Raw genomic sequence first — 105,072 nt, 5'->3', positions numbered from 1 at the left:
CACCCTTCTACCCTCTACGCTCCTGAAGCTTGCGATACACGTCCCGGATATCTACCTTGTGATGAGCCATCGCCACCAGCGTGTGATAGAGCAGGTCGGCAACTTCTCCAGCGATCGCCTCCCCATCATCATCCTTGCAAGCCATTACCACCTCAGCCGACTCCTCGCCAATCTTCTTGAGGATCTTGTTGTCACCCCCCGCAAGCAGCTTGCAGGTATAGGATTCCGAGTTGGGATGGTCACGGCGATCGCAAATCACTTCAAAGACTTGAGACAGGGTATCCGCAGGGGGAGCCTGGATGGCGCCTTCCACCTGATGAAAGCAGCTTCGCTCTCCGGTGTGGCAAGCAATATCGCCCTGTTGCTCGACGCTAATCAGCAGCGCATCGCTGTCACAGTCGTAACGCAAAGACTTGACGTACTGCAAATGCCCAGAGGTCGCGCCCTTGTTCCAAAGCGATGAGCGCGATCGGCTCCAAAACCAGGTTTGTCCTGTTTCCATTGTCTTTTGCAGAGACTCACGGTTCATCCACGCCATCATCAATACTGTGCCGTCGAGATAGTCTTGGACGATCGCAGGCACAAGCCCCTGCTCGTTGTAGGCAATTTGGTCAACAGGAATAGCGGTAAGTGGAGCAACAGACATGGAGTAGCCTTGGGTACGAGTGATCTTATTTTAGATTTTAGATTTTGGATTTTAGATTAAATTTTTCCGATACTGCCGGGGGGTCTGCCCCGTCCAGCGTTTGAAGGCGCGGTAAAAAGCGCTGGGTTCGGAAAACCCTAGCAGAAAGGCGACATCGTGAATGGGAGTCTCTGAATCTTGGAGGTGGCGCAGGGCAAGATCGCGGCGAGTTTCGTCTAGAAGCTGCTGATAGGAAGTGTTTTCAGTCTGCAATTCTCGCTGAAGCTGGCGGACGCTGAGGGTGAGGCTGCGGGCGATCGCCTCTAGCGTCGGCACTTCTCCCTGCAACTGCTGCGTGATGGCTCCCACGACTTTCTGGAGATAAGTCTGATTTGGGTGGGCATTCAGCATCGTGACGGCATGATGTTCAAACACGGAGAGCAGGTTGGCATTTGCCGATCGCACTGACCAATCTAAGCAATCCGCAGCAAAAATAATGCGATTGGTGGGCTGAGAAAACTGTACCTTCGTGTGAAAAATTCGCTGATGCTCGGCATCCTCTTCCGGGCGAGGATGCTGAAACCAGACTGCTTGAGGCTGTAAGGCATTTCCGGTGAGCTGCTGTGTGGCGGTGATGAGGGCAGCAAAGGTACTTTCGATCGGCTGTCGCGGCTCGTCTATTAGGTAGTTTTTTAGACCTGCTACGACTTCGCAATCACACTGCACCCAGCCGTCTGAAACCCTGTGGTGAATCGCTACGCCTTGGCTAAACAGCCGCGTGTACTGGGAGAGTTTTTCGAGAACCTGCCCATAGGTTTTGCAGTTCAGCAGCACATAGCCCACAATGCCGATCGCCGAAAGGTCAAAAGCTTCGCCAATGTGCAAGCCCAAATTACGATCGCCCGTTTGCTGCACTGCCTCTCGCCATAGATACTTCAGCACCTCTCCAGAAACCTGCTGATCGGGATTGTCTAGACAGGCAGGATCAATATGAGCAGCGGTGTACAGGCGATCGATCTCGCCGCCTTGCATCGCCACATATTGCACGATGTCTCGCACGATCGCGATCGAGAACGTTGCATCTTGCATCAGCCTTTCTGCACAACCTTTGAGATTGGCGCTCTCAGTCATTTTTTTGGCGCGGCGCGTCAATGTTTACCCTAGCAGAACGCCTTACCTTTGGACTGTTGGCAACTACATCAAACGCCGCTACATCAAACGCCGCTACAGGAAGCATTAGACCATGACACACCCAAACTTTTCAACCCACGAAACTTCTCATTCGCCCGCCGCCGAAATCATTGTCAATCCGGTGACAGGCGATCGGATGACCATTCTCCAGGCTTCCCATGAAAGTCAAGGCACCTATGCCAAGATTCGCTTTGACTTACCCCCCGGAGCTAAAGGCAGCCCCCTTCACTTTCACACTGCCATGGATGAAACGTTCACCGTGCTGCAAGGCTGTCTAGAAATGGAGGTGGGGCAGAAAGGCAATCGTCGCTGGCTGAAGCCCGGTGAAAGCGTTCATGTGCCTGTTGGAACGCATCATAGCTTTTGCAATAGCTCCAATGAATGGGTGACATTTACAACTGAAAATCGACCCGCAGCTGGGTTTGAACGCTTTATTCGAGGGATGTTTGGATTGGCGATCGATGGCAAGGTCAACTCTGAAGGAATGCCGACCCATTTGCTACAGTTCGCAATTCTCCTCAAGCAGGCAGACACCATTCCTGTGGGCATACCGCCTGTCTTGTTTAACGGGTTGATCAACACGCTGGCCTGGGTGGCTCAAAGATTCCAGATAGAGCGATCGCTGCGGAAGTATTGGCACAGCGAGAAGAACGCTCAATGAAACTCTTTTATCAATCGATCGATACCGCGCTATTGCTCGCTGCACTTATACTATGGGGAGGAATTTTTAATGAACCGCTTACCGCTTATTCGCACAACCGGGCTACTGCTGATTTCACTCGTTTTGCTGTTGAATATTCCCTACACGCTACTGATTCAAACCTTTGAGTATGACGACATTTTGCGCCAACCTGTCGGCGATGTTTTGACAAAGTTTCATGCCGGGGGAACATCGCTGATTCTCACTTGGTTTGCTTTTGGGCTGGCGGCATTCCTATTTATTCCGGCAAGCCTTCTGCTGCACAAAGTTCTCGATCGCCCCGATACACCCTACTTGACGATCGCCACTTTTATGGGCGGGCTGTCTGGTATCCTTCAGGCGATCGGGCTGATGCGCTGGGTATTTGTAGTGCCGCTGTTGGCAAATCTCTACGTCACTAGCTCTAGCTCAGCCACCCGCGAGGCAGTTAGCGTGGTCTATCAGGCAGTGCATCAGTATGGCGGTGTCGTTATTGGCGAGCATCTGGGACAGACGTTGCTGATGGGCTGGACATGGGGCGTTTGTAGGGCAATGCGATCGTCGCCCCTATTCAAATCCTGGGTAGTCTGGTGGGGATTGCTGACCACACCGCTGCTGCTGCTGGGGCAAAGTGAGCTGCTGGCAACGACAATTCCCACAATGCCCGTGATTGAAACAACTCCGATCGGCTTCATCTTATGGGAAATCTGGCTGCTGATCGTGGGTGTCTCACTGCTGCGAGTGCCTCAGAAACGCTTGAGTCTTGAAATGGCAGAGCGTCAATAGCAGAGGGTGAGAAACATGGCAGCCAGGAATTTTATACAGGATAGATCTATGGCAAACCCCTTCCGCGCATTTCTTGCCCATCAGCTTGGGTTTCCATCAGGTTGGTTTGGGCGGCTACTTCTGCGAGTGCTCAATCGCAATAATGCCGCTATAAACGACCTCGTGTTGCAGTCAATGCAGTTGCAGACGGGCGATCGCGTTCTTGAAATTGGGTTTGGCGGTGGTTATCTAATTCAGCGGATTGTCGATACCGGGATGCCCGCTTTAGTGGCGGGCGTGGAGCGATCGCCAGAGGCATTGGCGATCGCTCGTCAGCGGTTTCGCTCTCAGCTCAGCCAAGGTAGCATCGAACTCAGTCTTTCTGACGCGAAGGCATTGCCTTTTGCAGAGAAGAATTTCAATCAACTTTGTACAGTCAACACCCTCTATTTTTGGTCAGATCCACAGCATGTACTGGCGGAGTGTCAACGAGTTTTAGTTTCAGGCGGGAAATTGGTGATTGGCTACAGCTCCAAGGAATTCCTAGACCAACAGAAATTTTCCCAGCACGGATTTGTTGCCTATGAAGTTACGGAAGTAGAAGCGATGCTAAAGATTGCTGGATTCATAGAAATCGAGACATTTTCCGGTAGAAGCAGCCGTCATCAAACATTCTTTTGTACCAGCGGCACGGCTCATTAGATCGTTTGCGATGGTGTCTGCTTACTCCTAACTCAAACGCTTGATTGTGACTATTGAAATACCAGTGAAGGTATCGATGGGCGTTCTAAAGAGAATATCACTAATCCCTCAGCAACTTTGCCTTGAGCAAGATATCGCAGAAAATCATGCTGGGTTTGAGAGAGATGCGTATCTCTGGCTGTAAGGGGTACTAATACAAGGGTTACTAATACAATAGAAAAGCTATGCAACATGGCAGGCGATGATGAAGCGGGTCGAGATCCCGTTGAAGGAGGACGATCGCGCCAGACTGAATGCAATGTGTGCCATTTTTCTACCCAAAAAGATGACACGCTCCCGCTGGGTTTCCCTTAACCGTCAACTTTGCTGCTGGAGAAACGAGTAAGACAGTAGCTATTCCAATTATCCAAGATGGGACTGTTGAAGGTACAGAAACGATTAACTTTTCAGTAACAGGTCTTGGCAATGCGGCGATCGGCACAAACAGTACTGCTACTCTGCAAATTTTAGATAATGGTGGCGATCGTCTTCACCAGCTTATCCAGGCTAGAGTCTAGATATATTCTCAGTTCCGATCTTTTTTTAATTCATACCAATTTAAGACCCAAACAAGGCAGATGATTTTCGAGAGCCTCATCAATTTAAATTGATATCACTTGCCTGATGGAACCGTAAAAGGATACTGGCTGAGGCGATCGTTCGGGAGGCGAGAAACTGAATTGAATGCACCCATAATGAATGGGTACAAACAGCCCTTTTCTTGTGTTGAGAGAGGGCTTATTTTAGTCAACTTTGCCATACATTACTCACAATCAGAGGATAAATTGAGGATTAGATGACCTATGGCTACACCTGGGCACAAGAGTTTTTGCAAACTGAAAAAATAAGAGGACTTTGCGATTTACTGATATTGAGTAGGTAAATAACGGCAACAAGACAATGGCAACACCATGACGGAAAAAAAGTCTAAATCTGGCTGGAAATTTTTGGGAGAGGCGCGAACTCAGATTTTGCTTTGGTACGTTGTTCTCATGTTTTCTTCTGCGATCGCCTCAACTTTAATCATTCGTCAAGCGCTTTTTTCTCGGCTAGAAGAACGAATTGAGGCCTCTTTAACCCAAGAAATTGAAGAATTTCAAAGGCTAACCAAGGGACGAGATCCCCAAACGGGTGAACGGTTTGCAGGAAATATTGCTGCTATTTTTGATGTATTTTTGAGGCGCAACATTCCTGCAGAGGATGAGTTTTTGATCGCGCTGCTCAACGGTAAGTTATATCAGTCTAGCCCCCTTGCCCTGCCCCCTGCCTTGCGGGAGAATCAGGCGCTGCTTCAGTCTTGGGCAAGCTTGACGCAACGTGAACATAGCCAGATCAGCCTTGCCACAGGCGAAACGATCCTTTACCGCGCTGAGCCATTGATTCGAGGGGACAATCATGGCGTATTCGTAGTAGCATATTCGGCTACAGGGGAACGCCATAAGGTCGATGAAGCAGTTTTTGTCATTATTCAGGTCACGATCGCTATTTTTTTGCTAGTTTCATCCTTGGCGTGGGTCGCAGCAGGGCGAGTGCTGGCTCCGCTCCGGTTGTTAATTAAGACCGTTCGCTCGGTGAGCGAGTCTGACTTGAGCCAGCGGATTTCTGTGCAGGAGGGAGGAGAAATTGCTGAGCTTGCCATCACGTTTAATGAAATGATGGAACGCCTTCAGTCTTCTTTTGACAGTCAGCGCAACTTTATCAATGATGCAGGTCATGAGTTGCGAACCCCGATTACGATTGTGCGAGGACATCTAGAGCTAATGGGGTCTGACCCTAAGGATCAGCAGGAAACCTTAGAACTGGTAATTGATGAACTCGATCGCATGAGTCGTCTGATTAATGACCTGCTGCTGCTAGCCAAAGCCGAGCGCCCTGATTTTCTTCAGTTAGAGGTGGTCGATATCGCTGCTTTTACAGATGAGCTGTTTGCCAAAGCTAAAGCCTTAGCCGATCGCGATTGGCGATTGGATGGCAAAGGTATGGGAAAAATTGTCATTGACCGCCAGCGAATTACTGAAGCTGTGATTAACTTGGCGCAAAACGCGACCCAGCACACCCAGCCGGGAGATGTGATTGCACTGGGTTCAGTCTTGAAGCACCATCAAATGCTGTTTTGGGTGCGAGATACAGGGGATGGCATTGCTTTAGCCGATCAGCAGCGCATTTTTGAGCGCTTTGCGCGTGCTGCTAACAGTCGCCAGCGCTCGGAAGGGGCGGGGCTAGGGTTGTTTATTGTGCGGACGATCGCAGAAGCGCACCACGGCTCTGTTCAGGTTACCAGCGAGCTTGGCCGTGGCTCGACTTTTATCCTTAAGCTTCCCTATCTGCTTTCTTACAATTTTCTTCAAAAATAGTTTTATGAATCGAATCTTAATTATCGAAGATGAGCCTCGGATTGTTTCATTTCTGGAGAAGGGTCTTCAAGCGAATGGATTCACCACGGCAGTAGCAGTCAATGCGGCAGATGCCATCTCAATGGCATTGAATCATGAGTTTGATTTACTCATTCTGGATCTTGGGCTTCCTGACCAGGATGGATTGAGCTTGTTGGAGCAGCTACGGGGGCAGGGCAAGACATCGCCCATTATCATCCTGACAGCGCGGGATGGCATTGGTGATAAGGTTGCTGGTCTGGAAGGGGGAGCCGATGACTATATGACGAAACCGTTTCGATTTGAAGAATTGCTGGCGCGAGTGCGAGTCCGGCTGCGGAATCATCAGGCTGCTGATAGTCAACCTAGTGGAAAAAATGAGCAGGTGCTTCAGGCTGGCGATGTTCTCTTGGATTTGCGTACCCGTCAAGCTCAAGTAGGCGATCGCCAAGTGGATTTGTCTGCGCGCGAATTTATCATGGCAGAAACTTTTTTGCGCCACCCCAAGCAAGTTATGAGTCGGGAGCAGTTACTCAATCATGTTTGGGGATATGACTATGATCCAGGTTCTAATATTGTAGATGTGTATGTTGGCTATCTGCGAAAAAAACTAGGCAGTGATGTGATTGAAACAATTAGAGGCATGGGCTATCGGTTAAGAGCATAACTTTTTATGCCTCATTTCAAATCTTCATGAGATATTAATAAGCGCGTAAATTCTTTCTGTTCTTGAACATTCTTCTATTTGAAAAAATACTGCTTTAGAGGGGTGACTTACAATTATATTGCACTCTTCTTTCTTTAAGATGAGGAGTAATTAAGAGGAACATGAGAAAGTTCTCACGAAGGTTGAATCAAAACTGTACAGAGATTACTTTCTAAGAAGGTGTAGAAGTAGATATTTGATTATCAACGCATTGATTTTCAACTTGCCTAATTTTATTTCTACCCTAATTCTTGTTTAACGCAATGGAGTCTTACTAATGGTTAGTCCGTTGATTGATGAATTGTATCCTGCTGGGATGTCTCTATTTTTGGGATCAGAAAGCTTCTTGAAGGATTTGTCTGAGGAAGATGAGTCAACTATTACAGGGGGAAAGCGATCGCAAAGCGGTCGTTCTAATAAGAGAAAAAAGAAGCGTCGTGTCAGGAAGGCGCGTCGGCGTGTGGTTCGCAGCCGTAGCAACAGCAACAGCTAGGCCAGTGAGTCGCCATTAGGCTTTGGATTTTCCGCACGCGAGGCGTGCGGAAAATCTATTTTTCTAGCAAGTCTTGGGATGTGCTCTAGTCAGGATAAAAGTTTGGCGTTAGCAGGCTGAGCTTTAGCGTTAAAGGTGAGAATAAAACTTTGTAAAATATGGTGTTTCTACTGAGCAGTCAAAATGTTTTTCAATATTTGATTGAAAAAAAGATTATTTCAGCCGCACAAAACAGCGGACAAATTGAGTCAAAAACCTGCAAAAACTTCAATCTCCTCATTCATTTTCCGAGTCAAGCATCAGAGCAACCCAGCATTCTGATTAAGCAAGAGCCGCATGATGAAGAGGGCGACACAAATGGAGATTTTTTGCATGAATGGCAGGTCTATGAACTCGTTAGGCATGACTCAGAATTCAGCCAAATTAAATCTCTGCTGCCAGAAGCCATCCGTTTCGATCAAAAGCATTCTATTGTTGCCTTTAACTATCTGAAAAACTATTGCGATCTTGATGATTTTTACACGCAAAATCGTCGTTTTTCCAGTCCAATTGCCACTGCTTTAGGAGCCGCTTTAGCTGAAGTCCACCGCATCAGTTGCGATCGCCAAGACTATAAAGAATTCCTGGCGGCCAAAGATACCGTCGAAGACAAAGACGATGAAGCAACTGAAAAAGTTCCTGACTTGATGCATGAACTTGAAAACCTGACACCTGAGAGCTTTGGGGCGATATCGGCGGATGGTCTGAAGTTTTATGAGCTATACCAGCGCTACGACAGCCTGGGGCAAGCTATTCGCCAACTCAATGCCGTCTATGAACCCATTTGTCTCATCCACAATGATTTGAAGCTCAGCAATATTCTGCTGCACCATGAATGGGAATCTCTGCTGTTGCAGGGCGATCGCGCTTTCCCTCCATCGGCTTTGACAGGATCAGAGGCTGCGATTCGGCTAATTGATTGGGAGAAATGGCTGTGGGGAGATCCAGCTTCTGACCTCGGCACTCTGGTCGCCAACTATCTCAAAATCTGGCTGAAAAGTCTTGTGGTCAGGGCAGGCATTGATCTGAATCTGGCGCTGCGTCTGGCTTCTGTTCCCCTAGAGGTGATTCAGCCTTCCATGGTTGCTTTGGTGCGATCGTATCTGGCGCATTTCCCAGAAATCTTAGAACGCTTTCCTGACTTTGTGGAGCGGGTGATGCAATTTACGGGGATGGCCTTGATTGAAAGTATCCAAACAAAGCTTCACTACCAGGAACCCTTTGGTAACATCGAAATTTGTATGCTGCAAGTGGCTAAAACGCTTCTGTGTAGTCCTTTGCAGGCGATCGAAACTGTGTTTGGTTTAACAGTCTCTGATCTGCTAGATTCTCAAGTTCAGCTACCGCTCAAGGCGCAGCGTAGACAGAGCGGGGCATCTGTAGAAAAAGGGAAAACATCCACAGAAGTGACTCAACCGGGAACCTGCGATCGCCCACTTTCAGGGGAGCAAGATATCCTGAATCGGGATGCCCTGAATCGGGATGCATTTCATCAACAGACACCGCTACAGGATCTGGTGAACCACATTCAGATCAAGGCACATTGCTGCATTCACCATCCCCGCTATAGCCCATCGCAGCCTCCAGAGGCGATCGCCTCCCGCCTCCCGATGCTGCCCGCAGATCTTCAGCGGGGATATTTGAAGGCTCAGCTACAGAACTATCTCTACGATATTTACTTTAGTGGCGAAATTTGCTTGGGTGACGAAACTGGTTTTAGCGGCACACAAGAATTTGCTCAAACCTTGCAAGCAGAGGGCTACCGCCCTCCGAGCTTGGAAAACAATAGGGTGCATGGGCTAGATGTGCGGTTCTATGAGCAACTCCGTCGTAGCAACTGGGGCGAAGGCTATTTTGACCCTGAGTGGCAGGTGGTGCGACGAGAGTCTGACGGCACTTTTGCCGTGCAAAAGGAGGAATTGACGCTTCATATTGACCCGCTCCGGCATCTGCCCGCAGAGACGCGATCGCCCTCTATCGGAGATATCGTCGCCATTCGTCTACCCAAAAACCGGATTGAAACTGGATTCTACGTCGCAGTGGGGAATGCCGGACTAGTGCCTGATGACTCTCCAGCCATCGAACTCTATTTCAATGTGACGCCAGCAGGGGCGATCGCCCTGATGCAAAATTTGACGCAACGCCTCAATGCGATCGCGCTACCGTTTGTCTTCAAGGTACTCTCCGATCCGGTGGCGTATGGACGCTATGACGCGGGCATTTTGCAGGTGGAGCGCAGCCGCTCCGAGCAACTGTGGCCTGTACTTCAGCAGGTCTATGCTGCGATCGCCCCTGAGCAGGTTCACGCTACGACTCCGTTGTTTACCAAGACGCTAGCGCCGGGTTTGGGTCTTGCGGAAGAACCTGAGGAAAATACTGCCGAAGACTTTGGTACGAAGTGCTGCAAGCTGGTTGCAGAGGGGCTTTTGTCGGTCTGGCAGACCAAATCAGACTCGCCTCAAGCCCGGATGAGCGCCATTCGCCAGCAACTGATGGAGCAGGGGCTTAATTGGCAGAAGCCGTACCTCAATCCTCATTCTGAAGATATCTATCCTCCATTAGGCTTTACGATCGACTGAACGAGACGAAGCAATCTGGCGTTGCTGATCTCTGGAGTGCATTTTTGTTAGAGAGAGGCGCGGAGCGCCTCTCCCTAACAAAAATGCCGCCATTAAGCAATACCCGCAATCCCTGGAAGTGATGAGAATCTTGACTGAGAAGGATACGAGGGATCAATGAAATACCCGCTGGTCTTGCAGCATAGTGAGGAAGATTGTGGGGCGGCTTGCTTGGCCTCGATCGCTAAAGGCTGCGGTCGGACTTTTACCCTCAACCGAGTGCGGGAAGCGGTAGGCACTGGGCAACTTGGCACAACATTATTGGGATTACGGCGCGGTGCAGAGGCGCTAGGCTTCTTTGCGCGATCGGCTGCGGCTTCTCCTGAAATTCTCGATCGCGCCCATGATATTCCCCTTCCGGCTGTGATTCACTGGCAGGGCAATCATTGGGTTGTGCTTTATGGCAAACGGGGCGATCGCTATGTGGTGGGCGATCCAGCGATCGGCATTCGCTATCTCTCAGAGGCAGAGCTAACTGAAGCCTGGGCAGATTGGGTGATCTTGCTGGTGCAGCCTGACCCTAGCCGTTTCTATGCCCAAGATGATGACAAGATAGGCGGGATTGAGCAATTTTTTCTGCGGCTGTTGCCCTATCGCAGTATTTTGCTCGAAGCAGTTCTGTGCGTGACGATCATTGGTTTACTGTCGTTAGCCTCACCCTTCTTTATTCAGGTTTTAACCGATGAGGTGTTAATTCAAGGCGATACCCGCCTGCTGTTGGGAATTGTGGTTGCGATCGTGGTTATGTATCTGGTTAGAAGTGGGCTATCGCTTGTGGCCGATAACCTGATCGCCAACTTTGCCCAACGTTTAGAGTTAGAACTGATCTTGGAGTTTGGCAAACATATTTTGCAGTTACCCTTGACCTACTATGAGGTGCGGCGCAGCGGTGAGGTCGTCAGTCGATTACGAGATATCGAAGAGATCAACCGATTGGTTTCAGATGTGATCGTTAATTTACCTAGCTCTATCCTCATTGCCATCGCTTCTCTGGGTTTGATGGTGTTTTATAGCTGGAAGCTGGCGATCGTTGCGGTGATTGCTGCGATCGTCATGACCCTATCCACCGTGATTTTTCAGCCTATTCTCCAGCAAAAGACGCGGCGGGCAATGGTGCTAGAAACCGAGAATCAGGGGGTGCTAGTCGAAACCTTTAAGGGAGCGCTGACCCTGAAAACCACAGGAGCCGCGCCTCAGTTTTGGGATGAACTGCAAAGTCGCTTTGGCCGTTTAGCTAATTTAATGTTTAGCACAACGCAGATTGGCATTTTTAACGGGACGTTTAGTGGATTGGTTTCTGATATTGGGGGAACTGTTTTGCTCGGTATGGGGAGTCTGTTGGTGATCAATCGGGAGTTGAGCATTGGTCAACTGCTGGCCTTCACAACGCTGAATCGCAATGTGGTGGGTCTTATGGATGAGCTGGTCGATCTGGTGGATGATCTGATTCGCGTGCGAACGGCAAACGCCCGCCTGCAAGAAGTGATCATGGCGACGCCTGAAACGCAGGACGATGATAAGAAGCCCTGGGTGACGCTGCCGCAGGCTGCTGAGATTGCCTGCGTAGACTTAAATTTTCACTATCCGGGACGCGTGGAGCTACTCAAAAACTTTTCCCTTCAGATTGCAGGGGGGCAAACGATTGCGCTGATTGGCAAATCGGGCTGCGGTAAAAGTACCTTAGCCAAGATGATTGCGGGTCTGTATCCGCCCCAGTCAGGCAATATTCGACTGGGAATGTATAACGCCCAGGATTTATCGCTGGAATGCCTGCGGCAACAGGTGGTTTTAGTGCCGCAAGATTCCCATTTTTGGAGTCGATCGATCTTAGAAAACTTTCGCATGGGCAATCCGCACCTTTCTTTTGAGCAAATTGTCCAGGCTTGCCAGCTAACGGGTGCCGATGATTTTATCAGCTGTCTGCCTGAAAAATATCAAACGATTCTGGGTGAATTTGGCTCTACGGTTTCGGGGGGACAGCGGCAAAGGTTGGCGATCGCGCGGGCGCTGGCGAATGATCCACCCATTCTGATTCTGGATGAATCCACTGCTGGACTCGATCCGTCTAGCGAAGCCCAACTGCTGAAGCAGCTTCTGAGCCATCGCCAGGGCAAAACCACGATTCTGATTAGCCATCGTCCCAACGTGATTGCTCTAGCCGACTGGATTGTGTTTTTGGCGAATGGTCAGCTAGAGCGGCAAGGTACCGTCACTGATTTGCGATCGGTTCTGGGCGATCACCTCGATTTTCTAACGGCGCAAGCACAATCCGCCTCACCCTAATTCACCGCCTGAAACGGCCTTGCTAAAATCCTGCTGAAACCCTGCTGAAGATGAAATCAACGCCCTTCCTCCGTCCTGTTAAAGCCGATGAATTTTTGCCTCCTGTGAGTCGCTGGACGACAATCGGCGGAGGTATCCTTTTGAGTAGCGTTGGGCTAGCCTTGGTTCTGGCGGCGCTGCTGAAGTACAGCATTACGGTCAAGGCTCCTGCGACTCTTCGCCCCAACGGAGAAGTGCGAATTGTGCAGGCACAGCTAGAGGGAACGATCGCTAGCATCGCCGTCAAAGAGAACGAGGCTGTGCGGCAGGGGGATGTGATAGCGCAGCTCGATCGTGCCAGACTCGAAACGCAAAAAAATCAGCTTGTCACGACAGTGCAGCAAAGCCAGCTTCAGCTGACGCAAATGCAGGCGCAGATTCAGCTCTTAGATACCCAGATCGCTGCCCAAGCGCGATCGATTGACCAAGAGGTTTTGGTGGCTCAGTCAGAACTCGATCGCAACCAGCGAGAGCTTGGCGAACGACAGGTGACTACCCAGGCCGATGTGGCTGCTGCCGAAGCCGCTTTGCAGTTGGCTCAGAGCGAAATGCAGCGATATGCCCAGCTTGTAGATTCTGGAGCCGTTTCGCAGCTTCAGTTAGAGGAAAAGCAAGCAGCCGTCAGAACTGCTGCCGCCCAGATTGTCCGCGCCGAAGCTACCGTGAATCCCAGCGATGCCCCTGTGTCCATTGCCCAAGACCGCATTGCCCAAGCGGTCGCAACCGGACGCGCCACCCTGGCGACGCTGAAGCGAGAGCAGGAAGTGCTAATCCAGCAGCGATCGGAGATCCAAGCTCAGCGGCTGCGCGATCAGCAAGCCCTGCAACAGGCCGAAACGGAGCTACAAAACAGCGTCATTCGCGCCACCAGCGATGGCATTGTGCTGCGATCGAATCTACGCAACGTCAATCAAGTGGTGCGATTGGGCGATACCCTGGTTGAAATTGCTCCGGTCAACACTGCGTCGGTCAACGCTTTGACGGTGAAAGCCAGAGTTGCCCTACAGGATGTGGGGAATGTTAAACCAGGACAAATGGCTCAATTGCGAATTAGCGCCTGTCCCTATCCTGATTACGGTACCTTGCAGGGAACGGTAACGGCAGTGTCTCCCGATGCGATCGCTGCGAATCCCTCTAATCTTGCAGCGCCGCCTTTGAGTGAGGGCAGCCTTAGCTACTACGAGGTCACGATTCAGCCGAGTCAGTCTGTTTTGGGTCAGGGCAACCGCCAATGCCAGATTCAGGCAGGCATGGAAGCAGAGGCAAACATCATTTTTAGACAAGAGACGTTTCTTCAGTTTGTCTTGCGAAAAGCCAGATTGCTAACAGACCTGTGAATATGGGCTAGTACAGTAGAAATAAGGTTATGTAGCGCTGCGCGCTTAGATCCAATGAGTTATTTTTTGAGAGCCGCGCGGAGCGCGGCTCTCAAAAAATAACTCGTCCTAACTCAATTACGTAATGCTATGCCTGTCATAATGCTGACAAGAAATTGGGCGACCACTATGTTGCATAACTAACTTTTTACTGTGCTAGCAGCAAAATATCAGCTTCTCTCCTGTTTGTGGAAGGGGCGTGAAGCGCCCCTTCCACAAAAAAGCCCTTAAACAAGCCCTTATCGAGTCACCGCTGGCATCCCAAAAATATCCTCAATCCGAGGCATATCCTCTAGGGCAATCACCCGACCTTCATCCTCAAAGTTAGGAATCTGATCAAAGTTGAGATAGCGGTATAGCTCAGAGGCAAAGGGATCGATTTTTTGAGTGACGATCGCCATATACTCCTCAACTGTGGGGATTTTGCCCAGCAGCGCGCAAACCGCCGCTAGCTCAGCCGAACCCAGATACACCTGTGCGCCTTTGCCCATGCGGTTGTTGAAGTTGCGGGTGGAGGTAGAGAACACCGTTACGCCATCCTCTACCCGCGCCTGGTTGCCCATGCAGAGCGAGCATCCCGGCATTTCGGTTCTGGCTCCGGCAGCAGCAAAGGTGCCATACATCCCTTCTTCGCGCAACTGCTTCTCATCCATGCGGGTAGGGGGACAGATCCACAGCCGCACCTTCACAGGCCCCGCACCCTCCAAGACTTTTGCCGCTGCCCGGTAGTGACCAATATTGGTCATGCAGGAGCCGATGAACACCTCGTGAATGGGATCGCCCGCACATTCTGACATCAGCTTGATATTGTCGGGATCGTTAGGAGCTGCGACGATCGGTTCTTTAACCTGATCGAGATCAACCTCAATCACTTCGGCATATTCGGCATCGGCATCGCCCGACATCAGCGAGGGATTTGCCAACCACTGCTCCATCTTTGCCACCCGCCGCAGGATGGTACGGGTATCGCCGTAACCACGGGCCGCCATGTTTTTGAGGAGAGCGACGTTCGATCGCAAATACTCGGCAACCGTATCTGTACTCAGCTTAATCGTAGACCCGGCACAGGAGCGCTCTGCCGTAGCATCGGTTAGCTCAAAAGCTTGCTCTAGCTTCAGATCCGGCAGTCCTTCCATCTCCATGATCCGACCGGAGAAAACATTTTGCTTGTTCTCCTTGGAGGTGGTCAAAAGTCCGCGCTGCATTGCCGCGTAGGGAATGGCGTTGACAATATCCCGCAGCGTTACGCCGGGTTGAAGGCTGCCCTTGAAGCGCACCAATACCGACTCTGGCATATCCAAGGGCATCACCCCCAGAGCCGCCGCGAACGCCACCAGACCCGAACCCGCCGGAAAGGAAATCCCCAGGGGAAAGCGGGTATGGGAGTCGCCACCTGTGCCCACTGTATCCGGCAGCAGCATTCGGTTGAGCCAGGAGTGAATGATGCCATCCCCCGGACGCAGCGCTACGCCGCCCCGCTCATGCATGAAGTCGGGCAGATCTTTATGGGTCTTGATGTCTACAGGCTTAGGGTAGGCGGCGGTGTGGCAGAAGCTTTGCATCACTAGGTCGGCGCTGAAGCCCAGGCAAGCCAGCTCTTTCAGCTCGTCGCGGGTCATAGGCCCCGTCGTGTCTTGTGAACCCACGGTGGTCATAATCGGTTCGCAGGAGGTGCCCGGACGCACGCCTGCTAGACCGCAGGCTTTGCCCACCATCTTTTGCGCCAGGGTAAAGCCTTTGCCCGTGTCTGCTGGCAGTTGGGGACGGACAAAGCGATCGCTCGGCGCAAGCCCCAAGGCAATTCGCGTTTTGTCGGTCAGCGTCCGACCAATCAATAGCGGAATCCGTCCACCCGCCTGCACTTCGTCGAGAATGGTGTCGGGTTTAAGGTCAAAGCGGGAGATCACTGCACCGGATGCATCCGTGATTTCGCCTTTGTAGGGATAGATTGTGATCACGTCGCCTGTATTCAGCGGAGTCACATCACACTCGATCGGCAAAGCTCCAGAATCTTCGGCCGTGTTGAAGAAAATCGGCGCAATCTTACCGCCCAAAATATAGCCACCCGTCCGCTTGTTAGGCACATGGGGAATATCTTCGCCAATGTGCCACAGCACGGAGTTAATTGCCGACTTGCGGGAGGAGCCAGTGCCCACGACATCGCCCACATAGGCGACCGGATGCCCCTTTTGCTTGAGTTGGGCGATCGTCTCAATGCCTCCCGGCATCCGGGTTTCTAGCATCACCGTGGCATGCAGCGGAATATCGGGTCGCGTTGTTGCCAAGGGCGCTGGGGAGAGATCATCCGTGTTGGTTTCCCCCGGCACCTTGAAGACCGTGACGGTGATCGACTCTGGCAGCACCGGACGGTGGGTGAACCAATCGGCATCTGCCCAGGATTGCATCACCTGCTGCGCGTAAGCATTGCCGCCCTTCGCCAGCTCTTCGACATCATGGAAAGCATCGTAGACCAAGAGGATCTTGCTGAGCGATCGCGTGGCAACCCCAGCAATCTCAGCGTCTTCAACTTGCAACAAATCAATGAGGGAGTGGACGTTATAGCCCCCCATCATTGTGCCCAGCAGCTCTACAGCATATTGGGGAGAGACAAGCGGACTGTGAATCTCGCCCTTGGCGATCGCCGTCAAAAATCCTGCCTTCACATACGCCGCCTGATCCACGCCCGGAGGAATGCGATCCACCAGCATTTCTAATAGCGCCTGCTCCTCACCCGCCGGAGGATTTTTTAATAGCTCACACAGATCCGAAGCTTGCTCAGGGCTAAGGGGCAGGGGCGGAATTCCCAGGAGCGATCGCTCTGCAACATGTTTCCGATAAGATTCCAACATTTTCTAAACCTCTCCAGACAGCAAGATTGGGGGCAGACGGTCAGCACACCTAAAACCCATAATTTATACCCATCGGTATATCTCTACGGTAGCTTTCTGCACAGATCTCGATCGCATTATTGTTCAAGCCGCTCAATATTTCAGGCTCAGGGAGTATGGAACCTTCACCTCAATCTAGGTTCAAATCTAGGCTCAAGGGATAATGCATTGTCTTGCTCAATTGCAAATGATGGGTTGTATGTTTCCAAATGGGATGAGTCTTAAATCCTAATTTCTGATAAAACTTGTCGGCTGCTGCCGTGTCGGTTCGCAACGTCAAGAGCTGGTAATGCTGACTAGCTTCATCAATAAGCTGAGTGACCAGCAAACGTCCTACCCCATGCCGCTGCCAGACTGACTCCACATATAAATGTCGTAATCTTCCAATCTTGGGATCATTGAGATATGGATCTCTATTCAATCCCCCAATTCCGACAATTTTACCCTGAACTGATGCTGTCAGGAGTATTTCACCCGACTTGTCGAAGCAATTCAAACCGCTACGATACTCGCTAATCAGTCTTTCAACAAACCGAAATCCTTGAGATAAGCTTTCCTCAAGCAGATGATTGATAGCTCCCTCTTTAACCTCTGAAATGTGAGCGATATCTATGTGCTCCATAATTTTTGAAAAACAAGTATAGGCTCAGGCTTTAAGGATCGCGTACAAAATAAAACTCAATAGTTCGTTGGAAGTGTCACGCAGAGCGTGACACTTCCAACGAACTACTAGGGCTGTCACTAGTACAAGCGATCTACTATAGGCGCTTAGCAATGCTAAGCGCCTACCCCAAGAATTACTCTTCAACCCTCCAAAATCTAAAGATATCCTTCCACCAGCAAATCTCCTCCGATCGCTTCCCACTTCACCTGGCTGAGCGCCAAAGCCTGCGTCATTTGCGTTAGCCCTAAGTCTCCCACAGGCGAAGGAGCCGTTGTTCCGCCAATAATTTTGGGCGCAATAAACGCCAGAACTTTTTGGATAGAACCATCCGCGATCGCCTTAGCCGCCAGCGTGCCGCCGCATTCCCAGAAGACAGAGAGAAAACCGCGATCGTACAGGTTCGCCATCACCTGAGCGGGCGTTAGAACAGAAAGCTCTATCACCTCAACGCCCTGCTCAATTATCTGCGTAATTAATTGCTTTTGGAACTCAGGCTTTACGCCTTGCTCTGTAAAAATTACCGTCGGAGCAACCTCTGTTCGCCAAAGCTGAGCATCCAGGGGCAAATCAAGCGATCGGCTCATCACTACCCGCAGAGGATTGTGTCCTTGTCCATGCGCCGTGAGCAGTGGATTATCTCGACGCACGGTGTTACCGCCCACCACGACTGCATCGCAGCCCGATCGCAACTGATGTACCCTGATTCGCGCTTCTGGAGTCGTCACCCAGGCGCTGTGCCCAGTCGTAGCGGCAATTTTGCCATCTAGCGTCATGGCGTATTTCAAAATGCCAAACGATCGCTGGTGCAAAATGCGATAGACAAAGGCTTCGTTCAACGTCTGACAGGCAGCTTCCTCAACGCCTACCTCAACCTCTATACCCGCCTGACGCAACCGCTCAATGCCTTTTCCAGCTACCTGAGGATTAGGATCAATCATCCCCACGACCACCCGCGCAACGCCTGCCTCAATCAATGCATTGGCGCAAGGCGGAGTGCGTCCGTAATGGCTACAAGGCTCCAAATTGACATAAAGGGTTGCGCCCTGAGCCTGCTCTCCAGCGGCTCTAAGGGCAAAGACTTCAGCATGGGGCTGTCCGGCATAGGGATGAAATCCCTCTCCAACGATCCGATCGCCCTGCACAATGACAGAGCCAACCAAAGGGTTAGGAGCCGTTTGCCCCAGCGCCCGCTTTGCCAGTTCCAAGCAGCGCTGCATTATTTGGCGATCGAATTCACTGACCGAACTAGCTGTCATATTTCAAAATTGGCATTGATTAACAGGGGGATGATTTTTTGTGGGAGAGGGGCGCTCTGCGCCCCTCTCCCACAAAAAATCATCCCAGAGATTCAGCAACGCCGCAAAAATGAGCAAATTTTTACGGTTGCCAGGAAAAATCTTCATGGCAAGGTCGAATGTTTTGATTGAAGATGCGAACTTACGGGCATTTTAGGGCAAGCATTCTACTTTTTTGTTGGCAAGATAGAAAAATAGCGTTATTAATAACATGCAGCTTCATTGTCTTAGATTGTTTTGAGCCTAAATCTTAAAGCTTGACTTTTAGAGAAAGTAGCCGCAGTAAACCTGAAGTCATACATCGGTAATATAGCGATCGCCCTGACATTCGTTAGAATTTACCGCAACGCAACTATTCAGGTTGCGTTAAACCCATAGTTAAACCGTAGCCAAACCCTATCTTCTTGTTCCGATCGTCATTTCGTCCGTTTCTGATTTACCCTCAATGACTGCTGTGCCCGCTCCTCGACAGCCCTCCCAACCTCCTGACCTGACTGGTGGCAACCCGCCGCCAGACGTCACTCCTGTGTTTGCACTCAAGGAGCTAGTATCTCGTTTGCACCGTGAGCAAACCAAGATTCAAGACTTGCTGAGTTCGCTAGGGTTTGCGCTGCGCAGCTTCAAGAACCTGAATCAGTTTCTAGAGCTGACTCCCCTGATTGCCAGCCGCGTCACCGATGCTGACGGTGGGGCGCTCGTGCTCTACAAGCCCAACGGTCAGGTGCGGCTAGAGCGGCTTTACTGCCAGGATAATCCTTGTCCAGATGTGAAAGCAGCACTTGAGTCTGCTGCGCGTCAGCTCACCGCTATTGCCCCCATTCCGGCATACGGCAAAATAGCGCCCGATACGAGCAACCGCACTGCCGCGCTAGATTATCATGTCAATCATTTTTTGGGTTCTAGCGTCCATCTCTTTGGCACGGCAATTCTGACCAAAAACATTGAGCGCGGTCGGCTCTATGTCTTCAGCCGTGATCCAGAATATACCTGGACAGAAACCCGTCAGAAGCTCGTGCGGCTTGTTGCTGACCAGACGGCGGTAGCGATCGAAAATGATGAGCTAACCATAGAGCTACGCAAAAAAGAGCGGCTCGATCGCGAACTAGAGATCGGAGCCGAAATTCAGCTCCAGCTTTTGCCGCGCCAGTGCCCCAAAATTGATGGGGTCGAGCTGGCTGCTCTCTGCCGTACCGCAAGTCGGGTGGGCGGCGACTATTATGATTTCATCCCCGTCAACTACGATCCCGAACGCGCCAAACGGCTAGGGCGGTTAGAAACCGGACGCTGGAGTGTGTCGATCGGCGATGTCATGGGCAAAGGCGTTCCGGCAGGGCTGATTATGACGATGCTGCGGGGAATGCTGCGGGCAGAAGTGCTAAACGCCCACTCTCCGGCGCGAATTTTGCAGCATCTTAACCACGTCATGTATGCCGACTTGGAAAACTCCAATCGCTTCGTGACGCTGTTTTACTCAGAATACGATGCCAAAACCCGCACGCTCTCCTACAGCAACGCGGCACACAATCCGCCTCTGCTCTGGCAGGCGGCAACAGGCACCCTCAAGCGATTGGATACTTTGGGAATGCTGATTGGGCTAGATATTAACTCGCAGTATCACGAAGCTCAGGTACAGCTTCAGCCGGGAGACACCCTGATTTACTACACTGACGGCTTCACCGATGCCGCCAGCCAAAACGGCGATCGCTTCGACGAAGAAAGCCTAGCCAGACACTTCAAATGGGCATGTCGTCACTGCGAAACGCCGCAAGCCATTCTGGATTACCTGTTTAACCAGGTGCAGCAATTCATTGGCTCAGAGCGCCACAACGAAGACGATATGACGCTAATCGTGATGCAGATTAAGAGTGAATCTTGAATCGATGCGTTGGTTCTCCCAATCTATGGCAAACTTACTTTTTGTTAACAGCTATTAGCTATTGCAGCAAACTGTAACCTTTAATAGCTCTAGCAACTTTTTACAGGGATTGAGAAAACATGATTTTGATCGACTTAGCGCAGCATCTCACCCTTGCAGACCTCACCTCCTGGCAGACGGGTCATGGACTCTCAGGCTTAGAGCAGTGGGATGGGAGACATTTAGCAGCAATTTTTAACACGGACGTATTTGCCGGAACGCGAACTCTTTTCGACAATTTTATAAAATCTGGTCAGGCTTGGGCACTGGCGATCGGCATCATCTTCGGCTATATTTTTCGAGCTTTGACCACCTACGGCTAAACAGCACCCGCCAAAAAGTTTGCCGCGATACAACTTCTGGGCCCTCAACCCTGAAAACTTAAAGCTTTAACCTTCAAGGTAGAAACCGTGGTCAATACTTCCTCTCCCTCCCAAGCTTCACAGACCTGGAGTCAGCGCTTTGAGTCAGCGTTGCATCCGGCGATCGCTCAATTTAACGCCAGCATTGGTTTTGACATTGAGCTGATTGAGTATGACCTAACGGGTTCCCAAGCCCACGCCAAAATGTTGGCGCACACCGGAATTATTTCACCTCAAGAAGGCGAACAGCTTGTTGCAGGGCTAGAGCAAATCCGTCAGGAATATCGCCAAGGCAACTTCAATCCCGGTATTGAAGCAGAAGATGTCCACTTCGCTGTAGAACGACGGCTGACCGAACTCACAGGCGATGTCGGCAAAAAGCTGCACACGGCGCGATCGCGCAATGATCAGGTGGGCACAGACACGCGCCTCTACCTCCGGGATCAGGTGACACAAATTCGGCAGCAGCTCAAAGCCTTTCAGTTTGTGTTGCTGGATTTGGCAGAGAAAAATGTCGAAACTCTGATTCCGGGATACACGCACCTGCAACGGGCACAGCCGCTGAGTCTAGCGCATCACCTGTTAGCCTATGTAGAGATGACTCAGCGCGATTGGGAGCGCCTAGGCGACGTTTACAAGCGGGTCGATATTTTGCCGCTCGGTTCAGGGGCGCTGGCGGGCACCACCTTTCCGATCGATCGCCACTACACCGCTCAGCTTCTCGACTTTGGTAAGGTCTACGGCAACAGCTTGGATGGAGTGAGCGATCGTGATTTTGCAATCGAATTTCTCTGTGCCGCCAGCCTGATCATGGTGCATCTGTCGCGCCTCTCCGAAGAAGTCATCCTTTGGGCATCGGAAGAGTTTGGCTTTGTGACGCTCAAAGATAGCTGCTCTACAGGCTCCAGCATCATGCCTCAAAAGAAAAATCCGGACGTGCCGGAGCTGGTGCGCGGCAAAACCGGACGGGTATTTGGACATTTGCAGGGCTTGCTGGTGCTGATGAAGGGGCTGCCTCTGGCCTACAACAAAGACCTACAGGAAGACAAAGAGGCGCTGTTTGATAGCGTTAAGACCGTGCGCGCCTGCCTAGAGGCAATGACCATCCTGATGCAAGAAGGCATGGAGTTTCGCACGTCTCGCCTCAACGCAGCCGTCACTGAGGACTTCTCTAACGCTACCGATGTAGCCGACTATCTGGCGGCAAAAGGCGTGCCCTTCCGCGAAGCCTACAACCTAGTGGGCAAAGTCGTGAAAACCTCCCTAGCGGCAGGCAAACTGCTCAAGGATTTGACTCTAGACGAATGGCAGACCATTCATCCCGCCTTTGAGCCAGATATTTATGAGGCGATCGCCCCTCGTCAAGTTGTTGCTGCCCGCAACAGCTATGGCGGCACTGGATTCGACCAAGTGCGACAGGCGCTTGCCTCTGCCAAAACCCGGCTCAGCGAATCCTAACGCCCTGAGCTAAAGTTCCGCCGATGTAAAGAAATGCGATCGCATCATTAAAGATTGACTAAGAAATGGAATCTCGCGGGGGATGAAAGTCTAGATTGTATAGGCACAACACATCCTTACTCGCCTGCAAATGGCTTTCAGTCGAGTAAGTCACTCGCTGAGATTTGAAGTCCCATGCTGACCCAAAACCTGGATCAACAGTCCATACAGTACCTGTCTGAGATTCTGATGTATGAAAACATCTCTCGCGATGAGCTGATCAAATCTTTGCTCCGCGATCGCTGGATGTCTTTGCAAGCTGAAATGTCGCCTCCGCCCAAGCGCAAAAACAGCAAAGAGACGATTGCAGAATTTGTCCGCAAAAAATCGGCTCAACCTGTTAATCGCGACTCTTACGTATCGCGCTAGATTTCTAGCGTCCAAATATAGCATTACGTAATGCTATGAACTCTAAGGTCGGCGACGATGGCGCTTAGACTTCATCCGCTCGGCTTTGTTGCGTTCGTATGCCAAAAGTTTGCCGTAATACTCATGTTTGCTAAGGTTCAACGATAGGAACACATGCTTACGGGCATTACCAAACCCTTTGCGGGTGAAAAACCGGATGGCAGGTTCATTGGTCGGGTCAGTATCCACCAGCATGAACCGCGCCCCTTCCTCGATCATCCGCTCAACGATCGTATCGACTAGGCGATCGCCCACGCCGCGCCGCTGAAAATCGGGATTTACGCCCAACCAGACAATGTAGCCATATGTCCAGGAAGGCTTGCTAATCACCGTGCCCAACACAAAGCCCGCAAGCTGACCCTCAGCATCAGCAACCAGGCAATATTCTGGATCGGTATTGTAGAAGCCAATCACTTCCCACTCTTCCCAGGTGCGATAGAGCGAGGGATAGAGGTCGCTGGTAAACAGCCGTTCTCCCAAACGGTAGACGGGAGCTAGATCATCAATGCCCATGTCCCGAATTTCAATGTCGATCGCCTCAGCCGGAGAGCCGGGGTCAAGCGGATCATTCATTTTGCTCTAGCCTCTTATTCTGCCTAACCCGCTATCTCATTTCAGCAATAGTGCGTTGCTCGATAGTTTGAACGGTCAACACCTGCGGCGGCGTGGCATCTGGGGGATAGACAAACTCTACCTCAACCGAGCGGCGATCGCCCTTGGGCAGCGTCAACTGCAAGAGCGGCTCCCCCTCCTGACCTCGCCGCTGCACCAAATGCAGGTAACGAGTTTGGGAAAAGCCAAAGTCATTGGTGTAGCGTAATCGCACCGTACCCCGGAAAAACACGAGATTATCGGGTGGCTCTCGAAATTTTAGGGCGTTTTGAGCTTGCTCACTTTGCACAGGCGTTTGCAGCATTACCGCCACTTTTTGCGCTGAGTCGGTGTTGTTGTAAAGCGGCAGTGTGACGTTATAGCGCACACCATAGTTGCCATGCGCCCGGTATGCCGTGTCTGGATAGCGCACCAGCATCGGGGCACTCTGAATTTGACCTGTGCCAAACGTGTTGCGATCGACTGTGCTAATCACATAGGAAACAGACCTTCCAGGCTGCGGAATGCTGAGATAGTCTATGTCAGGATTATCGGTAGGAGTCGTTTCCCATTGAGAGCCTTGAGAAACTCCCGATACCCGACCATAGAAGAAGCGGACGAAGTTGCGGCTGTCTGGTGGAGAGGGGGGGCGATCGCGGGGTTCCGCCAATCCACCTTTCGTCAGCACATCCACCCATTCTGCCAAACTGGGGACTCGCTCAGCGCCATTGGGCAGAGTGGGCGCATGCATTGCCAAACTTGCCATGTAAACTGGGGCGCTGCTCGACAGATGCATCAAGATAGTGCGTCCATTGATAGCCACGTCCCGATTCTTGGAGGGTCGGGGCGGATTAGCTGCGGGACTGCTGGCGGGATTGCTGGCGGGATTGCCTGCCGCGTTGACTACGAGCGTTGCTGCGGGAGATGGAGCAGCGACGATCGGGCCAGGAATCAAATATCCAGGGGGCAAAGTGCCATCCGTTGGCACCGTTAATCGGCGGAGCGGAATCGGCATATTCAGCAAAAGCTGAACCCGTTTGGGCGGAATTGTAATCTGCGTTGGCCATTGAGGCTGGCGCTGACCTCGCAAAATATCTGTCGTCGTGCGACTTCCTGGCCCAGCAAACACCGTACCCATAGGATTGGCGACGTAGGCTGGCAGGTCTAGGAAGGGCGCATCCTGGCTCAAGTAGCTGACAGCCTGCAATATTTCTAACGTAACGGGCTGATCGCCAGGGTTGTACACCACAACGCCCACATACATTGTTCGGTTGTCATCCGCATTCAAGCCCTTTGCCACATGGTGAGCAAACAAGTCAAAAGAGCCATTAAAAGCATAGTTGAGATGGGCCGAGGGCACCTGCATCGTCTCTGGTGGAAAAGTCGAGAGCAAGATGCCCTCAGACTGAATGGCTTCAGGACTGTTGCTATTAAAAACCGGAACCTCATTCAGCTGTCCGGGCAAAGCGCGTACATCTTGCGATCGCACCACCTCTATCTGGCGAGGCATCTCCAGAGGCATCTGGCGAGGCAGCGTCGGCAAAATGGGCGCTTGCTCTAATGTCGGCACTGGGCTGGGATCAGAGCTAGCCGCCGGATTAGGAGCGATCGTTTGGATTTGGGGTACAGGAGAGGCAGGAACTCGCGTAGGAGCAGCCTGCGCCAGAAAAAGGAGAGACAAAACCGTTAGCATGAGCGAACTTAACCGATAACCATTATTAACAAGGGACAGGTAGAGCGCTAAAAGATTCTTTTAAGAGTTGACTCAGGGTAAATCTATTGGCACGAACTGACGAACGGCTCAAGCCAATATGCAGACATAAAAGGCAGCCTAAAGGAAAACGATACCTTTACACAGCGTAGTTCTACAGATTTTTACTCAGCCTTTGCACTTCTACGTCAAAGAAACACTGAGTCTTCATCGAAGCACATCAAATTTCGTAGTATTATCAATGGCTATCCTGAAGTCCAGACGAGCCATGGCGCAGGGCTGAGACGAAGGATTAAGGGAGCCTAGGGCTAGCTGTGCTGGGTTTGGCGATTGGTATTTATAATCAATCACTAGCTATCGCTTTCATTGCAGATGGGGCGCTCTACGACAGAATCTTACCCTACGGTGTCTGATGTGGCGATCGGGCAGAAATGTCACGATAGACTCGTTTTGTTCAACCAAGCGATACAATCCAGAGGACGGTCGCGCTTCAGAAAAAATGGCAACTCCCCCTCCTCAAGATCTGACTCCAGAGAGTTCAGGCAAACCGACTAAAGCCCAAAATCAGCCAACTCAGAATCAAGTCGCCCAGAATCAAGCCGCCCAAAATCAAACCGTTCCGCCTACGCCACTACGCTGTTTTGTCGGAGCGCTGATTGCGAGCGGATTTGCCACAGCGCTATATTCCCTGACGCAATCTATTATTCGGGCATTTGCCAACAAGCCCTTGCCCAGCGGCAATGTCACTGCCACCAATATTGCAGTTGCCGTGCGAACGCTCGTTATGGGAATGAGCGCGCTGGCGACCGCCATCTTTGCCATTGCAGCCGTGGGATTAGTGGCACTGGGAATTCAGCTTTTAGTAAAGCAGTTGCGGCAAACTTCGTCTTGAAGCTGTAATTTACTGAGGTTGACTCAATTGATTAAGCGCGATCGCCTGATCATTTTCACTCGCTATCCCCAACCGGGTAAAGCCAAAACGCGCCTGATTCCTGCCCTTGGAGCCGCTGCCGCCGCCGATCTTCAGCGGCAGATGACTGAGCATACCTTGGAGCAAGTCGAGTCTCTGATCCTAACCACGCCTGTATCAGTCGATATTTGGTTTGCGGGCAGTGAAGACGAAAGCCATTTGATGCGAGACTGGCTGGGTTCGCGTTGGCAATACAGTCCTCAAGGGGCCGGAGATTTGGGCGATCGCATGGCGCAAGCCTTTGCTTCTGCCTTTGCTACAGGTGCTGCGGCAGCAGTGACGATCGGTACAGATTGCCCTGGGCTGGATGCCGCTCGGATGGCAGAAGCGTTTCAGGCTTTGCAGGATCACGATTTGGTGTTGGGTGCTGCGACAGACGGCGGCTATTACTTGATTGGCTTGCGGCGAATGGTTCCAGAGCTGTTTGTTGGCATTGACTGGAGTACCGAGCGGGTCTTGACTCAAACGATCGCCATTGCTCGGTCTTTGGGGCTGAAAGTTGCCACCCTAGAACGCCTCTCTGATATCGATCGCCCAGAAGATCTGCCCGTCTGGGAAGCGGTTTTACAGGCAAAGGCTGCTCAAAATCCGGCTCAAAATCCGGCTCAAAACCTCCAAGAGCGTGAATCGGCACCGCTCTCGGTGATTATTCCTGTGCTGAATGAAGCCGGGACAATTGAAGGCGTTCTCAAAGCGCTGCAACCCGAAGCCGTTGAAATTATTGTCGTCGATGGCGGCAGTCAGGATAACACGATCGCCCTAGCTCAGGCTTTTGCTCAACACTCCGCCAACATCAAAATAATTTCTGCCGCGCCGGGACGCGCCAACCAAATGAATGCAGGAGCCGCGATCGCTTCAGGGAAGATCCTGCTGTTTCTCCATGCCGATACCTGTCTGCCGTCAGGATTTCCGGCGTTGGTGACACAGGCTCTGGACGGAGCAATCGCTGGAGCTTTTGCCCTCCACATTGCCGGAGATATGCTGGGAATACGGTGGGTTGAGCGAGGTGTGCATTGGCGATCGCGCTTCCTCCAGTTGCCCTACGGCGATCAGGCAATTTTTCTGAAGGCAAGCCAGTTTCGAGCGATCGGTGGCTTTGCCGACCTGCCGATCATGGAAGACTTTGAGCTGGTGCGACGGCTGCAAAAGCTGGGAAAGATTGCGATCGTCTCTGCTCCTGTGCTGACCTCGGATAGACGCTGGCAGAAGCTCGGCATTCTCAAGACGACGCTGATCAATCAGGTAGCCGTTATTGCCTACTTTTTGGGCGTATCTCCCGATCGGATTGCCCGCTGGTATCACGGCAAGTCAAGACACTAACAAATCAAGACACTAACAAATCAAGACACTAAAAAGGGGCTGAAGATTCAGCCCCTCGAATTTCATTATTTCAACTGATTAGATAAGTTTCAGGTTAGGATACTCAGCCACAACATCATCTGAGGAGAGGGTGTCGCCTTCTGCTTGAGGTGTCCAGAGAATTTCCACCGCCATCAGGTTATCGCTAGAGACTGCGCCAATCTGTCCGAGCGCCTGACGCAAATCTTGAGTGCTGTTGATGGTTGGCAGCACCAGCTTGCCCTGAGTTGCAACTAGCATGGTGACCACGATGTATTCACCAGGGGCAGCCGTCTCGACTAGCGCTCCACCCGCTGCGGGCAGGGCAGGCTCAGCTTGCTTCAAGACATTGTTGACGTTTGATAGAGTCTCAGCCGTGAACTTGCTGCGCTCTGCCAAAGCCAGACGATTAAACTGATTTTCAGCCGCTTCTAGCTTGGTTTGCTGAGTCTCACCACCGGCATAGATCCAATATTCGGGATGGCGCATCAGAGCCAGAGTGGATTCTTGCAGCACCTGAGCGAGTCCTGCGGGGGTGTTGGTATCAGCCCGATTGGCGATGCTGTTGAGATCAGCCTGTAGGCTCCGAGCTTCAGACAGCAAACCGACCTGCACTTTCGCCACCGAAACCGCTGGAGCAGCGCTGTAGCCTAGACCATCCAGACCGTCCTCCGATTGAGCTGAGCGAAAGCTGCGAACCAAGAAGGCTGCGATCGCCATGAAAATCAGGATAGAGAACAAGCCGCCGCCGCCCATGATGAATGGGTAGGGCATGATGAACGGCAGACCGAAACCGCCGCCACCTGGATAGTATCCTCCCGACGGAGCAGGTCTGTAGGAGCGGCTAGGAGCAGGCATGGAGCGGGTGGGTGCTCTGAAGCTGCCACCGCCAATCCGTCCACCGCTTCGAGCTGCCAACGCGCCGTCTGCCTGACTTAGGACTAGAGAAAGTACCAAGCCCACGATCAGTAAAGGCTTAATAAAAGATTTGATCAACGCAGTTAATTTTTTTTGCATTTGCCGTACCGTCTAAATTTTACGAGAGGTGAGATCGGTTGCGGCTGGAGGATGTTCCAATGGAGAGCGTTCCAACCCAATGACGTAAACAAACGTTACAAAACTCTCGACTCCTCTAGTTTACCGTCCTCACGACTGCCGCACTAGAAACCTTAATGGAGATTTCAGGCAAGTTTGCGACGGATAACCGTACTCTCTGATTAACTGCTCACCCGCCCCCCACAATCGTCACGATCTCCAGCCGATCGCCCTCCTGAATCTCCGTACTTTCCCAAAACTGGCGATGCAAGATCTCGCCGTTATATTCCACAGCCACCAAGCGCGGGTTCATGCCGAGCTGTTCCAAAAGCTGAGGAAGTTGCGTGGAGTCAGGACAGTGACGGCGATCGCCATTCACCTGAATTGTTAACACGTCTTCATCCTTCACGTTTCATCCTGCCCTTCAAAATTTGCGCCTGCATTTGCGACATGAAAAACTGTGTATTCAGCGTCGGCTGCTCTGCTTCCATAATGGCGCGGACGACAGAAACTCGCTCCGCCCCAGCCGCAATCACCTCAAACAAATTTTGGGTATCAATGCCGCCGATCGCAAACCAAGGCACAGAGGAATGCTCGGCAGCGTAGCGCACATAGTCCAGCCCTGCCGCAGGTCTACCCGCTTTGGTGGGAGTAGCATAGACAGGTCCCACGCCGATGTAATCTGCCCCTTCAGCGATCGCCCGCTGCAAATCGTCGGCACAGTGAGTCGATCGCCCGATAATCGCCTGATTGCCTAAAATCATCCGAGCCACGGCGATCGGCAGATCCTCTTGTCCCAAATGCACGCCATCAGCCCCAACTGCCAAGGCCAGATCAGGGCGATCGTTAATGATGAACAACGCATCATACTGCTGGCAGAGTTGCTTTAGCTTTTCAGCTCGCATCAGACGAACCTGGTCATCAGCAGTTTTGTCGCGATACTGCACCAGGGTCAAGCCGCCTTTTAGAGCCGCCTCTACGGTCTCAAATAAAAGATCAACAGGAGATGTGACGAGATAAAGGGGCGATCGCTCCAGCTTTCGAAGCCGCTCTAGTTTTTGAAAGGGGTAGGCAGTCAGGCGGCTTTCCAATTCATAAACCCGGTAGCGCATCTGTTTACAGGCGGCTCCCAGTTTAGCAGAGCGGAGTTTGCCATATTCCTCCAGTACCCGCAGAGCTTCTTGAGTTCGGCAGAAATTGACGCGTAGCACTTGAGAAATGCTCGATCGCTGCTCTTCTTGGGGGTGAGACAGCGCCACTCCAGGATCGTTAGCGGTATCGCGTGCCTTGCGCAGGTCGTCGGTGTGCCAATGTGCTAGCTCTTGGCGTAGCTGCTTACATTCTTCAGTTAGCTCGGTGCTGTTGAGTCCAAACCGACACCATTCCTCAATGATTCGTACCCCTTCACGGGCGCGATCGAGATTTGCGTCCAGAATACGGCGTACCGCTAACTCCGCAAGTTCCAGCTCTACAGGTTTTGAAGGTGCAGTAGATTTTGAGAGTTCAGATTCAGCCCGATTACCTGTCTCACCCATAAGGTTTCTATTGTGAGTTGTCCATTGTGAGTTGTTCCTTCCAGTTACCAGCTTACGGTATCGCGATCGCGTTCAATTTCTGTATTCAAGTGTTTCAGATTCTTAAGAAGGGCAGGCTTTAAATCCACCTTTGAGAAGATCTGTAATTTGAGATGATATAGTAACTTTGGATACAGAAATTATAAACAACCAGTTGGTCTGCACTAGGCAGACAGGAAAAGATGAAAGTAGAACTTGGTCAACTGCAATTTGCGAAGCCTCACCACCCAGCGCGATCACTACAGTTTATGGGGATAGCTTCCAAACTTGCAGCAGTTCTGAGTACGGGTTTGGCAGCAAGCTTGCTGGTGACGACGCCTGCTTTAGGTCGTGACGTTCAACCCCTGGAGCAAGCAGCCGAAACCATGGCTTTTGCGCAAAAGTCTGCCGCAGTGAAAACGAGCGAAACCATTGAAGCCATTGAGTCTGCTCCAGTCAAGCGCACGGCTCTGTTTAATCCAGAACTAGATGAGATGCTGTCAAGCAGTTTGCTCTGGACATTTTATTTGAGCTTGCCGCTGAGCGTAATTGTGGCAATCTGGCGCTATGACCGACGTGCCTGCGAGCAAATGGCTAAGCTACTAGAGCAAGTGGCAACCTTGGAGCGTATTTGGCAGCATCCGCAAGTTTGACAAGCAGACAGATCGCGGCAGAGCGAGTTAGCTCAGATTGAATGCTTGAGAAAACTCAGTGAAAAAATGCCCCGACTCTGAATTTCCACAGGCGGGAGCAGAGTCAGGGGGCTTTGAATGGACTTAACAAGATGTAAATCTTGGGATAGCAGCTTAGTATTGCTAAGCCCCTACAGCAGATCGGTTGTACAGGTTACTTAATCCACGATCCTTAGTAACCTTCAAAGGGTCATGATTTTTGTCATAGAGGTTTCTTCTCTACAAAAAATCATTGCTTGAATACCACTGCTCAATTCATGCATAGATGATAACTGCTAGAGACGTTAGCGCTCCTCTGGTACTGCCGAAACCATTGTTTCCACTTTGGCATGCTCTTCGTCATGAGAACCAGCGTCATGAGAACCAGTCGGCTCTTTCAGAAAGAAAGCATTTAAGAAAGTCACGATCAGAGCCACAACTCCCAACATTTGGAAGAAGGCGCGATCGCTCTCTGCCCCTTGCGGCATCAGGCTGTAAATTGTCAAATAAATGACCGCGCCCACATTGCCGTAAGCACCGACGTTACCCGCAATTTGCCCCGTTACTCGATTTTTGATCAAGGGCACAATCCCAAAGGTTGCTCCTTCAGCTGCCATAACAAAGAAGGATGCTGCCATTGTCACGGCCACCACAATGGCTAACGGCACTCCCTGCCCCAAACTGGCAAAGATGAGATAGCCTATCCCCGTTCCTGCCAAGGTAAACACCAGCGTCCACTTGCGACTCCCGACTTTATCTGACAGCCACCCTCCACCGGGACGAGCAGGAATATTCATGAAGGCGTAGGTGCTAGCCACAGCCCCAGCGACTGCGGCACTAAGACCATAGCCCCGCTCAAAGAATGAAGGCAGCATTGACACGACTGCTAGCTCTGTACCAAAGCAGGCGACATAGGAAAGTTCCAGATTTGCCACTTGCGAAAAGCGATAGCGATCGCTCGCTTCATACTGCTTTTCACCCGTCATCAAGGGCTTGTTTGCCTTGTAGGCGTTGTAGGCTTGAAACAAATAGAGTGCCACTAGCAAAACACAGATGATGGTGAAGGTAGTTCCATTGATGAACTGCACTCTATTCAACCGCCATGCAATCACCGCTAGAGCAGCCACTAGGGGAATATTCATGAGCAGCATGAACCAGAAATCCCGCTTGGTCGTGACTTCCATTCCCGCACTGCTCGGCGGGCGCTGATAAACTCTTCCAGGTGGTGTATCGGAGACATTGAAAAAATAGACCACGCCGTAGGCAGCCGCAACAAGGCCTGTGAGCGCGATCGCAAACCGCCAATTGAGTTGACCTGCCGCCATAAACGTACTGACAGCAGCGATCGCAGGCAGTGTGAATGCCGCAGCGGATGAGCCGAAGTTGCCCCAGCCGCCGTAAATTCCCTCCGCCAGACCAATTTCATTTGACGGAAACCACTCTGCCACCATGCGAATGCCAATCACAAACCCGCAGCCAACAATGCTCAACGCCAAACGGCTATAGACTAGCTGCTCAAAATTTTGCGCCATTGCAAATGCAAAACAAGGCAATGCCGCATAGATCAGCAAACAGGAATAGGTAATGCGCGGACCAAACCGATCCAACACCATACCCACAATAATTCGTGCTGGAATTGTTAGGGCAACGTTACAAATCGCCAGCGTTCGCATTTGTGCTTCCGATAGCCCCATTTCAGCCTTCACTGCTGTCGCAAACGGAGCAAAGTTAAACCAAATTACAAATGTGAGAAAAAAAGCAAACCAGGTAAAATGCAAGATGCGATGTCGCCCAGTGAATGACCAAATTCCAGCCATAGATCTCATTCCTCTTAATAAAAATTGCACAGCAAAATCATCGCCTCGCCACTCCGAACAGATTGCCAAAATAGGCAGCCATCATTGAGAGCTAGCGAGATGTAGGAACAGAGCGATATGTTCACGGATATCTTTGAATAGAGAATCTCTATCAAAGTTTGCGTATTACGAAAAACTCAATTAGAGGCTACCTTTCTGTTTGCTCAATTCAAGTTTTGATGGTGATGAAATCATACAAGGTGTACACTCATTGAATTGATTTCAGACCATTGCTACTGCTTTCACCCAAAGTTACTGGCAATTTTCTTCCTAATTTGTTCGTTAAGTCACAAACATAGAGGGGCTTATTGATAAACCGCATGAGGTCTATACGGCTTATGAATAAATCACTCCTTTTTCGCTATCGATCGAAAGCTCACATAGCAACCGTCAAGGCGGTTAGGGCGAGGACTGGCATTAGAAATCAAAATAGATGTAGGGAGGAGCCTCATTGGGAGCTAGAAGCCAAGCCGCAAACAGGCAAATTGGGACTAGCAGTAGTTTCACAATCCAGTTGAGGTGAAGCTTTAAGCCGCGATGGATCGTGTAGGCGATCGCCATTCCCGCAAAGATAGCTCCTAGAAGTAGAGCAATGTGGAAGCGATCGATTTGCAGTGTTTCTACGTAAATCTTTTGAGCAAACTGGATGTCGCCCACCTGACCCCATAGCCGTTGTATTGCCAGTCCTGAATCTTTTAGGTTGGGTAGACGGAAGAAAATCCAGGATGTGAACACCATCATCTGGGTCATTGCCCAAGCCAACAGCACTCCGGGCAGGCTCTGCCAAAACATCTGCAAGAATTTCCAGCGCTGAGACAGGGCATCCGTGAGTCGATGTGCCGCCAATGCCAGCCCATGCAGCCCTCCCCAGACAATAAAACCCCAAGCTGCACCATGCCAAACGCCTGCTACCAGCATGATGATCATCAAGTTGAGGCAAGTGCGCCACAGTCCTTGTCGGGAGCCGCCTAGGGGAAAGTACAGATAGTTTCGCAGCCAGTCACCTAGCGTCATGTGCCACCGTCGCCAAAAGTCGGCAATATTAGCGCTGAGATAGGGAAAGTTGAAGTTATGGGGCAAGTCAAACCCCATGAGCAGCGCGCTTCCTCTGGCAACATCCACATAGCCGCTAAAATCCAAATAGAGCTGCAGCCCATAGGCAGCCATCGCCAGCCACAGATCGGCACTGCCCGCCCGCTCAACGTTGCCAAAAATCAGGTTCACTACAGTGCCCAGATGATCGGCTAGCAGCAGCTTCTTAATTGCCCCACAGGCAATCAGCCATAGCCCTTCGACAATTTGAGTTGAAACAGGAAACTTTAAGGTTTGTAGCTGCGAGGCAAAAGGATGAAATCGAGTAATAGGGCCTGAAATCAGCTTAGGGAAGAACAGCTTATAGGCAGAAAACTTAAGAAAATCATGGGTAGCAGGCGCACCTCGATAGACGTCTACCAGATACGCAATGCACTCAAAGCTGAAAAAACTGATGGCAAGCGGAGCCAGCAGGTTGCTACGGAGCCAGTCTGCGCTCTGAACCAAGCTTTCCTGTTCCGACATCCAGCCGATCGTTTCTAGCAAAAAGGGCACATACTTAAAGCCCAACAGCAGCAGCAAAATCAGCGAAACTCCCACCCATAGCAGCTTTAGCCTTCGCTGATCCCAATCTTGCTGTACATATTGCCAGTCTTCGTTAGAAATTCGCCAGTTCATGGGTGCGCCGATCGCCTTGCCCAAAAAGAAAGTGATGAGGATCATGCCCAACAGGAGCGGCAAATACTGAATTTGCAGCGAACTGTAGAACACCATACCTGTGATCACAATCACCCACAGCCGCAGCGATCGCCCCTCAACTGACCAGAAAATTCCGAGGGTACTCAGCAGAAAGATGCTGTAGATAATGGAGAGAAAAGTCATGAGATGCGGGAAGTAGGGTGGGGAAAACTGCTGCCTTAAGTTCTAAGTTTTCAAGTCTACGTTCTAAGTTTCAAACTGAACCATCAGGCACAGTTTAAAGTGAACCAGCTAAAGTGAACCAGAGAGCCGTCAAGGTTGATTGTCTCTCAAGCCCGATCGCGCGTTCCACGCCCAAACTCCTTCGCCGCACAGAGCGAACAGACCGACCAGCGCTCTAGTTCTCCTGCGGGAGTTGGGCACTGACAGTCAGGGCAAAGAGGCAGATCTTGAGCACGCGATCGCATCGTTCTTGCCCAGTCCCGGAAAGCACTCTGAGGGTCAGCAGAGTTCTGAAGCGGGGCAGCAGCCTGATCGGGGACAAGGCGACTGGGATGATTTTTCCAGACGGTGACAGATTCTGGCGGCTCTGGCGCAAGGCTTTGAGTATGCCACTGAGCCGTCGAAAACCGGATATCCGTAATGCCTAGGGCAAGGCGATCGTTTAGCTTTTCTAGGATGCGATGACGCTCAAACACCAGGTTTTGCGCCCAGGCAGAACTAGAGGTGGCGACGCTCAGGGCTTTGCGCTGAATGGCGATCGGGCGAGTTTGAGCGGCTACGGCAACGCCCACGACTTCTCCCCAGCAAAGCAAAAGCTGCTGAAATTGCCGCCGCCCTTTCCAGCTCTCTTGATGATCTAGCCCACCCAAAACCTGTTGCAGAGATTTCATCGCCATTGCTTTCATAACCATTACATCGCCATTACATCGTCATTACAGACTGCCTTGTATACCCCATGGTTATCCAGATGCTGACCCAGAAAACCCCAACGTTGAGCGTGATCTAACCAGGCGTGATCTAACTAGACGTAATCTATGAGGCTGCAAAACATAGATTAACCCTGTTATGTTGATGCCACCTGATATATTTACGCCATTATTGACGACTTCACGGTTTTCTTCTAGAAATTGGTTATCATATGCCATTGGGAGTGGCAGGAGCAGGCTTCTGCTCTCCACATATAGCGTCGCCAGCGGCTTTACTAGGAGTTAATATAGCTCTCAACTCCAGATATAGGGTTTAAAAGAGATATAGGTCTAAAAGACTTTTAGAATGGCGATCGATTCAGGTGTGCCTCAAAAGACTCAGTTTCACAGAGACTCCCTCAGAGCCTCATAAATGTTTACAAATTCACTTATTATTTTGCCCGTGAATGGTAGGAGTGCTGCAATGCGCCAACCCGCTTCGATAGAACCCTTTATTCCTTCTCCAGATACACAAGTGCCCCATCCGGTCTTGCGGGCGGCTCTTGACAATCTTGATGTCAATCTTGAAGAAGAGCTGATTCGCTACCGTCGGCAGCAGCGTTTGCAGTCTGAGCCGTATGGGCGGCGAAAGGCAGTTGCTCCACCCCGTCTCAACCGTATTCCAACCCGCCCAACGCAGGACGGCATTCGTCTGCCCAATGTGCGAGAGGCTTTTCATCTGCATACAACGGGTGAGTTTCCCATTGGCAACAGTGCCGCTAGTGAAAATCCCGTCAGAACTCTTTTTGGAACGACGGCAGATGCGGCTTCTCAGGCGATCGAGCCTCCAGCGATCGAGCCGCCGCCCCTTCCTCAATTTCCTAACGAAGGCATTGCCAGCTATGCTCAGCAGATAGAGTTATCAACACATGAACCCAATGCCGCCCTGCAAAAGCTGATTCAAGACAATCTCTCTGCCTCAACAGCAGCCTCAGAAGCACCAGAAGATTACTTAGAATCCTCGGAAGAGCTGCTTAAGAGCATTCAAGAGGAAACCTCATCGCAAAGGGCGCAGCGCCGCCCCGATCTGCTGGATACGTTGCTCACACCGCTAGGCATTGGCTCCATGCTGTTGCTGCTGCTCTCTAGCACCACTCTGGGCTTCGTGATCATGAATCCTTCTGTCCTAGGCGTTTTCTTCGCGCCGACCGCCAGCACTCCCAGCCCTAGCCCGCTGACCAAAGTGCCCACAACCCCGATCGACGTAGCTCCGCCCTCGCCCAATCTAGCGGCTGAAGAGTTCAAGGACTTAAACCTCGACACGTTGAGCACCCTGCCAGGGAGCGCCAAACGCCCCTCTGCTGCCCCATCTAAGCCAGCCGCAAATCAGCCTTCTAGTCGCGCTAACGATCGATCGACTAGCCCCGCTACAGGTGCGATCGCCCCATCTGATTCCCGCAGCCAACCGCAAACCTATGTAGAGCCTGCCCCCCAGCCAGAACTCCCAGCGATCGCGGTCGAGTCTAATCCCCCCATAGTTGAGGCTCCCTCAGCAGAAGCACCCGTGCGTTCTGTTGCACCCGCACCTGCTCCTCAAGCCGCGCCGCCAGCAGCTCCTAGCCCTGAAAAGACGGCAGTTCGTCCTGCTAGCCCGTCCGAAAGCCTCTATTATGTGGGCACAGACTATAGCAGTGACTCCAGCTTGCAGCAAGCTCGCCAGTCAGTTCCAGATGCCTATGTGCGGAATTTGCCCGGTGGGGCGAAAGTTCAACTGGGTGCTTTTACCAGCGAAGCCGCTGCCCAAGAGCGCGTTCAGGAACTCCAACAGCAGGGGATTTCGGCTCAAGTGTATAAGCCTTAATTTTTACCATCAGGCTCACGCTTCACCCCAAAATGCCTCTCCCGACTAAGCCATGCCGAAAATTTAAGACCCAAATTTATTTAAGGCACGATGAGTACCGGGCAAGGCGATAGATTGATCACCCGCAGGGTGACGCTATCCTGCGCTCCTTCATCCGTTAGCCCCAGACCACGGCACCCCATGATAATCACCTCTGCGTCGATCTCATCTGCCACATCGCAGATAGTGAAAGCAGGTTTTCCTTGGCGTTCTATCAGCTCTGCCTCAATGCCTAGGTTAGCGAAGAGGGCTTTAGCCGTAGATAGAAGTTGGGCGATCGCCTCCGGGGAAGTCGTGTCTGGGACAGTTGGGGGAGTTTCACCTACTTCTGACTCCACCACAGAAAGAATCACCAGACGGCTATTACAGGTTTTGACAACATTGGCTACCGTTTCCGCAGCTTCACGGGACTCTGGGCTGTGATCGATCGGGAATAAGACAGTCTTGAACATAATGACCTCAAACGTCGTTGACTCGCAGAGACATGATATGGCAACCGCTAAGGCGGTTAGGGCGGGGACATTTAGGGTGGGGCGCTTCGCGCCCCACCCTAAATGTCCTAAGCAAGATGGCGACAGCTATACATGTGCAGAAGTACAAGTCTAAATATTTTGGAACATTTTGCGCGATCGGCTACAGATTGTTCTGGGAAATTTAAAACTCAGGGCAATTTTAGACTTTTGCAATGATCCCCAACGTTTTACAATACTTCATAGGTAAAAAGACTTATTTAAGGGGATTAAGGTCGTGTCTAAGAAAAGCGTAACGAGTTTATCAGCAGCAGATTTGTCAGGCAAACGAGTGCTCGTCCGAGCAGATTTCAATGTGCCCCTTGATGATCAGGGTAGCATCACCGACGACACTCGCATCCGGGCAGCTTTACCCACAATTCAATACCTGACCTCCAATGGCGCAAGGGTGATTTTATCCAGCCACTTTGGGCGACCCAAAGGCGATGATTTTGCGTCGCGGGTCACAAACAAATTTCGCCTCACGCCCGTTGCTACTCGCCTTTCGGAGCTTCTAGGTCAGCCCGTGGTGAAAACTGACGACTGCATCGGCGACGAGGTTGCTGCTGCCGTGAGCGCCATGAAAGACGGAGATGTGCTGCTGCTGGAAAACGTACGCTTCCATCCTGAAGAAGAAAAGAACGATCCTGGCTTTGCTCAAAAGCTTGCCTCCGTTGCCGATTTGTATGTCAACGATGCCTTCGGGACAGCACACCGCGCCCATGCTTCGACGGAAGGCGTAACCCACTACCTGAAGCCTTCGGTTGCCGGAATCCTCATTGAGAAAGAGTTGCAGTATTTGCAGGGAGCGATCGAAGTTCCTCAGCGTCCTTTGGCGGCGATCATTGGCGGCTCCAAGGTTTCCAGTAAAATCACTGTGATTGAAGCGCTGCTAGAAAAAGTGGATAAGCTGCTGATCGGCGGCGGCATGATCTTTACCTTTTACAAGGCGCGCGGTCTTAGCGTTGGCAAATCTCTGGTAGAAGATGATTTCGTGGAGCTAGCCAAAACCCTGGAAGCCAAGGCAAAAGAGAAAGGCGTGGCGCTACTCTTGCCCACAGACGTGGTCGTTGCCGATAATTTCTCTCCTGACGCCAACGCCCAAACCGTCAGTGTTGAGAATATTCCGGATGGCTGGATGGGTCTGGATATCGGCCCTGACTCTGTGAAGGTGTTTGAAGCGGCGTTGGCAGACTGTAAGACGGTGATTTGGAATGGCCCCATGGGCGTGTTTGAATTTGCCAAGTTTGCGGCGGGAACTGAAGCGATCGCCCATTCCTTGGCAGCCATCACCAAAACGGGCGCAACCACCATCATCGGCGGCGGCGACTCTGTGGCGGCAGTCGAGCAGGTTGGCGTTGCCGATCAAATGAGCCACATTTCGACGGGCGGTGGTGCCAGCCTAGAGCTGCTGGAAGGCAAGGTTCTGCCGGGAATTGCTGCCTTGGATAATGCATAAAGCTCTGTAGGCAGAGAGTAGGGTGGGCATCCCCCACCCTACTGGACTAGAATCCGCAATGCCTAAGAAAATTCGAGAACTCAAACAACAGCTGCGTCACTCGACACAGCCAACTTTAGTCACCGCCAATTTATCTTCAGCACTCGACCGCCTTACCATCTGTAGTTCTTATTGCTACTCACGTTCTCTAGACTTGATTCTCTTGCAGCCAAGTTGTCAAATCCGGTCGCTCCGTAAAATCTAGCAAGACCTCGCTCAAAGCCTCTAGTTGAGGAATCGCCATGATTCCCTCCTGGAGAAATTGCTTGATGAAATGGGGGCTGAACCGTAACCCCTTCTCGCTTAACGACTTCTCGCTTAACCAGATGAGCTAGCACATACTCTATCTGCTCTCGCCGAATTTCAGGATGCTTCTGAGAAGCAAACTCATTGAAGTAGTGGGTGCTTTTCATAACTGATTTCTTGCATCAGCATCCTTTGCGTTTTTCCTCTCCGCGATCGCCTCTTCTTCAGTCAATCCAGTAGCCATAAGCGATCGCCCCTCACGGCTCCGGTGCCCAGCAACCCACGATCGCCTCTCCCCGCTTTTCTCCTTTGCGGCTAATTCTAAGTTTAACGTTAGGAGCTTTTCGAGAAAATCATCGTCTGGGTTGAAGCCGTAAGCTTTCAGCACGTAGAGTTTGTAGAGTGGGCTGGTGGGTTCGTGTATTCGTGTAGAGTTTGGTGGTGCTGTTCTGTTTTGTCGTCGCTGTTTGGATTATTGGTTATAGATATTGCCTCCATAGTTGATGTCATAAATGAAAATCTCATTCGTTTCTCTACGAATTTGAAAGATAATGCGAATTTTACCGACGCGAATCCTAGAAAATCCTGACAGTTCGCCCTTTAGCTTTTTAATATCCAGTTCTTCGGGGGATAAATCTTTTGAGTCTCCAGGCAAGTTTTTAGCGTGCCAATTTTTGCGATAACAGCTTTTTGACTGCTGCTATCAAGCTTTTTCAGAAACTTATCGGCTGCTTTACTGAGCTTGATTTTCATGATCAAACCAGTTTGTGATATCAACGAAATCGGTATCGGGGTGATCATCTGGGGAGAATGCGGCTTCGATCGCAGCCTGCTCTTCGTTGTCTACGTAGGGAGTTAGCAGGGCAAAGAATTTGAACCACTCTTCGCGCATGACTTCACGAACACTTTCTTTGATCAGGGCTTTGAGAGCTTGTGCGTCAAGCGAGATAGTGGGTTCCATAACGGTTACTCCAAGGGTGCTTTAACTAAAACAGTAGGTTCATTAAGTTTATTGTGTCGGTGCCCAGCAACCCACGATCGCCTCTCCCCGCTTTTCTTTCTCTGCCAATTCTAAGTTTAACGTCAGCAGTTTTTCGAGCAAATCATCATCTGGGTTAAAGCCGTAGGCTTGCAGCACCAGTTGATCGAGTTTGGCATGGAGTTTGAAGAGTTGGCTGGTGGGTTCGTGGAAGTATTCGTTGTAGAGTTTGGTGATGCCCCACTGTTTCTTCTCCATTTGTTGCGATCGGTATTCGTGGAGTTCTTGCGCGGTGGTGCGGATGGTGGTGATGAGGCTGGGGGCTGGGGTTTGGGGAAAGGGGAAGGTTTCAAAGCAGGTGTTGTGAGTGTAGGCGATATCGGCTTTGAGGGTTGATTTTTGGGCGTGCATCCAGGTGCGATGGACGTTGGATGTAAGAATGCCAAAAACGTAGAAATCATCTGAGGCAACCACCACTGATTTATCACCAGCCAACCAATGAGACGGAAATGGAATGAAGATTGCCCATTTAGAGACTCTGGGAATGGCGAAATAATGTGATAAAGACGCGATCGCTTTTCTCATTGCGGGTCTTTTCTCACCATATTTCCACCAGTTGAGTTTGGTGACTTCTCTACGATTTTTATCACGTTCTGGCTTAACGTTGGTTTTCAGATGAGCGAAAGGAAGTTTATAATCACTCGCATCTTCAAGTGACATATCGTTATCGTTGAAGTCAATAATCCATCTTTCCGGTTTTCCGTTTACTTCTTGTGCCAAATTTGCGCCCATTGAGAAAAGCTTGAGAACTTCTTGGTTTTTAGAATCAGCTTTAATCCAATCATTCACCTGCTTTTCTGTAACCACAAATCCTTTACCGACAGGAATTACGCCCTGAAAACACTGATTGAGATTGGCTTTGAGCCGAACGGCTTGGGAAACATCGATCGCGGCTTTTAAGGATGAATTGATGTAGGGGACGGGTTGATTGTCGAGGTAGCAGAGCATGGTTGGTGGTGTGGCTGTGGGTTTGCCCTCATCCCCAACCCTTCTCCCTTAGGGAGAAGGGAGCCGGACTGCCTTGTCCCCCTCTCCCGATGGGAGAGGGGCTAGGGGTGAGGGTTCTAGAACTTCCGCGATCGTCCCCAAAACCTGGTCAATAGTTTCTAAAACCTCATCATTCCAAAAACGCAAAACTGTGAAGCCATTGTCTTGCATCCATTGATCGCGATCGGCATCTTCAACCTGACGTGACTCATGAATATTGCCGTCTAGCTCAATAATCAAATGGGCTGCATGGCAGTAAAAATCTGCAATGAACTGACCAAGATTATGCTGCCTACGGAACTTGGCGTTTAGAAGACGGCGATCGCGCAAACATTCCCACAAAAGCTGTTCTGCTGGCGTTTGCTTTTGTCGTAGTTCTTTTGCACGTTGTAAAAGTTCCCGTGGAATCTGTCGGGTTCGTCCTGCCAAGTCTGCAATATCTTTATCCCAATCCCCCTCATCCCCAACCCTTCTCCCTAAGGGAGAAGAGAGCCGATCCTTCTTGTCCCCCTCTCCAGTAGGGAGAGGGGCTAGGGGTGAGGGTTCCAGATCTAGGAGTGAAGGCACTTTAACCCAATTCACAATACTCACATGAACGTTCGCTTCACCCGACCAAACCTGTGTCGAAACCGCATCATAAATAACGCCACCGTTTTGCACCACGTAATCCAATGCAGCAATCCGGCTCTTACCTTGACTAATTGAATTGGTTCCCACTAATCCCGCCCGACCTTCTTCGCCAATCTGGTCATGCGCCAACCGAAACCAATAGGCACAAAAATCAACTGAATCTTTGACATCTGGAAAACGAGCAAATACGCGATCGATATACTCATCACTGAGATTGATCCGCATATGTTTTCCACCCAAAAACGGCGGATTGCCAATAATCGCGTCTGCCTTCACCCACTCCGTAAACAGCGCATCTTTGCAAACAATATTTTCATCCAGCGTATCCAACGGCAAAGCAGGCTGATCATGAATATCGCACAGGTCGATCGCCACTTTGCGGGCAATCATCAGCGTCACTCGCGCCAACTCCACCGCAAACGCATTCGTATCCATGCCATAAAACTGCTGCGGGGTGACAAAGCCAATACTCATTTGCCCCTGCCCACTTTCCGATCGCCGTCGGGCATCAATCTTATCTTGCAGCACTCGCTCCAGGCGCTTTAGCTCTAGATACGCCATGTAGAGGAAATTGCCCGACCCACAAGCCGGATCAAGTACTTTGTAGTTGCGTAACTCCGTCTGCAACGTAGAGAGTTCTGCCAGTGTTGTTGCGTTAGCGATCTTCTCTTCCCAATAGCGCGTGATCGTGGGGCGAACGATCTTGAGAATATCTTCTTCTGAGGTGAAATGAATGCCGTGGGCATGACGTTCTTTGCTGTCGCTTTTACCGATCGCCGACTCAAAGATATTGCCAAAAATCGACGGACGCACTGCCTTCCAGTCCTGCGATGCCGCCGCCTCCAACAGCTCCAGCTCTTTCCCGGTCAGCTCTAGCGGATGCACCTCCCGAAACAAACCGCCGTTAAAGTAATCTACGCCCTGATAGCGTCCTGCCGGAGTCATGCCCGGTCGATTCATCTCCTGAAACAGGTTGCCCAAAATATCGTAGGTATTCGAGGGTTTGCCTTGACGGGTGCGATCGAGTCACTCCCGCACCATGCCAATAAACAGATCCGCTGGCAGCAATTTTCGATCTTCTGCAAACATCGCCAACACGCATTGCAGCACAAACCGCTGAGCTGTTTTGGGATCAACAGCATCTCGCTGTCTCTGGGTCAGCATCGTTAGCAATTCGCCCATCCGTCCGGCAGCTTTCTCCGTCACCGAGATCAGATTGTTGTTGAAGACAGGCGATCGCTCCAACTCTGGATTCATGAACGTGAACGCCCCCGCTCTTTCGGGCAACCGTTCTAAAGCAACCTTCTCGATAGCACAAACCGCTGAGCTGTTTTGGGATCAACAGCATCTCGCTGTCTCTGGGTCAGCATCGTTAGCAATTCGCCCATCCGTCCGGCAGCTTTCTCCGTCACCGAGATCAGATTGTTGTTGAAGACAGGCGATCGCTCCAACTCTGGATTCATGAACGTGAACGCCCCCGCTCTTTCGGGCAACCGTTCTAAAGCAACCTTCTCGATCGGTTCTTCCGACTGCTTGCGAAAGTCATAGATCCAAAACTCGTCAAAGTTGCACAGCATCACATAGCTGGGGCACTGCAACTGCATCCAATACGTTACCGCTTGGGCGTAGTGCTTATTCAGGTCTTCGCCCCGCTTCTTCATCTCAATCAGCAAATGCGGCTTCCACGCCAGATCGGCAAAGCCCGTATTGCCTTTTTTGCTGCCCTTTTTTACCCGTTGCTCCAGTGTTGCCCCCGCTTCTTTCACACCTTCGTGCCCAAATGCCTGAAAAAAGCGATCGAGGAAGTTTTGTGACTCTCCTTTCTCATCGCCTGTGAGATGCTGCTGGCAATATTGGACAAATTTCTGGAGGCTTTCGGGTGTAGAAGGCATGAAGCAACCCATCAGTAACAGCAGAGCGGGCAGAAGAACGAAGCTTGAGCAGTCACGGCTCAGTATTCCCTCTCAATTCTCCATCTTTTACCTTCAAATCCGGAAATGTCAGGTTTCACACACGAAACTTTTGCTTCCAGACAGAACTAATCCTGTTCAGAAGTCCATCTTTTGCCTACTGAACTCAAAACTCCGACCTCAAAACTCGAAACTTTGCCTGCTGAACTCGGATCTTCGACCTTTTCACTCCAGCATTCAAGCTCCGAACTCGGAATGTCGAGCAAATAGCTCAAACCTTCAAGCTCAGAGCTGAATCGATCGCCCTCCGAGGTCAAATTCCCACATCAGCCTATCCCTCTATTCGGCACCGTGCCTCACATTCAATTCGGTTTTGCCGTTCGGTCACGATCGCAGCCAAATTAGGTCGTCCGGTCAGCGCCAACCGCCAGTCAGCCCAAATGCCGTAGAGACTATCTGCCAAAAATCCGACGATCGGTAGTTTGGTGATGGCATAGATCCAGCCCATGCCCAAAATTTCGTAGACGCGACGGAATACCGCCACATCTTTAATTACGGTGTTGTCTGGCAGCACTGCATGAATTCGCCCCATTGCCGTCTCAAAATCCACGCCGCCATTCGCTTCAGGAGCATAGTCATCTGCGGCAATATCCACAAATTTCACTAGCCCCCGTCCGGCATCCCGCTTCCGCAAAAAATTGACCTCCCGCATGCACAAGGGACATTCGCCGTCATAAAGCAGCTTAATTTTCCAGGAGGCGATCGCCGGGGCTTGAGACGAGGTTTCTGAGAGGGTCATGGGAATTAGCGATCGTTTGCTTTGAAGGGTTTACTCTATTCAATTGTAAACAAAAGTTACGAACAGGTGCCGCTTAGCCCTTGCCTTAACCGATATAACGTTACGTAATTGAGTAAGGACAGGTTCTTCTTTGAGAGCCGCACTCCGCGCGGCTCTCAAAAAAGAATCCATTGGGTCTAAGCTCGACTTCACCCCTATATCGTCAGGCTCTACCCTGAATAGAGGCAAATGTAGGCGTTGCTGAATCGAAGTATGAATCTATCTGAGTTGACAGTTTTCTCGCCCCCTAAATCCCCCAATTCTGGGGGACTTCCGAGCCATTCAAAGTCCCCCAGAATTGGGGGATTTAGGGGGCTTTCATACTTGCCTTCAGCAACGCCCAAATGTAAGGCTCTTGAACGCTACTTTTTCCAAGAGGCGATCGCCACTCCAGCCGTCATCCCTTGAATCGCCAGAATCAGCAGCACGCAAGCCTTCCATTGTCCCAAATTCCAAAAGAATCCGGGTAGTACGGCTCCTAAACTGCCGCCTACATAATACGCCGAAACATATAGCCCCGTTGCCGCCGACCGAGATTCGCGGGCGGTAGTGCCGACATAGCTAGTAGTCACCGACTGACAGACAAAGATACCCGAAGCGCTAACTGCCAATCCCACAATCACCATCCAAAGCTGCGGGATCAGCGTAATCGATATGCCCACACAAATCATGCCGATCGCCAGCATCAGCGATCGACGGTAGCCCAGCCGCTCAATCCAGCGTCCCGCAATGGGGGTAATCACCACCCCCAGCAGATAGACGCAAAACACCAGACCCAAAGCGACTGTGTTTAAGTTAAAGGGCGCAGCCGACAGATAAAAATTGACGTAGGTGAAAATCGCCACACTAGAAAACAGAATATTGAAGCCCACAGCATAGGCGGCAATGAGATGCGGATTTCGCAGATGAAGCGCCATGGCTTGAAGGGACGATCGAATATTTTTTTTGCCCGTAAAGTTGCGGGAGCTGGGCAGCCAAAGCCAGCTGGCGATTGCCCCCAGTAGCGTCAGACCACTGAGCAGCACAAACGCCCAGCGCCACCCCAGCGTATCTGTCACAAATCCCGATAAAACTCTGCCTGAAAAGCCGCCCAAGACATTTCCGGTGACATAAATCGCCATGGCTGCGCCCACGCCAGCACCCGCCCATTCTTCGCTGACATAGGCAATGCTGACGGCAAACACCGCCGCCATCAGCAATCCCTGCATAAACCGCCAGCCAAGGAGCGCGTCCAGCCCAGTTGCCGTTGCCGTTAACCCTGTAAACAGGCTGAGTAGAAGCAACGCTGGGACAATCATTCGTTTACGACCCATGCGATCGGCAAGAACACCTGCCCAAGGTGCCGATAGGGCTACGGCGATCGTGGTAGCGCTCACCGTCAGGCTCACCTCTACTTCGGAGGCATGAAAAATCTGGGTGAACAATGGCAGCAACGGCTGAGTCGCATACAAATTCAGGAATGAGCAAAATCCAACAAAGGCAATCGCATATGCCGATCGCTTTCCCGGAAGGCTTGTTTTAGAAGAGCTTGTTTTAGAAAGACCTAACCGATGTTGCCGAAAAGATTTACCGAAAGACACTCGTATCTGACCTCAACTGCTAAACCTTAATCGCAACACGCCCATCCTAGAAAGTTCTCTGCTAGATGTCCAATATATATTTCAAGGCATGGTAAGACTTAAAAGATATAGCGATCGTCTTCCCCTAGTCATAGCCCCCTATGGAACTCCGCCATCTGCGCTACTTTGTTGCCGTTGCTGAAGAACTGAACTTCAGTCGAGCCGCAGAGCGACTGCACATTGCCCAACCTCCTCTCAGTCAGCAAATCCGTAGCCTAGAAACAGAGCTAGGCGTGCAGCTCTTCAACCGAAACAAGCATCGCGTTAGCCTGACTGAAGTGGGAGAACTGTTTTTGGTGGAAGCGCGTCAAACGTTGATACAGGCAGAACGCGCCGTTGAAACCGCTCAGCGCGCTAGTCAGGGCGAACTTGGACGGTTGGTGATCGGCTTTGCCAGCTCGATCGCCTACAGCATTTTCCCCGACATCCTGCGAGCTTTTCGAGAAAAATTTCCCGGTGTGGAGCTGATTTTGCATGAGCTGAACACCAGCTTACAAACCCAAGGCGTTCATGGCAGCACGATCGACCTAGGATTTGTGCATTTGCCGATCGCAGAAGAGCGATTGAATTTGCTCACTGTTTTAGAAGAACCGATGATGGTTGCCGTTCCTAAAACTCATCCCTTGGCTGATCATCCTCAGATTTCTCTGACATCTCTTGCAAACGATCGCTTTATTCTATTTCCTCGTCACGTCGCGTCCGGTTTTTATGATCAGGTGTTGAGCGCCTGTCAGCAAGCTGGATTCACACCTAACGTGATTCAGGAGGCAAAATTGATGCAGACGATCGTCTGTCTAGTTGCAGGCGGAATGGGAGTTGCGCTCGTTCCCGCTTCCCTACAAAACCTTCAGCGAACGGGAGTAATTTACGCTGCTTTAGAGGAAAAAATTCCTCCCCTTAAAACTGCCATGATCTGGCGACAAGACAATATGTCTTGTGTACTGCATGCGTTTATAGCGGTAGTTCGCCAAACCATTCAAGATTCTATGCTAGATCAAATGCGCTAAGTGATTGATGCTCTTACGATTCACGCCAATCTGCATAATTTGAAAAATTTAATTGATCCAAAAATGATTTTGTAATGTATAAAGAAATCACCTTCACTGCTTTTATGAAGGCAAGAAGCTTAACTCCTATAGGAATTGATGTATGGCAACATTTAAAAGACGGTCGTCCGCCTCAGCAGCAGTTTCTAAATCTGCGATCGCCCAAGCAAGCACTATGCTGCAAGCGCTGCCACAAAAGCCAAAGGACAACTGGTCTCTGCGAGAGGCAGTTAGTCTCTTACATGACTCTATTATCAGCGCGATCGATCGCGGCTACAGCCACGAAGAAGTTGCAGCTATGTTGGGCGAGAAGGGGGTAGACATCACGGCTCCTTCGCTCAAGCGATATTTGGCATCGGTAAAGCGAGAGAAAGATGCAGACAAGCCCAAAGCGAGTCGAGGCGGCAGACGATCGAAAACAGGGGCTTAATTAGGCTTTAGTGCAAGATTTGTGACAGAAACTTGCGTGTGCGATCGCTTTTGGGATTGTTGAAAAATTCCGCTGGAGTTGTGTCTTCTACCAACAAACCATCGGCTAGGAAGATGATGCGATCGGCAACTTCACGGGCAAAACCCACCTCATGGGTAACGCAGACCATTGTCATACCAGAGCTAGCCAGCGATCGCATCACGTCTAGAACCTCCCGCACCATTTCGGGATCAAGCGCCGAGGTGGGTTCATCAAAGAGCATGATTTTGGGCTGCATGGCTAAGGCACGGGCGATCGCGACCCGCTGCTGCTGTCCTCCAGAGAGTTGACCTGGATATTTCTTTGCCTGATGCAGAATGCCGACCCGCTCTAGCAGCTGAGTTGTGATCTCGTCAGCTTTGGCTTTTGGCATATTTCGCACCTGAATCGGAGCGATGCTGACATTCTCAAACACCGTCAGGTGAGGAAACAAATTGAACTGCTGAAACACCATCCCTACTTCTCGCCGGATAGCGTCTACGTTTTTCAGCTTCGGGGTGAGCAAAATGCCATCTACCTCGATACTGCCCTTCTGAAAAGGTTCCAAAGCATTAAATGTGCGAATAAAAGTGGATTTACCTGAGCCAGAAGGCCCCATGAGCACCACTACTTCGCCTTTATTCACCGTGAGGCTAACGCCTTTGAGGACATGGAAGCCATTGCTGTACCATTTCTCCACGTCCCGCGCGACGATCGCCGCTTCTGTTGCCGTAGCGACGCTACTTCCAGATGTCTCAAACTGAGTCATTGAATCTTCCCCTGAGCTGTGTGCTTTTGTGTGCCTAAGCTATATACCTGAGCCATCTATGAGTTGAATACACCTGCTAAAACTATGCGGTTGGCAGATCACCCAGCGGTTCACCAAACCATTGTTTTGCCAGCTTGTCTAGCTCCCCATCCTGACGCATATTCCTCAAAATCTCGTTCACTTTTGCTTGTAGATTAGTATCCCCCTTGCGGAGTCCTACATAGCAGGGCGAGTTCTTCATCACAAACTGATTTTTGATCCGCTGATCGGGATTGTCTCGCATCAACTTGTTTGCCACTACATTCCCAGTCGCAATCAACTCAACCTGTCCGGAAATGAGTGCCGAAGCGGTCAAGCTATTGTTGGCAAATCGTTTCACCGTGACGTTCTGCACGTTTCCTTCCGTCAAGTTTTTTGCCAACTCCAGATCCTCTAGAGAGCCTTGCGCAACACCCAAGGTTTTCCCCTGAAGATCGGCGTAGGATTTGACAGTCAACGCATCGCCGCCATAGATACCAGAGTAGAAAGGCGCGTAAGGAATAGAGAAACTGATAATTTTCTCTCGGTCTTTGTTCTTTCCCAAACTAGAAATCACCATATCTACCCGGTTTGTTTGCAAAAAGGGAATGCGGTAATTCCCAATCACAGGTACGAGATCGAGTTTGACCCCCATTGCTTGAGCCACCTGGCTAGCGACATCAACGTCATACCCACGAACACTCATGTCTGCCCCGATCGATCCAAAGGGTGGAAAGTCATCAGGAACTGCAATTTTGACCTCGCCGCGCTGCATAATGTCCTCTAGCGCCTTGCCAGGACTGGGCGCACTGGGCAAATTAACTACTGCGGAGGAAGTATCGACTTTCGCAGATTTGACCGACGCTCCAGAGCAGGCGGTAATTCCTACAGTGAGCAACAGACTGACACAAAACAGGGCGATCGCCCCTCGAAAACTTTTTAGAAACATAATTGCCTCACCTTTAAAAGCACCACGTTAATAAGCGAAAGCGCTACGTTAATGAGCCTGTTGATTTAATCGCTGCTCAACCCGCTGACTCCACAGAGAGAGAGGATAGCAGAGCAAGAAGTAGATTGCCCCTGCCAGCGCAAACACAAGCAGCGCCTTCAGAGTGACGTTGTTAATCTGGGAGGCGGCACGAGACAGCTCTGTAAAACCAATTACCGAAGCTAGGGAAGTGCCCTTAATTACCTGTACGAGGAAGCCCACTGTGGGAGCGATCGCCAGCTTTACGGCTTGCGGCAAAATAATGTAGCGCAGTTTTTTGAAGTAGCCAAATCCGAGCGCAGAAGACGCTTCCCACTGCCCTTTGGGTAACGCTTCGACCGCACCTCGCCAGATGTCCGCCAGAAAGGCGCTGGTGAATGCTGTTAGGGCGATCGTTGCTGCAACCAAGGGCGATAGATTGATTCCAAACACCACAGAAACGCCGAAAAATGCCAGAAAGAGCTGCAACAGCAGAGGCGTTCCTTCAAAGAACTCAACATAGACCCAGCTCAAGAACCGGATCGGCTTGATCGGAGAAATCCGCATCATCATGATCAAAAATCCAGCAATACCGCCAAAAACAAAGGCAATAATTGATAGAATAATTGTCCACTTTGTGGCAATCAGCAGATTAATGAAAATTCGCCCTAGTGTAAATTCGTCGCTCATAAATACCTAAGCCAATGATTAACGTCGAGAGTATTTTGCAAATTCAAAAAAGCGCCGTTCAATCCAGTAGGCAAAGCCTTTAATAATCCAAACAATTGCCAAATAGAACAGGCAGACGGTGAAGTAGATTTCAAAACTACGAAAGGTGCGGGAATTCAGGAAGTCACCCGCAAAGGTGAGGTCTTCTGTGGCAATCTGTGAAACAACACTTGTAAATAGAACGGCCAGAATCACTTGCCCGGTTAACGCCGTGTAGATGTTGGACAAAGCGGGCGTAAGGATGATGTAGCGAAAGATTTTCAGAGGCTTGAATCCCAAAGCCATTGCGGCTTCAATTTGTCCTTTGGGTATGCTCTCAACGCCTGCTCTCACAATCTCAGTTGAGTAAGCCCCAAAATTAATTGCTAAAGACAGAATAGCCGCCTGCTCTGCATTTAAGCGAATTCCTAGCTTCGGCAATCCAAAGAATATAAAAAATAGCTGAATGAGAAAGGGGGTATTCCGAATCACTTCAACGTAGGCCAGAGTAACAGCGTTCAAAATCCGATTACCCGACGTTCTGAACAAGGCTCCGATAATACCCAGGATTAACCCGAAGGCGATCGCAATCAGTGAAACCCTAAAAGTTAGCAGCGCACCTGCAACAAATAGCCCAATATTATCTCGAATAACAGAGAAGTCAAATGCGTACCCCATGCTGTCCCCCTGATATTGATATTAATAAAGATTGATGTTAAGAATCAAAAGTAGAGTTCTGAAACCCTATCAAAACCTGCAAAAAACTTCTAAAACATTGCTTGGCTAACTCGGAAATATCTAGCAGGAACTGCAAATTAGATACGGTACACCATGACAAAAAAGCCACGGGGTAAATGTGGCTTAATATACAAACTTTCTAAATGCTGTCTAAATCTTAAACTTTCTTTTTGCTACGCCATCACCATACCGCCATCAATATTGATCACCTGTCCCGTCATGTAAGCCGCGGCTGGGTCTGCGGCTAGAAATCGAATCACTCCAGCAACTTCTTCGGGTTGCCCATAACGACCCAAGGGAATAAATTTCAGGAGATCCTCTGATTTGATTCCAGCTGTCATGTCTGTGGCAATAAAGCCAGGAGCTACGGCATTTACCGTGATGCCACGCGGCGCAAATTCTTTGGCGACTGTCTTGGTAAAACCGATTACCCCGGCTTTAGAGGCGCTGTAGTTTGCCTGTCCAGCATTGCCCATTTCGCCCACCACAGAAGTGAGATTGATGATTCGTCCCGATCGCTGCTTCAACATCACTTTGCTCACTGCCTTGGTGCAAAGAAATACGCCTGTCAAGTTCAGGTCAATTACTGCCTGCCAGTCTTCTAGCTTCATCCGGAGCAGTAGGGTGTCCCGCGCAATCCCAGCGTTATTGACCAGGACATCCATGCGACCCCATTTTTCCATGACGGTATCGATCAGCGTCTCCACCTGTTCAGACTTGGACACGTCGGCTTGAAGAGCGATCGCCATTTCACCCATCGCCGCAATTTCAGCTACAACGGCTTCTGCGGCTTGGCTAGAGTTAGCATAATTGACGACGACTTTAGCGCCTTCTGCGGCAAGTGCCAGCGCCACAGCACGACCAATACCCCGTGAGGCTCCGGTGACAATGGCAACTTGGTCGCGCAATCGCAAAGCTGAAGATGCTGTCATACGATCAATCCCTCTCTACATCAAACATTTGAATTGAACCTGCATACATGGCTTTTTAGAGCCTGACTCAATCCTCTCTCAAAATGGGCACTCTGGTGGAGTCTGGACATTTATTCTGTTAAGACATTTAGTTTATCTTCGGCAACTTTATAAAAAATTATCTAGGATTAGAGCGGGAAATTTAAGTCCGGCGATGAATGCTTAACTTTGCCCTTAATTGATTATCTCTGCTCCAGGTTATAGAAGCCTCTGCTCATGACATTCATAGCGGCATTGAGCACTTTCTCGATCGCCCCCAATCTAGCCACTGACCGAAATACCGTTTACCTAAAAAACCTCAGCGTAATGAAAAAACAGTTTGGCAGCTTTCAAGAATTAATCTCTGGATCAGATCTACCGATCCTTGTAGATTTCTATGCATCCTGGTGTGGTCCTTGCCAGATGATGGCAAAAAACCTAGATCAGGTGAACCAATCCATGAAGCAAAAGGTGAAGATCGTGAAGATCAATACCGATAAATATCCTGACCTTGCCTCCAAGTATCAGGTTCAGGCTTTGCCCACTTTAGTTCTGTTCAATCAGGGTCAGCCTGTCGATCGCGTTGAAGGGCTGCTATCGGCTGAGCAAATAGTGCGTCGCCTACAAAATCTGATCTAAGTCTTGACCCGTAAGTCTTTTTGAAAACCTTAACCGGGAATGTCGCAGCTTTACCCAAGCCCAGGTTCAAGCGGTTAAGGTTTTAACTAGGGCTTTAGATCCTTTAGATAGATCCTTTAATTCTGGCGGAATACTCCATATGAATGAAGCCAAAACTTTTAGGACTTCCTATGCTAGCAAAGTAGGCAAAAACCTGACCTGCTTCCTCTCCCGGTTTAACGTCTTTTGATCATGGATACGGAACGCGATCGCACCCGTCTGAAGTTTCCCCTCTGGAAATACCTCACTCAGCCTCTCTTTAGCCCTGAGTTCAAATCGCTTAACCCTCGGCGGTTTTGGCACCTCTACAACGCCGAACAGCTTAAAGTCTGCTGGGAAAGGCATATATCGGAACCTGTCTGGGTCGAGAACCCGGTTCAGTTTCTGGAGATATGTTGGTTAAAAACGGGGGTTGGCATCAAGCTTGTGCAGAGCCTCCAAGTGGTTGAGTTTTTAGAGCGCTGCTGGAATAAGGAATTCTTGCAGAACCCATTGTCCGATCGCCATGGCGATACTCCAGAATACTTTGACGAATCTGAAGATTACTATTAAGGCGCGCTTATGTCTACGAAATGAGTAATCTTAAAGTAATCTCACGCTCTGATTTTCACTCTGCTATCTAAGCGATGGGGAATGATAGGAGTGCGCTTTTCGATGCGACCTTACTCCTTTACTGACCCACTGCTGCTGAGGCTGAAAACGAATTTTGATTGTCTCCAGCAAGCCAGACTGATTGCTTTTGAGCACCTCAACTCATCTTTGCCGCTGTCAAAGGCGGTCTGTGCTGTTTTGTGGGGTACTCGTCAAAAGTAAATACGATTATCTTTAGATGCCATCTGTTCAATGAAAGCTGGCAGTGCGGTAATTTCATTCTCACTATGAAGCAGATATTTTTTAAGAGCCGCGCTTCGCGCGGCTCTTAAAAAATATCTGCTTCATAACCAGCTCTCACTGGTGCGATATGCCCCCAACTCACCTCTAGCTTCCAGAACACTTGATCGCTAGCCGCAGTCACCGTACGAAAAGTCTCACAAAAATTTGCGAATACTTTAACAACAGCAAGTTGGAGAATCAAATATTAGGCTTTAGAGAGATGACCTAGTTGCTACACCCATCGCTTAATCAGACTGAAACAGCCGTAGATTAACAGCCAAATCTATGCCGCACGGCGCGTCATCAGACCCCACAAGAAAATAGCAACCATTGCACCTAGCACTGCCACCAATAAACCAGGAATACTCAATCCTGTCGCGGCTAACTGGAGAGTGCCCGTGGTCAGCAACGTGTACAAACTTCCGCCTACGAATGCACCAATAATTCCCAGAATAATCGTGGAGAGGATGCCGCCACCCTGACTACCGGGATAGATTGCTTTCGCGATCGCACCTGCTAGGAGACCCAATAATAGCCAAGCAATAATGTTCATGGTAAACCTCTAAAGCCTTTATGTTTAGTTCCTATTAATACGTTATCGATTTCTGTAGAAACGCTCTTCTGTCGCAGGATATAACTTATGAAATCCAGCTGTAGAACTGAAAGCTAAAAGACAAAGCGATCGATTCCCACAACAGATCAAACAGCTGGTTTGCAGAACATTCATTGTCTCAATGAATCATCCTACGTCAAGTGTTTTTCTAAAGCCGATAGCAAGATACTGAAGTAGCCTTCATTGAGTAAAAATGCGGCGATCGCGCTGCCCAGAGGCACCGTCAGATTATCAATTCCCAGCTTCGAAAAAGCCTCTAGCCCCGTTGCTAGCAACGCCACGCCCACCGGAATCAGTCCGGTCTGCCAGCTCTGTCCCTGAACACCCCACAAAACGAGGCTAGTGACTCCATAGCTCGTCAACGCCATAGCTAGCGAACCCTCCCAGCTTTTTTGCATTCCCATCAGCTTGTAGGGATGTTTGCCCCAACGCTGTCCCACAAGCGCTGCCAGACCGTCGCCCCAAGTCATGATGAGAATACCGATCGCCGCATATTGAGGAAACCTTTGCCAGAAGAGAGCAATCAGCACCCCGATGCTGACCGCGTAGAAAAAAGTGCCCAGACTTTTACGCCCGACGCTGTTAATTCCTGGCAGGATTGGCAGAACATAGGACAACAGCGTCACAAGGCTAAAGATCACCGATGCAGAAATCCCTGCCCAAGCCGGAATCTTGAGCCACCATGCCAGCAAAATAATGTTGCCTGTGCCAATGTGAACAACCTTACGAACCACTTCCGGATCAGCCGTCCAGCGCTGGAGTGCCACCGCCAATAGCCCCACGATCACCAGCCATGAGGAAGCGATCGTTATCTGAAGCCATAAACTAGGCGCAAAAACAGGCATAAACTTTACTACACAGCTAGGGAAAAGGTGACGATATCTTTCACTCGATAATTCTCACTGTAAAGGATCTTGCAATTGATTTCGCTTCCTTCATTCTCAACAGGTAAAAATCCAGAATCTACACGATCAGAACCTAGGGGCAGACATGGCTCACACATGGCTCACACATGGCTCACATAGCATTACGTAATTGAGTTAGGACGAGTTATTTTTTGAGAGCCGCGCTCCGCGCGGCTCTCAAAAAATAACTCATTGGATCTAAGCGCGTAGCGCCATACACGGCTCATACTGCGATTTTCGAGAACCCATAAGGCTGTTGGCTGTTTACCCTCATAAGGTTTGTGGCACAATGAGATGCAGTCCATAGAATTCGGCTAAGGTTCAGCTTATCCAGGCTCAGTCTGTAGGGTTCACAGTACGAGACACCGCATGTGATTGAGGTCGAAGTTCATCAACAGCTCCGTGCCTTCCTACGAGAGCAGGGAGAGCCATACTGGCACCATCACTTGACGATGGCGCGACTGGTGGCTCGCGCCTTGCGGCTAGGGCGGAGTGCGCTGATTCAGGCAGGTGCTCCATCGGGGTATCACGGTGGCTACCGCTTGAGCTACCTGATGCCGCTATTGCTATGGCAAGAGCCAACCCTCTTGGTGGTACCAGAAGCAGTGCAGCAGAGATTGCTGATGGTAGAAATTCCCCGATTGCATCAGTGGATTTCAGCTCACAAGGCAATTCGGACGGGCGATCGCTGGCCTTCAGACAACTTCCAGGGTTTACTCATCACCTCGCCCCAGGCTTGGCTTGCCGATCGCCTGTCTGCCACAGGGCTGTTTCCCAAAGATATTCCAACGATTATTGATAGCGCCGATGACCTAGAGACTTGGGCATATCAACAGCTCACTGCCCAAATTCAGCCCCACGACTGGGACGACCTGATGCGGGCTTGCCCAACCCAGACCGAAGCCATTCGAGATGCGCGCGTGGGGCTAACGCGATCGTTTTTTCAGCACCCCGTCAACCCCTACAACTGCTATCTGATCGAAGCCTCGGAACAGAGCATCCTGACCCAGCTTTACCAAGTCTTGCGCCTGAGCTACACCTTGAGTCTTGTGGAAAGCGATACTGAATCTCAAGCAGAGCCTCATTCAGATTGGCTGAGCAGCAACTTTTTGCCTGCCGTTTGGCAGCAGTTTGGCAAAGCGCTCCACCAGACCGATCAACTGCTGTGGACAGAAGTTAACCGACGACAGGGGCAATTTTCGCTCCATTGTGGCCCTGTTGAATTAGCTCCTGCTCTAAGCCAAATCTGGTCGCAGCAACCCGTTGTGTTAATTGGTGGCTTTTTAGATTTGTACTCTGAAGCTCCCGTCTATCGGCAGCGCTTGGGGCTGCCCGACATGACCTGTCTCAAGTTTTGTCCTGATCGCCAGCATGAGCTAATTCAGCTCTATCTGCCCGACGGAATGCCCATGCCCAACACGCCTCAGTTTCAGGGGGCGCTGCTCCAAGAGATTCGCACTTTAATTGGGTCAACGCACACTGCCCGTCAGGGACTCACCGTAATTTTGGTGGGCGATACCCCGCTTAAAGCACAGGTTGGCTCTGTATTGGCCGCAGAATTTGGTTCACGGGTGCAAGTCGAAAAAACCTGTCTTGACGAGCAGGGAATCTTGGTGTCAGGCTGGGAGTTTTGGCAGCAGCACCAATCTGTTTTGCCTGCTCCCCGGCTATTGCTGATTACGACTCTCCCCTTTCCTTCGCTGGAGGAGCCGCTAGTCGCTGGACGAGTTGCCCACTACAAGCGATCGCGTCAAGACTGGTTTCGCCTCTATCTGCTGCCTGAGGCGTTAGGAACCCTGCAACGGGCGATCGCCCCCGTACGAGATGCCCAGGGCGTAGTGGCGCTACTAGACAGTCGGGTCAATCACCGGAGCTACGGGCAGCAGGTATTAGCGGCACTCAGCCCCATGGCGCGGATTAACTATGTGGATGCCAGTATCTTTACGCCCCTGGAAGAAATGGGCTTGATAGAATAACTCTTCTCGCTCTGAGAATTGCAGTGAGTGACTTCTTTCATAACCCAAGGCGATCGAATTGTTGGGTTACTTAAATGTAGGCTATTCAAAAATTGGCTTCTCATCCCAATTTAAACGGGTTATAAGGCAGGTATACCGCTATCGTGAAAAAAGGCTGGGCGAAACAAGAAGGCTGGATGAAACAAAAAAATTGGTTTCGATCGGCGCTGACGCTGCATGGCTCCGTTGTACCCGTAGTGAGTCTGCGCGCCCTAGTTTGCGGTGTGTTTGGGGTGCTTGTTTCCTGGCTCCATAGTCTGGGATATCCCGTTGCCTTACCGATTCTGGCAGGAGTGATCCCCAATATTGTCCTAGGTCTTATGCTGGTTTTTCGCACCAACACGGCTTACGAAAGATTTTGGGAAGGGCGAAAGCTTTGGGGCAATCTCATCAACACGGTGCGGAATTTATCTAGAAATATTTGGGTTTCTATCGATGAAAAAGATCCGCACGATCGCGCTGCTAAGGTTGCTGCTCTTCATCTGATCATTGCTTTTGCAGTAGCAACAAAGCTGCATTTGCGACAGGAACCTATCAACTCAGAGCTGGAACCACTGCTCTCACAAACTCATTACAACACGCTCAAAACGATGAACAATCCGCCGTTAGAAATCGCGGTATGGATTCAGGATTACTTGCAGCAGCAGGCTCATAAAGGCTGTTTAGATGGGTTTCAGCTCAACATATTGCTGCAAACTTTAAATGAAATGGTGGACTGCTTGGGAGGCTGTGAGCGCATTTTAAAGACTCCTATTCCGTTAGCTTATGCGATTCACCTGAAACAGCTTTTACTGATCTATTGCCTAACGTTGCCCTTTCAATTTGTTGCTGACCTGCATTGGCTTACGGGGGCGATCGTTGCGCTCATCAGCTTCACGTTGTTGGGCATTGAAGAGATTGGGCTAGAAATCGAAAATCCCTTTGGTCGCGATGCTAACGATCTGCCACTAGACAGCTTTTGCGAAACCATGCAGCGCAACAGTAATGACATCATGACCCTAGAACCTGTCAGCGTCAGAAGGGTAAGGTAAATTTGGGCTAGTCATTAGCCGATCGCGATAAAATAAGGCGATAGCTGCAATCTTTAACCATGACTGTCTCTCTCACTGATTCTCAATCAACAGCAGTCTTTTACCCTAGTGCAGATGGTAAACCTGTGGCTGAAACCTACGTGCATTTCTATGCTCTGCTCGTCACGCTGGAAGTCTTGAGGCAGTACCTGAAGGGGCGGAGCGCAACTGTCTTGGGTAATCAGTTTATGTACTATGCCCAAGGTTTCCCAAAGCTACGTGTAGCTCCTGATGTCATGGTAATTTTTGACGTGGCTCCTGGTGGACGCGATAACTACAAAATTTGGGAAGAAAAGCAGGTGCCTGTGGTTGTGTTTGAGATGACCTCAAAAAGCACAAAAGCTGAAGATATGGGCGAGAAGAAAACGCTGTACGAACGGCTGGGGGTGCAGGAATACTGGCTCTTTGACCCGAAAGGTGAATGGATCTCACCTCAGCTTCGGGGCTATCGCTTGCAGGAGTCAGGCTATGCGCCTATTACAGATGGACGAAGTGAACCGCTGAAGCTGCGATTGCAGGTTGAGGAACAGCTCATTGGATTTTATCGGGAAGACACGGGGGAGAAATTGCTGATTCCGGAGGAATTAGCAACAGCCTTGGCTCAGGAAAGACTGGCAAAAGAGCAGGAAAGGTTGGCAAAAGAGCAGGAAAGGTTGGCAAAAGAGCAGGAAAGGCTGGCAAGACAGCAAGCAGAAGAACAGGTTGAGCGATTGAAAGCTCAGTTGCGATCGCTCGGTATTGATCCCGATACCCTCTAATGCGTCTTTAAATGCGTAATGTGCCATCGATCGCGCTCTATCGTTTTTATTTCTAAATCAAGTCTCTGTTTCTAAATCAAAAACAATCTCGAAAATGCCGTCAGGCACAAGTCGCCGCAGTCGGATGAGATATTCTTCAGCTTCGTTGCGTTTACGAAATCGAGCTGCGATCAGAACTTGCGCATTGGGCAAACAGCGAATGATGCACCAGGGATGAAGGCGATCGTGGTAGCTCATGGCACTATCTCTTTTAGGAGTTGAATTTTAGGCATAGTAAATTTGGCGGTCTTCGAGTCCGCTTGATGAGAAACTGATAAGGGAGAAACCCGAAACGTTCTAGCCTTTCTGCAATTAGAGTAGAGCAGACGGCTCAAATGCACTCGAATCTACATTTACAAGAATGTATATACGAGAATGTAATTACATTTCAGTATAGTATGACTCAAGCAGACGATCAAGTAACACTTGCGGAATTGCGCAAACGGGCTGAATTGACGCGCAGACAAGTGGCGATCGCTCTCGGAGTCACCGAAAAAACAATTTATGTCTGGGAAATGGGTGCGAATGAGCCTCGGATGACTCCTGTTCAGACGAAGCAGCTTATGGAGACTTTGCAGTGTTCATTTGAGGAATTGGTGGAGGCTACAAAAAAACGATCGCCAGAGTGATCGGGCGATCGGTGAGTTAAACTCAAGTTTTTCAGATTTTCTTACGCCACAGGCTGCGCCTCGTCATGCTGCGGATGCAACACCTTGCCGTTTTGCAGGCTGGCATAGAGACGATTCAATGCGCTGGTATAGGCAAGCGCTGAGGCAACGATGATGTCTGTGTTGGCGGCATGACCAGAGAAAATCACCTCTTCGTGCTTCAAGCGAATCGTGACTTCCCCCAGGGCATCAATGCCCTGCGTCACAGACTGCACTGAAAACTCAATCAGCTGATTGGGGATATCAATGACGCGATTAATGGCTCTGTAGACGGCATCCACAGGCCCTGTGCCGATCGCCGCATCGGTCAGTTCTTCGCCTTCGGGGGTGCGGAGGGTAACGGTTGCCGTGGGTCGGGCATGGTCGCCGCAGGACACCTGAATATGCTCTAGGCGGAACAGTTCGGGAGCCTGCTGAGTTTCGTCATGGACGATCGCCTCCAGATCCCAGTCAGTGATGTCTTTCTTCTTGTCCGCCATGTCTTTAAATCGCAAGAAGGCACGATTTAGCTCCTGGTCAGCTAGATCAAAGCCCAACTCCTTCAGGCGCACCCGGAAGGCATTACGTCCCGACAGCTTGCCCAAAGTAATCTGGTTGTCATTCAGCCCGATCGACTGAGCATCCATGATTTCATAGGTCAGCTTGTGTTTTAACACGCCGTCTTGATGAATTCCAGACTCGTGAGAAAAGGCGTTGGCACCGACGATCGCTTTATTAGGCTGCACCAGCATTCCGGTCAGGTTAGACACTAGGCGAGAAGTCTTGTAGATCTGGCGCGTGTCAATTTGGGTGAGCGGTGCTTCCGAATCAACCGGACGACCCAAAAACGGATTGAAGTACTGCCGCCGTACATGCAGCGCCATTACCAGCTCCTCCAGTGCCGCATTGCCTGCCCGTTCGCCAATGCCGTTGATCGTGCACTCTAGCTGCCTTGCGCCATTCTTCACGGCTTCCAGGAAGTTGGCGACCGCTAAACCCAGGTCGTTATGCCCATGCACGGAGATAATTGCCTGATCGACGTTAGGCACGTTCTCTTTAATGCCTTTAATAATTGCGCCAAATTCTGCGGGCGTGGTGTAGCCAACGGTGTCAGGAATGTTGATGGTGGTGGCTCCAGCCGCGATCGCCCTTTCCAATACCTGATACAAAAACTCTGGATCAGAGCGCCCCGCATCTTCGGGCGAAAACTCTACATCATCGACGAAGGTCTTGGCATAAGCCACCATTTCGGGCGCAATTTCCAAGACTTCACGGCGCGTTTTTTTCAGCTTATATTCCAGGTGAATATCTGAAGTAGCAATGAAGGTGTGAATGCGCGGCTTGGCGGCATAGGCAACTGCTTTAGCGGCAGCTTCGATGTCCGATCGCGTGGCGCGTGCCAAACCACAGATAATTGGGCCATCCTCGGTGCCCACCTGCTGCGCAATTTTGCTGACGGCTTCAAAGTCGCCAGGGCTGGCAAACGGAAACCCTGCCTCGATGATGTCTACCCCAAGACGCGCTAGCTGACGGGCGATCGTCAGTTTCTCATCCACATTCAGGGTGGCTCCGGGGGACTGTTCGCCATCTCGCAGAGTTGTGTCGAAAATGAGAATCCGGTCAGTCTGGGACGTAGGTTGGGGTTGGGCACTCATAGGGTAAAGACAGGGTAGGTGAAAACTGTAGTCATAAAAGCTATTTTAAGGGGTGAGCCGACGATCGGTGGTCAATTGTTAACTTGCATGATCCATCAACCTTGCCCAATCATGCCCGAACAAGCGTTTTTGCAGGGCTGCTGGGGCGACAAGCAAAACGCGCTCTGCTCTTGGTGGCTTTTATCGTTGTCTGCGAACTGATGGGGAATACCGGAAGCCATTACAGCTATCGCTCATTAATTAGCTCGTATCTTCTATTCTGGAGTTCAGGCGGAAGCTACAGCAATTTAAATTGTTTCCCAGAAGAGGGCTGACGTTAAAAATTCGCTTCTAGAGGTTCACCTAGCTGTTATTCAGGTAGTTTTTCACCAGACTGCTGCGTGTCATCGAGCTGCTGAATGTAGCGATCGCCCCATTCTCTCATGAGTAGTAAAATCGGTTCTAAACTACGTCCAAATTCTGTGAGCGAGTATTCCACTTTGGGCGGCACTTGAGCATATACCGTGCGTTCTACTACGCCGTCTTTTTCTAGTTCACGAAGCTGGAGGGTCAGCATTCGTTGAGTGCATCCTTGCACCAGTCTTTGAAGCTGGTTAAATCGCTTTGTGCCGCTGGTCAGGTGGAATAGAATTACGCCTTTCCAGCGTCCGCCAATTACGTCTAGGGTAGCTTCGACTGAGCAACCGTAACGGTAACTATATTCTCGTGTGGGCATTTTGTTGTTGGACAGGATAGTTTTTGATACTACTCTACAAAAATGTACGTACTTGTCAAAGCTGGGAGTAGTCCTAACAATAAAAGTGTAACAGCCTGAAAGCTTGAAAGCTAGATATGACGCTACGCGCTTAGATCCAATGAATTATTTTTTGAGAGCCGCGCTCCACGCGGCTCTCAAAAAATAATTCGTCCTAACTCAATTACGGAATGCCATAGCAAGGCAAACAGCCTTGGGGGTTTCCCCCAAACCCCCATCGGGGGACGAAGCACTTCCCCCGAACCCCCTCCGCACGAGATGGTGGATGGGAGGGAGAGGGCGCGTTGCATTAGATAAGGCGGCAGTAGTTTTTTTTGAAAATGGCTTTGGAACGTACCGACGAATATTTTGGGAGAGATTTATGAGAGCTTATGAATTGCGGAACGATCGCTCGGATTCTCCTGCTTTGCTGGAACGATCGCAACCTCAGCCTGGTTTTGGGCAGGTGTTGGTGAAGATGCGGGCGGCTAGTCTGAATTATCGCGATCTGCTGGTGGCGAAGGGTTCCTATGGGGCAAAGGAGTTTAAGCCGATCGTGCCGCTGTCGGATGGGTCGGGTGAGGTGGTGGCTCTGGGTGAGGGGGTAACTCGTGTGGCGGTGGGCGATCGCGTGGCGGGTATCTTTATGCAGGGCTTTATTTCCGGGGAGCTAACTCCTGAAAAGTCGGGTTCGGCGTTGGGTGGGGCGATCGATGGAGTTTTGGCGGAATATGTGGTGTTTGATCAGCAGGGGTTGGTCAAGATTCCTGATTTTCTCTCTTATGAAGAGGCGGCGACGCTGCCCTGTGCTGCGGTGACGGCATGGAATGCGCTCGTTGTTGAGGGTCAGCTTAAGGCGGGTGAGACGGTGTTGCTGTTGGGAACTGGGGGAGTGTCTCTGTTTGCTTTGCAGTTCGCTAAGATGGCTGGCGCAAAGGTGATTCTGACGAGCAGCAGTGATGAAAAGCTGGAGCGAGCAAGACAGCTTGGCGCAGATGCGGGGATTAATTACCGGACTATGCCTGATTGGGAGGAGAAGGTTTGGGCATTAACAGATGGTCGCGGTGTGGATCATGTGGTGGAGGTGGGCGGTTCGGCAACGCTCTCAAAGTCGCTGCGATCGGTGCGCTATGGCGGCAAGATTGCGATGATTGGCGTGCTGAATGGTACGACTGGAGAGGTTAATACGAGCGCAATTTTGCACAAGCAGGTGCGGGTGCAGGGCATTTATGTTGGCTCACGAGATATGTTTGAGGAGATGAATCGGGCGATCGCTCTGCACCAAATTCATCCGGTGATCGATCGTGTGTTTCCGTTTGAGGAGGCGCGATCGGCGATGACGTACCTAGAAAGCGGCAGTCATTTTGGTAAGGTGGTAGTGGGTATTTCAGGCTAAAAAACTCTATGCAAGCCCATTCAGTAGACAGCGGCGATCGGGCAGATACCGATCTCAGGATGCTATGGGTGGGCGTTGGCTATGGGCAAGACACTTCGCGACAGTTGATTGAAACTGCAATTCGATCTGTGTGTCTTGCCCATAATCTGGCAGAAAGGGCGATCGCTGGACTTGCCACCCTCGACTCCAAAACGCAGGACAGCCAGCTTATAGATTTGTGTCACGATCGTCAGTGGCAGCTACGCGGCTTTCCGGCAAGTGATTTAGGTGCCGTGGCTGTGTCTAGTCCTTCAGCGATTGTTGCTCAATTGATCGGAACACCCAGCATCTCCGAAGCGGCAGCAATCCTGGCGGCTACAGACTGTAGAGCAACAGGCGAAAATCTCCGTGGTTTCTTGCGCGTTTCCAAGCAGATCTTTCGCCAAGATGGGCATAGAGCGGTGACGGTCGCGATCGCTCAATCTATCGTTCTCCTTAAAGAATCGTTCTAAATGGCGATTGAATTCCTCCATGTGGGCTTAATAGAGTTAGGTGAGCTTACAGACAATTCCTTTAAAGCAATCTCTTGAAGCAATCTCTTGAAGCAAGCTATAACTATGAACCGTTGGCGCTAAATTCAACGAATTGCCGTCATTGGGTTCTCTAGAAATCATTAATTCTTTAGAAATCTAGATTTGCGTTTTGTTTCAGGAATATCTAGGGATAATTTTTCTAGAATGGGTGTACCCTTCATCTACGGGTAGATTATCTGGGGGCAGATTACCTAGCAAACAAAGCGTCTGTTTTCCCGCTCCCGTCTTCTGTAACCTGCTCATCTGCGAAACTCTAGTCAGGGACTTAAACCGTGGCTCAAAACGACCAAATTCAAGCGCTTATCCAAGAAATTGACGAGGTTCTTAGCAAAACCACCCCTCGTTTGCCTTGGGTCATGTCCACCGATGCTATGCGGCAGCGGCAAGTTTTGGAGCAAGCCCGGAGTTGTCTGGACAAACTGCAAATCCCTAGTCAAGGGCTAACCGATCAGACGATCGATCCTGAAGCAAAGCTCCTGCCTTCTGGACAGCCCGCAGCAGAATCTGCTCAACAAGTGCTGCAAGCGGTTTTACAGGAAATGACCTATCTGCGGGTCAATATGCTGCAACCGATGCGATCGGATGTAGATTTGTTGCGGCAGCAGCGAGAGGCGCTCACCCAAGAAATTCGTCAGCTCGAAGCCCAACGCCAGCAGTATGGTCTACCGCAGGGCAATCCGCAGCTTTTGATGGAGTTTCTTCAGTCGGCTATGGGGCAGATGCAGGAAAGTCTGCGGGGGCAGGTGACGCAAATGGTTGCCAGTCTGGCCGTTGAGGGCGCGGTTGAGCCGCCGCTGCTGCATGGTGCGGCAGACTCTGAGAATTTGGCGATCGCTTCCTTGAGTTCAGCCCAGCGGCTTGAGCAAATTCAGCGCGTACAAATTCAGTCGGATCAGCTTTTGCTAAAGCTAGATTCAACGCTGCAAGTCATTTTTGATTCCTTGCAAAACAATATTCTGACTTACCAAGAGTCTCTAGAGCAAGGGCTAAGCCGAATGCAAAGCCTAGGGCAGCAGGGCGAAGCGATGTTTTCTGCGCTCGTCACTCGACTGGCAGAACAGTTGGGCAAGGAGGCATCAGTCTACTTGCAGTCGCAGTCCCAGCAGCAAGCTCAGCAACAAGTCCAGTCACCTGCTCAACCGCAAATTTTGGAGGGCGATCGCGCTCTGTCTACAAAAAGAGCGTTAGATGAAAATGCAGATGCTGAGATTGCCCGACTCCTAGAGGAATTGAATTCGCTTAGCCCCACCAATCCTCAACCCGATTCTTTAGAGACGCGATGGCAGCCACAGCCCTTTGCGCTAGAGGTCGGCAGTTTGGAAGCGCTGGATCAGGAGTTGCAGCAGCTTGACCTGTCGGTTGCTCCGTTAGAGGTAGATTATTTTCCTGATGACGATGGCGACCTGACTTTCTTCCAAGAAGATCAGGAATTTCCCTTCTCAAAATTCTCCTCGGAAGACGCAACCCGTATTCAAAATCTGGATTTAGATCAGGCTATTCAAGATCTGGATCAGGTCAGTATTAGGGATTCTCATGACCCTTCCCCTTCCTATGACATCTCTCACACCTTCCTTCCAGAAAGCTTTTCCCAGAGTGACGCCCCATCTGATTCTAGTTCTGAAGATCTGGAGTCTGCCCTAGATCTGCTCAATCAACTTAGCGCTGAAGCTGAGACAGAACTCCCTGAAGGCAGCATATCTAAAGCCGAATCTAATGAACTGCCTATAGATTCCTTCAAGCCAGACGGCACTCTAGAATTAGGGTCAGTTGAGGAAAGGTTTGAGGAGAAGTCTGAGGCGATCGCTCCCCCTTCACTGATTGATTCTCCTGACAATCTCTACACTGACGATTTCTATCAGAGCTTGTTTGGTGATACCAACAAGAACTTGAAAATCTCGGAGAATTCTGATGTAGACAGGGATCTAGACAGCAATCTCACAAATCTGCCAAACCCTGATTTAGCCTCTGAAACTCTGGAGCCAACAGATTTCTTGTCTTTTGAGGTAGATACAGAGAATGAACTAGCGCCATCTGTGGATTTGAATGAGTGGTTTCAAGAGGATGTGCCAACGCCCCAGGGCAACACGTCCCAGAGCAACACGCTTCAGCCAGAAGATCCGCTCCAAAGCTACAGCCTGACGGCAGCGCCTTCCCACGAAGACCTCTTTGGTGGAGCCGTCGATCCGGCGATCGCTCAGCCCATTCAAGATGCAGAAGCTGACTTTTTACCCGATTTCTCGATCGCTCCTTTCCCTCAGTCGGTCGAAAATTTCCTGTTGAGCGAACCTGCATCCCCCCAAGAACCCTCTAGTTTCGACTCATCTAAAATCAGCACACCCATTGAGGAAGATATCTTTTGGGAGCTGGCAGAGGAAATTCAGATCGAGCCAGTTGCGGCTTCTCCAGCCGTTACGGCTCCGGTAGAGACCATTTCGGCGCTGACCGATTTGATTTCAGAATATGCCACTCCCAATCTAGACGTCCCTGAGCTAGAAAGACCTGAAGACAGTGTGTGGGCGATCGCTACCCCCGCTGAATCTGATGTCAGCGATCCTGATGCCTTTGAACCTGCTCATCCTGGAGAAGATCTGCTGATTTCAGCCACCTCGCAAGAGACGATCGCTAACTTTGAGGTCGGCGAGGACACGCTGCAACGACTCACGGCAGATCTATCTACCCTAGAGCTTCCTGGCGCAAGCTTAAATCTGGAAAGCGCAAGCTTAAATCTGGAAAGTGACCTGGCGCCACAGGCAACGAATCGTGAGGATACATTGAGCGTAGATCCCTTGGCAGATTTATACCTGAAGGCTCCTTCGGAAGGGACGATCGACAGTCAGGCTGACCAAATTGCTAACGCCATCACGCTAGAAGATCTTCTATTTACGGATGAGCTAGAGGCATTTGCTCCAGATCCTAATTCAGGTGCTAACCCAGATCCCGATATCAATTTCTTCGAGGCTCCTGATCAAACGTCTGATCAAACATCTGTCCAGTTTCCAGACCAAGCTTCAGACCAACCTTCAGACCGGGCTTCAGACAGCCGGAGCGCTTCCTCAGAGAACTTAGCTGCATCAGGCAATGCTTTTACTCTAGAAGGCTTAGACATTTTGTTTGAAGGAATACCGTCGCTGCCCGGATTAGAGATCCCCGATACTGAAGCCCCTGAGCTTGAGACACAGCCTAAAAAAAAAGTCTAGATCCCGATATCAGTCCGGGCTGGGTTTCGGCAAGTCCCGACGCTGATTCCTCGTCGATCGACTATGAAAGCCTTCTGGAAAACGATCCCTTCGTAGATATTTTTCCGGTAGACGCGCCAACAGGCGAATCGCAGGAAGGCGGTGCTGGGGCAATGAGCCTGGAGGCTTGGGCAATGGATATGATGGCAGCTCAGCCGATCGCCCCTGAATCTCCATCACTTCAAGAGGTTCTCCTGCCCGATCCTCAAACGCCTGACCTTCAAGCTCTAAGCTTAGAGGCTTGGGCAATGGACATGGCAGAAGAAGTCCAGGCAGCGCCGATCGCTGTCGAGCCACCTATCCCTGAAGACATCCCTCAAGTTACTGAAGCCCGGTGGTATTTGGGTCTAGACTTTGGCACGACTGGAATTTCAGCCGTCTTGCTCAATCAAGCAACCTATCACCTCTACCCCCTCTACTGGACATCGCCGATCTCAGGACTGCCAGAAAGATCTGAAGTCCCTAGCGAACTCAAATTTCGTCTGCCCTCAGCTCTCTCGCTCCAGACTGCTAACCACGCTGCCTTTCATCTGCATGATTTTAAGCCTTACCTAAAGCTTCCCCAGCAGACGAGCGATCGCAGACCAACGGTGGTGCAAGGGTCAGATACTCAGCAAATTTCGCTCATTCAAATCACTCAGGCGCTGTCAGCTCTGCTTTCTAGTCTCATCGGCTCGGCTGAAGCGCTAGAGCTTGAAGCTGCCCTGCCGCCGATCACGGGTGTCGCGATCGGCTATCCTGCTGACTGGTCAGAGGTTTACTGTTCTAATCTGCGGCAAATTGTCCTGGATGCCCATCTGGTAACTGATCCAGATCAGATTTACTTTGTGGAAGACTCGATCGCAGCATTCTTGTCTACTCTGAACAGCAGTAGCGGTCGAGAAATTGTTTTGCCGCACAGCTCTCAGCGAAATGCTGTTGCAACCGAAACTTCGGAGTCCAAAAACACGCTGGTATTGGTTGCTGGAGCCGTCACGACCGAACTTGCAATCATGCAGATTGCAGGAAATTCGCCAGTAGCCCCAAACTCGCTAGATTTGAATCGAAACAAGGTGCAGATTCGCAGCCTTCCGTTTGCCGGTCAGGGGATTGATCAGGATATTATCTGTCAATTAATCTATCCTTTTCTCACCCAAGACGCAGGGAACAGTATTGCGCGATCGCTAGAGGGTTTGGGAGAAGCCGTTGCAGAAGATTTTATTGCCGAGGCGATCGATCTGACGGTGCTTGCCTTCCACAATTTGAAGCTGCCTCATGCTGGAGAGCCGGATTTAGCTTTGCGTAGTCAACTTCAACAGCGTCTACAAAGCTCTCGATCGGGTAATATTTTGCTCAATGCGGCGCAATATATTAAGCTCACCCTCCAGCAGCAGAGCCGTTGCCGCCTACAGTTGGGTCATCAACAGCAGACCATCCTCCGGCAGGATTTGGGAAGTCAGGTTTTGCTGCCCTATATTCAGCGGCTCAATCGTGAGCTAAATGCGTTGCTGACCCAAGCAGATCTGACTGTAACAGACGTTAATCAAGTCATTTGCACAGGCGGCACTGCGTCCTTGGGGGCGATCGCTCGCTGGCTGAGGCAAAAGCTGCCCAATGCCACTATTACCCAAGATACCTACCGAGCCTCAAGCGATCGCTGTATTCCTGGCTGTAGTCGCATTGCTTACGGACTAGCGGTGCTGCCGCTACAGCCACAGCTCCTTCAACAGCCCCAGTTTCTCGAACAACCCTAGCCAAAAATCTAAGGAGCATGGATTAGATGAGATCCAATAATTTGGAAGTGCCGCGCGAAGCGCGGCACTTCCAAATAACTATTACAGGTTAGTGCTACGATCCTAAGCTGCTTGTGCCGCTAACTTTCTGCTTTTTGCACGGCTTCCATCAGCGATCGCACTTCTGCGGCTCCTTCAGATGGCTCAAACATCAGCGGGAACTTGCCGCGTGCCAACATCCGCAAGCCCAGAGGCCCTAAGCCTGCTAGACCTCTCAAATCCCGGAATGAGTTGCCTACCACCATTAGCCCAAACTTGCGCTCATCAATCCATCCCCCCTCTTTCACCAGGTCAATCAGCACCTTACGATGGCGCACAGGGCGGCTAGTCTGGGCATTTTGGCGATCGAGCACTTCTTGCTTAATCTTGCTAATTTGCTCCATGGGGGCTACCTCCATCGGGCAGACAGAGTTGCAGTAGTAGCAGCGCGTGCAGCCCCAAACGCCACTCGTGCCTTCGCTATACTGCTCTAGCCGTGCTTCTGTCTGGTCATCCCTAGAGTCGGCAATCGTCCGATATACCTTTGCCAGGGCATGCGGCCCAACAAACTCAGGATTCACTTCGCGGGCGGTGCATTCTGAGTAGCAAGCTCCACAGAGAATACAGTTGCCCACCTGATTCAGTCGATCGCGCTCTTCTGGAAGCTGCAAAAACTCCCGCTCTGGCACCTGCCGCGCCTCGGTGCTGACGTAGGGATCGACCGCCTCTAGGTTATCCCAGAAGCTCTGCATATCCACGACCAGATCCTTGATCACAGGCATATTGCCCATGGGGGCGATCGTTAAAGTGGGGATCGCACTGGCTGAAGGGGCAGAACCACCGTCCGGTGATGCGGCATGGATCGCCTCCAGTCGCGCTAGTTCGCTCCCCACATTTTCTTTGCAGGCTAGTGCCGATCGACCATTAATCCGCATGGTGCAGCTTCCACAAATGGTATTGCGACAATTCTTGCGAAATGCCAAACCGCCATCTTGCTCCCACTTGATCCGATTGAGGCAGTCTAAAATCGTGTTTCCTGGCTCCACTTCTAGTGCATAAGTCTGGATTCGTGCGGGAGAATCTGCGGTTTGTCGAATGACCTGAAATTGAACTTGCATAGATTTGAATGGGCGATCGTGATGCGGAGCGATATATCTCTAGTCTAAACCCAAACCTTTTTGAAGCTGTGCGATCGCAGAATGCTTACAGATTCTCTTGATTGAAGCGATCGGCTTTGCCATGTACAGACTCGTTCTACATCTCATCAAGCTTTTCTTACGAACTTAAGCTAATTCAAATTCTTTGACCGCTATTGCCAGCTTCATTATTGCCAGCCCATATAATTCACGGGAGATTTCATCTTGAGCAAGCCTCTGTTGAGCAACTAACTTAAGTTTTATCTAGATACTTAACCTACCCAGGTATTCGACTCATCCAGATATTGAGTCAAATTCTCTTGATGTTGGCTAAGAGAGTAATGTTGATTGGAGAAGTATTTAATCTGATATGAAGTAGAATTTTTTGGAACCGGATAATTGTGATCTTAGATTTTATCGATCGAGTCATCATTTAGCTATCAAATTTTAGAGCTTTAAGGCTATATTCTTTATAGGATTTAAAGCAGATTACGATTTACATCGATAATCTTGACGTGTTGATCTCAACGATTGTGAGGAACCCTAGAAAGCAATGACTGAAATGGCAACTGCTCCACTGACTGGAAAAGCACTCCTGCAAAAAGTTAAAGAGCTATCAGATCTACCGCGACGAGAAAAGGCTAAACGTTGCGGCTACTATACGACTGGGAAAAATAACCAAGCCCGCGTCAATGTTGCAGACTTTCTGGAGGCAATTCTAGAAGCTAAAGGCACAACGCTAGATACGGAAAGCTCGAAAGATGGTCGAGGGCGCGAGCCGACTTACCGTGTCAGCGTTCATCAAAATGGTCAGATTGTGATTGGCTCAACCTACACTCAAAAAATGGGGCTGATTGCAGGAGATGAATTTGAGATCAAGTTGGGCTATAAGCACATTCAGTTAGTCAAGCTGGATCAGGATGATGATGAAGAGTGATTTCTGGTCAACTCATTTTTTGCGATCGCAGTATTCAAAATGCTTCGATGGCTCGGCTCTCTAACGGCTTGAGTCTCTGAACATTAAGCCCTTAATGTCAAGCTCTCAGGCAGCTATTTAGAACGACTTAAACAGATCTAAATTGGAAATGAGGACTATTACTTGCTTAGCTTAGTAAGGTCTATGACTGTGCAAGCTGTTACTGAAGCTATGATTAGTGAGAATATGAGTCTACTAAACTGTTTCCGAATGAGGAGACATAGTGCACCTGAGCAGCCACCGAAGCAAGAGCAATTGGACGGGACGAAGTGAGCGAAATAGCTGAAGTCACTGGATTGTCCCGTACTACCATTTGCAAAGTGATTGCATCGGAATAGCCACCAAGTGAGGGATGGCAGGAAGCCCAAGCATTCGTCAACTGGGAAGACGCAAATCACTGAAAACCCTGACCCTTAATGGGTCAAGGATTTACAAATCCTAGTGGAAGCCTTTTTGCAGATTAACAGCAAATTAGCAGACGAGTGAAACAGCTTTATCAACACCAACCTGTGATTTCGATCGATGCGAAGAGGGAATTACAAGGGGAGTACCAGAACGAAGGCAAGGAACAGCATCGACCCTGATACCACTTTAAATTGATGAGACAGCAGATGATTTTCGAGAGCCGCGCGGCTCTCGAAAATCATCTGCCCTGATTGGGTCTTAAATTGGTATGACATTAATGGGGCTAACTTAAAAGGGGCTAACTTACAGCATTTTTCAATTGGATAGCCCAGACTCGACCAAGTGCAAAACGCTGTATTTTGAGTAGCGGCTCAAGTTCGAAAGATGAATCGGCTCAAAAGAGAATCAGGAGGAAGGTGCTAGGGCGGCTTTAGCCTGACTTTGCAGCATTAGTCCATACTCTAGTCCTTCAACGCTAGCCTGGTAGGACGCTTCGATAATGTTGCTTGATACGCCTACAGTCGTCCAGCGCTGATGTCCGTTACTGCTCTCTACCAGTACGCGGGTCTTTGCCGCAGCTCCCGCGCCGCCATCCAAAATCCGAACTTTATAGTCTGTCAAGTGAAAGGTGGAAATTTCAGGATAGAAGTTAGTCAAGGCTTTGCGCAATGCTGCATCTAGCGCTGCAACAGGGCCATTTCCCTCGGCGGCTTCCAAGATATCTTGTCCGTTGACCATGACCTTCACAGTTGCTAAAGAGTGGCTTTGTCCTGCCTTCGATCCGCCTACCATGTCGCAATGAACATGAAAATCTTTGATCACAAAAAATGACTGTCGCTGCCTTAACGCTTCCCGCATCAGTAGTTCAAAGCTAGCCTCAGCGGCTTCAAACTGATAGCCCTGATTTTCCAGCGTTTTCAAATGCTGTAAAATTTGCCGACAGGTAGGATCTTGCTTATCTAGATCAATGCCAAAGCTACGGGCTTTTGCCAACACATTGCTCAAGCCTGCCTGATCGGAGATGACAATTCGGCGAGCGTTACCGATTAGCTCTGGCGCAATATGCTCATAGGTAAGGGGATTGCGCTCAACGGCACTGACATGAATACCGCCCTTGTGAGCAAATGCCGACAGACCCACAAACGGTGCATGGTCATCTGGCGCTAAGTTGACAACCTCGCTAATGAGCCGACTGGATGCGCTGAGATGAGCCAATTGATCGGAATGGACACACTGATAGCCTAGCTTGAGCTGTAGATTGGGTAGCAAAGTGCAGAGATTAGCATTGCCGCAGCGTTCGCCATAGCCATTGACGGTGCCTTGAACCATTCTGGCTCCCTGCATGACGGCAGCAATCGCATTGGCTACGGCAGTTCCAGAGTCGTTGTGGGTGTGGATACCGATCTGGGGAGCGGGGAGCGCAGAGGAGGAGTGGGAAAGCTCAACGAAGTGAATGACGTCTTGGACGATCGCCGTAATCTCGTGGGGCAGAGTGCCGCCGTTAGTGTCGCACAGCACTAGCCATTCGGCTCCGCCAGCGATCGCCGCAGTTAGCGTCTTTAGGGCATAGTCGCGGTTTTGCTTGTAGCCGTCAAACCAGTGTTCAGCATCGTAAATGACGCGCCGATCCTGGCTGCGGAAGTATTCGACCGTGTCTTGAATCATCGCCAGATTTTCGTCTAGCGTCGTTTGCAGCCCTTCAATTACATGCAGATCCCAAGACTTGCCAAACAAAGTCACCCAGCGGGTTCCTGCTGCCAAAATCGGTTGCAGCGTCGGGTCTTCAGCAGCTTTTTTGCCGGGGCGACGGGTCGAGCAAAAGGCAACGATTTCTGCTTGGGTCAGCGGTTCTTCCTGCAACTGCCAGAAGAACTGCACATCTTTGGGATTGGCTCCAGGCCAGCCGCCTTCAATGAATGGAATTCCTAGGCAATCCAGCTGACGGGCAATCCGCAGCTTGTCATCTGTAGACAGCGACAGCCCTTCCCGCTGAGCGCCATCCCGCAGGGTAGTGTCGTAGATCCAGAGGGTTTTGGCGGCGTGTGAGTCTGGGTTCATGGCATGGAAAAAGCTATGGGAACAAAGCTATGAAAACAAAATAGTAAAGACAAAGCATCAGGAACGCCAGGAAACCAGCGATCGCTTTCCTCCTATTCTCTCATGCAAAACCACTGACCTGTAAGCCTAGTCTGAGCCTAGTCAATGAGCCTAATTGATGAGACTGAATATCAGGTTTGATATTTGTTTAGCAATCCTCTATTGCTTCACTTTAGAATGGAGGTAGCGGAACAAGATTAGTAGAACGGAGGTACGCCACATGGATCCAATGCTTGGTTTGCTGGGAGCTAGCGCCATTGCGGCGATCGCAGGAACGGCAGTCAAGGGGATTCTTCGTCCGCTAAGCTGGGCAATGCTAACGGCAGCCGCGCTCTTGTTTGGTTCTAGCAAAATTGTGGATGCTACCAACGCCCTCAGCCAGAGTCCAGCGCTCAGCCAAAATCCACAGCTCAGCCAGAATCCACAGCTTAGCCCCAATTCACAGCCCAGCCAGAATCCATCGCTTGTTCCTGATCCTACCTCCACCCTGTCTTCAAATTCCACAATTTCTTCTCCACCGCTGGCGCAGGGTTGGCAATCCGTAGCACAAGGCTTAAATCCTTCTTTGTCTACGCTGTATGGTCAGAATCAGCTTGCGCAAAGTCAGCCTGCGCAACCCGGCGAATTAGGGGAAGTTGAGGTGGGGCAATCAGGTCAGCCAAACCTGATCAATCAAGCTCCTCCCAATGGCTCTGAATCTGGCACAGCATTATTACAGCCTTCTGCCCCTCCTCCCCGCGTCTCGACAGCTCAACCGATCAGAGGGCTTTGGTAAATATTCCTATTTCCAGCTTCAGCATTTCCAGCTTTAGCTACAAGCAATTATTTTTAGTAACCGCAAAATTGAAGATCATAGGCGATGATTGAAATAGATTTGTTGATGGAGATCAGGGTATGCCCGAACCATTTGGAGTAACGATTGGGATTGCCGGAATTATTCTGATTGGCTTGATATTCACCGCTATTAACCTCGTCAAAGATGCTGGGCGATTTATCGGATTAGGGCTGCTTGGGTTTGTGCTGTTGGTGCTGCTTAACCGGACGATGTCGCCCTCAGGAAACTTGACCAACCCTGGTTCTAATCCCAACTATCCAAATCCTAATATTCCTATTTCTCCAAGTCCCTACACCACTTACCCAGATCCCACTTTTACCTACCCGAATTCCAACAATTCTCCCAATCCCAATCCTGACGCATCCACTTCTCCAACTCAGCGATCGCCCTCCTTCAGCTTTGATTCTGTCTCCAAAGGTATTTCAGACTTTGCAAAGTCGGTTTCAGAAGGTCTTGACAGATTCGTATACGGCGATCCCAATGCCGTTGAACCACCCCCTGATCGGCAAGCTGACGGACGTACAGAACCCGAATCCTCTCAGGTAGAACTGCCTCCTGAACAGCAAGGTTATCAGATTCGCCCAGATGGAGTGCCCAGCCGAGTTAGTACGCTAGTGGTGCCTGACTCACCTTCTTCTGCAAGAGCACCAAATGCTGCTACAGCTGGAGCAGGTGGAGCAGGTGCGAACCGCCCCGTGTCTGCATGGTGGTAGCAAGGCAGACTGTCTTTAGGTTGTCTCAAGACGCTAATGCCTAACCTGCGTTAGATGCTTTTTTTCTACAATCCAGCGACTTTTGTAGAGAATCTCATAGCTGGAATTTCATAGCTGAAGAAGCTGAACTGGAATAGGTTTCGGGCAAGCACGATTTGAGGGCAAGTACGGAGTCTTTCATGCATCCGATAAGTGATATTGCAATCATCGGTGGCGGCATCATCGGGTTGGCGATCGCCATTGACCTGAAGCTGCGCGGAGCCGCAGTGACTATCCTCAGCCGTGATTTTCAGCAGGCAGCCTCCCATGCTGCCGCCGGAATGCTGGCTCCCAGAGCTGAAGCCCTTCCCGATAGCCCCATGTTGGACTTGTGCTTGAAGAGCCTGTCGCTTTATCCAGGCTGGATCAGCAAGTTAGAAAACCTGAGCGGCAAGAGTACAGGCTATTGGTCGAGCGGCATCCTTGCCCCACTTTACAAGCTCCCTGAAACTAAATTGAGCAATCCTGCCCAAATTTGGCTCGATCGCACCGCCCTCCATCATGCCCAGCCTGGACTAGGTGAAGCGATCGGCGGCTGGTGGTATCCTGAAGAAGGACAGGTCGATAATCGGGCCTTGGCTCAGGTCTTGCGATCGGTTGCAGAAATCCTGGGCGTAGATATTCAGGAAGGAATTGCTGTTACTGGAATTCAGCAGTACCAAGGGCAGGTCGTGAGGCTAACCACGACGGGGGGCGATCGCACTGCCGGACACTACATTTTAGCAACCGGAGCTTGGTCACAAGACTTGCTGCCTGTGCCCGTGCAGCCCCGCAAAGGACAAATGCTGGCGGTAAAGGTTGCTGAGGCTGAGAAACTGCCGCTTCAGCGGGTTTTGTTTGGCGAAGAGGCGTATATTGTGCCCCGTCGAGATGGACGGATCGTCATAGGTGCCACGAATGAAGAGGTGGGCTTTACTCCCTACAATACGCCCGCCGGAATGCAGAAATTGCTCAATGCCGCTATTCGGCTTTACCCAGCGCTGAGCAATTTGCCGATTCACGAATGCTGGTGGGGCTTTCGTCCGGCAACGCCCGATGAGCTACCCATTCTGGGGTCAAGCCTCTGTGATAACCTGACCTTGGCAACGGGACACTACCGCAACGGAATTCTGCTGGCACCCATCACGGCAAGGCTGGTGGGCGATCGCGTCTTCAATCAGCAATCTTCTCCCTTACTCGACGCTTTTTCCTGGGAGCGGTTTTACGGTTCCCAGCCTACAGGTTCCATCTCTGACTCTACTTCTCCCTCTGACACAATGCTGCAATATTCTTCCCCGATCGCCCCGCCTGATTCTGCCCCGCCTGATTCTGCCCCCATTGATTCTGCCCCCATTGATTCTGCCGCTGCACCGTTGGTTGATCCTAAGCCTTTAGTGATTGCAGGGCGATCGTTTCGATCGCGCCTGATGACAGGGACAGGAAAGTATCGCAACTTTGACCAAATGCGTCAGAGCGTCGCGGCTAGCGGCTGCGAGATCGTCACGGTCGCAGTTCGTCGCGTCCAGACCAACGCACCCGGTCATGAAGGACTTGCCGAAGCGCTGGACTGGAGCAAAATCTGGATGCTGCCCAATACGGCAGGTTGCCAAACCGCAGAGGAGGCAATTCGTGTGGCGCGGCTAGGGCGAGAAATGGCGAAGCTGTTGGGTCAGGAAGACAACAATTTCGTTAAGTTAGAGGTCATTCCCGATGCCAAATATCTGCTGCCCGACCCAATCGGCACCCTGGAAGCCGCTGAAAAGCTCGTAAAAGAAGGCTTTGCCGTTCTGCCCTACATCAATGCCGATCCGCTACTGGCAAAGCGATTGGAAGAGGTGGGCTGTGCCACCGTTATGCCGCTGGGTTCACCGATCGGCTCAGGGCAGGGTATCAAGAATACCGCCAATATTCAGATTATTATTGAAACGGTTCAAGTGCCTGTTGTGGTGGATGCTGGAATTGGCGCACCTAGCGAAGCGGCTCAGGCAATGGAAATGGGAGCTGACGCGCTGCTGATCAATACGGCGATCGCTCTGGCAGAAAATCCGGCGGCTATGGGTCGCGCCATGGGACTCGCCACAGAAGCCGGACGTTTAGCCTATCTCGCTGGGCGAATTCCCATCAAATCCTATGCCAGCGCCAGTTCGCCACTAACCGGAACGATCACGAGTACCGGATTAAAAGAGCTATAGAATAGAAGGTGCTTTCGTCTTCTTCAAGCGCGTGAACCAAATTTTTCAGGCTCAAATCTACGTTACTCTGCGTCCTTCTGTCCTCGATCCAGCTGGAACCGCTGTACAGTCGGGGCTAACCCATATGGGCTATAGCAATGTCGAGCAGGTGCGCATTGGTAAATATGTGGAGCTGACTTTGACTGCTCCTGATCAAGCTGCCGCCCAACAACAGCTCGATCGCATTTGTGACCAGCTCCTCGCCAATCCTGTGATTGAAAACTATCGATTTGAGCTAAAAGAAGTCGCTGATGAGGTGAACCGATGAAGTTTGGAGTCCTTGTGTTTCCAGGTTCCAACTGCGATCGCGATATTGCCATGGTGGTACGCGATCTATTGCGCCAGCCGACGCGCATGGTTTGGCATGAAGACAGCGATTTGTCTGATCTGGATGTGGTGATTATTCCTGGCGGGTTTAGCTATGGAGACTACCTGCGCTGTGGAGCGATCGCCCGCTTTTCTCCAGCGCTACAGGCAACGCTCAAACATGCAGAACAGGGCAAGTTTGTCTTAGGCGTGTGCAATGGTTTTCAGGTGTTGACTGAGGCAGGGCTGCTGCCCGGAGCCTTAGTCCGCAACCGGAACCTGCATTTCATTTGCGATCGTGTCGCCCTACGGGTTGAACGCACTAATTTACCCTGGACACAAAATTATTATCCGGGGCAGGTAGTGACGCTCCCGATCGCTCATGGCGAAGGCTGCTACTACGCCGATTCCCAAACCTTGGAGGAGTTGGAAACCAACCAGCAAGTGCTGTTTCGCTACTGTACATCTGCGGGAGAGGCGATCGAGTCAGGCAATCCCAACGGGTCGCTCCACAACATTGCGGGTATCTGTAACCGCCAAGGCAATGTGCTGGGCATGATGCCCCACCCCGAACGAGCCGCAGATCCGATACTGGGCAATACTGAGGGCATTCATTTATTTAAGGGGCTACTGGCTCTCACCGGGGCGGCTGTTGCCTAACTAGCGCAAACTTCAGTACTGGTATTCATGTAATGATTTTTTATGGAGTAGGCTTCGCTCACCCCATAAGAAATCATTACATTAGGAGTTACGCATTTTTGTTGTGTGTGGTGGGCTGCGCCCACCACACACAACAAAAATGCACTACAGCTAGAGGGCTTGCGTAAATCCTATACATTTTGAGGGCTACCCAAACGTCTAAGTCGATCAAATATGCCGAATAGGGAACAATAGCAACAATAGCTGAGAAAGAGATAGCCCTCTGCCTAGGAGGTAAGCCTTCTCTAGTATTCTTCGAGTCTAGCCTCTAGACTGTGAAGTAGAAAGGCTGTGCTTAAACTCTCTCTAAACCGATCGCAAACTGCTCCAGGCTCAGAAACTTCTATGAGTCAAGATCTGCAAACTTGGTACGACCAAGGCAATGCTTTATATAAACTGGGGCGCTATGAGGGAGCCGTTTCTCGGTTCGACAAATTTTTAGATCTTCAGCCTGCCCATCATCAGGCTTGGACTCAGCGGGGCTATGCCCTCTGTGAACTGAAGTCCTATGACGAAGCGATCGCCAGCTTCGAGAAAGCCATTCGCATCAAGTCGAAACACGCGCTGGCATGGCATGGCAAAGGCATTGCGCTAGCCAAATTAGGGCGTTACGAAGAGGCAGTCATCAGTTTTAATAAAGCTCTCAAACACGAGCCTGAAGACATCAAAGCCTGGTACAACCAGGGGCAAACCTATCTGCACCTCTACCGCTACAAAGAGGCGATCGCTAGCTTCGACAAAACGATCGAACTGAAGCCAGATAACTACCAAGCCTGGTATAGCCGTGCTGTAGCGATGGCCGCCCTTCGTCGCTACGAAGATGCCCTCACGAGTTTAGACACATCACTAACGCTGAAACGCACCTGTTTCTATGCCTGGAATTATCGGGGGCTAGTGCTGACTAAGCTGAGTCGTTATGGAGAGGCGATCGCCAGCTTCGATAAATCGCTGCAATATCGCTCTGACAATCCCAACGCCTGGTATGGCAAAGCCTGCACCTATGCGACCCAGGAAGATGCAGAAGCAGCCCTCAAGAACTTGTATCGGGCGATCGTTCTCAGCCCTAACCTATACCGAGTCATGGCACAAACCGATAGCTGTTTCGACTTTCTACGAGACAACGAACAGTTTCAAGATTTGCTGAAAAAGCGGTAAGGGCGATCGGGTGATTTTGTAGATGCGCTGTAGGCTTTAGCCATATTTCCGAAAGCTATACAGCATTACGTAATTGAGTTAGGACGAGTTATTTTTGAGAGCCGCGCTCCGCGCGGCTCTCAAAAAATAACTCATTGGATCTAAGCGCGTAGCGCCATATGAGGGGGCAGCAGTCAGTGCTGAAAGGTTATTGATTTGCGTCCGATTCACTGACAGTCTGAGAGTTCCTAGATCTCACCAATAAGCCGTGCTTGGGTGCAAAAATCATCGCGGCGAGAAACAGTAGGGTTTGTACCACAACAATACAGCCCCCAGTTGAACCATCAATGTGGTAACTAATATAAGTGCCCATGACGCTGGAAAATACGCCGGAAGCCATCGCAATCAGGAGCATGTGATCAAAACGATCGCTCAATAAATAAGCAGTTGCACCTGGAGTAACCAACATTGCTACGACTAAAATAATGCCTACTGTCTGAAGTCCAGCAACAGCTGCGAGCGATAGTAAAGACAGAAGGACATAGTAGAGAAAAGTAATGTTTAGACCAATCGATCGAGCATGAGTCGAGTCAAAGCAAAACAGAATCAAGTCCTTTTGTAAAATTGCTAATGTCACTAAAGTGATCGCACTAATTATTACTGTTTGAGTAATATCTGCATCCGAAATTCCCAAGATATTACCAAACAAAATATGAGTCAGATCAACTGAGCTTTTAATTTTAGATACTAATACTAATCCCAGCGCAAAAAATCCAGTAAATACTAAGCCAATCACCGTATCTTCTTTGATGCGCGTTTTTGATTTAATGAATCCGATCGCTATCACAGAACCCACTCCAAACACAAAGGCACCAACCGCAAGAGGAATATTCAGCACATAAGCGATCACTACCCCCGGCATGACGGCATGGGAAACAGCATCGCCCATCAATGCCCAACCTTTCAAAGTCATGTAGCATGATAGAGCAGAACAAACAACTCCCACCAACGCACTGACCAGAATTGCTTTAATCATAAATCCATGCTGTAATGGCGCAGCAAACCATTGAATTAAATCCATTAGAACTTCTCCTGATTGATTTAATTAACTTGACGTTTGGCAGAAGAGAAATCGCCAACTGCTCCACCAAAGGTGCGAGATAAATTTTCCTCGGTAAACACTTCAGAGGTTTTGCCATAAGCCAAAATGCTGCGATTAATCAAAACAACCTGATCGCAGAATGTCGTAATTGACGCTAAATCGTGGGTTGAGATCAGAATCGTGCGTTCTGTTTGGCTAAGCTCCACTAGCAGAGTGATCATCATTTTCTCGGTTTTGATATCGACCCCAGCAAACGGCTCATCCAAAAGCAAGACTGTTCCCTGTTGTGCCAATGCCCGCGCAAAAAAGGTGCGTTTTTTCTGCCCGCCGGATAGCTCACCGATTGGGCGATCGCGCATCTGCCACATTTCCACTCGTTCCAAACTGTCTCTTACAGCTTTTTTATCGCATGATCTCGGCACTCGCAGGAGGTTCATATAGCCATAGCGCCCCATCATGACGACATCGTAGACACTAACCGGAAAATTCCAGTCTACTTCCTCGGACTGAGGGACATAGGCCACCAGATTACTTTTTTGCGCCTGACGGATGGTTAATCCATTGATCAAAATTTTCCCGCTGACGGGCTTGACAAATCCCATTATGGCTTTGAACAAGGTCGATTTCCCTGCTCCATTCATCCCCACCAATCCACAAATCGTCCCTGCTTTTAGCTGGAGCGCGGCTTGGTGTAATGCTACTTTGCTGTGATAAGTAACGGTTACGTTTTCAATGTCAATGCTGACTGAATTCATAGTTTTCTTTGTTTTCCTTTCCTTTACTTCTCTTGCAAGCCTTTGATTAAAGTATTGACGTTGTATTCTAGTAGTCTGAGATAGGTGGAGGCAGGACCATCGGCAGAAGACAAAGAATCGACATAAAACACACCTGCAAAATTTGCGCCTGTTTCCTTTGCAACCTGAAGCTGCGTCTCATTGCTGACGGTGCTCTCGCAAAATACAGCAGGAATCTGATTTGCTTTGACGGTATTAATCACTTTTTCTAATTGCTTTGGCGTGGATTGCTGTTCAGCATTGACTGCCCAAAGGTAAACTTCTTTCAAGCCATAGTCGCGGGCAATGTAAGAGAATGCGCCTTCACAACTGACGATGTAGCGTTTATCAGCGGGAATTGTCGCGATCGCTTGCTTCAGTTTTTCATCAATTGCCCGAATTTGTTCGCTGTAGGTCTTGGCATTTGCGTCATAGGTTATAGCGTTGGCTGGGTCGAGATTTCCTAACGCCTTGCGAATATTTTCAACGTAAATCAAGGCATTTTTAGGCGACATCCAAGCATGGGGATTAGGTTTACCTTGGTAGGCATCTTCAGCAATATTGACCGTCTGAAGCCCATCACTCAAAGTTATGCGAGGAACTTTAGGTAGACTGTTATGAAAGCGATCTGCCCAGCGCTCTAGGTTTAAGCCATTTTCCAAAATCAGGTCAGCTTTTTGACCCCGTTCCAAGTCGCTGGGTGTGACTTGATATCCATGAATTTCAGCACCCGGTTTGGTGATAGATTCAACGATCGCCTTGTCTCCCGCTACATTTCGCACCATGTCAGCCAGAACGGTAAACGTGGTGAGAATAACTTTTTTGTCGTTTCGGGCGGGAGTAGTGGTAGTGGTACGGGACTCTTCACGCGGCTGAGTTGGAGTTGTGGGTGTACATCCACTGATCCAAACACCGACTAATAGACCCACCAGCCCAATTGGATATAAATTAACGACTCGAAAATGCTTGTTAAAGGGCGGCTTGTGCCTCATGGCTAATTTCATAATTCTTTCATTTTTCAAAAGTATAGCGCTACGCGCTTAGATCCAATGAGTTATTTTTTGAGAGCCGCGCGGAGCGCGGCTCTCAAAAAATAACTTGTCCTAACTAAATTACGTAGGGCTATACCACGAAAAGCAGGGAAAATGAAAGAATTATGAAAAGAGGATTTGTGATTGAAATCTCCATTCGCCAGCCTGCGCTAGCCCTCACCTGAGATGCTGAGCTGAAAGCTCCGGTCTCACAACCCTAAACGGCCTGCCGCAGGCGATTGAAAACGCTAAACTGCTTCTGTTAACCTTGATGCTGTGGAACAGTGCGATCGCCTATCCCAATCTGCTGGCAATCCCCCACGCTATATTTCACAACTTTCACCCTCGTTTTGACACAGCTGAGCTATCTGTCAAGTACCAGCGCCAGGGCAAATCCACACCTTGTGTCAGTCCAATTCGAGTCGTTTGAGTTAAGTTGGAGGGCGACTCATTAAGCTGCTGCTGAAATTGTTCGCTACGGTGTTCAAGCCATAAAGGTTGTACAGGTTGCAGCAGGGTTGCGTTTAGAGACAGGTCAATTTTCAAAGCAAGACATAATTTACCTGGGCCAGCAGCTAACCGATGCAGCTTCACATTTTTTTGAGGGTCTATCCAAGGAGGCGATGTCTCCAACTGAAGAGCACGAATGAGAACAGCACTAGGAATCCCATCCAGATCTGTCACAACGTTTAGGCAATGATAGATTCCGTATATCAGGTACACATAACAAGCTCCTGCCGGACCAAACATCACTGAATTACGAGGAGTTCGACGACGATAGGCGTGACAGGCTGGGTCATCGGGCGTATAGGCTTCTGTCTCTACGATTAATCCGCGCAAAATCTTGCCGTCAGGCAACTGTCTGACTAAGACACAGCCTATGAGGTCGGGCGCAACTTGGGTCGAAGGTCTGCTCAACCAATCAGCATTGATATCCTGTGGAGCATCTAAAGCTTTCATTGCTCTAATGTATTGCTATGCTTGCCCTTTGAAAGAAGGGCTAGTCGGTCTGCTCCAGCCGCCTTTGCCAGTCGGCATCCACCTTGCTGGGGTTGAGAAATTCCTGCTCGGTCAAGTCTGTTTCGGTGGTGTAAGCCAAATCTTTTTCGCTGACGATCGTTTCTGCCACAAACTGCTGAGCAAAGGCAAGCTTTTGTTCTAGTGCAGGAAGAGCAGCATTTAGAGCGATCGCTCTTTCTTGTCTCTCGTGGTTGCGTGCCTCAATTTTTTGATTGCGCCACTGCACCCAGAAATAGCGAATCAGCGGAATGGCCAAAAACCCAATGCCGTAGACAAGCAGCACGCCGTAGATGCTGGCAACAAAGCCCACCAAACCCCCAATCTGAGCCGCGATCGCCCCATCGCGCAGCAAGCTCCCTAACACCAGCGCTCCAACCAGATTTACGCCCCCTAGCCCGACCGCGGCAATAATTTGTCCGCTGCTAGCCTGACTAAACCGCCAGACCGACTCCCGCAGGTATGCCGACACAGATTTGGACTGACGCTGACTGGCGCTGACCTGCAAATCGGGGAAATGGTAAACAATCTCGCCCTCTGGACTCACTTCTGGTCGTCCGTTAAAGCGGGTTAAGACGGGCAGCATATAGTCTTCAAAGTCGCCAGGGAGCCGATCGAGGTAGGGGGCTACCTGTTCAGCCACGATCGCTCCGCCGTTGTTGCGGATGACGGTGCCAATCGATCGCCAGCGCTGGTCTTCTAGGTCGGCATTGGGGTTGCCATCACCAAACAGGAACGAAAAGATGGCTTCCAGAAAGTTCATGGAATCCTCGTCTTGTCCACCTCTGCCGCGTTTGCTGCGAGTAGACGATCGGCGAGAATGGGTCGAATAGCCGTAGTTGGGTGAAAATATCCAGTACCAATCCCACATGAAAAGGGAGGGAAAGGAGCCGCTGAAGCCGCTGTCAGAGCTGCTGCCGTTATCGTCTCGCGAGTTGAGAGCGAGTAGGATAATAGCGATCGCCAGCACAATCAGCAGAATGGACGCGCCCAGCATTAGCCCAAAGGAAATGCGAATGAGATAGAACACAATCCGCCAGATTTTGCCCCAGGTTTCCTGAAACCGCAGTCGCCAGTATTTGTTGCGCACCACGTCCCGAAAATTTCGGGGAAACAGGTAGGCAACTTCACCGGACTCTGCGACCTGCATATGTCCTCCGGCTTCAGAGGCTAAGACGAGCAGAGATTGCTCAGCCACTTTGATGTCTAACCCTGCCTGAGCCGCTACATCACCAACGGTAGCGCGATACTTCAGCCTTTCTACGGCTTGCATGACGATTGGATTTGGAGCCATGCGTCTTGATTCCTCAGCTCTCTTAAGCGGTAATGAAAAGAACAGCGGTAATGAAGAACACTGTTTCCTCCAGTATAGGAATTGGAAGGGGTGGGTGTGGAAATCGAGTCTGCGCGATCGAGTCTGCGCGGCTGCCTTTCGCTGCTCAAGCTCAGCCCATCTAGATTAAGCTGAAATACAGGTTAAGCTGAGATACGGTTACTTGACGTGAGAGGTAGAATTCGTTCACGCTTCTCAGTAGGTTGCTTGATCAACTGGCTTCTCACTAACCCCGACTCGCGAGGCAACTATGCCCAGATCTCAACGAAACGACAACTTTATCGATAAAACCTTCACGGTCATGGCAGACATGATCCTGAAGATGATCCCGACGAACAAGACTGCGAAACAGGCGTTTGCTTACTACCGAGATGGTATGTCTGCCCAAGGGGATGGCGAGTATGCTGAGGCGCTTGCCAACTACGAGGAAGCCCTGAAGCTAGAAGAAGATCCCTACGATCGCAGCTTCATTTTCTACAACATGGGCTTGATCTATGCCAGCAATGGTGACCATACCCGCGCGCTAGAGCTGTATCATCAGGCGATCGAAATTAGTCCCCGGATGCCGCAGGCTCTCAACAACATTGCCGTGATCTACCATCATCTGGGCGAACAGTTGGAGGCAGCTAGCAGTTCAGGCAAGTCGGACGAAGCCGAAGCCTATTTTGACCAGGCAGCGGACTACTGGCAGCGTGCTATTCGTCAGGCTCCCAACAACTATATCGAAGCGCAGAACTGGCTGAAGACGACCGGGCGTTCCAAAGCCGACGTTTTCTTCTAAAATTCCGCTAGGTTTCTACTATTCTCTGCTGACCCATTTTTTATGATCGATCGCGAACAGGTTCACAAAGTCGCTCATCTGGCTCGGCTAGATCTGACTCTTGAAGAAGAGACTCAGTTTACAGAGCAGCTAAATGGCATCTTGGGATATTTTGAGCAGTTGAGCGAACTCAACACTGACGACGTGCAGCCTACGACCAGGGCAATTGATGTCAGCAATGTGACGCGCCCCGATCGCGTGGAATCCGGTGGCGATCGCGAACTCATCCTAGACAGCGCGCCCGATCGGGAGGTGACTGCTCAGGGAGATTTCTTCAAGGTTCCTAAAATCATGAATGTTGATTAGTAATGCCATGCTGCTTGGATAGCTAGAATAGTAGAAATCTTCCCTAACCCTTCTGAGGGCTACGGTGTACACACGAGTCTTTTGATTTGCGTCTGAGGTTCGCTAGCCCCCCAATTCTGGGGGACTTTCGGAACTCAAAGTCGTCCAGAATTGGGAGATTTAGGGGAATCAACTGATTAAGCTGTAGCTAAGCCCACTTGACCCAGAATGTAGAAGAGGATGGAGTTGACAATGCTGAGAGCGATCGCTCCCAAAATTGCGCTCCAGATTCCCCAACGCAGCCGAAAACCCTCAACGAGGAGGGCGGCCAGACCAAAGATAATCACGCCACTCAGCAAAGGAATTAGCCCTAGACTGACGATCGCTCCAAAGGATCTAAACCAGTCAGGAAACAGCCCGACTAAGCCGTTAATGGCTCCGATGACTGCTCCAGAAATCAAGGCAATCACGGGATTATCAATCTCAACGCCCAAAGGCAGCTTGGAGATAATCAACAGACTAATCGCAATCACCACGATAGAAATTAAGAACCCAACCATGTTACGCACTCCTCAGATACAGTAAGTCTGAAATACAGTAAGTCTGAAACTTCAACTGAACAAGGGTCACATAGCAACCGCCTTGGCGGTTATGACGAGAACATTTAGGGTGGGGCGCTTCGCGCCTTACTCTGAATGTCCTACGCAGGCTGGCGACAGCTAAGACTATGACCCTCGATACTGAGAATCTATCAGGGTGCCTTGAGACTTGCAACTGTTCAGTTTTGCTGATGGTTTCTGGCTGGAGTGTGGAGACGATTTTTCTAGGATTTTAGGGTTCAATGCCAGCGCTGTACCGCTTCAGCAATGCGCTGCCCGTAGATTTCAGAGGAGAGACGATCGCCCGAATCAATTTCTGCGGGGCTGCCGCTCATATCTAGATTGCTCTGCCCCATGACGCCCAGGAAAGAGCCGAGTCGATTTACTCCGTCTGTTTTGCCAAAATAAGCGCTAGGCAGGTCGGCAAACCCCACCCAAATCATGCCATGCTGAGCGGCGTTAGTTGCCAGATAGAGCAGTGTTCCCTGCTTGTCGCCGCTGAGGGAGCCTGAGTGGGTAAAGCCCCCTGCAATCTTGTTTTTCCAGCCCTGAGCAAACCAAATTTCGCTGGCAGCGTCAATAAAGGCTTTGAACTGTCCTGCTACGCCGCCCATGTAGGTGGGTGAGCCAAAGACGATCGCATCTGCCTGATTCAGAGTTTCTAGAAATTCGGGCTGCTTCCAGCGTCCTTCTGTAATTTGGTCGCCCGTAATCCGCAGCAGCTTGGCTTCTGTTCCCGCAACTTGATTCGCACCTTTGGCGATCGCTTCCGCCATTAAGTGCGTGTGACCTGCGCCTGAAAAATAGACTACGACAACGCTAGACATACCAAACCTCTCTAATTTTCAACCGTTCAGGCTTATCCTAAAGGGGGTAGTTACGAAAGTAAAGTAGTAACCTAAAGGTAACTAATACGCACTTTTTAGTAACTGCTCAACATGTCTACAGAAGAGAACAAAGTTTGTAACAATGAAGACAATAGGGACGCTGTTTGTCCGCTCAGCATTTTGCTGTCCGTCTTATCCGGCTCCTGGACAATGTATATTCTTTGGGTGCTGGCAGAAGACGCAGCGCGGTTTGGCGTATTGAAGCGTAAGGTCGAAGGAATTTCTACCAAAGTCTTGACCGAACGGCTGCGAATGCTGGAAGCTGAGGGCATTTTGTTTCGCCATTACGAAGCCACGATTCCGCCGCAAGTTACCTATGGCTTAACCGATCGCGGACGGGAGCTAATCGATATTCTGATGCAGCTCAATACTCTGGCTCAACGCTGGTATCCGCCTACACCACCTCTGCAAACTTCATCTGACACGCTTTAGACGATCGGCAAATCGCGGAGGAAATAGAAGCGATCGCCATCATTTCCTTTTGCTCGCCCTAAATGTCCTACTAAGGGAGAAGAAAGTTCAATTAAAATTTCGCGCAACTCTTCACGCGTCAAGAACCGATGCGGAGTAGAGTGCATATAAGCACCGTAGAGCGTTCCAACATCAGCATTGTCTTCACTTGTAATCTTTAAATGTTCTTTCACAATTTGGACGATATGCGATCGTAATTTAATATCTCTTGAGACTACCTCAATATATTTCTCAATTTCATCATTCACTTGCCCAGGTACTAAATATCTTTTAAGCTCAATCAAATTGATTGAGTTTGGATGTTGAGCTTGAAGTTTCACTAATTTCTCTAAGGTCATTGCGCTAATAATACTAATTTTTGAGGTTATGGACGATTCTTGAAGTTGTTTGGTAGGCTGACCAGAACCAATAATCAATCTAACAGCAGACATATAATTCTCTCGAAGATGCCTCTTTCCAATCCGATCTAATTCTTCAACTGCTCGATCGGGTATGCTCTTACCTGCTTTACATTCGCCAACCAAAGGATAGGGTTCTGAACAAAAAAGATCTAAACCTCCTGCGCCACCTTTACAAGTTTCATCAACCTTAAATCCTAAGTATTCAAGACCTCTGCGCGTAATATTTTCAAAGTCTGTACCAGCTTGATAATTGCTTTTTCCCTCAAGTTCTTTGCTGCGATCGCCAAGTGATGCGATCGTCTTTATCCAATCTGCGTCTAGATCAGACTGATTTTTAGCTGAATCATCAGCCCACCCAAGAAACACTTTGATTTGGTGACCGAGAGCTTGAGATGCTAAGCTAGGTGAGGGAAGTTGGGCGATCGCGGTGTGTAGCTCCTCTAGTTCAGGATGTTGTGGATTTTCTAAATTAATCAGTTGGTGCCGACGTTGTTTAAATAAAGTATCAGTTAATGCGGGTTTAGCAGTCGTACCTGTTAGAGAGATTGGCAATCTGATGAAGCTTCCAATTTTATCAGGGTTAGCTCGATCACTCAGTATTTTAACAGCTTGATCTAGTTGATAGACTCGCAAATAGGCAACAAATATTTTGTTTCGCTCTTGCAACAGGTCTTGTAGTGATTGATGGTTCCAAATAGTTAAACGAGACAGTTTTTCAATCTCAACTGGATTGCTATAAATCTTGCATATTTCAAGCCGCGCCCAAGCTCGAATTTCAATCGCTTGATTATTGTCAGAAATATCAGCAGGACAAATTGCAAAATACGGAATTGCATTAATAAATGTTCGTGAAATGGCGGCAATCATTCGACCTTGAATCAGAGCCTCTATGTCTGATGCCGCCAAGCAAAACGCAGTATTGATAGAAATGGAACTAATCATCAATACACCTTTAAGTTAAGCAACATCTAGCAAATCCAGATCATCCAGTTCATCGCTTGTTTCAGAAATTATCACTTCAGAAATTGCTTTCTCAAGTTCATTATCTTCATCTGTGATTTCTTCAGGAACCTGACCTGATGGATCACTGAGAATTTCTCGAAGGAGCAAGTTGTCCTGAATTGAGTGCTTCTCGCAAAGGAATCGCTGAAAATCTTCGTAGCTAAACACATCTCCATCTAAGTTTTTAGACATAGTATGCAAAACGAGTAGCGGCTTGACTTCATCTTCTTTGAGCGATACCCATTCACCACCAAGTTTATTAAGCAGCAAATCCAAATGAGTATTGGCAACTTGCCAACGTTTTGAAATTGTCTTGCCTCTGACTAAGCAGCCTCGTGTAAAATCCAAGTCCTTATACAAGGTCAGATATTTAATTCCTGCTCCAACAGAGTGACCATTAGAGTTTTGTAATACACAAACGCCGATTTTGACAGGCTTACCATCTTCCTCACCAAGAATTCTGAAGTTGATGGTATCTTTGTGCCTATACTTTGGCTTGACTTCACGATCGATGCTTTTTAACGTGACATTCTCGATCGTTTGACCTCTCAAGTAGGTTAGGCAAAAGGCAAGAGCATTGGCAATTTTTTCATTATCATCTAGATCAATTTCTAGGCTGCTTAACACATCTTGATAAATTACTTCCAGTTGCTCTATGCGATCGATAGGAATCGTGCCAAAATTCTCGGCGCACCATCTCAAAACATCTCTGACCCCGGCTCCTTGCCCACCAAAAGTATCCCGTAGGGTCTTCTCATCAAACGGATAGATAGGGTGAGGAGGCGTAAGATTCTGATGCGAATAGAATTGCTCTAACCAAAACCCAACCAGCAGTACCACATCATCCGCCTTTAGAGAAGTGAGAGAAATTTCCTGGTGAGCAATTCGATCCTTAACCGCAGTAGCAGTTGATAAAGATTTAAACTCCTCGCTCCAAGTTTTTTCATAAGCAGAGTAAAGAAGAAGTCCTCGCTTGAGGCTGTTATAAATGTCTTTTCCAAGGCTGGCGACGACTTGCGCTCTTGTGAATCCACCCAATAGAGGATCTTCATCATCAGCCAATTCTGTACCGTCTAATTCATCGAAACAAATCACAGGGGTTGTGTAATAACCAACTAAATCCAGGATTTGTCGAGCAGTGCTGAAGGCTTCTGAGTCCTTGTCATCTTTACTTGAATTTGGCAGATCCATCATTTTGGCTTGATCATCCGACAATTCCCGACCAGAGAGCCAGTTGGCGGCGAAGGGAGCATGAGCAGGCGAAAGCATCCAGACTACTGCTTTGATAATGTATGGATTATCGATCTCTGGACAGGTTGATGAAATTTTTGTAGTGAGCTGATTCACAATCTGAGGTCTTTGCGCCAGTAGCTTTGGAAACTGTTCAATCAGCCTTTGAACAGGGTACTCTTTCCCAGTAGCACGGTTAACCAGAGCAGCCGCCAATTCTTGCCACTGCATCACGCCTTGGCTACCTGTTTTCTTCAGACTAGATGCCAAGCTTTGCAAGAACTGACGCTTAATTTGGCTGAGATTGCCATACTCACACATGTAAATGAAGAAGCCGTTGCCCTTTTGCTTCAAGTGCTTGCGAACTCGGCTCAGCACATGAGTTTTACCTACTCCTTTAGGCGCAAGAATGGCTAGACCCGCTGTTCCACTCTGAAGTTGTTTAGAATTGATTTTCTCTACAGTCTCCAAAATTTTTCTAGAAGCATGTTCATGGAGAGAAGGAACATCGGGAAATTCCTCGTCCCAAACCTGATGCGCCTTGACCACAAAATGGCTTTCAAATGGGTTGTGGGTTTGGATAATGTGATTGAGGTGATCGATCGCAGATTGAGAAGTCATAGCTCGCTTTTACCGAAAATTAACTTGTAGAAAGGAAAAGAATCTGCCAGCGCTTAGAGGATGTCTGAGAAGTGTAATTTGCTACCCGAACCGCCCCCTAAATCCCCCAATTCTGGGGGACTTTGAATAAGAACTGGCTCGAAAGCCCCCCAGAATTGGGGGGTTGGGGGGCGAATGCAGAACATTTGAGACTTTTCAGATATCCTCTTAGACTCTAAGCAGCCAGACGTTTGGCATAGCAGCGTAGCTTGCCAAACTTGGTCGTTACAGAATCTTCGATCTTGTCTGGGGCGCTATCTTCTACGCTTTCTTCCAATAACTCAAAGACATCATCGGACTGCAAGGTAAATAACCAATCGCTGAACTGTCCCCGCGCCACCCGATCGCCCAATTCTCTCCGAATCCGGTAAATTGGCACCAGATTGTCCATGTTGTAATCACGATTCAGCCGATCGAAGACTTCCAGCGCCACGGTTTTGAATTCTTCATAGGAGGCGATCGCCTTTACAGCCGTGACTTCCGCAGTTTTGCCGTTACCGTTGGCTGTAGGTGCGATCGTAATTCCAGCATTTTGCCCTACTACCAATTCCAGAGCATCCAGTGATTCTCTTGTGCTGACCACCGTTCCAGCAAAGCTAAAATCAGCACTCGTCAAACCTTGCAACAGTTTACCTTTGCCCTCCTCTGAAATTGAGAAATATTGATATCTGCTGTTTTGGGTGATTTGGATCGTGCCTGCCGCTTCCATTTCTTGAAAAAGCGCTTTGTGTTTGCTCAGCTTTCCTGCGCTAACTGCCTTTCCTTCTTTTTTTTCTAGACTCCAGAGAGACAAAAGGGCACGGGTTTGAAGGCAAGCTTGGGAAGCAGGCTTTGGCTCACTTGTCGCTGGATGAGCTTGGCTAGATTTAATCTCTGTTTTAGGCATAAATACAATCTCTAAATAACTTCTGTTATGGCTTCCCCTATCCGTTATGACGCGATCGCTCCAACTTCTGCCGGGACATCCCGCAACTTTCACAGACTCTTTGAAGCCCCTTTACGGGCACTTTACTCAGCATTCCCGTGTTTTCTCGATCCGCCACATGGCTGAGAAGGTTTTTTAGAAGCGCTAAATATTGTACTCAACAGAGAAAAAACTATATTCGATCGATTCGCACCGAGTAACAAAAGCGATCGCCTCGTGAGATTGATTCACCGTAGACGATCGCGCAGTTCTTCTCGGTATATGCCGTGTGTTGATAAACGATCAGCGGGTGTCCCAATGGCACCTCTAGCTGTTCGCTAGTTTCATAGTCTGCTTGTGTACATTCAATCACCGCATCAATCTTTTTGACCTGAATCCCCTGTTGCTCTAACGTGGTGAAAGTCAGTTGCTCACGCAGATCTTTTTCGTATACTTCACCAAACTCCGGCAGGATATAGGTAATATCTACGCAGCCTGGAATGCCGTTAAACGACAATACTTTTTTTTGGAGATGGGCGATCGAACACTTCAGAACTTTCCGAACTTCGTCTGGAACCGTCACTGGCTCAAAAAATAGGGTTCTTACGGTAATTTCTACGCCCTGTCGCGCCATGTCTGCTTCCAGCAATAGAGGACTCGAAAGCAGATAAGCTACTTTCTGCTGAGTGGCAACAAACGCGCCTTTTCCTCGCTGCACCGTGATCAAGCCTTGCTGCGTTAAGTTTGAAATTGCCCGCCTTGCCGTGATTCGACTCACCTTAAACTCAGCCATTAACTGATGTTCGCTCGGCAGCTGGTCGCCTAATTGATACTGTCCAGCGAGAATGCGATCGCGCAGTTGCTCAGAAATTGCTAAATGCAAAGGAATCATGCTGAAATTCGGTAGCCTCAAATACAGTGTTGCAATTTCTGAACAATTAGACTTGTTATAACAAGTTGGAAGGAAGATAAACCGTGAACCTAGCTGTTTCTGAGTCTCTGCCTATTTCTGAGTCTACTAGCGCTGAGTCTACTACTTCTGAGTCTACTGCACCGGAAATCCGTTCCGTTCTCACCATCGACACATTGAAAGGACTGAATCGGCGATCGACAACCAAAGGCGCTCTTCAGCTTGCCTCACATTTTCTGATTCTGGGCATTAGCGGATATGTTTGGGGCACAAGCTTTGGACATTGGGCGATCGCACTCCCGGCTTTAATCCTCTACGGATTTGGTTTTGCGGCGATGTTTGCACCCTTACATGAATGTTCGCACCGCACCGCATTTGACAACAATGTCCTTAATGACGCGGTTTGTTGGGTCGCAGGTCTACTGTCATTCTATAACAGCGCCTTCTTTCGGCGATATCATAAGTGGCACCATCGCTATGCCCAAGATCCCGACAAAGATCCAGAGCTAAGCGATCCGGTGCCGCAAACCTTCAAAGACTATCTGATCACGATTAGCGGTTTGCCCTGGTGGTGGGGAAAGTTAAAGTCTCATACCCGTGTGGCTCTAGGACAGTTGGACAGCTATCCGTTTATTCCCAAGAGCGCCCGTGCGGAAGTCATTCGCTCAACCCGATTGCAGCTTACAGTTTACGCGATCGCCATCCTCATCTCGATTGCCGCTCATCAACCTTGGTTTGTGCTGTACTGGCTCTTTCCACTGTTCATAGGACAGCCGATTCTACGATTCGTCTTGTTGGCAGAACATACAGGATGCAGTTACGATCGCAATCCATTTACAAATACGCGATCGACCATGACGCTATTCCCGCTGGGATTCCTCATGTGGAATATGCCGTTTCATGCAGAACATCATCTTTATCCGTCAATTCCCTTTCATCAGCTTCCCCAGACTCACCAGCAGGTTAAGCAATATCTCGCCCACGTCGATTCAGGCTATGTCAAAGTCAATCGTGATATCGTATCCAATCTTTCCGAAGCATGATTCCATTCACGCTCAAGAATTTTGTGCTTCACTGTGGTGAAACGCTTCCTGAAGCGCAGATCATCTACCAAACCTATGGGAACTTGAATGTCGATCGCACTAATGCTATTCTTTACCCAACTTCATACGGTGCGCAGCATTCTGATATTGATTGGTTAATTCGCTCTGACGGTATCTTAGATCCAACTCAGTGGTTTGTGATTATCCCCAATATGTTTGGGAACGGGCTTTCAACTTCGCCCAGCAATAGCGATCGCGGGCTAGAGATTCGGTTCAGCCATGTTGATAATGTTCGTGCACAGCAGCAGCTCTTGCAGAAAGTGTTTCAGATTGAGCAGCTTGCCCTCATTTATGGCTGGTCGATGGGCGCACAGCAGGCATACCACTGGGGCGCGCTATATCCCGATCGCGTTCAGCGGATTGCGGCTCTCTGCGGCACGGCTCGCACCACCGATCATAATAAGGTTTTTCTCCAGAGCTTACGCGCTGCCCTCACGGCTGATCCCGCCTGGACAGGAACGCGATTTGAAGCAATTCCCGATCGCGGATTTCCAGCCTTCGCCCGCATTTACGCAAGTTGGGCAGCGTCCCAAGCCTTCTACCGAGAGGGAATTTACTACAAGCTAGGCTATTCTTCACTCGAAGATTATTTGGTTCGAGCCTGGGAAGCTGGCTATCGGCAGCGCGATCCGCATAACCTTTTGGCAATGATTGATACGTGGCTGCATTGCGATGTGAGCGATAATTCTCGCTACCAGGGCAACTATCAAGCGGCTTTGAATGCTATTCAAGCCAAAACATTTGTGATGCCTGCAACAACCGATTTGTACTTTACCCCTGAAGACTGTGCCGCAGAAGCCGCGCTGATTCCTAACGCCGAGTATCATCCGATTCCGTCCATTTGGGGACATCGAGCCGGGAATCCCTATCAAAATCCAGTCGATGCCGCCTTTATTCGATCGAAGATTCAAACCTTACTCCAAACAGACCTATGATGCTGTCTCAGATTGCTCGTGATCAGGGCATTCGCTACTTCTTGATTTCGTTCACCGACTTATTTGGAGTGCAGCGATCGAAGCTAGTTCCCGCTGAAAGCATTGATCAAATGGCCACGAATGGCGCGGGATTCGCCGGGTTTGCGGCTTGGCTAGACATGACCCCTGCCGATCCGGATATGCTGGCAATTCCGGATGCAGATAGCTTGATTCAGCTCCCGTGGCAACCTGATGTAGCGTGGATGCCAGCAGATCTGCACACCGTCACCGGGCAGCCTATAGAACAGGCTCCTAGAGTAGTGCTTAAGCGCGTCTTGCGACAGGCAGAAGAACTGGGCTATCGGATTCGGACGGGCGTAGAATGTGAATACTTTCTGCTGAATGCCGAGGGTGAACAGATCTCAGATTCGCGCGATCGCCAGAGCAAGCCCTGTTACGATCAGCAATCCTTGATGCGTCGCTATGACGTGATCCGTGAAATCTGTGATGCCATGCTTTCACTGGGATGGGGCGCATACCAGAATGATCACGAAGACGGGAATGGTCAGTTTGAGATGAATTGGATGTACGCGGATGCGCTCGTCACCGCCGATCGCCATGCTTTCTTTAAGTACATGGTGAAGGCGATTGCCGAAAAGCACGGTCTTCGCGCCACGTTCATGCCCAAGCCCTTCGCCCATCTGACCGGAAATGGCTGTCATACCCATCTCTCTATCTGGGACATTGCTGGAACAGAAAATTTATTTGACGATCCGCAGGGAGAATTGGGGCTTTCAAAACTCGGCTACCAGTTCATTGCCGGAGTCTTGAATTCGGCGGAAGCGCTTTGTGCGATCGTCAACCCAACGGTCAACTCCTACAAACGTATCAATGCTGCCGTCACGACATCAGGTGCAACTTGGTCTCCCAACACCGCCAGCTATAGCGGTAACAATCGGACGCACACGATCCGCATCCCGGATACGGGTCGCTTTGAGTTTCGACTACCCGATGGCGCTGCAAATCCCTACCTACTGCCCGCCGCTTTGAGTGCCGCAGGGCTGGATGGCATTGTCGAACAACGTGATCCAGGAGTGCGACGAGATAATAATAGCTACACCGATCCCCTGCCTGTTGATCAGGTGAAGGCGCTGCCAGGGAACCTATTAGATGCACTGCGGTGTTTAGAATCGGATCAGGTGTTGAGGCGATCGCTAGGTGAATCCTGCATTACCGCCTATCTAAAGCTCAAGCATCAAGAATGGCATCAGTACAGCGCTTGCGTTACGCCCTGGGAGTTAGAGACCACGCTGGATTGCTAGCCACATCAACGCAGCTCACTCTCAACGTAGCGATCTCATTCCTCGCCCTGCCCAATAAGCCAGGACACATCCCACCAGCATATGCAGGGCGATCGTCCCTACAATACTGACTGTGGCAAGCTCAAGCTTTATAGGTGGGTTATCTTCGATCGTGTGTATTGCTGCCCATGAGTAGAGACTCAGCATAATCAGCACTCCCAAAGACAACACCAGCCAAAGTCCCAGGGCACTCATCATAGCCATTAGACGCCTTTTCTCACGGTGAGTCCAGTAGCGTTTCACAGACACAATGACGATCAAAGCGATCGTCAAAAGGAGAGTAAGCCAGAAACACCAAGACAGAAGGGCGATGAAGGTTTCAGTGCGCATACCGGAGGTTTCCTAAGGTTTCCTACTCTGTTGAGAGAAAGCCAGCATCAAAACTGGGCGATCGGTTCACCCTGCACTTTAGGACAGCGATCGGCACTCATTGGAGGCGAGTGAACCCCTGTAGCTTACCTCCGCAAACTCTACAGCACCAGGCGAGGATAAAGACGGGCGCATACTAGCGTCATCAGGGTTGCCGTGATCCCTAGCACCATGAAGTCCAGCCCCAATCCATAAATACTAGAGCCGCCGGCTATCATCAAACTGCGCAGCGCATCTACTTGATAGGTCAGTGGATTCAGATGAGAAACTGCTTGCAGCCAGTTTGGCATCATGGCGATCGGGTAGATGGCGTTACTGGCAAAGAACAGCGGCATAGTCATGAGCTGCCCCATGCCCATCAACCGTTCCCGCGTTCTGACCAAACAGGCGACCATCAGCGAAAGTAGAGAGAAGCAGGCGGCTCCTAGCAGCACAATTAGCACAACGCCCAATAGCGCCAGAGGATTAAAATTTAGCTGTACGCCTAAGAGGAAAGAGATTAAATAAACAATCACCACCTGCACTAGGCTACGTACTCCAGCAGACAGGGCTTTGCCCAGAACTAAAGCGGCACGGGGAGTAGGGCTGGCAAGAAACTTGTGGACAATGCCCAAATCTCGCTCCCATACAATGCTGATAGCGCTAAAAATTGCCACAAACAGGACGCTCTGCGCCAGAATGCCGGGAGCCAGAAAATCGATGTAGCTCAGGCTGCCTGTGGGAATAGCTCTGATGCGGGTAAACACTTGCCCAAAAATTAGCAGCCATAGGGCAGGTTGAACGGCACGCAACAGCAGATCGGTGGGGTCATGCAGCAGCTTTCGTACCTCGACTTCTGTAATCACCAGAGTTTTTGTGATTAAGTTGGCGATCGCTCTCATCCCCCTAACGGAACCGCTACGAGTCACGCTCTCGTTCCGCTTATCCCAATCTCTTTGTGGTGCGCCTGACTCTTGAAGTGTCACTAAAGTTTCCTCCTGCTTCTAGTAGATTGCCTGTGTAGTGAATAAATACGTCATCCAGCGTTGCTGCTGCGCCGTTCAGTGACTTGCCGTTCAGTGATTCACTGTTCAGCGAATCTTTCAGCGCAGCGGGCGTACCCGTGACCACGACTCTGCCATGATCCATAATGGCTACTCGATCGCACAGGCTATCAGCCTCTTCCATGAAATGCGTGGTGAGTAAAATCGTCATGCTGTAGGCTTTCTTCAGCTCTAGCATCAAGTCCCAGACGGCACTCCGGGCGATCGGATCAAGTCCTACGGTTGGCTCATCCAGAAACACCACGGGCGGCTGGTGCAGAATCGATTGGGCAATTTCTAGCCGTCGGATCATACCGCCTGAGTAAGTTCTGACCAGTCTATGGGATGCGTCCTGTAAACCCATGAACTCTAAAGCTTCCGTGATGCGGAGTTTGAGCGATCGCCGAGGAATATCGTACAGCTTGGCAAAGATCAGCAGGTTTTCATAACCCGTCAGCGTACCGTCTGCCGAGAGGGCTTGCGGCACATAGCCCACCATCCGCCGCACCTGAGTTGACTGTCGAATCAGGTCGAATCCTGCAATAGTTGCCCGACCGGAAGTGGGCGGCAGCAGCGTTGTCAGCATTTTGATTGCCGTACTCTTACCTGCGCCGTTAGGCCCCAAAAGCCCAAATATTTCCCCTGCTTCTACCGAGAGATTGAGCGCATCAACCGCGATCACCTGGTCGAAAGATCGGCCGAGCATCTGCGTTTGAATGATGATGGGGCGATCGCTCTGTAGCGGCGGCTGATCCTCCCAATTTTGCTGTCGATTGGTTTGTTCTGTTACACCCATTCTGTTGATTCCCTCCTGCTTGGATTTCCCAGCGCCATAGCCCGACTCACCTGGATGACGACTTGTGTTAAATTTAGTTAGCCCAACTAACTGTTAGTTTGGCATACATTTTAATTTCTGGCTAACGCCCTAAGTTAGATAGCCTGATTCGCAGGAATCAAGGCATTCTCGCTACACTAGCCGATACTTCCTTTTAGGAGATTTGCGATCGCATGAGTTTGGAATCCCATACTCCAGAAAACGCTGACAGCAGCCCAGCGCCACCCGTTATTCCACAAGCCACGCCGCAAGCTACCCAGTGCGCGACTGAGCTAATGGAAACTATTCCGGCGGTTATGCAATTTATCCGCACCGAAATGCGAGGGCAAAACGCGGCTCTGCTGTCAGTGCCTCAGTTTCGGGTTTTGGGCTTTCTTAATCGTCATCCCAACTCATCTTTATCAGAAGTTGCCGAACATCTGGGCGTGACGCGAGCAACGGCTTCTGCTATGACCGATCGCTTGGTACAGCGAGGATTTCTCAGCCGCATAGACGATCCGCAGAAGCGCCGCCAGGTGATGCTGAACCTTACAGAAGTTGGCTCGAATCAGCTTCAGCAGAGCCGGGGAAAAACTAGAGACACGATCGCCGAACTGATGCAGCCCCTCACAGAAGAGCAGCTTTTGAGCCTGTCAGCCGGATTAGCAATTTTGCGAAAAGTATTTGACTCGGTGGAATCTGAACCTGCAAGTTAGCGCAAGAGCTGTGAGGGCAATGATCGCCTGAAATATTTGAGAATTCATGTCGCTGAAGGTATAACGGATGGGATAGCCCCGACAGAGAGGCTGCCCTACTCCGCGATCGCAACCCATGCCCTCTAACTCTCGCACTTTCTTAGCCAGCCCAGATGGAGTAAACCGACTCAACGCCGCCAAAGCACGGCTTAATTTGACTACGGCTGCCATTGCACGACAAGCCGGAGTGAGCGCCGATACAGTCGGGCGATTGTGGCATCCTGAACGGGGTAAGCGGGTGGGTGCGGCTAATATTGCGGCGATCGCGGCAGTGTTGGGGCTGTGTCCAGAAGAGATTGTGTTAGAGGAGGAATTGCAAGACGCAGCTCTGGCTGAGGCAAAACGGCGGATTCAGGAGGCAATTTCAACCGAAGCTACTGAACTGGATTTATCTGGTTTGCAACTGACGACGGTACCGGAGTCCTTGGGCAATCTCGTTAATCTGACGACGCTTTACCTTTACGAAAATCAACTGGCGACGGTACCAGAGTTCTTGGGTAACCTCGTTAATCTGAGAATGCTTTTCCTCTACAACAATCAACTGACGACGGTACCGGAGTCCTTGGGCAACCTCGTTAATCTGACGATGCTTTCCCTCTCCAACAATCAACTGACGACGGTACCAGAGTCCTTGGGCAACCTCGTTAATCTGATAGAGCTTTACCTCTTCAACAATCAACTGACGACGGTACCAGAGTCCTTGAGCAACCTCGTTAATCTGACAGAGCTTTTCCTCTCCAAAAATCAACTGACGACGGTACCAGAGTCCTTGGGCAACCTCGTTAATTTGACAGTGCTTTTCCTCTCCAACAATCAACTGACGACGGTGCCAGAGTCCTTGGGCAACCTCAAAAATCTGAGGGCGCTTAACCTCTATAACAATCAGCTGACGACAGTACCGCAATCCTTGGGCAACCTCGTTAATTTGACGGTGCTTTTCCTCTACAACAATCAACTGACGACGGTACCGCAATCCTTGGGCAACCTCGTTAATTTGACGGCGCTTTACCTCGACAACAATCAACTGACGACAGTACCAGAGTCCTTGGGCAACCTCAAAAATCTGGCAGAGCTTCTCCTCTCCAACAATCAACTGACGACGGTACCGGAATTCATAGGTCGGCTCACCAATTTGCAAAGAATCGATCTCAATAGCAATCAACTCATAGCCTTACCAAAGTTCCTAGGCGAACTCCCAAATCTACAGGCGCTCTTGCTCCATGGCAATGATCAACTCGGCATTTCCAATGAGATTCTTGGCGCCACCTATGAAGAGGCAGAAGAGGGAGCGACTTTAGCCAATCCCCAAGATATTCTCAACTACTACTTCCGTACCAAAGCCGATCGCCAACCCTTAAACGAAGCCAAGCTAATTCTGGTTGGCTTTGGCAACGTGGGCAAAACCTCCCTGGTCGATCGCCTGATTCGCAATGAATTTAATCTTGACTCCAAGAAAACCGAAGGCATCCAGATTACCCAATGGAAACTGCGATTGCACAACACCGAAGACATCAAGCTGCACGTCTGGGACTTTAGCGGACAGGAAATCACCCACTCCACCCACCAGTTTTTCCTCACCGAGCGCAGCCTCTATCTGCTGGTGCTCAACGGTCGTCAAGGACATGAAGACGCCGATGCCGAATACTGGCTAGAGCTAATCCAGAGCTTCGGAGGAGATTCTCCTGTCATCGTCGTGCTGAACAAAGTCAAAGAGCATCCCTTTGATGTCAATCGCAGCGCCCTGAAGCAAAAGTTTCCCGCCATTCGGGAGTTTATTGCCACCGACTGTGAAGCTGAAATTGGGCTGAAAGACCTGCAAAAGGCGATCGATCGAGAAACCGATCGCTTAGAACATCTCCGAGATGCCTTCCCCACAAGCTGGGTGGCGATCAAAAATCGGCTCTCCAGCATGACAGACAACTACATCCCTTTTGAAGAATATCGCAGGATTTGCCAGGAAGATGGTGAACCCGACTCCAGCGCCCAAAATTCTCTAGCCGTCCATCTCCACAGCCTTGGCATTGCCCTCAACTATAAAAATGATCCTCGCCTGCGGGATACCCATGTGCTCAATCCCCACTGGGTCACTAACGGCATCTATAAACTGCTCAACGCCCATGACATAACCGATAACAAAGGTGAACTAGCGCTAGCCAGCCTTGAAAATATTCTCGACTGCCAAAACTATCCTCCGGCACGGCACGGTTTCTTGCTAGAGCTAATGCGCAAGTTTGAGCTGTGCTTTCCCTTCCAGGAAGACGAACACCGCTATCTGATTCCCGATCTGCTCGATAAACAGCAGCCTCCCGAAGCCGAAGACTTCAACCTCGAAGACTGCCTCAACTTTCGCTACGAATATCCTATTTTGCCGGAAGGACTTTTGCCCCGCTTCATTGTACGCACCCATGTCTTGAGTATGTCCCGCCTCCGCTGGCGCACAGGTGCCATTCTAGAGTTTGAGGGCAATCGGGCATTGGTCAAAGCCGATCGCCAGGATCGTTGCGTCACCATTAGCGTTGATGGCGCAATGACCAGCCGCCGCCGTTTGTTAGCCGTGATTCGGTCAGACTTTGAACGGATTCACAGCAGTTTTAAGTTCATACCCCAGGCAAAAGTTCCAGTGCCCTCCCATCCAGAAGTAGTTTTGGCTTATCAAGATTTGGTTGTCCGGGAAGAAGCCAACTCAAACGATTTCACCGAAGTCGTCAATGGCAAAATCATCAAACTGAATGCCCGAAAGCTGCTGGGAGAGATTGATCTAGACGGGACTCGCAGAAAAAGACCAGAGACAGGCATCCGCACCCAGGCGCTACGGCTGTTCTATAGCTACTCGCACAAGGATGAAGTTCTCCGGGATACGCTAGAAATCCGCTTGAAGCTCTTGCAACGACAGGGCTTAATCCAACCCTGGCACGATCGCCGTATCCCTGCGGGTACAGACTGGCAGGACGAACTCGATCGGAATCTAGAACAGGCAGATATTATTTTGCTGCTGGTTAGCCCTGATTTTCTTGCCTCAGACTATTGCTACAAAATTGAAATGACTCGCGCCTTAGAACGCTATGAAGCAGGTGAAGCGATCGTCATTCCCATCCTGATCCGATCGGGCGTAGATTGGAATGCTGTCTCCTTTAACCACATTCAGGCGCTGCCAACCGACCTGAAACCCGTGCCCAAATGGTCAGACCCAGACGATGCTTGGCTCAATATAGAGCAAGGGATCAAGCAAGCCATCCAAGAAAAAATGAAGCGGAGTCGCACTCTACTCAAATTTGAAGACTTTGACGGCATCAAGGTCATCAACCAGGATAGTTTTTAACTAGGCATTCCATCCACTCGTTCTTTGCAGTGAAACCTGCACGTTCATAGAACGTTATACTCTCTTCGCTGATGCTCACGATAAGAACATCAATCTCTTGATGCCTTGCCCAATTCAGCACTTGCTGCATCAATTGGCTTCCAATCCCCTGTCTGCGGTAGGCAGGCTTGGTATAGACATTGGAAACATAGCCATAGGCATTGTTTAGCCAAAAGGGTCTGGGAATTCCCCTAACCCGTTGCACAAAGATATGAGAAACGATTTCTCTCTCTAACTCGGCTATCCAGTAGACCCAGTTCTTTTGGATCAACCCCTGTCGAAGAAAATCACTGCAAACTTCTACAAATTCAGTTTTGCTAACAATAGGGGAGCAGTCATTGTCCTCAACCTGAAATTCCCACCGCATCTCTGCGAGGGTAACTACATCACGTTCATCGGCTGTTCTGTAATGCATCTACTCAGTTGAAAATACTAACAGTCTATCTCTCGGTATTGTCTTCACCAAGAGATGAAGTAGCTCAACCTGACTAGACGATCGCCCCAGTTTTAACCTCAGTTTTAACCTCGGTTTGAGCCTTTTGCGCCAAAAACTCGGCAACTTGAGACTCAATCTCGCGGGTGACGATCGCGCGGTACTCCAAGAAATGCTCAATTTGAGCGCAGACTGCCAGGTAGGGAGCCACGCCGCCCGGATTGTAGCGCCCCATATTCCAGAGATTGCGCCAAAACTGCCAGCGGGTTTTGCGAACTACGCCCTGCCGCCAGCAAATCGTCAAGAACGCCCGAATCATCACCCAATTGACGGCTTTCTGAGGTCTTTTACCTTTCTTGGGGTAGGTCGCCTCACCCAAAATCAGGTAATGACGATAGGCGCGATCGAGAAACTTAGCCGGATCATACAGCTCACAGAACGCCCGGACATACTCACGGGCAATTTCCTCTAGGGGACGAGTCGGCACAAAATTCATCAGCGTCGTTTGGTTGATATTGCCAGACTGGTTACGCATTCGCCCCTCTTTTTCGAGTCGATGCCACAGCGCTGTGTCCGGCAATGCCTGCAACATGCTAAATACTGCTGTCGGGATAGAAGTCTGCTCAACGAACTGCACGATCCGATCGCCCGCCCCTGCCTTTTCGCCATCAAAGCCGATAATGAACCCTGCCATTACCCGTAACCCCGATCGCGTAATCGCATGAACCGCATCGCTGAGGGAATCTCGCGTATTTTGATGCTTTTGGGTCAGCGTCAGGCTAGCCTCATCGGGGGTTTCAATGCCCAAGAACACGGCACCAAAATTACATTCCACCATGCTGTCCATCAGCTCTTGGTCTTGCGCCAGATCGATCGAGGCTTCCGTGGCAAACGAGAACGGATACTGATGTTCCACCATCCAGGGCAACAGCTGCTTCAGAAACAGCTTGACGTTGCGCTTGTTGCCAATAAAGTTATCATCCACCATGAAAATACTGCGCCGCCAGCCCAGCTCATAGAGGCGATCGAGTTCCTTGAGCAACTGCTCAGGAGCCTTGGTGCGGGGCTTACGGCCATACAGAACAATAATGTCGCAAAACTCGCACTGGAAGGGACAGCCGCGCGAAAACTGTACCGACATTTCAGCATAGGCATCAAATTCCAGTAGGTCGAACCGCGGCACAGGCGTAATTGTCACGTCTGGTCTTTCGCCATTGGCTCGGAACGTACCAGAGGTTTCCCCACGCTCGATCGCCTCGACAAACATCGGCAGCGTAATTTCCCCTTCATCCAGAATCAGGTAGTCTGTCCCCACTTCAGAGACTTCGTGAGGCAGCGCCGTCGGATAAGGCCCCCCCACGGCAACCCGTTTGCCGCGACGTTTTGCTTCTCGAATCTGCTCTAGCAAATCTTCTTTCTGCACAATCATTGCCGAAAGAATGACTAGATCCGCCCATTCCCACTCGGCTGAAGTGACTTCTCGAACGTTGCGATCGACCAGCTTAAAATCCCAGGTTTGGGGCAAGATCGCCGCCACCGTAATCAATCCTAGGGGCGGCAGCATCGCTTTACGACCCAGCAGCTCAATGGTTTTCTCAAACGACCAAAAGCTTTTGGGAAACAGGGGATACAGAAGCAAAACGTTCATTAAAAACCTCCAGAAAACTGCGTCCCTAGACTTGACCAGTTGGCTAGGTAAAGCTCTAGTTTAGGGGAAACCTAGGCTCAGTCCGCTGCTCATGTGCCAGATATACGGAGTCAGCAACCTTAACTTACCAAGAGTTTCAGCGATAAGCCAGCCCTATTGCCAGTCAATGACAGATTATTATGCTTTGAAATTATTTTTGAGCTGACTAAACTTTTGATCGCATTTCCCAGTCGTCTCCG

98 protein-coding genes and 2 pseudogenes (1 of these 100 running past the window's edge) are annotated in these 105,072 nt (G+C 50.1%); 47 read left to right on the top strand and 53 right to left on the bottom strand.

Translation table 11 applies throughout. The features are described 5' to 3' along the window. Positions 1 to 7: 7 nt before the first annotated feature. Positions 8 to 646, bottom strand: a complete 639-nt coding sequence (gene hisIE / locus AC5JMP_RS14035) for a bifunctional phosphoribosyl-AMP cyclohydrolase/phosphoribosyl-ATP diphosphatase HisIE (protein WP_495852097.1) — start codon at positions 644 to 646, stop codon at positions 8 to 10. A gap of 51 nt (positions 647 to 697) precedes the next feature. Then, positions 698 to 1,714 carry an AraC family transcriptional regulator gene (locus AC5JMP_RS14030; protein ID WP_495852096.1) on the bottom strand — a complete coding sequence of 339 codons (1,017 nt, stop codon included), beginning with the start codon at positions 1,712 to 1,714 and terminating at the stop codon, positions 698 to 700. A gap of 154 nt (positions 1,715 to 1,868) precedes the next feature. Here AC5JMP_RS14030 and AC5JMP_RS14025 point away from each other — a divergent pair, with 154 nt between their 5' ends. The 10 genes from AC5JMP_RS14025 (at position 1,869) to AC5JMP_RS13980 (ending at position 13,888) form a co-directional block, all read left to right on the top strand. Further along, positions 1,869 to 2,477 (top strand): cupin domain-containing protein, encoded by a 609-nt coding sequence (locus tag AC5JMP_RS14025; protein ID WP_495852095.1) that lies wholly within the window; start codon positions 1,869 to 1,871, stop codon positions 2,475 to 2,477. Positions 2,478 to 2,546: 69 nt separating this feature from the next. Continuing rightward, the gene (locus AC5JMP_RS14020) at positions 2,547 to 3,281 is read left to right on the top strand and encodes a DUF4386 domain-containing protein (protein WP_495852094.1); all 735 of its coding nucleotides are present in this window, start codon (positions 2,547 to 2,549) and stop codon (positions 3,279 to 3,281) included. A 48-nt stretch (positions 3,282 to 3,329) separates the two neighbouring features. Beyond that, complete coding sequence (locus tag AC5JMP_RS14015; protein WP_495852093.1) at positions 3,330 to 3,962, top strand: class I SAM-dependent methyltransferase; 633 nt, start codon at positions 3,330 to 3,332, stop codon at positions 3,960 to 3,962. A gap of 231 nt (positions 3,963 to 4,193) precedes the next feature. Beyond that, positions 4,194 to 4,316, top strand: a complete 123-nt coding sequence (locus AC5JMP_RS14010) for a hypothetical protein (protein ID WP_495852092.1) — start codon at positions 4,194 to 4,196, stop codon at positions 4,314 to 4,316. 596 nt (positions 4,317 to 4,912) lie between these two features. Continuing rightward, positions 4,913 to 6,355: a sensor histidine kinase gene (locus AC5JMP_RS14005; RefSeq protein WP_495852091.1), complete on the top strand. Its 1,443-nt coding sequence runs from the start codon at positions 4,913 to 4,915 to the stop codon at positions 6,353 to 6,355. Positions 6,356 to 6,359: 4 nt separating this feature from the next. Beyond that, on the top strand, positions 6,360 to 7,040 hold the full coding sequence (locus AC5JMP_RS14000) for a response regulator transcription factor (RefSeq protein WP_495852090.1): 681 nt from the start codon (positions 6,360 to 6,362) through the stop codon (positions 7,038 to 7,040). Between the two features lie 316 nt (positions 7,041 to 7,356). Beyond that, positions 7,357 to 7,572, top strand: a complete 216-nt coding sequence (locus AC5JMP_RS13995) for a hypothetical protein (RefSeq protein WP_495852089.1) — start codon at positions 7,357 to 7,359, stop codon at positions 7,570 to 7,572. A gap of 158 nt (positions 7,573 to 7,730) precedes the next feature. Further along, positions 7,731 to 10,190 carry a T3SS effector HopA1 family protein gene (locus AC5JMP_RS13990; RefSeq protein ID WP_495852088.1) on the top strand — a complete coding sequence of 820 codons (2,460 nt, stop codon included), beginning with the start codon at positions 7,731 to 7,733 and terminating at the stop codon, positions 10,188 to 10,190. 156 nt (positions 10,191 to 10,346) lie between these two features. Beyond that, positions 10,347 to 12,512, top strand: coding sequence for a peptidase domain-containing ABC transporter (locus AC5JMP_RS13985; protein WP_495852087.1), 2,166 nt, complete (start codon positions 10,347 to 10,349; stop codon positions 12,510 to 12,512). 50 nt (positions 12,513 to 12,562) lie between these two features. Beyond that, positions 12,563 to 13,888, top strand: a complete 1,326-nt coding sequence (locus tag AC5JMP_RS13980) for a beta-barrel domain-containing protein (RefSeq protein ID WP_495852086.1) — start codon at positions 12,563 to 12,565, stop codon at positions 13,886 to 13,888. Between the two features lie 278 nt (positions 13,889 to 14,166). Here the strand turns inward: AC5JMP_RS13980 and acnB are convergent, their stop codons facing one another. From acnB to ribD, 3 genes are all read right to left on the bottom strand, one after another. Beyond that, positions 14,167 to 16,776 carry a bifunctional aconitate hydratase 2/2-methylisocitrate dehydratase gene (acnB, locus tag AC5JMP_RS13975; protein ID WP_495852085.1) on the bottom strand — a complete coding sequence of 870 codons (2,610 nt, stop codon included), beginning with the start codon at positions 16,774 to 16,776 and terminating at the stop codon, positions 14,167 to 14,169. A gap of 169 nt (positions 16,777 to 16,945) precedes the next feature. After that, the gene (locus tag AC5JMP_RS13970) at positions 16,946 to 17,437 is read right to left on the bottom strand and encodes a GNAT family N-acetyltransferase (RefSeq protein WP_495852084.1); all 492 of its coding nucleotides are present in this window, start codon (positions 17,435 to 17,437) and stop codon (positions 16,946 to 16,948) included. Positions 17,438 to 17,634: 197 nt separating this feature from the next. Beyond that, positions 17,635 to 18,735 carry a bifunctional diaminohydroxyphosphoribosylaminopyrimidine deaminase/5-amino-6-(5-phosphoribosylamino)uracil reductase RibD gene (gene ribD, locus AC5JMP_RS13965; RefSeq protein ID WP_495852083.1) on the bottom strand — a complete coding sequence of 367 codons (1,101 nt, stop codon included), beginning with the start codon at positions 18,733 to 18,735 and terminating at the stop codon, positions 17,635 to 17,637. A 484-nt stretch (positions 18,736 to 19,219) separates the two neighbouring features. Between ribD and AC5JMP_RS13960 the strand changes: the two genes are divergently transcribed. The 4 genes from AC5JMP_RS13960 (at position 19,220) to AC5JMP_RS13945 (ending at position 22,917) form a co-directional block, all read left to right on the top strand. Then, positions 19,220 to 20,650, top strand: a complete 1,431-nt coding sequence (locus tag AC5JMP_RS13960; protein ID WP_495852082.1) for a PP2C family protein-serine/threonine phosphatase — start codon at positions 19,220 to 19,222, stop codon at positions 20,648 to 20,650. Between the two features lie 119 nt (positions 20,651 to 20,769). Then, complete coding sequence (locus AC5JMP_RS13955) at positions 20,770 to 21,012, top strand: hypothetical protein (RefSeq protein ID WP_495852081.1); 243 nt, start codon at positions 20,770 to 20,772, stop codon at positions 21,010 to 21,012. 87 nt (positions 21,013 to 21,099) lie between these two features. Next, entirely contained in the window at positions 21,100 to 22,509 is a 1,410-nt protein-coding gene (gene argH, locus AC5JMP_RS13950; RefSeq protein WP_495852080.1) for an argininosuccinate lyase, read from the top strand. Between the two features lie 174 nt (positions 22,510 to 22,683). Continuing rightward, positions 22,684 to 22,917 carry a hypothetical protein gene (locus AC5JMP_RS13945; RefSeq protein ID WP_495852079.1) on the top strand — a complete coding sequence of 78 codons (234 nt, stop codon included), beginning with the start codon at positions 22,684 to 22,686 and terminating at the stop codon, positions 22,915 to 22,917. 42 nt (positions 22,918 to 22,959) lie between these two features. Here AC5JMP_RS13945 and AC5JMP_RS13940 read toward each other — a convergent pair whose 3' ends face one another. Next, positions 22,960 to 23,529: a GNAT family N-acetyltransferase gene (locus tag AC5JMP_RS13940; RefSeq protein ID WP_495852078.1), complete on the bottom strand. Its 570-nt coding sequence runs from the start codon at positions 23,527 to 23,529 to the stop codon at positions 22,960 to 22,962. 31 nt (positions 23,530 to 23,560) lie between these two features. Beyond that, positions 23,561 to 25,228, bottom strand: a complete 1,668-nt coding sequence (locus AC5JMP_RS13935; RefSeq protein WP_495852077.1) for a DUF3370 domain-containing protein — start codon at positions 25,226 to 25,228, stop codon at positions 23,561 to 23,563. A 529-nt stretch (positions 25,229 to 25,757) separates the two neighbouring features. Between AC5JMP_RS13935 and AC5JMP_RS13930 the strand changes: the two genes are divergently transcribed. Together AC5JMP_RS13930 and AC5JMP_RS13925 are read left to right on the top strand one after the other, a co-directional pair. Beyond that, on the top strand, positions 25,758 to 26,150 hold the full coding sequence (locus tag AC5JMP_RS13930) for a DUF3082 domain-containing protein (protein ID WP_495852076.1): 393 nt from the start codon (positions 25,758 to 25,760) through the stop codon (positions 26,148 to 26,150). Positions 26,151 to 26,168: 18 nt separating this feature from the next. After that, the gene (locus AC5JMP_RS13925; RefSeq protein ID WP_495852075.1) at positions 26,169 to 27,548 is read left to right on the top strand and encodes a TIGR04283 family arsenosugar biosynthesis glycosyltransferase; all 1,380 of its coding nucleotides are present in this window, start codon (positions 26,169 to 26,171) and stop codon (positions 27,546 to 27,548) included. 78 nt (positions 27,549 to 27,626) lie between these two features. Here AC5JMP_RS13925 and AC5JMP_RS13920 read toward each other — a convergent pair whose 3' ends face one another. The 3 genes from AC5JMP_RS13920 to AC5JMP_RS13910 all read right to left on the bottom strand — a co-directional run bounded on the left by AC5JMP_RS13920 (position 27,627) and on the right by AC5JMP_RS13910 (position 30,136). Further along, positions 27,627 to 28,583, bottom strand: a complete 957-nt coding sequence (locus AC5JMP_RS13920; protein ID WP_495852074.1) for a DUF1517 domain-containing protein — start codon at positions 28,581 to 28,583, stop codon at positions 27,627 to 27,629. A gap of 208 nt (positions 28,584 to 28,791) precedes the next feature. Then, on the bottom strand, positions 28,792 to 29,010 hold the full coding sequence (gene thiS / locus AC5JMP_RS13915) for a sulfur carrier protein ThiS (protein ID WP_495852073.1): 219 nt from the start codon (positions 29,008 to 29,010) through the stop codon (positions 28,792 to 28,794). Beyond that, positions 29,000 to 30,136: a thiamine phosphate synthase gene (locus AC5JMP_RS13910; RefSeq protein ID WP_495852072.1), complete on the bottom strand. Its 1,137-nt coding sequence runs from the start codon at positions 30,134 to 30,136 to the stop codon at positions 29,000 to 29,002. The genes thiS and AC5JMP_RS13910 overlap by 11 nt, the downstream gene beginning before the upstream one ends. 221 nt (positions 30,137 to 30,357) lie before the next feature. Between AC5JMP_RS13910 and AC5JMP_RS13905 the strand changes: the two genes are divergently transcribed. Further along, positions 30,358 to 30,807: a hypothetical protein gene (locus AC5JMP_RS13905; RefSeq protein WP_495852071.1), complete on the top strand. Its 450-nt coding sequence runs from the start codon at positions 30,358 to 30,360 to the stop codon at positions 30,805 to 30,807. A 323-nt stretch (positions 30,808 to 31,130) separates the two neighbouring features. On the opposite strand, the gene AC5JMP_RS13900 is transcribed toward AC5JMP_RS13905, so the two are convergent. The 3 genes from AC5JMP_RS13900 to AC5JMP_RS13890 form a co-directional block, all read right to left on the bottom strand. Beyond that, entirely contained in the window at positions 31,131 to 32,642 is a 1,512-nt protein-coding gene (locus AC5JMP_RS13900) for a NarK family nitrate/nitrite MFS transporter (protein ID WP_495852070.1), read from the bottom strand. 456 nt (positions 32,643 to 33,098) lie between these two features. Continuing rightward, positions 33,099 to 34,595, bottom strand: a complete 1,497-nt coding sequence (locus AC5JMP_RS13895) for an MBOAT family O-acyltransferase (protein ID WP_495852069.1) — start codon at positions 34,593 to 34,595, stop codon at positions 33,099 to 33,101. Between the two features lie 146 nt (positions 34,596 to 34,741). Further along, positions 34,742 to 35,326 carry a DciA family protein gene (locus AC5JMP_RS13890; protein ID WP_495852068.1) on the bottom strand — a complete coding sequence of 195 codons (585 nt, stop codon included), beginning with the start codon at positions 35,324 to 35,326 and terminating at the stop codon, positions 34,742 to 34,744. A gap of 478 nt (positions 35,327 to 35,804) precedes the next feature. Between AC5JMP_RS13890 and AC5JMP_RS13885 the strand changes: the two genes are divergently transcribed. After that, on the top strand, positions 35,805 to 37,181 hold the full coding sequence (locus AC5JMP_RS13885; protein WP_495852067.1) for an SPOR domain-containing protein: 1,377 nt from the start codon (positions 35,805 to 35,807) through the stop codon (positions 37,179 to 37,181). A gap of 80 nt (positions 37,182 to 37,261) precedes the next feature. On the opposite strand, the gene AC5JMP_RS13880 is transcribed toward AC5JMP_RS13885, so the two are convergent. Further along, entirely contained in the window at positions 37,262 to 37,672 is a 411-nt protein-coding gene (locus AC5JMP_RS13880; protein WP_495852066.1) for a universal stress protein, read from the bottom strand. A gap of 295 nt (positions 37,673 to 37,967) precedes the next feature. On the opposite strand from AC5JMP_RS13880, the gene AC5JMP_RS13875 reads away from it, so the two are divergent. After that, positions 37,968 to 39,188, top strand: a complete 1,221-nt coding sequence (locus AC5JMP_RS13875; RefSeq protein ID WP_495852065.1) for a phosphoglycerate kinase — start codon at positions 37,968 to 37,970, stop codon at positions 39,186 to 39,188. A gap of 187 nt (positions 39,189 to 39,375) precedes the next feature. On the opposite strand, the gene AC5JMP_RS13870 is transcribed toward AC5JMP_RS13875, so the two are convergent. The 10 genes and pseudogenes from AC5JMP_RS13870 to AC5JMP_RS13825 form a co-directional block, all read right to left on the bottom strand. After that, positions 39,376 to 39,471, bottom strand: coding sequence for a DUF4351 domain-containing protein (locus tag AC5JMP_RS13870; protein ID WP_495852064.1), 96 nt, complete (start codon positions 39,469 to 39,471; stop codon positions 39,376 to 39,378). A gap of 165 nt (positions 39,472 to 39,636) precedes the next feature. Next, on the bottom strand, positions 39,637 to 39,861 hold the full coding sequence (locus tag AC5JMP_RS13865) for a hypothetical protein (protein ID WP_495852063.1): 225 nt from the start codon (positions 39,859 to 39,861) through the stop codon (positions 39,637 to 39,639). Positions 39,862 to 39,945: 84 nt separating this feature from the next. After that, a complete protein-coding gene (locus tag AC5JMP_RS13860) occupies positions 39,946 to 40,128 on the bottom strand; it encodes a type II toxin-antitoxin system RelE family toxin (protein WP_495852062.1) in 183 nt (60 codons plus the stop codon). Between the two features lie 78 nt (positions 40,129 to 40,206). Next, positions 40,207 to 40,434 (bottom strand): hypothetical protein, encoded by a 228-nt coding sequence (locus tag AC5JMP_RS13855; RefSeq protein ID WP_495852061.1) that lies wholly within the window; start codon positions 40,432 to 40,434, stop codon positions 40,207 to 40,209. Between the two features lie 48 nt (positions 40,435 to 40,482). Beyond that, a pseudogene (locus AC5JMP_RS13850) lies at positions 40,483 to 41,451 on the bottom strand (type IIL restriction-modification enzyme MmeI); the annotation flags it as partial. 57 nt (positions 41,452 to 41,508) lie between these two features. After that, the gene (locus AC5JMP_RS13845; RefSeq protein ID WP_495852168.1) at positions 41,509 to 42,066 is read right to left on the bottom strand and encodes an endonuclease domain-containing protein; all 558 of its coding nucleotides are present in this window, start codon (positions 42,064 to 42,066) and stop codon (positions 41,509 to 41,511) included. Continuing rightward, a pseudogene (locus tag AC5JMP_RS13840) lies at positions 42,067 to 43,440 on the bottom strand (DNA methyltransferase); the annotation flags it as partial. It lies immediately after the preceding gene. Beyond that, positions 43,422 to 44,021, bottom strand: coding sequence for a type IIL restriction-modification enzyme MmeI (locus tag AC5JMP_RS13835; protein ID WP_495852060.1), 600 nt, complete (start codon positions 44,019 to 44,021; stop codon positions 43,422 to 43,424). The pseudogene AC5JMP_RS13840 and the gene AC5JMP_RS13835, both read right to left, overlap by 19 nt. Before the next feature lie 349 nt (positions 44,022 to 44,370). After that, positions 44,371 to 44,838, bottom strand: coding sequence for a thiol-disulfide oxidoreductase DCC family protein (locus tag AC5JMP_RS13830; RefSeq protein WP_495852059.1), 468 nt, complete (start codon positions 44,836 to 44,838; stop codon positions 44,371 to 44,373). A 401-nt stretch (positions 44,839 to 45,239) separates the two neighbouring features. Further along, positions 45,240 to 46,457, bottom strand: a complete 1,218-nt coding sequence (locus AC5JMP_RS13825; protein ID WP_495852058.1) for an MFS transporter — start codon at positions 46,455 to 46,457, stop codon at positions 45,240 to 45,242. A gap of 140 nt (positions 46,458 to 46,597) precedes the next feature. Between AC5JMP_RS13825 and AC5JMP_RS13820 the strand changes: the two genes are divergently transcribed. Both AC5JMP_RS13820 and AC5JMP_RS13815 read left to right on the top strand, forming a co-directional pair. Next, a complete protein-coding gene (locus tag AC5JMP_RS13820) occupies positions 46,598 to 47,503 on the top strand; it encodes a LysR family transcriptional regulator (protein WP_495852057.1) in 906 nt (301 codons plus the stop codon). A gap of 142 nt (positions 47,504 to 47,645) precedes the next feature. Continuing rightward, positions 47,646 to 47,972, top strand: coding sequence for a hypothetical protein (locus tag AC5JMP_RS13815; RefSeq protein WP_495852056.1), 327 nt, complete (start codon positions 47,646 to 47,648; stop codon positions 47,970 to 47,972). Between the two features lie 7 nt (positions 47,973 to 47,979). On the opposite strand, the gene AC5JMP_RS13810 is transcribed toward AC5JMP_RS13815, so the two are convergent. The 5 genes from AC5JMP_RS13810 to fabG form a co-directional block, all read right to left on the bottom strand. Beyond that, on the bottom strand, positions 47,980 to 48,759 hold the full coding sequence (locus tag AC5JMP_RS13810) for an amino acid ABC transporter ATP-binding protein (protein WP_495852055.1): 780 nt from the start codon (positions 48,757 to 48,759) through the stop codon (positions 47,980 to 47,982). An 82-nt stretch (positions 48,760 to 48,841) separates the two neighbouring features. Next, a complete protein-coding gene (locus tag AC5JMP_RS13805) occupies positions 48,842 to 49,726 on the bottom strand; it encodes a transporter substrate-binding domain-containing protein (RefSeq protein WP_495852054.1) in 885 nt (294 codons plus the stop codon). A gap of 48 nt (positions 49,727 to 49,774) precedes the next feature. Continuing rightward, positions 49,775 to 50,434, bottom strand: a complete 660-nt coding sequence (locus AC5JMP_RS13800) for an amino acid ABC transporter permease (protein ID WP_495852053.1) — start codon at positions 50,432 to 50,434, stop codon at positions 49,775 to 49,777. An 18-nt stretch (positions 50,435 to 50,452) separates the two neighbouring features. Continuing rightward, positions 50,453 to 51,130 (bottom strand): amino acid ABC transporter permease, encoded by a 678-nt coding sequence (locus tag AC5JMP_RS13795; RefSeq protein ID WP_495852052.1) that lies wholly within the window; start codon positions 51,128 to 51,130, stop codon positions 50,453 to 50,455. 233 nt (positions 51,131 to 51,363) lie between these two features. After that, positions 51,364 to 52,122, bottom strand: a complete 759-nt coding sequence (gene fabG, locus AC5JMP_RS13790) for a 3-oxoacyl-[acyl-carrier-protein] reductase (protein WP_495852051.1) — start codon at positions 52,120 to 52,122, stop codon at positions 51,364 to 51,366. Between the two features lie 345 nt (positions 52,123 to 52,467). On the opposite strand from fabG, the gene trxA reads away from it, so the two are divergent. Together trxA and AC5JMP_RS13780 are read left to right on the top strand one after the other, a co-directional pair. Then, complete coding sequence (gene trxA, locus AC5JMP_RS13785; RefSeq protein ID WP_495852167.1) at positions 52,468 to 52,779, top strand: thioredoxin; 312 nt, start codon at positions 52,468 to 52,470, stop codon at positions 52,777 to 52,779. Between the two features lie 231 nt (positions 52,780 to 53,010). Beyond that, positions 53,011 to 53,370 (top strand): hypothetical protein, encoded by a 360-nt coding sequence (locus AC5JMP_RS13780; RefSeq protein WP_495852050.1) that lies wholly within the window; start codon positions 53,011 to 53,013, stop codon positions 53,368 to 53,370. A gap of 604 nt (positions 53,371 to 53,974) precedes the next feature. On the opposite strand, the gene AC5JMP_RS13775 is transcribed toward AC5JMP_RS13780, so the two are convergent. Then, positions 53,975 to 54,244, bottom strand: a complete 270-nt coding sequence (locus AC5JMP_RS13775; protein WP_495852049.1) for a GlsB/YeaQ/YmgE family stress response membrane protein — start codon at positions 54,242 to 54,244, stop codon at positions 53,975 to 53,977. A 191-nt stretch (positions 54,245 to 54,435) separates the two neighbouring features. Then, complete coding sequence (locus AC5JMP_RS13770) at positions 54,436 to 55,149, bottom strand: diacylglycerol/polyprenol kinase family protein (protein ID WP_495852048.1); 714 nt, start codon at positions 55,147 to 55,149, stop codon at positions 54,436 to 54,438. A gap of 431 nt (positions 55,150 to 55,580) precedes the next feature. Here AC5JMP_RS13770 and AC5JMP_RS13765 point away from each other — a divergent pair, with 431 nt between their 5' ends. The 3 genes from AC5JMP_RS13765 to AC5JMP_RS13755 all read left to right on the top strand — a co-directional run bounded on the left by AC5JMP_RS13765 (position 55,581) and on the right by AC5JMP_RS13755 (position 59,052). Further along, positions 55,581 to 57,185 (top strand): helicase C-terminal domain-containing protein, encoded by a 1,605-nt coding sequence (locus tag AC5JMP_RS13765; RefSeq protein ID WP_495852047.1) that lies wholly within the window; start codon positions 55,581 to 55,583, stop codon positions 57,183 to 57,185. Positions 57,186 to 57,361: 176 nt separating this feature from the next. Beyond that, a complete protein-coding gene (locus AC5JMP_RS13760) occupies positions 57,362 to 58,255 on the top strand; it encodes a bestrophin family protein (protein WP_495852046.1) in 894 nt (297 codons plus the stop codon). Between the two features lie 59 nt (positions 58,256 to 58,314). Next, a complete protein-coding gene (locus AC5JMP_RS13755; RefSeq protein WP_495852045.1) occupies positions 58,315 to 59,052 on the top strand; it encodes a Uma2 family endonuclease in 738 nt (245 codons plus the stop codon). 57 nt (positions 59,053 to 59,109) lie between these two features. Here AC5JMP_RS13755 and AC5JMP_RS13750 read toward each other — a convergent pair whose 3' ends face one another. After that, entirely contained in the window at positions 59,110 to 59,289 is a 180-nt protein-coding gene (locus AC5JMP_RS13750) for a hypothetical protein (protein WP_495852044.1), read from the bottom strand. Between the two features lie 200 nt (positions 59,290 to 59,489). Here AC5JMP_RS13750 and AC5JMP_RS13745 point away from each other — a divergent pair, with 200 nt between their 5' ends. Further along, on the top strand, positions 59,490 to 59,720 hold the full coding sequence (locus AC5JMP_RS13745; protein WP_495852043.1) for a helix-turn-helix transcriptional regulator: 231 nt from the start codon (positions 59,490 to 59,492) through the stop codon (positions 59,718 to 59,720). A 41-nt stretch (positions 59,721 to 59,761) separates the two neighbouring features. On the opposite strand, the gene AC5JMP_RS13740 is transcribed toward AC5JMP_RS13745, so the two are convergent. After that, entirely contained in the window at positions 59,762 to 61,393 is a 1,632-nt protein-coding gene (locus AC5JMP_RS13740) for a 2-isopropylmalate synthase (protein ID WP_495852042.1), read from the bottom strand. A 349-nt stretch (positions 61,394 to 61,742) separates the two neighbouring features. Beyond that, complete coding sequence (locus AC5JMP_RS13735) at positions 61,743 to 62,108, bottom strand: winged helix-turn-helix transcriptional regulator (RefSeq protein WP_495852041.1); 366 nt, start codon at positions 62,106 to 62,108, stop codon at positions 61,743 to 61,745. Between the two features lie 400 nt (positions 62,109 to 62,508). Here AC5JMP_RS13735 and AC5JMP_RS13730 point away from each other — a divergent pair, with 400 nt between their 5' ends. From AC5JMP_RS13730 to AC5JMP_RS13715, 4 genes are all read left to right on the top strand, one after another. Continuing rightward, positions 62,509 to 63,522 carry a zinc-dependent alcohol dehydrogenase family protein gene (locus tag AC5JMP_RS13730; RefSeq protein ID WP_495852040.1) on the top strand — a complete coding sequence of 338 codons (1,014 nt, stop codon included), beginning with the start codon at positions 62,509 to 62,511 and terminating at the stop codon, positions 63,520 to 63,522. Positions 63,523 to 63,530: 8 nt separating this feature from the next. Continuing rightward, on the top strand, positions 63,531 to 64,013 hold the full coding sequence (locus AC5JMP_RS13725) for a cobalamin biosynthesis protein (protein WP_495852039.1): 483 nt from the start codon (positions 63,531 to 63,533) through the stop codon (positions 64,011 to 64,013). A gap of 353 nt (positions 64,014 to 64,366) precedes the next feature. After that, positions 64,367 to 67,291 (top strand): hypothetical protein, encoded by a 2,925-nt coding sequence (locus AC5JMP_RS13720; protein ID WP_495852038.1) that lies wholly within the window; start codon positions 64,367 to 64,369, stop codon positions 67,289 to 67,291. Between the two features lie 152 nt (positions 67,292 to 67,443). Further along, a complete protein-coding gene (locus tag AC5JMP_RS13715) occupies positions 67,444 to 69,063 on the top strand; it encodes a hypothetical protein (RefSeq protein ID WP_495852037.1) in 1,620 nt (539 codons plus the stop codon). A gap of 119 nt (positions 69,064 to 69,182) precedes the next feature. Here AC5JMP_RS13715 and AC5JMP_RS13710 read toward each other — a convergent pair whose 3' ends face one another. Continuing rightward, a complete protein-coding gene (locus tag AC5JMP_RS13710; RefSeq protein ID WP_495852036.1) occupies positions 69,183 to 70,199 on the bottom strand; it encodes a succinate dehydrogenase/fumarate reductase iron-sulfur subunit in 1,017 nt (338 codons plus the stop codon). Between the two features lie 571 nt (positions 70,200 to 70,770). Between AC5JMP_RS13710 and AC5JMP_RS13705 the strand changes: the two genes are divergently transcribed. Beyond that, on the top strand, positions 70,771 to 71,154 hold the full coding sequence (locus tag AC5JMP_RS13705; RefSeq protein WP_495852035.1) for an AbrB family transcriptional regulator: 384 nt from the start codon (positions 70,771 to 70,773) through the stop codon (positions 71,152 to 71,154). Positions 71,155 to 72,003: 849 nt separating this feature from the next. Here AC5JMP_RS13705 and cimA read toward each other — a convergent pair. Further along, positions 72,004 to 73,656, bottom strand: coding sequence for a citramalate synthase (gene cimA / locus AC5JMP_RS13700; RefSeq protein ID WP_495852034.1), 1,653 nt, complete (start codon positions 73,654 to 73,656; stop codon positions 72,004 to 72,006). Positions 73,657 to 73,915: 259 nt separating this feature from the next. On the opposite strand from cimA, the gene AC5JMP_RS13695 reads away from it, so the two are divergent. From AC5JMP_RS13695 to AC5JMP_RS13670, 6 genes are all read left to right on the top strand, one after another. Next, positions 73,916 to 74,470: a hypothetical protein gene (locus AC5JMP_RS13695; protein WP_495852033.1), complete on the top strand. Its 555-nt coding sequence runs from the start codon at positions 73,916 to 73,918 to the stop codon at positions 74,468 to 74,470. Positions 74,471 to 74,589: 119 nt separating this feature from the next. Next, entirely contained in the window at positions 74,590 to 75,243 is a 654-nt protein-coding gene (locus AC5JMP_RS13690; RefSeq protein WP_495852032.1) for a hypothetical protein, read from the top strand. A gap of 179 nt (positions 75,244 to 75,422) precedes the next feature. After that, positions 75,423 to 77,453, top strand: a complete 2,031-nt coding sequence (thiO, locus tag AC5JMP_RS13685) for a glycine oxidase ThiO (protein ID WP_495852031.1) — start codon at positions 75,423 to 75,425, stop codon at positions 77,451 to 77,453. A 31-nt stretch (positions 77,454 to 77,484) separates the two neighbouring features. Beyond that, positions 77,485 to 77,760, top strand: a complete 276-nt coding sequence (gene purS / locus AC5JMP_RS13680; protein ID WP_495852030.1) for a phosphoribosylformylglycinamidine synthase subunit PurS — start codon at positions 77,485 to 77,487, stop codon at positions 77,758 to 77,760. Then, a complete protein-coding gene (gene purQ / locus AC5JMP_RS13675) occupies positions 77,757 to 78,458 on the top strand; it encodes a phosphoribosylformylglycinamidine synthase subunit PurQ (RefSeq protein WP_495852029.1) in 702 nt (233 codons plus the stop codon). The genes purS and purQ overlap by 4 nt, the downstream gene beginning before the upstream one ends. Positions 78,459 to 78,788: 330 nt before the next feature. Next, positions 78,789 to 79,652 carry a tetratricopeptide repeat protein gene (locus AC5JMP_RS13670; protein ID WP_495852028.1) on the top strand — a complete coding sequence of 288 codons (864 nt, stop codon included), beginning with the start codon at positions 78,789 to 78,791 and terminating at the stop codon, positions 79,650 to 79,652. 187 nt (positions 79,653 to 79,839) lie between these two features. On the opposite strand, the gene AC5JMP_RS13665 is transcribed toward AC5JMP_RS13670, so the two are convergent. From AC5JMP_RS13665 to AC5JMP_RS13645, 5 genes are all read right to left on the bottom strand, one after another. Next, the gene (locus tag AC5JMP_RS13665) at positions 79,840 to 80,712 is read right to left on the bottom strand and encodes a metal ABC transporter permease (RefSeq protein ID WP_495852027.1); all 873 of its coding nucleotides are present in this window, start codon (positions 80,710 to 80,712) and stop codon (positions 79,840 to 79,842) included. Positions 80,713 to 80,732: 20 nt separating this feature from the next. Next, entirely contained in the window at positions 80,733 to 81,488 is a 756-nt protein-coding gene (locus AC5JMP_RS13660; protein WP_495852026.1) for a metal ABC transporter ATP-binding protein, read from the bottom strand. Positions 81,489 to 81,511: 23 nt separating this feature from the next. Further along, positions 81,512 to 82,510: a metal ABC transporter substrate-binding protein gene (locus AC5JMP_RS13655; protein ID WP_495852025.1), complete on the bottom strand. Its 999-nt coding sequence runs from the start codon at positions 82,508 to 82,510 to the stop codon at positions 81,512 to 81,514. A 366-nt stretch (positions 82,511 to 82,876) separates the two neighbouring features. After that, on the bottom strand, positions 82,877 to 83,497 hold the full coding sequence (locus tag AC5JMP_RS13650) for a DNA-3-methyladenine glycosylase (protein ID WP_495852024.1): 621 nt from the start codon (positions 83,495 to 83,497) through the stop codon (positions 82,877 to 82,879). Between the two features lie 40 nt (positions 83,498 to 83,537). Further along, positions 83,538 to 84,848, bottom strand: a complete 1,311-nt coding sequence (locus AC5JMP_RS13645) for a hypothetical protein (RefSeq protein WP_495852023.1) — start codon at positions 84,846 to 84,848, stop codon at positions 83,538 to 83,540. Between the two features lie 289 nt (positions 84,849 to 85,137). Here AC5JMP_RS13645 and AC5JMP_RS13640 point away from each other — a divergent pair, with 289 nt between their 5' ends. Together AC5JMP_RS13640 and gatC are read left to right on the top strand one after the other, a co-directional pair. After that, positions 85,138 to 85,668 carry a photosystem I assembly protein Ycf3 gene (locus AC5JMP_RS13640; RefSeq protein WP_495852022.1) on the top strand — a complete coding sequence of 177 codons (531 nt, stop codon included), beginning with the start codon at positions 85,138 to 85,140 and terminating at the stop codon, positions 85,666 to 85,668. A 42-nt stretch (positions 85,669 to 85,710) separates the two neighbouring features. Next, the gene (gene gatC / locus AC5JMP_RS13635) at positions 85,711 to 86,013 is read left to right on the top strand and encodes an Asp-tRNA(Asn)/Glu-tRNA(Gln) amidotransferase subunit GatC (RefSeq protein WP_495852021.1); all 303 of its coding nucleotides are present in this window, start codon (positions 85,711 to 85,713) and stop codon (positions 86,011 to 86,013) included. A gap of 176 nt (positions 86,014 to 86,189) precedes the next feature. On the opposite strand, the gene AC5JMP_RS13630 is transcribed toward gatC, so the two are convergent. Together AC5JMP_RS13630 and AC5JMP_RS13625 are read right to left on the bottom strand one after the other, a co-directional pair. Continuing rightward, the gene (locus AC5JMP_RS13630; RefSeq protein WP_495852020.1) at positions 86,190 to 86,552 is read right to left on the bottom strand and encodes a phage holin family protein; all 363 of its coding nucleotides are present in this window, start codon (positions 86,550 to 86,552) and stop codon (positions 86,190 to 86,192) included. Positions 86,553 to 86,830: 278 nt separating this feature from the next. Then, a complete protein-coding gene (locus AC5JMP_RS13625) occupies positions 86,831 to 87,418 on the bottom strand; it encodes a flavodoxin family protein (RefSeq protein WP_495852019.1) in 588 nt (195 codons plus the stop codon). Positions 87,419 to 87,529: 111 nt separating this feature from the next. On the opposite strand from AC5JMP_RS13625, the gene AC5JMP_RS13620 reads away from it, so the two are divergent. After that, positions 87,530 to 87,910: a winged helix-turn-helix transcriptional regulator gene (locus tag AC5JMP_RS13620; RefSeq protein WP_495852018.1), complete on the top strand. Its 381-nt coding sequence runs from the start codon at positions 87,530 to 87,532 to the stop codon at positions 87,908 to 87,910. Here the strand turns inward: AC5JMP_RS13620 and AC5JMP_RS13615 are convergent. From AC5JMP_RS13615 to AC5JMP_RS13605, 3 genes are all read right to left on the bottom strand, one after another. Next, positions 87,907 to 89,292: a DUF1802 family protein gene (locus AC5JMP_RS13615; protein WP_495852017.1), complete on the bottom strand. Its 1,386-nt coding sequence runs from the start codon at positions 89,290 to 89,292 to the stop codon at positions 87,907 to 87,909. The genes AC5JMP_RS13620 and AC5JMP_RS13615 overlap by 4 nt on opposite strands. 15 nt (positions 89,293 to 89,307) lie before the next feature. Then, complete coding sequence (locus AC5JMP_RS13610) at positions 89,308 to 90,936, bottom strand: hypothetical protein (protein ID WP_495852016.1); 1,629 nt, start codon at positions 90,934 to 90,936, stop codon at positions 89,308 to 89,310. A 481-nt stretch (positions 90,937 to 91,417) separates the two neighbouring features. Further along, positions 91,418 to 92,128 (bottom strand): hypothetical protein, encoded by a 711-nt coding sequence (locus AC5JMP_RS13605; protein ID WP_495852015.1) that lies wholly within the window; start codon positions 92,126 to 92,128, stop codon positions 91,418 to 91,420. A 27-nt stretch (positions 92,129 to 92,155) separates the two neighbouring features. Here AC5JMP_RS13605 and AC5JMP_RS13600 point away from each other — a divergent pair, with 27 nt between their 5' ends. Next, positions 92,156 to 92,293 (top strand): hypothetical protein, encoded by a 138-nt coding sequence (locus tag AC5JMP_RS13600; protein ID WP_495852014.1) that lies wholly within the window; start codon positions 92,156 to 92,158, stop codon positions 92,291 to 92,293. Between the two features lie 46 nt (positions 92,294 to 92,339). Here AC5JMP_RS13600 and AC5JMP_RS13595 read toward each other — a convergent pair whose 3' ends face one another. After that, entirely contained in the window at positions 92,340 to 93,038 is a 699-nt protein-coding gene (locus tag AC5JMP_RS13595; protein ID WP_495852013.1) for a GntR family transcriptional regulator, read from the bottom strand. An 83-nt stretch (positions 93,039 to 93,121) separates the two neighbouring features. On the opposite strand from AC5JMP_RS13595, the gene AC5JMP_RS13590 reads away from it, so the two are divergent. From AC5JMP_RS13590 to glnT, 3 genes are read left to right on the top strand one after another with little or no spacing between them, the layout of a single operon-like run. Then, complete coding sequence (locus AC5JMP_RS13590) at positions 93,122 to 94,099, top strand: fatty acid desaturase family protein (RefSeq protein ID WP_495852012.1); 978 nt, start codon at positions 93,122 to 93,124, stop codon at positions 94,097 to 94,099. Further along, positions 94,096 to 95,094 carry an alpha/beta fold hydrolase gene (locus AC5JMP_RS13585; protein WP_495852011.1) on the top strand — a complete coding sequence of 333 codons (999 nt, stop codon included), beginning with the start codon at positions 94,096 to 94,098 and terminating at the stop codon, positions 95,092 to 95,094. The genes AC5JMP_RS13590 and AC5JMP_RS13585 overlap by 4 nt, the downstream gene beginning before the upstream one ends. Further along, complete coding sequence (glnT, locus tag AC5JMP_RS13580; RefSeq protein WP_495852166.1) at positions 95,094 to 96,395, top strand: type III glutamate--ammonia ligase; 1,302 nt, start codon at positions 95,094 to 95,096, stop codon at positions 96,393 to 96,395. Before AC5JMP_RS13585 ends, glnT begins: the two co-directional genes overlap by 1 nt. Before the next feature lie 21 nt (positions 96,396 to 96,416). On the opposite strand, the gene AC5JMP_RS13575 is transcribed toward glnT, so the two are convergent. The 3 genes from AC5JMP_RS13575 to AC5JMP_RS13565 all read right to left on the bottom strand — a co-directional run bounded on the left by AC5JMP_RS13575 (position 96,417) and on the right by AC5JMP_RS13565 (position 98,621). Then, the gene (locus tag AC5JMP_RS13575; RefSeq protein WP_495852010.1) at positions 96,417 to 96,764 is read right to left on the bottom strand and encodes a hypothetical protein; all 348 of its coding nucleotides are present in this window, start codon (positions 96,762 to 96,764) and stop codon (positions 96,417 to 96,419) included. Between the two features lie 140 nt (positions 96,765 to 96,904). Next, positions 96,905 to 97,768: an ABC transporter permease gene (locus tag AC5JMP_RS13570; protein WP_495852009.1), complete on the bottom strand. Its 864-nt coding sequence runs from the start codon at positions 97,766 to 97,768 to the stop codon at positions 96,905 to 96,907. Continuing rightward, the gene (locus AC5JMP_RS13565) at positions 97,725 to 98,621 is read right to left on the bottom strand and encodes an ATP-binding cassette domain-containing protein (protein ID WP_495852008.1); all 897 of its coding nucleotides are present in this window, start codon (positions 98,619 to 98,621) and stop codon (positions 97,725 to 97,727) included. The genes AC5JMP_RS13570 and AC5JMP_RS13565 overlap by 44 nt, the downstream gene beginning before the upstream one ends. Positions 98,622 to 98,833: 212 nt before the next feature. Here AC5JMP_RS13565 and AC5JMP_RS13560 point away from each other — a divergent pair, with 212 nt between their 5' ends. Continuing rightward, positions 98,834 to 99,355, top strand: a complete 522-nt coding sequence (locus tag AC5JMP_RS13560) for a MarR family winged helix-turn-helix transcriptional regulator (protein WP_495852007.1) — start codon at positions 98,834 to 98,836, stop codon at positions 99,353 to 99,355. 115 nt (positions 99,356 to 99,470) lie between these two features. Then, positions 99,471 to 102,713, top strand: coding sequence for a leucine-rich repeat domain-containing protein (locus AC5JMP_RS13555; RefSeq protein WP_495852006.1), 3,243 nt, complete (start codon positions 99,471 to 99,473; stop codon positions 102,711 to 102,713). On the opposite strand, the gene AC5JMP_RS13550 is transcribed toward AC5JMP_RS13555, so the two are convergent. From AC5JMP_RS13550 to AC5JMP_RS13540, 3 genes are all read right to left on the bottom strand, one after another. Continuing rightward, positions 102,694 to 103,167, bottom strand: coding sequence for a GNAT family N-acetyltransferase (locus tag AC5JMP_RS13550; protein WP_495852005.1), 474 nt, complete (start codon positions 103,165 to 103,167; stop codon positions 102,694 to 102,696). The two genes, AC5JMP_RS13555 and AC5JMP_RS13550, sit on opposite strands and share 20 nt — an antisense overlap. Before the next feature lie 73 nt (positions 103,168 to 103,240). Beyond that, positions 103,241 to 104,833, bottom strand: coding sequence for a B12-binding domain-containing radical SAM protein (locus AC5JMP_RS13545; protein WP_495852004.1), 1,593 nt, complete (start codon positions 104,831 to 104,833; stop codon positions 103,241 to 103,243). 205 nt (positions 104,834 to 105,038) lie between these two features. Further along, positions 105,039 to 105,072 carry the final stretch of an LCP family protein gene (locus AC5JMP_RS13540; RefSeq protein WP_495852003.1) on the bottom strand. The gene runs 1,397 nt beyond the window's last position, so only the last 34 of its 1,431 coding nucleotides appear in the window; its start codon lies off the right edge, out of view — the gene reads right to left on this strand; it ends in the stop codon at positions 105,039 to 105,041.

The organism is Drouetiella sp., assembly GCF_059504425.1.
Note: the sequence above shows the minus strand (reverse complement) of the source record. Positions and strands in the feature narration are given on the sequence as shown.

Bases quoted from the DNA above. Each gene is read 5' to 3' on its own strand.
- hisIE (WP_495852097.1), bottom strand. From the start codon at position 646: ATGTCTGTTGCTCCACTTACCGCTATTCCTGTTGACCAAATTGCCTAC.
- AC5JMP_RS13690 (WP_495852032.1), top strand. From the start codon at position 74,590: ATGCCCGAACCATTTGGAGTAACGATTGGGATTGCCGGAATTATTCTG.
- AC5JMP_RS13800 (WP_495852053.1), bottom strand. From the start codon at position 50,434: ATGAGCGACGAATTTACACTAGGGCGAATTTTCATTAATCTGCTGATT.
- gatC (WP_495852021.1), top strand. From the start codon at position 85,711: ATGATCGATCGCGAACAGGTTCACAAAGTCGCTCATCTGGCTCGGCTA.
- AC5JMP_RS13820 (WP_495852057.1), top strand. From the start codon at position 46,598: ATGGAACTCCGCCATCTGCGCTACTTTGTTGCCGTTGCTGAAGAACTG.
- cimA (WP_495852034.1), bottom strand. From the start codon at position 73,656: ATGAACCCAGACTCACACGCCGCCAAAACCCTCTGGATCTACGACACT.
- AC5JMP_RS13780 (WP_495852050.1), top strand. From the start codon at position 53,011: ATGGATACGGAACGCGATCGCACCCGTCTGAAGTTTCCCCTCTGGAAA.
- AC5JMP_RS13650 (WP_495852024.1), bottom strand. From the start codon at position 83,497: ATGAAAGCTTTAGATGCTCCACAGGATATCAATGCTGATTGGTTGAGC.
- AC5JMP_RS13830 (WP_495852059.1), bottom strand. From the start codon at position 44,838: ATGACCCTCTCAGAAACCTCGTCTCAAGCCCCGGCGATCGCCTCCTGG.
- trxA (WP_495852167.1), top strand. From the start codon at position 52,468: ATGAAAAAACAGTTTGGCAGCTTTCAAGAATTAATCTCTGGATCAGAT.
- AC5JMP_RS13775 (WP_495852049.1), bottom strand. From the start codon at position 54,244: ATGAACATTATTGCTTGGCTATTATTGGGTCTCCTAGCAGGTGCGATC.
- AC5JMP_RS13815 (WP_495852056.1), top strand. From the start codon at position 47,646: ATGGCAACATTTAAAAGACGGTCGTCCGCCTCAGCAGCAGTTTCTAAA.
- AC5JMP_RS13710 (WP_495852036.1), bottom strand. From the start codon at position 70,199: ATGCAAGTTCAATTTCAGGTCATTCGACAAACCGCAGATTCTCCCGCA.
- AC5JMP_RS13735 (WP_495852041.1), bottom strand. From the start codon at position 62,108: ATGCCCACACGAGAATATAGTTACCGTTACGGTTGCTCAGTCGAAGCT.
- AC5JMP_RS13770 (WP_495852048.1), bottom strand. From the start codon at position 55,149: ATGCCTGTTTTTGCGCCTAGTTTATGGCTTCAGATAACGATCGCTTCC.
- AC5JMP_RS14025 (WP_495852095.1), top strand. From the start codon at position 1,869: ATGACACACCCAAACTTTTCAACCCACGAAACTTCTCATTCGCCCGCC.
- purQ (WP_495852029.1), top strand. From the start codon at position 77,757: ATGAAGTTTGGAGTCCTTGTGTTTCCAGGTTCCAACTGCGATCGCGAT.
- AC5JMP_RS13810 (WP_495852055.1), bottom strand. From the start codon at position 48,759: ATGACTCAGTTTGAGACATCTGGAAGTAGCGTCGCTACGGCAACAGAA.
- AC5JMP_RS13910 (WP_495852072.1), bottom strand. From the start codon at position 30,136: ATGGGTGAGACAGGTAATCGGGCTGAATCTGAACTCTCAAAATCTACT.
- AC5JMP_RS13760 (WP_495852046.1), top strand. From the start codon at position 57,362: ATGAAACAAAAAAATTGGTTTCGATCGGCGCTGACGCTGCATGGCTCC.
- AC5JMP_RS13970 (WP_495852084.1), bottom strand. From the start codon at position 17,437: ATGGAGCACATAGATATCGCTCACATTTCAGAGGTTAAAGAGGGAGCT.
- ribD (WP_495852083.1), bottom strand. From the start codon at position 18,735: ATGACAGCTAGTTCGGTCAGTGAATTCGATCGCCAAATAATGCAGCGC.
- AC5JMP_RS13660 (WP_495852026.1), bottom strand. From the start codon at position 81,488: ATGAATTCAGTCAGCATTGACATTGAAAACGTAACCGTTACTTATCAC.
- AC5JMP_RS13550 (WP_495852005.1), bottom strand. From the start codon at position 103,167: ATGCATTACAGAACAGCCGATGAACGTGATGTAGTTACCCTCGCAGAG.
- thiO (WP_495852031.1), top strand. From the start codon at position 75,423: ATGCATCCGATAAGTGATATTGCAATCATCGGTGGCGGCATCATCGGG.
- AC5JMP_RS13645 (WP_495852023.1), bottom strand. From the start codon at position 84,848: ATGGCTCCAAATCCAATCGTCATGCAAGCCGTAGAAAGGCTGAAGTAT.
- AC5JMP_RS13980 (WP_495852086.1), top strand. From the start codon at position 12,563: ATGAAATCAACGCCCTTCCTCCGTCCTGTTAAAGCCGATGAATTTTTG.
- AC5JMP_RS13755 (WP_495852045.1), top strand. From the start codon at position 58,315: ATGACTGTCTCTCTCACTGATTCTCAATCAACAGCAGTCTTTTACCCT.
- AC5JMP_RS13615 (WP_495852017.1), bottom strand. From the start codon at position 89,292: ATGATTAGTTCCATTTCTATCAATACTGCGTTTTGCTTGGCGGCATCA.
- AC5JMP_RS13565 (WP_495852008.1), bottom strand. From the start codon at position 98,621: ATGGGTGTAACAGAACAAACCAATCGACAGCAAAATTGGGAGGATCAG.
- AC5JMP_RS13890 (WP_495852068.1), bottom strand. From the start codon at position 35,326: ATGGTTATGAAAGCAATGGCGATGAAATCTCTGCAACAGGTTTTGGGT.
- AC5JMP_RS13920 (WP_495852074.1), bottom strand. From the start codon at position 28,583: ATGCAAAAAAAATTAACTGCGTTGATCAAATCTTTTATTAAGCCTTTA.
- AC5JMP_RS13695 (WP_495852033.1), top strand. From the start codon at position 73,916: ATGGATCCAATGCTTGGTTTGCTGGGAGCTAGCGCCATTGCGGCGATC.
- AC5JMP_RS13955 (WP_495852081.1), top strand. From the start codon at position 20,770: ATGATTTTGATCGACTTAGCGCAGCATCTCACCCTTGCAGACCTCACC.
- AC5JMP_RS14020 (WP_495852094.1), top strand. From the start codon at position 2,547: ATGAACCGCTTACCGCTTATTCGCACAACCGGGCTACTGCTGATTTCA.
- AC5JMP_RS13620 (WP_495852018.1), top strand. From the start codon at position 87,530: ATGTCTACAGAAGAGAACAAAGTTTGTAACAATGAAGACAATAGGGAC.
- AC5JMP_RS13545 (WP_495852004.1), bottom strand. From the start codon at position 104,833: ATGAACGTTTTGCTTCTGTATCCCCTGTTTCCCAAAAGCTTTTGGTCG.
- AC5JMP_RS13745 (WP_495852043.1), top strand. From the start codon at position 59,490: ATGACTCAAGCAGACGATCAAGTAACACTTGCGGAATTGCGCAAACGG.
- AC5JMP_RS13655 (WP_495852025.1), bottom strand. From the start codon at position 82,510: ATGAAATTAGCCATGAGGCACAAGCCGCCCTTTAACAAGCATTTTCGA.
- AC5JMP_RS13885 (WP_495852067.1), top strand. From the start codon at position 35,805: ATGCGCCAACCCGCTTCGATAGAACCCTTTATTCCTTCTCCAGATACA.
- AC5JMP_RS13960 (WP_495852082.1), top strand. From the start codon at position 19,220: ATGACTGCTGTGCCCGCTCCTCGACAGCCCTCCCAACCTCCTGACCTG.
- AC5JMP_RS13600 (WP_495852014.1), top strand. From the start codon at position 92,156: ATGGCTTCCCCTATCCGTTATGACGCGATCGCTCCAACTTCTGCCGGG.
- AC5JMP_RS13740 (WP_495852042.1), bottom strand. From the start codon at position 61,393: ATGAGTGCCCAACCCCAACCTACGTCCCAGACTGACCGGATTCTCATT.
- acnB (WP_495852085.1), bottom strand. From the start codon at position 16,776: ATGTTGGAATCTTATCGGAAACATGTTGCAGAGCGATCGCTCCTGGGA.
- AC5JMP_RS13985 (WP_495852087.1), top strand. From the start codon at position 10,347: ATGAAATACCCGCTGGTCTTGCAGCATAGTGAGGAAGATTGTGGGGCG.
- AC5JMP_RS14010 (WP_495852092.1), top strand. From the start codon at position 4,194: ATGGCAGGCGATGATGAAGCGGGTCGAGATCCCGTTGAAGGAGGACGA.
- AC5JMP_RS13900 (WP_495852070.1), bottom strand. From the start codon at position 32,642: ATGGCTGGAATTTGGTCATTCACTGGGCGACATCGCATCTTGCATTTT.
- AC5JMP_RS14005 (WP_495852091.1), top strand. From the start codon at position 4,913: ATGACGGAAAAAAAGTCTAAATCTGGCTGGAAATTTTTGGGAGAGGCG.
- AC5JMP_RS13870 (WP_495852064.1), bottom strand. From the start codon at position 39,471: ATGGCGATTCCTCAACTAGAGGCTTTGAGCGAGGTCTTGCTAGATTTT.
- AC5JMP_RS13895 (WP_495852069.1), bottom strand. From the start codon at position 34,595: ATGACTTTTCTCTCCATTATCTACAGCATCTTTCTGCTGAGTACCCTC.
- AC5JMP_RS13715 (WP_495852037.1), top strand. From the start codon at position 67,444: ATGAGCCTGGAGGCTTGGGCAATGGATATGATGGCAGCTCAGCCGATC.
- AC5JMP_RS13990 (WP_495852088.1), top strand. From the start codon at position 7,731: ATGGTGTTTCTACTGAGCAGTCAAAATGTTTTTCAATATTTGATTGAA.
- AC5JMP_RS13575 (WP_495852010.1), bottom strand. From the start codon at position 96,764: ATGCGCACTGAAACCTTCATCGCCCTTCTGTCTTGGTGTTTCTGGCTT.
- AC5JMP_RS13585 (WP_495852011.1), top strand. From the start codon at position 94,096: ATGATTCCATTCACGCTCAAGAATTTTGTGCTTCACTGTGGTGAAACG.
- AC5JMP_RS13705 (WP_495852035.1), top strand. From the start codon at position 70,771: ATGACTGAAATGGCAACTGCTCCACTGACTGGAAAAGCACTCCTGCAA.
- AC5JMP_RS13595 (WP_495852013.1), bottom strand. From the start codon at position 93,038: ATGATTCCTTTGCATTTAGCAATTTCTGAGCAACTGCGCGATCGCATT.
- AC5JMP_RS13630 (WP_495852020.1), bottom strand. From the start codon at position 86,552: ATGGTTGGGTTCTTAATTTCTATCGTGGTGATTGCGATTAGTCTGTTG.
- AC5JMP_RS13725 (WP_495852039.1), top strand. From the start codon at position 63,531: ATGCAAGCCCATTCAGTAGACAGCGGCGATCGGGCAGATACCGATCTC.
- AC5JMP_RS13605 (WP_495852015.1), bottom strand. From the start codon at position 92,128: ATGCCTAAAACAGAGATTAAATCTAGCCAAGCTCATCCAGCGACAAGT.
- AC5JMP_RS14015 (WP_495852093.1), top strand. From the start codon at position 3,330: ATGGCAAACCCCTTCCGCGCATTTCTTGCCCATCAGCTTGGGTTTCCA.
- AC5JMP_RS13560 (WP_495852007.1), top strand. From the start codon at position 98,834: ATGAGTTTGGAATCCCATACTCCAGAAAACGCTGACAGCAGCCCAGCG.
- AC5JMP_RS13905 (WP_495852071.1), top strand. From the start codon at position 30,358: ATGAAAGTAGAACTTGGTCAACTGCAATTTGCGAAGCCTCACCACCCA.
- AC5JMP_RS13995 (WP_495852089.1), top strand. From the start codon at position 7,357: ATGGTTAGTCCGTTGATTGATGAATTGTATCCTGCTGGGATGTCTCTA.
- AC5JMP_RS13750 (WP_495852044.1), bottom strand. From the start codon at position 59,289: ATGAGCTACCACGATCGCCTTCATCCCTGGTGCATCATTCGCTGTTTG.
- AC5JMP_RS13930 (WP_495852076.1), top strand. From the start codon at position 25,758: ATGGCAACTCCCCCTCCTCAAGATCTGACTCCAGAGAGTTCAGGCAAA.
- AC5JMP_RS13880 (WP_495852066.1), bottom strand. From the start codon at position 37,672: ATGTTCAAGACTGTCTTATTCCCGATCGATCACAGCCCAGAGTCCCGT.
- glnT (WP_495852166.1), top strand. From the start codon at position 95,094: ATGCTGTCTCAGATTGCTCGTGATCAGGGCATTCGCTACTTCTTGATT.
- AC5JMP_RS13940 (WP_495852078.1), bottom strand. From the start codon at position 23,529: ATGAATGATCCGCTTGACCCCGGCTCTCCGGCTGAGGCGATCGACATT.
- AC5JMP_RS13555 (WP_495852006.1), top strand. From the start codon at position 99,471: ATGCCCTCTAACTCTCGCACTTTCTTAGCCAGCCCAGATGGAGTAAAC.
- AC5JMP_RS13855 (WP_495852061.1), bottom strand. From the start codon at position 40,434: ATGGAACCCACTATCTCGCTTGACGCACAAGCTCTCAAAGCCCTGATC.
- AC5JMP_RS13625 (WP_495852019.1), bottom strand. From the start codon at position 87,418: ATGTCTAGCGTTGTCGTAGTCTATTTTTCAGGCGCAGGTCACACGCAC.
- AC5JMP_RS13640 (WP_495852022.1), top strand. From the start codon at position 85,138: ATGCCCAGATCTCAACGAAACGACAACTTTATCGATAAAACCTTCACG.
- AC5JMP_RS14000 (WP_495852090.1), top strand. From the start codon at position 6,360: ATGAATCGAATCTTAATTATCGAAGATGAGCCTCGGATTGTTTCATTT.
- AC5JMP_RS13730 (WP_495852040.1), top strand. From the start codon at position 62,509: ATGAGAGCTTATGAATTGCGGAACGATCGCTCGGATTCTCCTGCTTTG.
- AC5JMP_RS13665 (WP_495852027.1), bottom strand. From the start codon at position 80,712: ATGGATTTAATTCAATGGTTTGCTGCGCCATTACAGCATGGATTTATG.
- fabG (WP_495852051.1), bottom strand. From the start codon at position 52,122: ATGACAGCATCTTCAGCTTTGCGATTGCGCGACCAAGTTGCCATTGTC.
- AC5JMP_RS13805 (WP_495852054.1), bottom strand. From the start codon at position 49,726: ATGTTTCTAAAAAGTTTTCGAGGGGCGATCGCCCTGTTTTGTGTCAGT.
- AC5JMP_RS13835 (WP_495852060.1), bottom strand. From the start codon at position 44,021: ATGCCTTCTACACCCGAAAGCCTCCAGAAATTTGTCCAATATTGCCAG.
- AC5JMP_RS13945 (WP_495852079.1), top strand. From the start codon at position 22,684: ATGCTGACCCAAAACCTGGATCAACAGTCCATACAGTACCTGTCTGAG.
- AC5JMP_RS13795 (WP_495852052.1), bottom strand. From the start codon at position 51,130: ATGGGGTACGCATTTGACTTCTCTGTTATTCGAGATAATATTGGGCTA.
- AC5JMP_RS14030 (WP_495852096.1), bottom strand. From the start codon at position 1,714: ATGCAAGATGCAACGTTCTCGATCGCGATCGTGCGAGACATCGTGCAA.